The organism is Pseudoalteromonas sp. MMG033, from assembly GCF_057197785.1.
On the sequence record NZ_JBXVAL010000002.1, the window covers coordinates 1038088 to 1153430 of the forward strand.

A 115343-nucleotide genomic window follows, 5' to 3' on the forward strand; every position below is an offset into this window, starting at 1 on the left:
CACTGTCGTTAGCTGAGAAATCAATGATGACTTGTTCATTTTCAGCCACGGTAATATCAGCGATTGGCTTGAGCAATTTAATTGAAGGCGCTTGGTTAACAGGCTCTGCGCTACTGCACTCGCCTAGCTTTGTCCACTCTTGCCATTGGCCAGATTTTAGTTTTGGTGAAGAACGGTTCCACCAATTTGCTTTATATGCAACGTTATCTTGTTGCACCTGATTGCCGCCAACATAAATTTTACCTGCTTCCCAACTTGCTAGGCTGTCACAGTTTACCTCGGCAAAAGCCGATGCACTGATCAAACCCATGGTTATGGCACTGAGCTTGAGTACCTTATTCGAGGATTTAGACACGCTCATTTGATTATTTCCTAATTTGTATGATTTTTGTTTATAAAATTACATTTAGTAACAAAATTACCTAATGCAATACTGAGCAGCGGCGATTGTACCGATCCAAAAACACACCACAAGGGATTAGCCAAAATTAAAAAACACAAACCAAATAACTAGAAAAAAGGCCGTTTTAGACAAAATCATGAGTTACGTAACACATTGATATTGATTGTTTTGTTGATAAATAAACAACAAACAACAAGGAAAAAATGTTAACTAAATTAACATCAATTTTGTTTACTTTTATTTACAATATGGCGAGGACAAACCAGAATACAAACCATTTTTATTAATTTAAAATTAATTTCTAATACTTTTATTTGTACTATAAATCACCTAATCGTCATGTTGATATTTGATAAATAGAAATAAAAAAAGAAACAATTATAGATAAATGAAGAATACTTTAGTATTTTCATGCAATTACTGAGGCACTTCACTATTTCATTTGGAGCCACAGTTAAAACACCAAATGTCAATCATCTCTTATTATTACAAAACGCACTTTTTTGGAATATTTTTTCATTAACAAGCAAGTTAACACAAATAAAACATACAAGTGTTTGACTCCTAGAGTGGTCAAGCTAAGGTTAAGTTACATTCATTTACTAGAGCATATATAAGATGCGATTTTTGTTTAAAGTTTTGTTTACCGTGTTTATTTTTTGTGCCGGGTTTGCACTGGGGGTATATTCTTTACCCATCATAATGGCTCCGCCAGCCCCCACACAAACAGCGCTCTCAACTGCGGCCAATCAAGCAAAGTTCACAGCCATGTTTAATAAAAACCTAAAAGGCTCAGACTTTTTGCATTTCGGTGAAGGCAATGTGTTTATCGGGGAGCAAAATATCGCCTTTGAAGGCAGGCTGGCACCAGGCCCTGATTATCGGCTATATCTATCGCCTACATTCGTAGAAAATGAAGTTGAATTTGAACAGCATAAAAACACGATGCAGTTTGTCAGTATGGTTTCGAGCTTTAACGGCTTTATTGTTGATGTGCCAACAGGCATTGATATAGAAAAGTTTTCGACTGTGGTCGTGTGGTGTGAAACCTTTGGTGAATTCATTACTGCAGGAAAATATCAGTAACCAATTAACATAGTTCAAGGGGCCAAACAGGCCCCTATTATTAGATAATTATTGACTATCAGAATGAGAGTCACAGCCCTCATTCCAATATACACCTATTCCTTTATATTAGCCTATCACTTAACCTGTAACCTCTATTCATGACTTGGTTTTCCATCAAATTCCTGTGTTGAAGTATCTGTTCTATCGAAGAAAACCTATTTCAAATGCATGAATTGTTGTAAAAAAATATAGATTTAAAAATAAAAAAAGCCACGCAAAAGCGTGGCTGGAGAAACATTGCATGGGTATATTGCAATGAATAAAGTCAGCTGAGCTTGTCAGCTAAAAAGGGAAACTATGCAGCAGTCGCTGTACCTTCTTCACGAATTAAATACTCAAACGCACCTAAACTTGCTGTCGCACCACTGCCCAAAGCAATAACAATTTGCTTGTAAGGTGCAGTCGTCACATCGCCCGCGGCAAATACGCCCGGCATATTAGTTGACCCTTTATTATCAATTTCTATTTCACCGAACTGCGTTAAATTTACTTCACTGCCTTTTAGCCATTCCGAATTAGGCACCAACCCGATTTGTACAAACACACCTGCGATATTCAAACTATGCGTTTCATCTGTCATTCGGTCACGATAGTTCAAGCCAGTCACCTTATTTGAATCCCCGGTAATTTCGGTTGTTTGCGTATTGGTGTGAATCGTAATATTTGGCAAGCTGTTGGCTTTATCAATAAGCACTTGATCTGCTTTTAACTCATTTGCAAACTCAAGCACAGTGACATGCTCTACGATGTTAGCTAAGTCAATGGCTGCCTCAATACCCGAGTTACCGCCTCCAATTACCGCAACAGGTTTACCTTTAAACAATGGTCCATCACAATGAGGACAATAAGCAACGCCACGGCCTTTGTATTCTTGCTCGCCAGGCACATTTACGTTTCGCCATCTTGCTCCCGTCGAGATAACAACTGATTTGGCTTGTAATTTAGCGCCATTTTCTAATTCAATGTCTAAAAACTCATTACGAGCGATTTTAGCAACTCTATTACCGTCCATGACGTCAACATCATACTGCTTCACGTGCTGTTCTAACTGCGCGACTAATTTGGGGCCTTCTGTTTCTTGAACAGAAATAAAGTTTTCAATACTCATGGTATCCGCGACTTGGCCGCCAAAACGCTCTGCGACAACGCCTGTATTAAGCCCCTTTCTCGCAGAATATACCGCCGCGGATGCCCCCGCAGGACCACCACCAATAACGAGTACATCAAAAGGTGCTTTTTTATTAATTTTTTCAACCGACTTTTGTGCTGAGTTGCTATCAATCTTTTTCAATATATCTGATAAACCAACGGCCCCTTGGCTAAATAGTTCACCATTAAGATATACGCTAGGCACGGCCATAATATTGCGCTGCTCGACTTCCTTTTGGAATAAAGCACCATCGATCATCGTTGTTGTGATCAAGGGGTTGCTTGCCGCTAACACATTTAATGCTTGGACAACTTGCGGACAAGTTTGGCAGCTAAGCGAAACATATACTTCAAAGTTTAAAGGCGTGTCGATACCAGTTATGGTTTCCAATTCATCCGCGTCTAACTTGGTTTCATGTCCACCACTGTGTAATAAAGCTAACACTAGACTGGTAAACTCATGGCCCATTGGGACGCCTGCAAAGCTAATTTGGGTATTCGCATCAGTTGATGTGACAACTAAAGATGGTCGTCTCGCATTCATATCATAGTTTTCAACCACCGATATTTCGTTACTCAATGAAGCTAGGTCCTGAGCCAGCGAGTTCAACTCATTGGACTTTTTGCTGTTATCTAACGCCACTCTCAGCTCTATTGGCGATTTAATATTTTTAAAGTGCTCTTTTAATTGACCTTTAATTTGCGCGTCTAACATTTATGTAATTCCTCATTGAAACGCAATGCACATGCTTGCTTATTAACTGGCGGTAGAAAATGCTTACCTACCCACAAATGTAGGTAGGTAAATCCGAGGTAAGTTAGATTTTACCAACTAAGTCTAGTGATGGTGCTAACGTCTCTTCACCTGGCTGCCAAGATGCTGGACATACTTCGCCATCATGCGTTGCGATGTATTGTGCAGCTTGTACCTTACGTAGTAGCTCATTCGCGCTGCGACCAATTCCAAGGTCATGCGTTTCAACTACTTTTATTTCACCTTCAGGGTTAATCACAAACGTACCGCGCAGTGCTAGACCTTCTTCTTCAATCATTACGCCGAAGTTGCGAGTAATTTTACCTGTTGGGTCACCAATCATTGGGAATTCAATCTTTTTGATTGTGTCTGAAGCATCATGCCAAGCTTTGTGTGTAAAGTGTGTATCTGTTGATACTGAGTACACTTCAACACCCATTTCTTGAAGTTGTGCGTAGTGATCTGCTAAATCACCTAATTCAGTTGGACATACAAAAGTGAAATCTGCTGGGTAAAAGAAAACGATACTCCATTTACCTAATAAATCTTGCTCAGAAACTGATACAAAATCGCCCTTGTGGTATGCTGTCGCGTTGAAAGGTAAAAGCTTAGTGTTAATCAATGAAGTGCTCATGGCTATCCTCTTTGTCAGTTGTATTTAGTGTTTGCGAGTATGCTCGCCTTGCTTGACTACAAAGATATAGATCCAGAGCTGTTAAATAAAATTGATTAAAACTATCATTGCTATCGATTATTTTGATTAAATAAACTCAATAGCATTGTAAACCTTAGGTATAATCTACTCGTAACAATGAGTAATAGCAGTTAACGCACAGTGCGATTAACCTTAAAATCCAAACTAACTAAGAGTTTTTATGCATCCATATTTCAACCACATTCAATTAGGCTACTTTGGCTTCATACCATTTTTACTTTGCATCGCATCAACTTTGATGTTGGGTAGCTCAGAGACCCTAGTCAGCGTTTTTAGCTTTTACAGTATGGGGATCTTGGCATTTATGGCTGGTACATTGTGGCGTGCAGGTGATCAACCAAAAGTTCATGCAATACTGGCTGTTTTAGTTGTTATTCCATTTCCAGTATTGGCTCTAGTATCCCTAACCGCACAATTAGTTTATTTGAGTGCAAGTTACTGGTTAGTGCTGTGGTTTGAAAAAAGCATGCCAAAATGGCAAGACGCTCACAGGGATTATCAGCAGATGAGGTTTGTGCTCACGTCTGTTGTATTCGTTTCTCATCTATTTATGATTGCTCAAGCCATTGAATTAACAAGATAGAATAAACTGTTTTGGCCAAAGGCACGTCGGTATTTCAACTATTCCTTTAACGACATGTAAAATCACTACACGTTTATAGTGTTATCGATTAACATATTCGAATAATAAAAGAAGTATCGACATACTCCCTTTCACTAAATCAAGTACATAACTTATAACAGCAAGAATTTTTTATTGAATAATTTACAACTAAACAATTCAAATATATGAATCAATACGGTAAATTAGTTCTCAAACAAGCAGAACAACAATAAAACTGCTATAAGTTAAAGGGGAGCGTTAGGAGTGCATATATGATTCAAAAGCTGCTTTACGGATTCATCGGGGTGTTTGTTGTCTCATTCTACCTCTGGATGATGGAACAGCCAGGCGATCTACTGGACTCAACCGAAGAGCTCTTCTGGTTCGCTATCGCGTTTGGCATGATTGTTTACTCAGCGCCTCACCTCAAAAACAACATCTTGATATTTGCATGGTCTATATACTGTGTAGGACTTTTACTTGATTTACTGGATGATTTCATCGCTGTAGATATTTTACCCGTCATCGCACTTGATACCTCTTTAAAACAATTTGGCTTTTTACTTATCTGCTACTCCCTCTATACCATGATAGTTAGACAGCAAGAAGCTATATCTCAGCTCAATAAAGAAATCCATCAAAGAAAGCGCTTGGAAGAAAAACTCAAGTTTGACGCAACCCATGATGAGTTAACACAGATTGGCAATCGACGAGCATGCTTCACCCAATTTAAAACCCTTTGTGAGCAATATCAAACGCTATTTTATTTCGACCTCGATGACTTTAAGTGTGCTAATGATAAATTTGGGCACAGTTGTGGGGATCTTATCTTAAAAAAAGTGGCCAAATCTTTAAGTGATCTTTTCGGTGAAGATAACTGCTTCAGAATTGGTGGAGACGAATTTGTCGCGTTTGGTACATTTGACACTGAAAATGACGAACAACTTCGCAAAAAGCTCCTAGAAGAAGTGTTTGAATATGGCGTTGGTATCAGTATTGGATTTACTGCAACTGACACCGATGTTGCCCCAGACAAACTACTGCACTTGGCGGATGCTTCCATGTATAGCAACAAAAACCTTAAATCCGTGCGGTCAAAACCGAGAGTGAGTTAAGGCTTGAGTGAATATAGCGCTTTTGCAATAAAACTTTTCCAAAATAAAACCCTTTGATTTATCATTGAAAAAGCTGCAGCTATAAAATTATTTATAGTTGATGTTAGCCAGTACTTGGCTCAACGAATACGCATTAAAAGAATAAAGCCAAGCTGCAAATTTCTAAATACTCAGTGCGCTCATATTACAAAGGGGATTGAATCGTGTTCAACAACTTATTTTCTAGCTCAGATCTAAAATCAGAGCTATCACAAGTAAAAACAGAATTGGCGCAACAACGCCAGGAAAATGAACGGCTGAGTGAAGAAAATGCTCGATTACAATCCGAGCTGATTGAAGCTCAACAGCAGTTAAATGACAATACAGACAACCAACTCCTACAATGCGCCTTATCTGGTATGAATCAGATAGAGGGCATACGTGAAACGGTTTTGCAGAGTTTTCAAAATATAGAGCAAGATAGTAATGCTATTTCACAGGTCAACCAATCATTTGAAACATCAGAAAAGTCACTTTCTAACATACTGACAGGGATGGGACAATTATCCGATAATATGTCTAGCATGACGGATAATATTTCTGGGCTGTCTCATATGGCCGACAACATTCATACTTTTGTGGCTACAATATCCAAGATTTCAGATCAAACAAACCTACTTGCGCTCAATGCTGCTATCGAAGCTGCTCGTGCGGGCGAAGCAGGTAGAGGCTTTAGTGTTGTTGCTGATGAAGTGCGTGCGCTTGCAAACAACACCAGTGCATCCGCCAATGAAGTGTCTGATCTGGTTACTAAAATCATAGATACGACACAATTAACGGTAAAAGATGTTTCCGTCATTCAAGAATCGAACAAAACGCTGTCGAACAGTATAGAACACTTGAATGATGAATATGGTCATATCGTTACTAGCTGCAGCTCTATGAAAACAACCATTTCAAATGCCACCCAGCAAACTTTCATTCAAACCGTGAAGCTTGACCATGTAGTTTGGAAAAGTGAGGTGTATGCCGTCATTATGGGCAGCAGCAATAAATCAGTATCGGACTTTGCAGATCACACTTCATGCCGTTTAGGTAAATGGTTCTCTGGAGATGGTTCCAAACAATATTCAGATAACTCAGCCTACAGACGCTTGGAAAGCCCACACAAAGAAGTGCACAGATCAGGCGTTGAGGCAATTAGAAAATTCAATAACGGCGACAAACAAGGTGCTGTGCAGCAACTCAATAAAATGGAACAAGCCAGTGTAGACGTGATGCATTTACTTGATGAATTGAGAAACGCTTAAGGCGTTTACGTATTCTCCTCTAAAAGTCGCTAAGAGTTAGCGACTTCGAGATAAAAATCTTGATATAATTCGCTGCTTTGAAATAGTCAGTGTTTACTCATGCAATTAAAATCAAATTGGCGGATCTTAACTGTCGGTGATGGGGATTTAAGCTTCTCCCACTCAATCAAGAAATACTTAAACCCAAAGCTTATTGTTGCAAGCATTTACGACAGTGAAGGTGATTTGCGCGCAAAATACCAAAACCATGCACTGGATAAACTGAGAAATACCGACACTCAAGTACTGACCGAATTTGACGCAACAAGTAGCGCTTCTTGGGCACGGTTGGCGGGACAAACATTTGATATTGTTATCTTTCAATTTCCACTTATTCCAGCTTTTTCATCTCACGAAGCGTTCAAGCAAAGTGCGCTAAGTATCAATACTTTGAACAGAAGGCTGCTGAGGCACTTCTTAAATTACTCGCAATCAGTGGCATTAGATCCAACAGGACCAATGCTCAGTGTCATTACTTCAAAAGACGTAAAGCCATATTGCGAATGGAATTTAGAGGAAACGCTTCATCAAGGACTAAACATTGATTATCTCGGGCAAACTGAGTTTGATATTAACCAGTTTCCCGAGTATAAGATCCGCAATGTCGATAGAGACAAACACGTCAAAGATACTCGTGGGATCAGTTATTTTTGGTCACCAAAACGCCTTGATTGCTTAACGTTGGCGAAACCCGATTACCTCAAGCCGTCTCATTGTGCAATGTGTCGTGTTGGGCCATTCCTAACAGAGCAAGATAGGCAAGCTCACCTTAATTCAAAAAAACACAAGCAAATGTCAAAACATGAAGATGCATGGCAGGCATTTTTAAATCAGCCGCAGTGATGCGGCCCTTTCCAGACACACAAAAAACACAACAAAGACACCTAAAAAAAACAAAAAACACACTAAAGCTACATAAAAGTTCAAAGCACATTCAAGAAAAGAATAATGTATACAAAATGATTGAGAGATAGCTCGTAACCCTTTAGACTAGCGCCCTTCTCACATTGGTAGGTCAAATATGCAACTTTTAGATAAACGCTTTTTATATGCAATTGCATGCCTTTTACTCGCCATGATCACTATTCAGTCAGGCGCATCAATCGCAAAGCAACTTTTTCCTCATGTGGGACCAGAAGGGACCACTGCATATCGTCTAGGCTTTTCGGCATTGATACTGTGCTTGATTTTTAAACCTTGGCGGAAATTACCGAAAAATTGGCGACCTGTTATTCTATATGGCCTATGTCTCGGTATTATGAACTTAACCTTTTATTATGCTATCGCTCGTATTCCCCTTGGAATTGGTGTGGCACTTGAGTTTACCGGACCACTTGCTGTCGCGTTATTTTCTTCCAAACGCAAAAGAGACTACTTGTGGGTACTGCTGGCCATTGCGGGTATCTTTTTGCTTTTACCAAATATGAACGAAGTCGATGGCCTTGACCCCATTGGCGTTCTACTTGCACTTGTCGCTGGTGCATGTTGGGCTGGATATATCATTTTTGGTAAAAAAACAGGGGGCCAAAGCTCAGGTGGGATGGCTGTTGCTCTGGGAATGAGTATCGCGGCATTTGCAGTTGTTCCCTATGGCGTTATCTCTCAAGGAAGTGCACTGCTGGATTGGTCGCTGATCCCATTAGGGCTTGCCATTGGCATATTATCGAGCGCCCTGCCTTACAGTTTAGAAATGATGGCATTACGAAACATGCCAGCACAAGGTTTTAGCATCATGATGAGCTTAGAGCCAGCTATCGCCGCATTGGCAGGACTATTGATTTTGGGAGAGCTACTTTCATTCTGGCAATGGGTTGCCATCTTTTTAGTTATCGGGGCATCACTAGGCAGCTCGATAACCACCAAAGAGCATTAATATCAATTGCAGTTGGCCCTATTCTGGGCCTTTTTTGCTAACCCCAAGGTGAAGGGTATTCAAACTCAGTTTCTTGCTCGCTGGGTAATTCAAAACGCAGCGCCTCAGGCACCTGATCCATTTCTTCAACTTCTGGTAAAGGGTCAAAATGCAGCTTCAACCACTGCTGTTGCTCATATAGCATATGCAGTAAATCTTTGTCATCGCTAAAGGTATGATCACTATTGGGAAGCAACACAAGCCTTGCTGTTTTTCCGAGATCGTTCAACGCACTAAACATTCTTTCTGACTGCACCGGATAGCTGCCCACTTGACGATCTCGATAGCCATGCATCAATAAAACAGAGCTTTTCACGTTTTGAGCAAAATACAATGGAGAGTTTGCCAAATACTTATCTTGCTGAGACCATAAACTCTGCGCTTCATCACCAAATATAAATGGCGCTAGTGTTAGATTATATGTGCCACTTCTGGCAATACCCGTAACGAACATGTCAGTTTGCGTTAGTAATTTCATGACATTCGTTGCTGCTAGTCCATGGCCACCGATAGCAATTTTACTTTTATCTGCAATACCTTGTGATACCAATGTATCAATGACCACTTTAGCAGCATCACGCAGTTGTTTATCTAATTGCTGACCCTGTAGTTTTGCGCTCAAAACAGGCATGTTTTTTAAGTTTAAAACAGCATAGCCTTCATGAACAAATGGGACGCCATTCATTGCATTAAGCTCAGGAAATAAATACGGCGAGTTTATTTCTTGGTTGGCTTTATTTTGTTCTCCATTATTTAGCCAAATCACCAATGGGATGCGCCCTAAGCTTGGGTCAAAACTATTAGGAAGGTAAAAATCACCTTTAATCATTTTACCGCCACCCACTTTAAACTGCATTTCCTCTTTGCGGATCGGCTGCATGCTGGGGTATGGGTGGGCATGCTTTGTTAGCTGCTCCACAACATCAAATGTGAGATTGCGAGAAAAGTAATTCGTCGGATTGTCTTTAGACTCTTTGCGTGTCACAAACTGCATACCATCATCTGCCAACACAGCAATCACTTGCTCAAAGTAGGGTGCGCTAGATTGCCAGATAGGCGTTATTAGATTGCCGCGAGCATCAAATCTTGCTAGGTAAGGCACATCCACACCATCTTGCCTTTTTGTGCCCTTTAAAAATAAATATCGTCCACCTGCCACTTTAACAACTGGAACGCCTAATTCATTTTTTGTCATAACAAGTTCGCGCTGCTCACCTGACCCCATATCATCAAACAAGCTTAACCTGACTTTCGCGCGTTCAGGTGTCAAAGGAGAAAAAGAAAAGTAGGATTTATTATCTTGTTCAGATTCAATCACCATAAGCGCCAGTTGGTTATCACCCCAAATGATTTTAGACACGCGCCCTTCCACGTCTGTATACAGCCTAGGATCGCGTCTAAACGGTGCTGAGATACTATATAAGCTCTCATTATCATCATCTGGCTCAGACTGTGCCCAAACTAACGTAGCCCCTTTATCCGCACGCCATTGAAAGCCTCTTTTAATTGTCGAGTCTACAAATGGCTGAGCCAGTATGTCTTGCTCAGAGAGTGTGCTTTTTGGACGAAACACCTCGTACAAGGGCACGCCTCGCATACCCCAGATCTGCCAAACGCTGAAGCTTTGGTTATCAAAATCTTGTTCTGACATATCTGATAAATTTTGCACATCTATCATGGCCACGATCAAATTCGTTGAGTCTGGCGATGACTTAAACTCGCTAAAATACGCTGGCTGCCCAATTGCCACTGCTTTGCCATTTAAAGGAACTTTATACAACTGCCCAAGTGCAAACTGCATAAATTGAGACTGCTTCGCTGCACTGAATCCCTCGTTGTCTACTTCTGCTATTTTGACCGTTGAAGTCACTACCAATGGCCCCGTTTCCGTATCAGATGTTACTTTGTGATGGTCCTTGCTGTGTGACAGGTTCACTCTTATATTTGCAATCAGGCCTGAGCCATCAGCAAGCCACTCAAATGGTTTTTTAATTGCGAAGCCATTCAGCGCAAAGCTCGATAAGCTTTTTGGTTTACGGCGTTTGATATCATAAATCCAAAGGTGTGCACTCGTCATGGTTTCAAGCACAAACGCGAGATATCGGCCATTTGCACTCCAAGTGGGGTGTACGATATTCCCTTGTGGAACGCCCGTAACATTTAGCACTGCACCAGTATCTATGTGCTTAAACGATAAAGATGAATATCTTGGCAAATCAGTATGCAAATTAGTGGCTGTATTAAAGTGCACACCAAGAAGATGAGACGTTGACGTATTTGAATGGGCCTCTGTTTGCTCAGTAAGTAACGCCATCCAACTACCTTGTGAATTCACTAGGGCTTCTGGAACACTATGATGTTGTATCAACTCAGCCATCTCAGCTGAGGGTTGCTTGTAGGTAGATGCATCGGCGTACCCGATACCGCTTAACATACATGCGCTAACAAATAGAATTAATGCCCTGATAATTATCACTTCTGTAGTCCTAGTCAAATAGCCACAACGGGACATCATATCTTTATTTTTGGTCCAGTGCAGTATTTTAGAGACATTTTAAAGTCAAAAAGCTGTTTTTTAGACTATTGTTTTATACAGAAGCTCCACAATTGAATTGTAAGTTGCAGAGTCGAAGTTGATAGGTTTAAACTATGCAACCGTCATCAGCACAACGTATGCGATCAGGCACTTATGAACAACGACAAAAAACCAGAAAAAATAACAATTTTTGATGTTGCCAAAGAAGCGCAAGTTTCCAAATCTACTGTTTCTCTCGTATTAACTCACTCCGACAAAGTAAGTGACAAAAGTAAAGAAAAAGTACTTAAAGCCATTGAGAAACTTGGCTATGTTTACAACCGTGATGCAGCGGCATTACGCAGCAAACGCTCTAATTTAGTGGCTGTAGTTATCAACGACTTAACCAACCCTTACTCGGCACAACTTGCTGTTGGTTTAGAAAAGCATATTTATGCTCTTGGTATGGTCCCGATGCTCGTCAATACTGGTGAAGACTTCAAACGCCAGCAACAAGTGGTCAACACACTAAAAGAATATAATGTCTCCGCTTTTGTTATGGTGCCAGCGCCTGGCACAACTAAAGAGTGGGTAAACCAACTGGTATCAACTGGGTTTCCTGTCATCAATATCATGCGTGAAATACAATTTGCTGATGCGCCTTGTATCTTACCCGACAACCAAAAAGGCACCCATTTAGCCACAGAGCATTTACTAGAAAAAGGGCTGACTTCTCTTGCCTTTTTAGGTGGTACCGACGACATATCAGATTATCATGAACGTGTCAGTGGCTTTCGCTCAGCAATATCCGCACATGCTTCACCCGTTAAGTCATATGAAATTAAAGCGCCGACCAACCGCCAAGGTGGCCGAGATGCATTTCACGAGATTATAAATCAAGCGCCTGATATTCAAGCTGTTGTCTGCTTCAGTGACGTCATCGCTTACGGTGTAATGGAAGCGATGCGAGAGCATGACTTAGTGCCTGGAAAAGATGTAAAAGTCATTGGTTTTGATGACCTTGCTGATTCGCGACTTATGCGCCCAGCCCTTTCTTCGGTGCGCATTGACGCCAATGACATAGGTAAAAGAACTTGCCAAGCACTGAGTGAGATCCTAAACAAATCACAACCGCCAGTCAGAACACTGGTTGATATATCCTTACAAATACGAGAATCATCTTCTTAAATGAATAAAGTTTTAGTTATTGGCTATGTATGGCCAGAGCCTAACTCATCGGCTGCCGGCATGCATATGCTTTCTTTGCTTCAGTTTTTTACATCGCAAGGCTGGCAAGTTGAATTTGCAAGCCCTGCACAGCAAACAGACCATATGGTTGATTTATCAAGCTATGGCATATCCAGTAAGCAAATAGCACTCAACTGCAGTAGTTTTGATAGGTATGTCGAGACGCTAGCTCCTGATATCGTGATGTTTGACCGTTTTATGATGGAAGAACAATTTGGCTGGCGTGTTGATAAGTTTGCGCCGCAAGCGCTCAAAATTTTGGACACTGAAGACTTACAGTGCTTAAGAGGTGTAAGACACGCAGCTGTAAAAGCCGGAGTTGATTTCAATCTAGACTCTCTGTTGGATAGTGAGTTGGCGAAAAGAGAAATAGCCGCAATACTTCGCTGCGATTTATCCCTCATTGTCTCAGACTATGAATATGAGTTATTACAATCAACTTTTAACATCAACCCTGCACTTTTGGTCCACCTACCGTTTTTGGTCGACCTGGATTCACTGCCTTGTGAGCTACCATCATTTGAAGAACGCCAACATTTCATGACCATTGGTAATTTTCGCCATGCGCCTAACTGGGACTCTGTTCTTTATTTGCAAAAGCTTTGGCCTGCAATTAAAAAGCGCCTGCCTGACGCACAATTACATATTTATGGCTCTTACCCCCCTAAAAAAGCAACGGATTTAAACAACCCTAAAACTGGGTTTTTAGTCAAAGGTTGGGCAGATGATGCATTAGAGGTAATGAAAAACAGTCGCGTCTGTTTATCCCCTATTCGATTTGGCGCAGGCATTAAGGGGAAATTTTTGGAAGCCATGTTAACTCAAACTCCCTGTGTTACCACGGAAGTTGGTGCAGAAGGCATGCATGGTGACTTACCTTGGCATGGCGCAATAGCAACCTGTGATGAAGCCTTTATTGAGGCTGCTGTCTCGTTATATACAAATCAGCAAGACTTTCATCAAGCACAAAATAATGGTCTTAAAATTCTACATGATAGGTATGACAAAAAAGAATTAAGTTCCCGTTTAATAAACAAAATCACTGAACTCCAAAAATCTTGCTTCTCATCGAACGCACAATTTCTTCGGTCAAATGCTCAAACACCATACACTGCGCAGCACACAATATATGTCACAGTGGATTGAAGAAAAAAACGCAAATAAAATGCGTTGAAAATCAGGCAAAACTGGTTAGAATGCGCGGCGTAACTTATCATTAGCTTTATAGAAATGGGATAGGAGTAATGTCTTTACTGTTTCTTAGACAGAGTACGCCGCGAGAATAGACCTAACCAGGCATTTTTACCCAAGTTTTTTTTGCGCAGAGTATTCAAAATTACAACATAATTTAGCGGTATCATAAGTTACATAATTTGGGATTTAAGTGACCAACACTTAAGTTTATGGGCTTGCCCTCAACCTCTCAACTATTTATTAGGTATTGCACAGTTGAACTCAGCGACGTTTACCCAAAAGCGCAAGTTTATTGTTAAGCTTGGCAAAATGCTTCATCAATATGGTACCCCAGCCTTTCGTTTAGAAGCGCACTTGATGGAAGTTGCCACTCACCTTGGTTTAAAGTCTTCATTTGTCATGTCTCCGACCTCTGTTACTTTTGTAATTTGGACTGATGGACATGAAGAAGAGTACACCCATGTAGCCAGAGTTGAACCGGGCGATCATGATTTAGGCTCCCTTGCCAATACTGATGACGTCGTAAATAAAATGCTGGCTGGTGAGCTCACAATCGTTGAAGCTGATGAAAGCCTTGAGCAGATCCAAAACGCAGACTCCCCATATTCAAGGTGGCAAATGGCACTGGCATTTGCAGTCTCTGGCGGTGCGTTTGCGATGCTTATGGGCACAAGCTGGAGTGATGTGATCTGGTCTGGAATAATTTCAATTTTGGTATACCTATTTATCCTTTGGTCTGAGCACTCCAAGCGTGTTACGCATATGCTTGAACCTATGGTGGCCATCGCTTCTGCATTTGCAGCCTGTGCTGTCTCAGCTTATCTCGATCCACAGCTCAATATCCGGTTAGTGGTGCTATCCGCAATTATTGTGTTTATTCCTGGTTTGGCGTTAGCACTAGGCTTTGCAGAACTTTCTGCTCGTCACTTGGTATCGGGTACAGCTAGGGTTATGGATGCCTTTATGCTGTTATTTAAACTGTATTTTGGCGCCTTTTTAGGCATTAGCATTGGCTTTTACGTGTTTGGACAAGTTAATTTTGTTCAACCTGACCCCCTGCCAAAGTGGACGGCTTGGTTAGCGGTATTTCTGCTGTGCGTTAGTCTTGTTGTTATATTCAAAACCAAATTAAAGCATGTACCTTGGTGTATTACGTCTGGGTTTATTGCTTATGCTGTTTCAGTCAGCGCAGCTATTTATTTTGATTATGCCTTAGGCACGTTTGCAGGTGCATTTGCCGTTGGTATTTTCAGTAATATTTTTAATCGCGTTGAGAACGCGCCAGCGTCAATCGTCACCATGAAAGGCTTAATTGTATTAGTCCCTGGCTCTAAAACATACATCGGCCTCAATTCCTTAATTGAAGGGCAGAGCTTTGTCATGGCGGATCATATTGGTCAGCAGACCTTTTTAATCTTTATGTCGCTAGTCGCAGGCCTAATCTTTGCCAACGTGGCTCTGCCCCCTAAAAAGAGCTTATAGCACGATATAGCTCGATACAGCCCCTTCTCTCATGAAGGGGCTGTCGCTTTGTTTCAGTCATCCCAATTTACACTTTTTAATGACAAGTTGTATTGTCGAACTGCTTTTCTGCGCTCGAAACACCGACCGCTTCCCATCAAGTATCACATTGCGTCCTGCTTTTAAGTAGCACATAACCCACTTTCCACATATAACAGCAAGACACCTTAAATCGATATGACTGCCTTACTAGGTAAGCAAACTAAAATTAACCGCGCATAGTTAACTTACCAAAAATCGCTTTCACTCTTACGTAAAACGCAATTCATAAAGTCGTAGCGATAAGCGACCAAATTCTAGTTCAGGCTAGACATCTTACCCTTTCAACATAATTAGTTGTGAATGTAAATAAAATCACACATAAAAATTAAAAATTAAAATTACTTATTTAGATAAAAAACGATAAACAAACAAAATAATAAGTATTTAAATCAAGTATTAAGAATAATTTAAAAGTATAAAAAATTTATTTCACAACTAATCACACACTTTCAAGATTTAACAAGCAGACATGTTGTTAAATTTCAACTGCACAAAGTTACATTTAAGTGATTACGTTCAAAAATTCATCCAAGGGGATTGGTATCATGTTCAACAATAAAAACAAGTTGTCGCTGGCAATAAGCTCAGCTTTAATGACTTCTACTTTGTATTTTTCACCTTATGCGTTTGCACAAAATGACAGCGCTGTTTCAAATCAAAAAGAAGTGGAAGTTATCCAAGTTCGAGGTATCCGTGGCAGTGTTGTTAAATCGCTCAATACTAAGCGTTATGCAGATGCAATAGTAGACGCAGTGACAGCAGAAGACATTGGTAAATTTCCTGACCAAAACGTCGCAGAATCACTTCAACGGATCACTGGGGTTTCTCTTACTAGAAGCTTTGGTGAAGGTGAGCGAGTAAGTATTCGAGGCACAAGTGAAAGCCAAAACCGAACATTGTTAAATGGACAAGCCGTTGGTTCAACGGACTGGTGGACTAACTCAGCTGCGAGTCGTGGTTTTAACTATACAATGCTGCCATCAGAGATTGTATCTGGTCTTGAGGTATATAAGTCACCTGAGGCAGACATTGATGAAGGCTCAATCGGCGGCACAATCATTGTTAGAACAAGAAAACCGCTCGATTTAGAAGCGAACAAAATAGCTGGTTCATTGTTAGCCCAGCACAGCGAAGTCTCTGGCGAAACGGATCCGCAAGCGTCCATCATGTATAACTTTAAAAACGATGATGAAACATTTGGCGCACTTGTGTCGTTGATTAGACAGGAGCGAAATCTGCGCCGTGATGGTATTGAAGCTTGGAGCTGGACAGACAGAAACATCACCATGGCGGATGGCACCGTGCATGAAGATGTATATAGCCCAGGTGGTGGTGGCTCTGCTATGTTCTCTCAAGAACGTGTCAGAACAGGCATCACACTTGCACTGCAATATCGCCCCAGTGACGCAACAGATATTTCATTTAATGTATTAGATTCAACGCTGGACGCGGATAATGAAAACCAAAACTTTCTTTGGTTACCTGAGCGTGGCGGCGCTCAATACACAGACATCACAATCATTGACCAAAATAAGGTCGGAAAAATGGTTGTCGGTGGCACCATGGGGTTATCTCCAGACGGTACAAATATCCTAAACGAAACAAAAGTCAGAAACTCTAAGCTTAAAACCAAAGCATATGACTTGAAGGTCGAGCACGAAGGCGAACTTTGGCAATCCACTTATCAACTAGGTTATACCGAAGGCTCTGGTGGTTCACAAGCTGATCGCTCTGTAGGCTGGGTTGGTAACTACGTTCATTCTTTTGATACCTCGCAAGCAGAAGATGTCAGAACGTCTTACGGTGCAGATCCGAAAGATGGCACAAAATGGAACCTCGGCTTTTTGCGTTACGACAACAATGATGCAAAAGATGACGAAAGCTATTTCCAAGCTGACTTTAAACGCCCTATTGATGTTGCCGTATTCAGCGAAATAAAAATGGGCTTAAAATATCGTGATCATAGCCGTTTTAATACCAAAAACACCACAGATTCACGCACTGACCTGAATTGGAGCTTAGAGGATTACTCCCTTGCGATGCCGAGTGACTACCTCTCTGGTTTGGGTTCATCTGGTACATTACGTTCTTATGCCATTACTGACTCAGATAGAGTTCGCCAAGATGGTGATGCCCTTAACTGGAACTATAGAGTTTTAAAAGCCAGTACTTTTGACATCAAAGAAAACATACTAGCAGGTTATGTTAAAACAACCATAGATGCAGATGGTATGCGTGGTAACTTAGGTATAAGGCTTGTACACACCAAGCAAGAGTCATCTGCATTTGCGGGTGCAACAGGTCTTGAAACGTGGACCACACAAGACAAAGACTATTTTGATGTACTACCAAGCATTAACCTCGCCGTTGACTTAAGTGATGATCTACTTATGCGCTTTAGTGCAGCGAGAGTAATGTCTCGTCCAGACTATGCCAGTATGACAGCTTCAACCTCATATAACGTTGAAACTCAAACAGGCACAGGTGGTAACCCAGATATAGATCCATTCCGTGCAACGCAATTCGATACTGGTATTGAATGGTACTTCAACGAAGCAGGACTGTTCTCGGCGGTATTTTTCTATAAAGATATTCAATCATTCTTAGACAGTACGCCTGCATTAGAGATACATGAAAATACCCCAATTAGGATCAGTCGTCCTTCAAATGGTCGCGCAGGACGAATTCAAGGCTTAGAGTTTGGCTATCAACAAGAGTTGCTTGAAGGTGTTGGTATTTCTGCCAACTACACCTATGTAGACGGTGAAGCCAAAGATAAAGATGGTAACGACGTGACTATTCCTGGTAACTCTGAGCACACAGTCAATTTAAGTGCATATTATGAAAACGACTCGCTCAGCGGCCGTATTTCATATAACCACCGCTCAGGATATGACTCAGGTAATGATTGGCCTGGTTACATTGACGCCTATGGTCAAATTGATGCAAACCTAACTTATAACATCAATGAAAACTTAGCCGTCGTCTTAGAAGCTATCAATTTAACCGATGAACATACATTTAGCTATCAAGAGGAAGGTGTTGAGCAGGCACTTACTGGTGTCTATGCAGATGGTAGACGCTTCGTGGCTGGTGTTCGATTTAACTTTTAAATAAAAAAGCAGACTTGTAAAAACTAAGCGTTTGCACAAGTTCTGCACCTTGTTCGTTGTAAACACAGCGGCATATGGCAAGGAAAGCCTCTCCCTGCCCAGGAGATTTAAGCTGAAGCCTACGAATGTAGGCCTTCAGCTTTTCTTTTTAAACACCTTGTACTATGAGATATGGTAATTGTTTGTAAAAGCTGTAGAATCGGTCATTTAGGTACATAAATTAATATAGTAAATACGTAACATAACGCCTGATGTAGGTTGGGTAATTATCACAAGGTGCCACTTTAATCAGCATGAAGCATGTCAGGCCTATTGAACTAATCATTTTAATTTTGGCGCTGTTCTCAACTAGCAGTCGTGCGGATCTTTTTACTGCGACACATTATTACCAGCAACAAAACTACGTCAAAGCCTACGACGAATTTTATCAGCTGGCCCAACTCGGTAACGGCGACGCCATTTATAACTTAGCCGTAATGTCACTCCATGGCCAAGGCACTGAAAAAAACCTATCAATTTCCCATGCTTGGTTTGCAATCGCTGCCGAATACGGCATTGCTGAGGCACTCAAAACAGCACATCTAATTTCATCTCAATATGCAGACAAACAGGTGCTAGAGCAAGCACTGCAACAAAGAAAAAGCCTATTTGGCTATCAATACTTAAGTGAGAAGTACCAGCCTGACTTCAGCAAAACAAGCACACAGTCTCCCTCATCCGAACGAACTTTTGATAAGCAACCTGATTATCCAGAGCAAGCCGCAAGACAAGGGATAGAAGGCTGGGTTTGGCTTGAATTTGATATTGATACAACCGGTGTTGTTAAAAACATCGTTGTGATTGATGATTACCCTAAGAATATCTTCGCTTCATCTTTAATTAACGCAGTTAAAGTTTGGCGCTACAAGCCCGGCAAAGCCAAAAAAAATCACTCGCTGATTTATCACTTCACAACCTATAAGGGTAAAGAATACAAGCGGACTTTGGCGTTTCAGCAGCAAGATTATAAAGCTCAGATCAGACGTCATATTGATGCAGCCGAGCAAGGTAATGCGCTTGTACAGTATTACATCGCAAACTGGTTAAGCTCTAACGAATACAACGCCAGTCGATTACTGAAATACCACTGGCGAGACGATAATGACTACTTAACTATACTGCTTGCCGCTGCAAAAAATAACCTGCCTATTGCACAGTACAAGCTCGCCGTTGAGCTACTCACTAACTCACATGACAAAACACAGTTTGAGGTGGCGTTAAATTGGCTAAAACACAGTGCACAACACTTTTCACCAGCCCAATACAAATTAGCCACTTTGTACGGTGATAAACATAGCCAATTGTTTGCCCCCTATGAGGCAACCAAATGGTTTAAACGCTCTGCTCCTCACGATAAAAGATCCGCTAAAGCACTGAGTTTGCATTTATATAAACACCCAAGTGATGGAGAAAGCCTAACCCAGTGGCTCGAGATGGCACTTGAGCAAGATGAAAATGACCCTGAGTTACTTTTATTACAAGCAAAACTCACCCAAAGCACTGACAAAACAAAGTCGATTGAAATAGCTCAAAACGCATTTAAACAAGCACAAAAAAGGCAATGGGATACAAGTCAGATTGAACAGTTCCTTGATCAACTCTAAGTTATAAACGCTTATATCTGAACCAGCGTTTTGCGCACAGGGTTGAGCTTTATTTAACTGGTAGTAAGCTGCGAACTTGAGAAATGCACATTAACACCAGTGTGTCGAAAGCCAACTTTAAAACATCACGCGCTTGCCCAAAAGAGTTTAGGAAAAACCTGCTGTAGAGGTCTTATTTGTTTCAATCTCATGGAAAAACGAATCTTGCCTATTTATACTCTTGCACAAGATAACCTCATACTAGTGTGTTAATTTATGCATTTTAATTTTTCAGTAGACAATATTCATAGTCAAAATATACATGAAACAGCTAGACTGGTTGTCGCTACATTTAATGAAAGAGAGCCATTGGCTGGAGCAAATAATGCGCCACCAAAGGAGTTTTCTGAGTTTATCTTGGGTCTAACTCAGCATTGTGCAGACAACGGATTGGGGTTTATAGCCAAAGAGTTAACAACGAACAAAGTAATTGGCGTTATTTTGGCTTCAGATCTGGCCGAGACCCTGAATAAAGTTGATACCGATGACAAAGAGCCAAATAATCCAATTGCGACTTTGATAACAGTACTCAATAATCGCTATTTTAAAGGTGAAACTTTACCAAATAATACTTATTTAAATATAAAGTTTGTCGCAATGAACGATAGGTTTAAAGGGAAAGGGGTCGTAGACAAATTGATATCTAAGTGCATTAACGAGGCCAAGAATAAGGGGTTCAAATTTGCACAAGCTGAAGCTACTGGAAATGTTTCTCAACATATCTTTAAGAATAAATTGGGGTTTGAAGAAAAAGCATTTATAAAATACAGAGAGTTTACTTTAGGTGATGAAAAACCGTTTTCCGAAATTACAGAGCATGAAGGTATTAAGCTACTTATAAAACGGATTTAACGTTCGAATTTGCACTAACAACATACACATTGGGAATAAGTTTGTGATCCTTGCTTATCCGTAACCTAGTTTGGTGAACGACAGCTTTTTGTTAGTATTTTAGATTAGACGAACTTTAATTAACGGCGCAAACTGGCATATCGCTGAACTTCGATAAAGATTAGAAAGCGGACGTCGATAAAACGAGTAGTCATGAACGCAGCTCAATCCTATAATATCCGCCTTAGTCATCGCAAATGACAAGTAATGCAAATAGAGGGGCCTAAGCCCTCACGCGGTAGTAATTACTAGTATTGAATAGTTTGTAACAAATTAAAGCTTATATAGCTCTGTATGTTTATAAACATCTGCTAGATATAATCAATTATTACAAGCCTTTTTCTGTCAACTTAATTAATGGAATACCCAATACGGCCGTTGATTATGACGGTGTCGATTTTCTCTATATCAGTAATATTATCCCATGGGCGACCATTGATTATAAGGATATCAGCAAATTTTCCCTGTTCAATGGTCCCAAGTTGCGTTGATTTTTTAAGGGCAATTGCACCATTTCTTGTCGCTGCGATGATGGCTTGAGTATCACTAAAACCCGCATCAACTAAACGCTTTAACTCCATATGATAACTATATTGACCATGTTCTTTTACCGGCGAGTCAGTGCCAATTCCTAGCATAACATTAGATTGGGCGAGGTGAGGGATATTTAAATGACCCTTGGGCTCTCGACCGAGCGTGGGAACATAAGTCACTTGATTGTTAGCAACAACATCAAGCGTCTCTTGGCGAATGATGTTTCCATGCCGAATACCGTGTTCAACACTGGTCACTCCTGTGTGAATCGCGTCGATTGTTTCGTTTTGACCACCGGTATGCGCCGCCACCCAAAGGCCGTTTTTTTCTGCAAGCGAAGTAATAGTAGCCAGTGTTTCCTGAGACATTCGAGGCATTTCAATATCATTAACACTGTCGGTGTGACCTTGATAAACAACCTTAATACCGTCAATCCCCTGTAAAATTAACTGTTCGATTTTTGCTGTGATTTGCTGTGGAGAATCTGACTGAAAAGTCATTTGTTTTAAAACCCAAGATGGAATGTCTTTACGTTGAGTGGGATGACCACCTGCAACAGTAAAAATTGGACCCGCGATAAATAATCGAGGGCCTGCTAACTTATCTTGAGACAATGACTTTTTTAAATCAAAGATAGCTGGCGCTATGTCTCCTAAAGATCGATAACTGGTTACGCCAGCTTGAATTAGGTCTTGTCTTACACTGGGTAAAAAACGAAGTTGATCCCAAATTGTATTTAGCATGTTGTCATGTTTGGATTGCTCCTTCCCCCCAAAGAAGTGGCCATGTAAATCAATTAGGCCAGGCATAATTGACTTTCCCGTAGCGTCAACTACCAAGGTTTTTTCTGTAATATTACAGCTTTCTCCAAGACAAACGATTTTACCATCGGTTACTAATATTCCTGGGTTACTTCTTGCAAACTCTGAGGTGGCATCAAATAAAGTGCCGCCTTGGATCCATATATTTTGTTTTGGGCTTTCCCACGTGTACAAGTTGTGGTTATACGCTAGTACCAACGCTAAACCAGAACTAATTAAAAATACGAACAGATATGTAAAACACTTTTTCATAACTTTTCTCCGGTTATTGCTCTTAGTTAAGTTTTAATTGAGTGTTGTTCAAAGTGCCTCTGGAACCGTTAGATCGCAGTTGCTGATGGTTAGCTACTCCCCGAATATCAAGGTCGCCAGCGTCATTCATTTCTATGTTTGAGTTTTCTACCTGAACGACAAGATTCGCGTTGGCAGTGTCGTTAATTTGTACGCTGAGTTGCTTTGCTGCTAAGGATAAGCTTGTTATATCGCCAGATCCTGTAGTCACAATAGTGACGTGTTCTGCAATTAATTGGTTTTCGCCTGTTAAAGTGGCTGAACCTGAGGTTTTAATGTTTTTTAAATGCTTGTATGTCACATAAACTTTTACCGACTCACCACTATGGTAGCCCTGTGTAGTCACGGTTAAAGTGCCATTTTCACTTTGTGTAATGACATCTTCTATGGGTATGCCTCGGGCGAATACTCTGACTTGTTGATGCTCAGATTGAGTGATAAAGACATCAGCAAGTCCACCAACAATAATACTGTCAAAATCTTTGACTTCTCTTATTTCCTGCTGACAGGCAAAGTTGGCACAACCTTGACAAAATAGTGGTAAATAAAATTAAAACAATAGTTAGTGAATGATTCATATTAGCCTCTAGCACTTTATTGGTGTGAGCATTATCAAAAAAGCGCTAGATATAAGTAATGGACAAATGTCATGAACAAACATGACATTTGTCATTTATCTACAAAATTGAGTAGTTTATGAGTTGGAGTAGTGATTTAGAAAGGTGCCAAACATACTAGTTTAAACAGCGGTGCTTTAGTGCAGAATGTAATGCGTTTTGCGATACTGATTTCAACTAAGATAATTAACCAAACCAGATTCGTTGATTTTTATTTTTTCAATGACCGCTTCTGACAAAAAGCAAGCATTCATTGTCAGTTTATATTCCTCCCTTAAAACCCAGCATGGTATATAAAATTTATAAATATTTTATATTAATAACTTAATGGTCTAACGAAGGCTTTTTTGTATTAATATCCACTTGTCGCTATACATTAAAAACAATACGCTTGCGGTTTTTAAAAGTTGTACTGATAGATGATTAGATTAATTAAATGCATTATGTTTGCTGGCCTTTTCCTGTTCATGAGCTCTGCCTCTGCTGGTGTGGTTCATTTGCAAGACAATCCCCTTTCTAAACCCCAAACTGATTTACTCAAAGACTTGATAGCAACCTCTTCAGCACTCACTAAGCAGCCTGATACAATTTATGTAAAGCATAAGTCGCGCAGTGACTTGAAATCGATAGTGATCAATAAAACAATCTTGAACACGCCATTTTCTTTTACTGATGAATCTCATCAGCTTAACTTGGAAGGGTTTCGAGTCTCAAAAATTGATGTCAGAAAAGATAACTCACTGTATAGCATCAGTTTGGTATCGAATAAGGCTCCAAATTGGTCAATTTTTGTAGAATTTGATGACTTGGTACTATACGACTATCGATTACAAGGTTTTTTACTTTCTCTAATAGGCCAACACCAGACGCATTATATCCAGATTGCGAAAGACTACAGCGTAATTAATACAACGATTGACCTTCACTAATCAATGGGGGTCAAAGGCGTTGTTTATAGCTTTTTAAGATAACGACGGCTTTTGTTCCCCGAGTCGGATAACCAATTTAAGTAAGCCCTATAAATAAATAGCGATTAGACACCGCTAACAGACATAATTGTGCAGTGTCGTAGCTGCACAACTAGGCTATTAATCAAGCCTTCTTAACCAATCGGCAAGAGCAAGGCCAATACTCTTGGGCTGATCTTCTTGAATATAATGTAAACCACCCCCTACATACGCGGTTTCAATATTTTCAATTCGCTCAACATACCAGGGGATCAATGCGTTAGGAGTAATTGAACCAGGAGATGCATAAAGTAATAAAACTGGCATATCCGTTTTTGACATAAATCGTTCGATCCCTTTCATAACTCTGTGAGTATGGCGAGGGGAGCCTGCGATAGGTATTTGTCTGGGCCATGCAAGTAAAGGTTTTCTGTCAGCTTTATCAACATAAGGCGCGCGATACTCTAACATCGCTTCTTCACCCAAAGTTCTATTTACCAAAGACGGTAGCATTTGCTCAATTAGGATATTTTGTTCAATAACAAGTTGGTGACCAATTACAGGGTCATTAATCGCTTCAAAAAAAGGCCCATATTTGGCCCCAACGCATCAAAGCTATCAGCAGGCATGAGAGGTGGCAAAGCCCCTTCCATAAATGCTAATGCTGCGACCCGCTCTGGATTTTTACGAGCATAATGCCACGCAATAGCCGCGCCCCAGTCATGCCCAACTAAAATAATTTCATCAAGTTCTAGCTCATCAATAAAGCGGCTGAAATAACGAAATTGCTGTTTAAAGTTATACTCTATGTCTGGCTTTCCTGAATGCCCCATACCAATTAAATCTACCGCCACAGCCTGGTGAGACTTTGCAACATAAGGCATAACGTTGCGCCACAAGTAAGACGATGTCGGGTTACCATGCACGAAAACTACAGCTTTACCTTCCCCCAGCTCTAAGTAAGACATAAAAGAATGCTTTACATCTACACTTTTACGCTCAATCTGCAGTGTTTCATCAATGACAGGAGCTGGTAACTTATCACTTGCTGAATATGCTTGGAGCCCATTTGTGCAACTCAAATACATTAATAGCACTAAAAAAAACCGTTTTATCATCTTATATCTCCTTTAACCTTTGTTATTGGTTTTACTAAAAACAAGTAATGTACACATGTGTACAATATATGAGTTAGTTTTTATTTGTCCACTGGTGTACAATAAATTTCAAGTTGTACGTGGAGGGATTATGGGTAGAAATAAGGCATTTAACCGTGACCAAGCAGTTGATTCGGTCATGCATTTAATTTGGAGTCAGGGATATCAAAACTGCTCCGTAAAAGCAGTATCAGAAATGTTAGGTATTACTCGCTCTAGCTTCTACCATTCCTTTGGCTCAATGGAATCTCTCTTTATAGAAGTGCTCAAACGTTACTATGTTCACTCTCCTTTTTGTGCCTTTGACCAAATCAATGAGCAAAGTGATATCTTGAAAGAAATGTGTACTGTCTTTCAGAATATTTGCGTTGCGAGAGTGACAGACAAAGAAGCAAAAGGATGCTTGATGATCAACAGTATTATTGAGCTCGTGGGCAGCAATGATATTCTTTCCCCGCCATTATCAAGTAGCGTAGATGCAGTATTAACTCGATTCAAGCGGCTTCTAAATGCGGCAAACATGCAGGGAAAATTCAGCGATAATGACATCGAACAAAAGGCATTGGCGCTCTTAAATTTGCTTATTGGGATCAACGTATCTGGCAAGTTTATAAAAGACTATGAGCAGCTTTGGTCTTCCACTCGACTCTCGCTGCAAAGTCTTGGAGTTTACAATACCGATTATAATATGACTTAACTTACCGTATTTGAGCGGGCGTATATGTCACTGTTAGAGTACAAGATTGGCACAAAGTGCTCTGTGCTGCGACGTAATGTTCACCTTGTATTGGCAGACCCGAGTCCGCAAAAGAGGCTTGCCAATGCTCCATATCTAATGCATAACGATTACGTAAAGACGCTTCGATGTCCGTTTTTTTTGACTCTGTGATGTCCCGCGCTGAAAAGTGTATCTGACCTAAATAAGTAGACTTGCCTGATGTGCTTTTAAAGTTATGCTCAGTTTCGCCCATTTTATTAACAGATATGAACTGATCACTTACTTGCCACCCTGTGAACATATATCTTCCTACAGGGAGTTCAATAGAGAAAAGGCCCGCTTCATTCACACTCGTGCTTAAGGATATAAAATGCTTTTTCCCAGTTTTAATATTTTTAAAATGGACCTGATAATCAGCGTAATTGCCTTCATACACCATACTGCCCCATACAATACCATTTTCACTGGATACCTGATTGCTCAGCCCTATACTAGGCGAAGCACAACCACTAATTAGCACTATGCTCAGTAACGCGATAACACATTTTATTCTTTTCATAAGTACACCATTACGTTAAAAGCGTACTCTTACACTGCACTTTTAGTTAGCTAATTGCAACAAGTAATACAAAAACACATCTAATCCGTTAAAAACTCATGAAGGACAATATCCATTTCCAGATTTTCTATTCGATTGATTATAATATATTCACCATCACTAGTTGCACTCAACCCCAGCTCCACATTCACATCATATAGATAAAGCCCAACATCAGAAATAAACTCATTAGTCTGCTCTTTTATGTTGTAGTTAAACAATGATAATTGATGCCCTTGCCTCACCACATAATAAATACCACCCTTGTATATTGCAGGGCGATATAATTCTAAAGAATAAGAAAGATGATGAAGCGGCACTTCTCCCTGTAATACTTCATATAAATACACCCCGATATCATTTATATATGAGTCAAAGCTTTTATTTTTATTAATTAATGCCGTATGGGGCTGCTCTAGTTCAGGCAGAAGCGTATTACTCGCGCTAGCTATATCATGTTTCCAAAACTGAGAACGCTTCTCTTCTATTGTTTTAAAATACAATGACTTTCCATCGTTTGACCAGTATATATTCTGCAGAGTTTGATTTTCCTTAATCACCGAACGAGGGATTTTTGAAAAGGTATTGATTATAAATAGTGTATTAGACTCGCTCAGCATAGCTAAGTATTCACCATTAGGAGAAAAAAGCAGCAGCTTAGGTTTATCCTTTTTCAGTAAACTTGTTAAAAGACTAGGACTCGACTTAAAACGGTGCTTTAGCCATACTTCAACATGTGTGATTTGAGGGTCAGCATGTGGTGTCGTTGAGACATATGCCACCTGCATTCCATCACTTGAAATCGTGGCCTGTGTATCAATTCTTGAGTTTGAAGAAACGGCCGTAAACGTATCAGATGTGATAGAAAACTCATAGAGATTAACTTCGGCACTGCCCTCTGTATGCGCTATTAAGCCGGTTTCACTGTTAATGGCAATTTCAGATATTTCGCCATAAGGCTTATACAAGGTGCTGCTCTGCTGACCGGGTGAATGTAACTTTAACTCGCTACCAGCACTCAACCAACTTCCGTCAGTTAAGCCAAAATACGGCTCATCACCTACCTCAACTAGCCCAGTCTTCCTGATCTCACCGTCTTTACCAATAGTCCCTTGTAACCATTGCAAATCTTGCTTATAGATAATTTGGTCACCGCGTGACCGATAAGTCTCAGCTTGAGCAACGATCTCTTTTTTTGAAAATGATAAATTATTAATATCGTCCATATTAATATTATATTTCACTATCCCCTTTTTCCCTTGGCTCATCTCGTTTACAAAGAGCTGACCAGATTTATTTAATATTACTTTTTGAGGAACTTGTGCGCTATCACATTCTAATAATGATACATCCCGATTTAAACGCCACAATTCAATGGCATTATGAACGGACAAACCTCTTACCTCACAACTAAATGGGCTATATCGATAATATAACAGCCATTTTCCATCTTCAGACCAACTCGGTGCTTGTTCACTATAACCTGATGATTTAATTGTATGAGAAGAGTTTGTTTGGAGATCGTGCACTACCAAATCATATTGACTTTGACCTGTTACAATTTGACTATAAGCCAAAAAACGACCATTAGGAGAAAAACTTAAATAAGCTTCGGCCCCCGGAGAAGAAGTAATCCTAGAGATATATTTAATTTTTGGTGTAGATTTAAATATATTAAAATCAAACAAAGCGATAAAAGTAATAATAAAGCCAAGAAAGGCCCCCAAAACAAGCCAGTTAATTGGTATATTCTTTTGCGGAGAATTTGCCCTCTGGGCTAATGTTGGCGCATTTGCAACAATAGCAATACACTGATAACCGAGGCGAGGCACTGTTTTTATAAAGGTAGGCTCTTTGGACGTATCATTAAGCGTTTTCCTAATTTGTGCCACGAGTTGACTGACAGAGTTGTCACTAACCACAAGATTTGGCCATAGCTGATTAATTATCTCATCTCTGCTGACAGGTTCAGGAGATTTTTCAATTAACAACCTTATCAATGCAAGCTGCTTGTGCTCAAGTGGCCGCCATATTCCGTCCACTTTGACACTCATTTTTTGGGCATCTATCAAAACATCATTTAACAGAAAGCGTTCAAACTGCATTTACTGATCCAATCCAAAAAAACGAGCCTAAGTAACATGGCCCTGCACATAACGACTATTCCATTATGATCATACTATGTTATGATGGGGACAAATTTTTTTACCTAAACGCAACTTTACAGTACTTTCTGTTGCACTTAAATAGAAATATAAAAGCAAAGTTTCCCGAACGTTAATTGAGAATAGGAGTAGGAAACAATGGTCATGAAACGTATTTGTCATTTGTTTCTTCCCCTTTTGCTTTTATATATACCCTTTGCCCACAGCAAAGCTGATCAAGAAGCCCAAAGCCAACCGCACAGTCAAAAGCCCTCAGAGAGAACTGAAAACGACCTGTCTAGAATAGAAATTCGCGCCTTCCATGACAGCGTTGTCAAATCATTGAATATAAAACGCTTTAGTGATCAAGTTTCAGACAGCATCAGTGCTCAAGAAATTGGTAAATTCCCAGACAAAAATGTTGCGGAAGCCTTACAAAGGATCACAGGTATTTCACTCTCAAGAGTACAAGGGGAAGGTGAACGTATCGGCGTCAGAGGAACAACCCCAGAACAAAATCGCACCTATCTAAATGGACAATACCTAGCTTCAGCAGACTGGTGGATATCGTCACTACCTAGTAGGGGCTTCAATTTCACTCTACTTCCCGCTGATATCGTATCGAGCCTTGAGGTTTATAAAACACCAAAAGCAAATCAAGATGAAGGCTCGCTAGGTGGTGCCATCAATATTAAAACCCTAGACCCTCTTTTTTCAGATCCTGGCGTGTTATCTGTCACATCACAACTCCAATACAATGATTTGTCACAGCAGTACGACCCGCAACTATCTGCCGTATATAGCTGGATCAATGATCAGCGTGATTTTGCTTTACTCTTTACGGTAAATCATCACAGCAGAAGTTTGCGTAGGGACGGACTGGAATCTTGGGGGTGGCATGAAAGAAGTTACAACCTAGACGATGCTGGCCAGTTAGTGTCAAATACTCAAGCGAATCAACCAAGCAACTTACAAAATATATGGTCACCGGGTGGCGGAGGCTCAGCCGTTTTCCAACAGGACAGAGTACTCAGCAGTTTTACCACCAGTGCCACCTATCACATTGATGAACTTTGGACTTTGAGAGGCCACCTTTTACACTCTGAACTCAATGCTGATAACTCGAACCAAAATTTTTTATGGCAACCAGGAAAGGCATTAGATGCAGGTAGCACGATAAGCAATTACCAAATCATAGATAATACCCTTGCTCACGCGTCTCTTACACCCGCGCAAAGCCAACCATTTAATACCAGCATGGAAGCAATTTGGCGAAAAGCGCAAATACAAACCCAAAGTATCCACCTCGATTTGCTCTATACAGGCCCATGGTGGCAAGCTCAATATCAAGTGGGCTATACCCATGGCAGCGGCGGAACAAGTGAAGATAATACGGCTCAATTTGCTGCAAACACCCATTACAGCTTTGATACTAGAGAAAATAAGAATATTAAAACTCAGTATGACGTATCGCCGCTGGCCCCACAAAAATGGTTTATCAGTGAAGCGCGTAATGATAGTCAAGATGGTAACGATACTGGCTACTTTTTACAAAAAGACTTTACCAGGGATCTTTCATTTCAACATTTTCATACCTTAAAGTTTGGCGGCAAATACAAACGCCATAAGCGTGATTTTATGCGCATGCGTTCACAAAATGGTGGGCTTAATGGCTTGGCAGGCCAACTCAATACCACATTGGCTGATTATCCAAATGAGTTTATTAGTAGCTATTTAGACGGCATCGGAAGCAGCGATACTTTAAAAGCGTATAGCTTTGCTGATATCAATGCATTATCACGTGACTTCTCAACCTTAGACTTTGTTCAAACAGAAGAAAAAACCAGCCGTTTCACAATTGAAGAAGAAACCCTTGCTGGTTATGCCATGGTTGAATTTGCTGGCGAAGGCTATAAAGCCAATTTGGGCCTAAGAGTTGTCTCTACTTGGCAAAAAGCAGGGGCATATGAGCGCACAGCTTCTTCACCAACAGACACTTATGACTGGCAATCTACATCAAAACACTACACCGACCTATTACCTAGCCTTAACATTCAATTTGATTTAACTGAGCACCTGATTTCTCGATTTGCAGTTGCACGTGTTATGTCTCGAGCACAGTTTCACCACTTGATGCCCTCCACTAATTACAATGTAACTCAAGCGCAAGGCCAAGGCGGCAACCCGGAGCTTAACCCTTACAGAGCAACTCAGTATGATTTTGGTTTAGAGTGGTATTTTACTGACTCAGCGCTGGCATCGATTGCGGTATTCAATAAAGATGTAGAGTCTTTTATTGAATTCAATCGAGCGCTTGAATTACATGAAGGAATTCTCATGTCCATTGATAGACCTATTAATGGTGCGGGAGGGGTGATCAGGGGGGTTGAACTTAGTTACCAGCAAGCAATTGCATATGGCTTTGGCGTCATTGCGAATTACACCTTTGTTGATGGAGACCGTAACACCCAACTAAACGGCAATGATGACTGGGTGCCAGGGACCTCTAAACACAGCACAAATCTCACAGCATATTATGAAAATAGTTCAGTCAGCTTTCGCCTCGCATATAACTACAGAACACAATTTGCCACAGGCATTGGCGAAACAAAAATGGATGATTATGGACAGCTTGACGGCAGTGTTACATTCTCAATCAACGATGACTTAGACCTTATTTTTGAATTCTTAAACTTAAACAATGAGATCATATATACATTCGATCGCAATGAATACGCCCCAACTGCTATTTACCAAAATGGTCGCCGTTTCTATTTAGGGGCAAGATATCGCTTCTCAGCAAATTAATCCAAAAAGATCAATTAACTAACTACCTAATACGCCTTTTGATAGCTCGGCTTTTGGACTGAGTGTCGCTTTAAGGTCAATTGCATATGTGTTTTTCTCATTCACCTATTATGATTATTTATTCAAGTTAGTGATTAGTCGCATACCTTAGACGATTAATCGCAAACAGTGGTTTTCTTCAGGGCTCATCGTAAAATAGCGGGAATTTTTTTACCCGACGTTTTACGTCCCTCACAATCCTTTTTTCAAGGCTAGTAAAATGAAATTGATCAAATCCTCAATTGCACTGGCAGTTGGCTTGGTAAGCACAAGCGTACTCGCTGGCGCTCACTATGACACCATTACCATAGAAGACATTCCAAAAATCCAAAAAGTCGTTAGTGCACAAATCAGCCCTGATGGTGAATCTGTTGCATTCACACGCTCTGTACCGCGCGAATTGTACATAGATAAAAATGGTAAAAACTTTAACGAGCTGCACCTAGTTAATGATGAGGGTATTGAACGTCCTTTTATTACTGGTCAAGTCAATATCAAAAGCATCGCTTGGTCAGCCGATGGCCAGTTTATCTACTTTCTTACGAAGAAAAAAACGGATAAATTCACGACCCTTTACCGTATCGCAGTAAACGGTGGTGAAGCGCAAAAAGTATTCGCATTAAAAGATACATCAATTTCTAAATATCGATTAAGCCCAGATGGCAAGCAAGTTGCTGTGTTAGCAATGCCAGCCAAAGATAGCTCAGAAAAAGAACTTAAAAAACTTGGCTTTATGGCTGAAGTGTATGAGCTTGGTTTGAGAAATAAACAGCTTCATATTATCGATTTGCAGCCAAGTGAAAAAGCACTCACACCTGATGTCATCCCAGTTCAAGGGTATGTAAGCGATGTGAATTGGTCTGATGATGCCAGTAAATTACTTGTCAAAACTCAGCCAACCGCGCTCATTGACGACCAATATATGAAGTCACAATGGCATATTATGGATGCCAAAACAAAGCAGATCACTACGTCTTTCCAAACCGAAGGAAAGCTAGGTGAAGCTGAGTTTTCTCACGATGGCAAATACATTGCGATCTTAGGTGCAGAAGATAAGCATGACCCAGCTAAAGGCAGACTGTTCTTAGCCAATGCAAAGACTGGCGAAATCGAAGAGTGGATCCCGAACTTTATGGGCCATATTGGTGATTTTGAGTGGTCTAATCGTAAAAACACGCTTAATTTTGTGGGCCATGTCGGTGCAGAGAGCTTCGTAGGGCAAATTAAAGTTGGCTCGAAGAAGTACAAAAAAATCATCAAAGATGGCAAGCTTATCGCCGGAAAGCTATCAGTTTCAGACTCAGATAAAACCATAGCACTTACTGCAAACACGGCAAAGCACCCTAACGAAGTCTATATGTTACGCTCAAAGCGTACAACTCGCTTGTCAAACTCAAACTCTTGGCTTGATAACAAACGCTTTGCAAAGCAAGAAGCGTTGACATTTAAAGCCAGAGACGGGGTCGAAATCGGTGGTGTTCTTATTTATCCATTAGACTACCAAGAAGGTAAACGTTACCCATTGATCATGTCTGTTCACGGTGGTCCTGAGTCACACGATAAAAATGGTTGGCTGACAAGCTATTCAGATCCAGGTCAAATGGGTGCTGCACGTGGCTATGCGGTATTCTACCCTAACTACCGTGGATCAACCGGAAAAGGCGTAGATTACTCAAAACTAGGCCAAGGTGATTACGCAGGTAAAGAGTTCGATGATTTAGTCGATATGAAAAAATACCTCGTTGACCTTGGACTTGTAGATACCAAGAAAGTAGGCATTACAGGTGGATCATACGGTGGTTATGCTTCTGCATGGGGCGCGACAAAGTTAACAGAGCATTTTGCTGCAAGCGTCATGTTTGTGGGTGTGACTAACCAATTATCGAAATTTGGTACTACTGATATTTCAAATGAGATGTTTTTAGTGCACGCTCGCTCATACCCTTGGCAGAAGTGGCAATGGTATCTTGAGCGCAGTCCTATTTACTGGGCTGGTCAATCTAAAACACCATTGTTAATTATGCACGGTAAAGATGATCCACGCGTACACCCTGCACAATCCATGGAATTGTATCGATATATGAAGGTACAAGGTAAAGATGTGCGTTTAGTCTATTACCCTGGAGAAGGTCATGGCAACCGCAAAGTCGCAGCGCAGTATGATTACAGCATTCGCCTGATGCGCTGGATGGATAACTACCTAATTCATGGCAACAAAGACATGCCAGATTACAAGATAGATCATGCCGCTAAACTAAAAGCAGCAAAAGAAGCGAATAAATAAGTCACTTCCATGTCAAAAAGAGTAAAACAAAGGATTTGCGTTTTACTCTTTTATTTTACTCCTCAAAAATATGCTCGCCCTGAATTTATTGCCCAATGTCTGACCTATGACCCCTTCCATGCGCTTCAAAGCACGAGATAGTGTAGCACCCGCTCAAAGAGCAAAATAAATAGGACAAGCTTATTTTTGAGTTGTACCCATACTAAAATAAAATCCAGCAATTTAAAACCAAAATTTTTTCATTTTAAAAACAAAAAATACACATTTATATCTGAGGGTCAAAAAATACTTCTATAGGTTCGGCCCGCCCTTTAAGACTCACTTCCGCTGCTTTTTGTAAATCTTGTTGCTGAGACTGCTCCACACTGACCTTACTGATGAGTAAAGCCTTCTTTAATTCTTTCGTTTTGCTTTCTATTCTGGCGGCAACGTTAACGGTGTCTCCAATCACGGTGTAATCCATACAACTCACGCTGCCAACGTTGCCTGCAATAGCATCTCCACTGTGTACTCCTATCCCTATTTCTAAACTAGGTAGCCCCTCTTTGATAAACTCTTTATTGAGAGTTTCCAGTACATCTAACATTTCTTTGGCGGCACAAATTGCATTACTGGCACTATTTCCTTCACCTTGAGGTGTACCAAACACCGCCATAATAGCATCACCAATAAACTTATCTATCATGCCATCATACTTAAACACAATTGCACTCATCGCTGAAAAATATCGATTCAATAGACCTGTGATCACCTCAGGTTCATGTGTTTCGCACATGCTGGTAAAACGCCGAATATCAGCCATTAATACCGTCACATTGCGCCGCTCTCCACCAGGTTCTATATCAACTTTGCCAGTTTCAACTGCACTCACCAATTTTTTTGGTAAATAACGAAGTAGCCTTTCCCTGTGTCTAAGCCTAGTGTAAGTATTTGTTATATAATTAGAAATAGACCATGCCAGCAAGCCCGAAAATAGAATAATTATCTGCTCATGCATCTCAATCGCTCTGGCTGTATCACTGTGCTCTAAGATTATCGTACCCGTTGCCAAGCAACATAAGGTGGAATAGTAAATTATTAACTTACCTTGACGGAATGCACTCATCACATTGAACAAGATAAGTGCGCTTATCAGCATCAATTCAAACTCCGTATTATGCATATCATGTAAAAAGTGGCCAATCTCCGATAGAAACTCCATCTCAAGGGTGATCAGCAAAATAATAAGATAATCAAATAAGATAGAAATGTACTTTAACCACGGTTTGTAGCCTTCACTTTTTGCCCACCGAGCGACACAAAAACACCAAACCGCAGTCAGTGCCATAGTGCCCAGATCGACGACTATTAACGTCCAATCTATGCCTCTATTTAGCAAACCTATCAAAAGCTCTAATAAAAAGAGTGACATTAACCCAACAAATCGGATCTGATTAATGTGGTACTCCATTTCCATTTCTCTTTGCTGATAGCAATCAGTCAGGAGTACATCAAAAGATTCATCAATATCCTTTAGCCATTTCATAAATATCTGCCATCACCTAATTACAATATTTCAAGCACTGTCTCAGTGCCCAACTTTAACTAAGTGTAGCTTGGCTTTTTCTTGTTACATGCGTAATCAAAAACTTACTTCTAGCCTAAATCATTCACAAACCTCATCGACTAGGCTACTATTGCAGCCATAACAATGGAGTGACGACCACCAATCATGCAGTATTTTCTAGACTTCGAATTCGATCCAACGCAAAAGCGCCTATTCAAAAATAGTCATGAGATCCCCTTAACCCCCACTCAAAGTAGGTTGCTTGCGTTGTTAATCGAATCGCGTCAAGAGGTACTCAGTAAAGAAGATATATTGGATCATGTTTGGCAAGGTCGAGTCGTTTCTGAGCAGGTCGTATTTCAAAATATCAGTCAGCTTAGGGCGATGATTTCTGATGCCGCCATAAAAACGTTTCCAAAGCGTGGCTATCAATGGCAGCTAGAAATAACCTCGCAGGCTAAAGCCGGAAATGTCGAGGTTACATCGCAGTCAACTACACACAACTACTCGCAAAGGTTTATCCTCTCGTGTGTATTCGCCACTTTATTCGTTATCGGCCTTGTTAGCAGCTATTGGCTATGGCCACATCAAGATAACAACCTAGATGTTCAAACAAGTACACATCAACGCATCTTATTAGTTCCTTTTTCGCCTAGATTTGAAGGGCATTTAAGTTCCCAAACCAATCAACTCAATGACACCTTATCTGCCAGCTACGCAGCACTCATCGACCAACACAGTTCGGCACAAGCCCTATTCAACTCTCCCTATATAGAGCACCAAAAGCTGTTGGGAACAACATCAAATAAGCTTTTATTGAGCGGATTTATCTACTCAAAAGAAGTGTCTAACACACCTATGTACTTACTTGAGTATCGTTTACAAAGCCACCTCAGACACTGGCAAGGCTATATTTACGCCCCCAGCGTCAACGAACTTAAAGATCAGCTGCAATCTAAGATTGATGGGTTACTTCAATCAGATTATTTTCAAGTTCATTCTGATACTTTTACGACAACAGAGCTTGAAAAGCTTTACAGCCAATCACCTGATAATTTAGATATACTGAAACATTTAGTCGAACGCTTGCTAGATGAGTACAACCACAACGTCGCTAGCGCGCATATTGAGCAAATGATAAGTCTCAGCGAACAACAAAATCATCCGCTGTACAAAGCATATAGCCAATGGCTTAAAGGCCAATTACTGATGGCGTTAAATCAATATGCTCAATCTAAACAGCACTTGGAACGCGCCAGTGCACTAATGGATGACGCGAATTTTAACGCCTTAAATAGTGAGATCAGTAAATCATTGTCTGATGTGGTTGCACACGAGCAAGACTTTACATTGATACAAAAGCACTTGTATAAATCAGCTAGTCAAGCTCGACTAGCCAATCGCCCAGTACAAGAGATCAGGGCCTACACACTTTTATCAATCAAAGCGTTTAAACTCAAATTAGAAAAAGAACAGTACGACTATCTTTATCAAGCAAAAACCTTGTTAGCCGACCACCAGCTTGATGGTAGTCATTACATGCTCATATTCTATCACTTCGCACTATTTGCAAAAGAGCTAGAGCAAAAGCAACATTATTACTTAAAAGTATTAGAGCAGCCCATCACACCTGAAAACTACTGGGTTTACTTCTCCGTCAGTGAACAGCTAGCTAACCTCTACCTTGAACAAAACGATTCGGATTTGGCGATAAAACTAGCTGAAAATATTGATGAGCCCGCCAGAAGGGACATGTTATTCGCACAGATTTATCACCAAATGGGACAAATTGATGTTGCCAAGCAGCACGCTCAATCAAGCTTTAATATCGCAAGAATGCAACACATAGACTGGGTTGGACTAGCAATGGCGGTTAAGTTATTAGAGCTAAACGCCCAACTTAATGAGGATACAGATTCTCTGATTTATCGCCACTATATTAGAGATACCGCCTCACCAAGGTGGCAACAAGCGCGGCGAGATAAACTCATAAAATTAGGGGTTATCAATAACCCCTATGAACAAGATAAAAATAGAATTTAGCCGCCTAACGCATCGCGATATCGAACCAATTCACTGCGAAGATGGCCGTCTCTCCTTGGATAGTTAGAGTATGTCGCCCTTGTTCAAATTTTACTTTGATATCTTTGATAGTACGCCAGCCACGCTCGCCTGATAGCACAGAGGTTGTGATCGGATCCCCATTGAGCATCAAGGTATAATTTTGTGTCGGTCCAGAGTGAAACAAGCGAATTGTCATCAAATAGTCCCCTGCTGTTTGTGCCTCGAGGATGTAACTTGCCTTACTTGTGCCAATAGAGCCGATGATTTTATCGCCTTCTGGCTCAAAGCTAGAGTTCACAACCGTTGCCCCTGGCGCAAAGTTAAATGCTTCCCCTTCAATGCGCGAGGGAATAACATGAGGCTGCTTAGAAGCGCTGTCAAAAAAAGGACTTGGTAAGCTCTTCGCGTTGCCATTTAATGCGACAACAGAGTACCTACCATTGTGCGAAAGCGCTGCATCATCAATAAAGCTTGTCTGCTTATGGCTCAGTTTTACCAATGTGACAGTCTGGTTGGTTAGCGGGTCTTGCCTCAATACCTCGTACCCTGTTACACCAGATTTTTGCTCAGCTTGCCAAGCAATTTTCACTTTATCTTTGCTAAGGCGACTCAGCTTCACATCATTCACCTGTTTTGGATAATGTGGGTTTTCTTTCTTGTGTTTATTTCTGGCATTTTTTTGCGCTTTATTTAATTGCTTGACAAACCAAGGGGTACCTTCGGTTGCCTCTAACGCTTTTCCCTTCGTATCTTTTACTAATCGGAAGCCTTCCAGCGCCGCGAAAAAGTCCTCATACATCATCATACGTCGGCTCGATCCAAATGCAGGCCAGTGCCAACTGCCGCCACGAGCGACAAAAACCTCACAGTCTTTTTTAGTTACCGCACTACCATCAACAGGCGCCCCCTCATAGCTGTCTTGATAACAATCAGCTAATCGCTCGACCACATTGCCTTCCATATCATGTAAACCAAACCCATTGGGTTTATACAGGCCAACCGTTGAGATCATCACTTCATTGTCATTACACGCATTGGTCGCGTCTTGAGCATAGGGCGCGTCATACAACTTTCCAGACAAGGAGTAAGCGTGTATGTCAGCAATATTTGCATATTGGCACGCATCCGGAGATCGGGTTTCATCACCAAAAAAGTACTTTGACTTGGTGCCTGCTCTTACTGCATATTCCCACTCGGCTTCTGTCGGTAATCGATATTGCTCCCCTGACACCTTTGATAACCACTTTGCATAGTTAATTGCATCAGTACGAGACACACAGACCACAGGGTGAAATTCACTGAGTACATAAATATTATCGTCCCATGTCCCATCGCGTTCACCGCTGCCAAACCACTGACGGCCAATACGGTGGACACAGCCTTTGGTAGATTCATAACCAGTCGCCTCTATAAATTTTCGATATTCGGCTACAGTCACTTCATATTTCCCCATTTGGAATGCAGGTATTGTGACTTTGCGGATAGGTAACTCATCCTCTCTTCCCTCTGTACTACCCATGGTAAAAGTACCTGTGGGAATACTCACCATGGGCGGTTCGATATAAGTCGTTTGCTTACTTTGTACAGGCAGTATTGTGGCTAGCGACACCAGCGTAGCAGCACTAAAAACGAACGGATGTGATCTCATAATTACTCCTTAGAAAAAGTTCGAAGCCACTATGCGCCAACAGTATTTATCTCGTCTTAAAACTTATCTATTAAATACAAAAATAGAGTTTCGATAGATTTAGTCTGTTGAAAAAATTGGATATATTTTAAAAAGTAGGGAGTTGAGAATAAATTAAAAGTCGCTGGTAAAAACGATGAATGTATGGCACATCAAAACATGCCACACATCTTTTTGAGTGATTTTGCTTATTTGTTATTTATGCTGCACACCAAATCTATACAGATCAGCCGCGAGGTTATCCAAATAAGGTTGGATAATTTCTTTGCCGCGTATAAAGTCCTCACCATTTGTCAGCATGATGACGCCTGTTTTTGTCAGCGCGTTATAAATCATTAACGCATTCGTGCCCGGATCACCGCCATTGTGGCCAAAGAACGCCCCGTCCCAATACCAAAAAACGCCCTGTTGATAAGGTATGTTAAACACATCGCTTTGCGCACCGATTAACTGTTTTACACTCTCAGCATTTAAAATCTGAGTACCTTGATAACTGCCTTGATTTGCTATAGCAGCCAACAATTTACTTAAATCATGACTACTAATATTTAGTTCACCATCATATAAAGTGGCGTAGCCATACTCAGGCAGAGCGTGCGCAGTTCCAGCTTCATCTATGTTGTATTGCAATGCTTTTGGGTTATCCGCTGATAACCTAGTGTGATCCCACTGAGTGTTGTTCATGCCCAGAGGCTCAAAAATAGACTCACTCATATACTCAGCTAAATTCAACGCTGCTTTTTTCTCCACGGCATGGGCAGCAAGCGCAGTCCCCATATTAGAGTATGACATGACTTCACCAGCTTGCCCGTACTCACCATCAAGGTATACACCACTGCCTACATAGCGGCCTTGCTCTGAGAAATAGTCTTGCGCTAACAACTGCTCTAAACTCGCCGTTACCGGAATCTCCTCCTCGCAAAACGATAGTCCAAACATAGTTGCTAATGGAAGTTGGTCTTCATACTTATAGTAAGTACAGAAAATCCTATCGCTGTCTTTTATACCTGATGTATGGGTCACCAAATGACGTAGCGTCATGGTAGATGACGGACTTTGCGGGTTATTGGGATCAAACGACAGATTCATCTCTGTCAATTTATCATCTAAGCTCAATGCCCCCTCTTCGACTAATTGCATAATAGCCACCCCAGTCACCGCTTTGCTGATGGACGCAACGTTATAGGGCGTATTCACCGTTGCAGGTATGTTCTGCTCCAAATTAGCAAAACCTTCAGCATGCTCAAAAACAACTTTATCGTTTTTGATAACGGCCACCGAAATACTTGGCAAACTGGTTTTAGTGACGACATCACGAACGGCTTGCTGCAGTTTATCGGCCGATTTGGCATGTGAGCTTACGACATTGTGCTGCTGCATTACATACTCAATGGGAGTGTCTGTCATATATTTGTGGTCAACAGTTGCATAAGCATAAGTTTCAACATCCGGCGCAATGCCTACACCTTCAACTACTTCACCCGCATGATTTTTATATACCTCATGGCTTAACGTCAGCTCCCATCCATTTGGTAATTGATGCGTTAACGTGTCAGAAACACTGCCATTGGTCGCTTCACCAATTAATTGACTGTGCGGCAAGGACTGCAATGCCATCGCAAGTACTTCGCCACCACTGCCGGTATGCTCACCGATCAACACATAAATTTGCTTGGTGAAGTTCAACTCAGTATTTGAGGTCACATCCAGATCGATCGCTTCCCCTTTAAACGCTTCATTGCTGATCTGTTTAGTACCAAACGTGTAGTCTGAATCAGTGAAGTAGCCAGCTATTTTTTGCGATACCTTATCAAAACCGCCTGGGTTATATCTTAAATCGATGATAATTGAATCCGCATCACGCAATTGCTCAAGCGTGTGTGTCATGATCAAATCCGTATTGTCTAAGTCTTGCTCCACCCGAGATAAGATATTGTCAGCTACATTATCCAAAATCATCCCTGAGACTCTATCAATACGGATATAGCCAAGCTCAGGGGAAATATGGCCAAAGCGAATAGCATCCGTACCTTCAAAGCTATGTAACTGACCGTCCGACATTAAGTGCTTTAAGACGCTCAGCTCTTTGGCTTGTAACTGTGCCAAATTATCATTGATATCACCATCACCATTTAATAGCCCCTCTTTGATCCAGCTATCCATTTTACTGCCATCAGCTTGCTCTCCTTGAGGCCCTTCGAGGCTCAAGTGCCCATCACCAAACTCGGTAAAAATTTCATCCATTATTGTCATAAAATCAGCATGGGAAGTCGATGCTGTTACCTTTGGCTTATAAGTATCGTAAACCGCTTGCCAATTAATATCCCGTAATTCAAAAAAGCCGTAATACTCATCGAGCGACAGCCATACATAATCAAAAATTTCTGGCAGTGTCATATCCGTTGTCAGGTTATCCGCACTGCACTGTGAAGGCAGCGCGTCGAGTTTGACAAGCTCGACCTTGGAGGAAGCTGGGCTGTTAAAGGTCAATTGATCTTTTTCGTTATTCAGTGATAAGTACTCAGCAAGTGGCTTGGTAAATTGGGCATTTTCTTCATCTGCTTTAATACATGTATTACTATTAAAGTTGTATGTCACCAGACCATTTGATGATAAATCCCAGATCTCACCCGATCCTTTGATTTCCCATAGCCCGTTAAAGCTTTCAATCATCGCGGGCTTTTCTGGTGCAATGACAACCACATCATTATCTTTATCGCATCCTGACAGCAGGATGGCCGTGGTTATAATACTCAGCGTTAATCGTTTCACATTTTATCCTTAAGGGTAATTAATAACGCATACAGCATATGAAACATGTATCCAAAAAAGTGTTTTTATCTGGGGTGATGATGTAGAGGGAAGTTAAAAAACACGCACACATTTATACGATTTTTGATATTTTACATAGTGTAGATATCGAGTGCAGCTGTCTATTCACCGCAATTATATTGGCGCCTTAATAAATTGACGATATTTTAGCCAACCTAAGATTTAAGGAGAAATGATGAAACAGACAATAGCACTTATTGCGCTTTGCTTTGCATTTAAAAGCGCCGCAAGTACCGATATTACATTGACTTCTAACGATGGTTTCACCATCCATGGGAGCTATTTTAGTGGTAAAGAAGACAGCAATAGAGCCCTGCTTATGCTCCACCAATGTAACTTTAATCGCTCCATGTACAACGACATTGGAAACCAATTATCCCAACAAGGGATCCATGCTTTAAGTATCGATTTCAGAGGTTATGGCGACAGTAAAAATAATCAATTTGATGTAAGCAGCATAAGAAAGCTCTCTGGCCAGTCACGCACTGATGCATGGAGAGATATGGTAAAGTATTGGCCACAAGACGTACAACTAGCCTATGAATATTTAAGACGTAAAGTATCAAACACCGGGCAGATTGGCGTTATCGGCGCAAGCTGCGGCGGTACACAGGCCATCACCCTTGCAAATAACACCAACATTGATGCTATTGGCTTTTTTTCATCTGCCCAAACCTATGACAATATTCAGAAATATGTAGCAAACTTATCTGGCAAACCAACCTTGATCATCGCAGCAGACGACGATGGTAGGACTTACACCAGCGCAAACATCCTATTCAAAGAAGCAAAACACGCCAATAGCAAACTGCTCACTTATAAGGGCAAGTTGCACGGCTACCCATTATTAGAGCATGATAAGAACTTAAACAACGCTATCAGTCATTGGTTTGGACAGCAGCTCAAAAAATAAGCTAAGCATTTAATCCTTGCAATGCTGGTCTTCTATAATGAGCTAAACCTAGCTTTTTACAGGTCAAAAATGGACAAAGCAATCATTGTTTTAGGACATAAAAATGATAATCAAGGGCACCTATCAGCGCTTTCAATTGCAAGATGTGAGCTTGCCCTTGAGCTATTTAAATCACAGCAAAATTCAAGATTAATTTGTACGGGTGGTTTTGGCGCAAACTTCAACCAAACTGCAATTGCGCACGCACATATAAATCAACAATATTTAATCAATAATGGAATTAAAGCAGCGCACTTTTTGCCAAGCGCTTTAAGTCGCTTCACAATTGAAGATGCAACGCTCACCTATCCGATACTTAAACAGCTCAACGCGCCGCAAGTCGACATAATCAGTTCAGATTTTCATATTCCGAGAGTCCAGCTCATTTTTGACAAAGTCATGCCCTCAATGAAAAAAAACTACTTATCTGCATCTAGTCCAATTTCAAGTCAAGCATTACGACAACTGGAAAAGCACGAGGTATTCGCAAAGAAAAGAGACTTAGCAACACTCACCAAAGAAACAAACGAATACTGAACAGGCGTAAACAAAAACCATCATCCTGCTAAAATACACATTTAATTATAAATAAATTTATATGCACTTTTACTCGCTTATAAACAAAGCTAATTTACCAATCATTTTATTAGTAGCTACTAACCACAAAAAAGCTTAAATATATAGGAACAATATTTAAAAGAGTAACACCCGCTTAGCTTGCGCTATATCAAAAACCTTTCCATTGGTACTTTTTTTACTCAACTTTTTATCATAGAGTGCTTGCGATAATAGCTGTACAAACTTTGGACATTTCAAAATGGAGGGAAACCATGTCTAATAAGTTAAAACTTGCTGTACTTACTACATCACTACTTAGCGCTTCTGCATTTGCAAATATCAGTGTTGGAAATGTTGCATTTGACAACCATACCGTGATCCCAAACCCAGGTTCTGCAAATTTTAATATTCATTATTATTTGTTCGGCTCTCAGATATTCAACCCTGGCGGACAAGTTGAGTTCTTTTTAACAAAAGATGGCGGTGCAACCGGATATTATGTCGGTAGAGAAGCCCCTGATTTGAACTGCGGCACCAATGGCTGCCGTCCAATTAATGCGCAAAACACTTTTAAAGTGAGCCCATTTAATCTCGACGGCACAACAAAAGAGTATTTGAGTAGCTTATGTATGCCAACAGACTTTCAAGTGGTCGCAAGGTTTAATAACTCAGTGTCAGTCAGCCATAACTCGGCAACTTTTGGCACCATTGGTCAACCAGACTGGCTATTTCACTCAGGCTCTATGACACCTGCGAATGTTTCTGTCGGTTATGGTGGAAACTTAAAAGTAAACTTTGTGGTTAAAAATGATGGCTGTCCTAATTCTCCTGTATTACCAAAAGTAGGCATATTCTTAGCCGATTTAAATAACAACCCCTTAGTTTATTTTGGTGCTGTGCAGGTGATAAACGATGTAGGCTCACAACACGAAGTATTGCTTCCTTTGAAAAACATCAATTTAGCGAAAGGAACTTATCGTATTATTTTGATGGCAGATGTTGAGCAAAAGGTCCCTGAAACTAATGAAAACAATAACTTTGGCGCGTTTACGTTAAGAGTGAATGACCCTGCTACACCAGCAAGTATTCCTTATTATCAGAAGAATGCAAACCTAGATAACTCTTATGAACAACTCGGTTATCAACTTGAATCGCTCACCCATAGCATCACCTCAGAGCAAAAGCTCGAAGTGCTAAAAGAGCAGCCTTTCAAGTCAGATCATTAATTTTCCACCGGCTTATCACTAGTAACTCAGGGTCCCCCTGAGTTCACACAGCACAACCATATTCGCGTCGAGTTATTAAAAAATTCTTCTAACCTGTTATTTCTGGAAAAAAGCATCGTTTTTTAAGATGACTCACACAAAAATAGCATCAATAAGGAAGATAAAATGAAAAAAGTATTCGCACTATGCGTTGGCTTATCTGCAATATCTCTGACTACACAAGCTGCTCCGACTCAGTGGCAAGGCTTTTTTAAAGGCCAATGTGAACTACTTGCACCTGGCAAAGGCGCTCTATATGCATTTCCAATGTCACTTGAAGTTGGCAGCCCCGTTGATAACCGTGCTGATTGGATTGTCACATACGGTGAAGGCGCGCAAGCAAGACCTCGTAACTACACTTTAATCACAGTTGATGAAGCAAAAGGGCATTTCGAAATTGACGAAAACAACGGCATTATCATCGACCAATACTTATTCGATAATAAATTTGTAAGCTTGTTTGAATTTGGTGATACCAAGCTCAATGCAGAGTATGAACTGCACAGTGACGGCTCTTTAGATGTTGAAATCATTAGCTATACCGCAGATAAGATCCGCGAAAAGCAAATTGGGCCTCATCAAGTGTCTAATTATGGTGGTAAACGCATCCAAAAATGTAAGCTATTTAAGTGGTAACAACGTAGCAATACTTGAATGGACTCCCTTTACCAGTTCTACTCGCCTACTCGGGCAGAACTGGCAAAACCAAGAACTTGCCCGTCGCTTGGTTTTGAAGTGCGATCTGCTTGGTAAGAAAAAATAACAATAAACACTTACCAAGCAGCATCCACACCCAAAAGCAAAAGATAAAAACCACAGCTATCTGTCATCCTTACTTGTCTTCATTTGCATATTCAAAGTGCCAAAAAAAATAACATGTTAAATAGACTGAAATAGCGATGCCCGGACTAAATAATAAGCTCGGGTAAACTGACACCGATCCGTCCACGGTGAACGATAAAAACACAAAAAAAACAATAACAGATGGCAATGGTATACCTATTGCGCCATGCCCCGACAAAACGACAAAAGACCAACCGAAAAGTAATAGCGATACGACAACCAAGCCAAACCCCTTAAGTAGCTTCTGAGTTTTTGCATAACGTCTGGCAATGAAAAATGCACAAACCGTAGGTATGTAATTATGAATTAATAAAAATAAATCGATTCCGTTTTGCGTGATCATATTACTCATATTTCTACTTCTCTTCGCACTGTGCCTAAACCCTTTTCTTCTGCCATTTAGAAAAATATAGAGAAGCAAATAGCGATATACTTAGGGCTATAATCACAGAATAAAAAGCAACCACATCTCTACCTCCAATAAAGGACAAAGAAGTTTTTGAGAACATAGGAAAGTTAGTCGCACAAGAGCCGCCTAAAAAAGCAGCATTTATGAGTGTTATTATAATAATTAAAGTTGCTACTCCAGCTAAAAGTAGCAACTCTTTTATATAATCACACAAAGTACTTCCTATTCGTAAAGCTGCATTAGTATGCGAAACAATAGAAGCACTTTAACAAATAAACAGGCAGGATAAAAATAATTTACCTTACACAACGAGATTAACTGGAATATATTAAAGACTACTTTTTACAAATCGATATTGCCCACTCCAAATTAATGCCTGAATCTCGCCTTTATCATTTCGTTCAATATCCACCGTTGCACCGTCGCGCACATCAATTAATGATTTCTCACTCGTCGCTATCAAACGGTTGATACGATCTCTGGATGGGTCATATGCCAATATATATTGTTCATCAAAAGTCAGATCAAATAGATACTGGCTATCTTTATCATAAATATACTTGCCAACCATTTGCTTTAACTGCGCACTCGAAAAGGTATACTTTTCCACTTTTTTAGCCCTAGAAAAGTCCCAACCAAAATGCTCGCTGATGGCAAGTTGTAACTCCCTCATCACCGGACGGGCTGCATCTCCATTGGTCATAATAATAAATGCATCGCCTTTATCAGCATACGCTTTAAATACATTGGTAAAGCCTTTGTTTTTACCGCCATGTTCAAACGCGAGCCCTTGCTGATAATTTTTTAATACAGGTCCAAGCCCCCAGTCGTTGTCATGGAAAACCAGCATGTCTTTAACCAACTTGGGTGTAATGGGACCAACCGCTTTACCTGCTCGTGCACTTTGTATCGCTTTAACGTACAGCGCTATATCGCTCGGCGTCGTCCACAAACCCGCAGCAGCCTGCTCAGGGTAAACGTGCCAATCTCCTTCAACCTGATTACCGTTTACATCAAATGCCGCACTGGCTTTAGACCATAGGTGCTTAGGCAGCGGCTGTGCAAACGTGCTGTTTGTCATTCCAAGCGGTTTCAAGATCTGCTCAGATGTATAATCAGAAAACGACTGTCCTGTTACATTTTCAACAAGCAAATCTAATACAGTATACCCGCCACCGGAATACCTAAATCCTTCACCGGGTTGTTTATCGACTATCACTTTACCTGTGTTACCCTGCCCATTTAACACCCCAATATCGGAGGGCACTTTGCTGCCGCGTTGATATCCCGGAAAGCCATGCTGAGTTAAACCTGCGCTGTGTGTTAAAAGCTGACGCACTGTCACTTTAGCTGACTTGGTAAATTCATTGTTTGGCACTTGCCAGCCTTTTAAATACTGATTTACATCCGCATCTAATTTAATTTTTCCTTCATAAACCAATTTTAAAACAGCCAAAGCCGCAACCGGTTTACTGATAGAGCCAGCTTGAAACAAAGTTTCAGTTGTCACATTGCGATTGGTCTGTTTATCCGCTAAACCAAAACCTTCCGCCCAAACAACTTGACCATTTTTAACCACAGCAACACTTAACCCAGGTAAGTTGTGCTTACGCATTTGTTTTTCTATGGTGCTTGAAACGTATTGCGCACCTTTTACTTGAACCAGTGGGAGTAGTTCGAGTTTAATATTTGTGTTTCCCTGTTCGCTTGCAAATCCTATCTTTGGTGCAATAAAGATACCTGCGATTAGTGTAGCGATAACGGTTTTTTTCATTCTTATAATCCTTGTTTAATGATGTCCTATACAATAGTAAATTACTATAATTTCATATAGATACTGAATGTGACTCTGATAAATTTAACGAGGAAAATCGCTGTGCCACTCACTAAATAATACGAATAGTGCTACCAATGTGACAACTCTATTTTTTAAAGAATAAGGTAACAACATGTATCACGTTAATGCATACCAAATTCATCAATAAATATTCCCCTTTAATTCAAAAATATGGCGAAAAGCCAATCCTTTTAGCGTAAAAAAATGCCAAAACTTAATGAAAAGATATTGTTAAATTAAATGAGCATGCTATAAAAGGGTTAGAGCTTATTGAGGCAATCACAATGAAAATGCGTGTTCTGTTTTTACTTGTAACTTTAGTTTTATCCGCATGTGGCGGCGGTGGTTCCGAGTCAAGTACTCCCACAGCATCTCCACAGCTACCCAGCAGTGATGAAAGCACCAATGATGCCAATACAGCAAACAACAGCCCTCCTCCATCACCAAGTACTGAATCAAATGATGGTACAACTGACCAAAACACCGCTAATGACACAGCCGATACACAGAATATAAGCACATCACCTGTTGTGGACATTCGCTTACCAGGCGATGTTGTCAGAAAAGGCAGTGTTATCACCATAGACACTGTCATTGAAGGGTCTACAGAAGGCTTGTCGTTCGCTTGGGCTCAAATTAGCGGCCCGACCGTTACCCTTACAGGCGCAGACTCTGCAAGTCTAACCGTGACATTACCAAGTGCGAGCTCTATCAATAATGAAAGCTATACCTTTTCACTGACAGTCACTGATAGCGCGGGCATGAGTACGTATACAGAAACCAGCATTGAGTCTGTCAATGCAATGACTGAACTACAAGCATCGGTATTAATGCAGCAAGCGACACTTGGCGCAACTTATGCGGAAATCCAGTCAGCTTCGGGCATGAGTGAAAGCGAATGGCTTGACCAGCAAATTGCGTTAACGCCTACCCTGCATACGCCTTTACTAGAAAACTACCCAGACAGAGATAACCCAAGCCACATCAACAGAATAGACGCTTGGTGGAAAGCGAGTTTAAATGCACCAGATCAACTCAGGCAAAGAGTGGCATTTGCGCTCAGTGAAATTTTTGTGATTTCGGATGCCAATACAGCTTTACGAGGCGAGCCAGAAGGCATGGTCGCTTACTATGACATGCTGTTAAAACATGCATTTGGTAATTTTAGAAGCCTACTAGAATCAGTCACTTTATCTCCTGCTATGGGCGTATATTTAAGTCACCTAGGGAATGAAAAAGCAAACGCAGAGCTTAATATTCGTCCTGATGAAAACTATGCGCGAGAAGTCATGCAGCTATTCACTATTGGTTTGAATGAACTTAATTTGGATGGCTCTATAAAATTAGATGCTAATGGCAACACCATACCAACCTATTCACAAGCGGAAATAGCCGGCTTTGCTAAAGTCTTCACTGGCTGGACATTTGCTTACTCGGCAAGGTGGGACAGGCCCAGCCGAAACTATACCCTGCCCATGCACGCTTTTGCCGACTATCACTCAATGGAAGAAAAGTCATTACTCGGTGGTGAAATTATCCCAAAAAACACCGGTCCCCATGAGTCCATGCAACTTGCGCTAGATAACTTATTTGCACACAATAATGTTGCCCCCTTTATCAGTAAGCAACTAATCCAAAGACTTGTAAAATCGAATCCAACACAAGCATATATTGCTCGAGTGGCGACTATATTTAACGACAACGGCGAAGGTGTAAAAGGCGACCTAGGTGCCGTCATCAAAGCAATTTTACTGGATGAAGAAGCCAGGAAATACTCGTCTGTACAGCTACATAGTGGCAAAATTAAAGAGCCGATCCTCGTAAAACTGCACTTATGGCGGGTGTTAAATGCACGCTCGGAGCTAAATCGTTATTATACTTGGAACTTAAACACAGCATATGGTCAAGGGCCGTTACTATCGCCCTCTGTATTTAACTTTTTTAGACCAGACCATACGCCAAATGAACTCCAAGCCTTAGGGCTCGTGGCACCTGAGCTGCAAATTGCCACCGACTCCAATATGATCTCCACTATCAACGGGCACTATGGTGACTTGGTGTGGCGGATGGCTGAGCGAAAAACAACACTCAACCCCAATACAATCTACATGTACGCCCAAGCAGACATTGAGATGCTGACAAACAATGGATTACAACCTTTATTGGACTACTACGACCTAGTTTACTTTGCAGGCTCCATGTCGGATACCACACGAACAGCACTCGTAGACTTAGATAGCTATTTTGTGAACAGAGATGCGTCTCTTCGAGTCGCCCAGCTACTGTACATGATTTCATTGTCACCTGACTTTAATTACCAAAACTAGGAGCGCCTGCCATGTCGTATTTTAATCACCAGTCAAGACGCGCTTTTTTATCTATGTGCATCAAAGGCGGGGCTTCTGTTGCCGCACTCACCTGTTTGCAATTACAAGCTATTAGTAGCTCTATGAACAACACCGAGCTTACTGATTACAAAGCACTTGTTTGTATTTTTCTGCACGGTGGGAGTGACTCACTCAATATGCTAGTGCCCTTAACCGGTGATCAACGACTACATTATGAGCAAAGCAGACAAAATCTAGCTATTGCCGATCCGCTAACTTTAAATACGCTGACACAATTTGAGGGCGGTGTTGGCTTGCACCCAAGCATGGGTGCCATATCTCCCATTTTTGATGCCGGTCAGCTCGGCTTTGTTGGCGGGGTTGGCACACTTATCACCCCAACAACACTTGCTGATTATCAAAACAAAGCAGTGCCTTTACCCAATCATTTGTTTTCACATAACGACCAACAAGCCACATGGATGAATGGACGTGAGAAGGTGTCTTTAAATACGGGTTGGGGCGCGCGGATGCTGGAACGATTAAACCAGCATAACAGTTTTACTAGTAACATCTCTCTTGCTGGGGCAAACCCATGGCAAGCAGGTATCGACACCACTCCCTATGCACTCAATAAAAGTGGCATAATGAAAATCAACTCGCTGACAGGTTACCAACCACAAGTCGACCATGTTAAAAGCATCATGGATAGATTGCTAAACACCCAAACAAACTCACTTCAAGACGCATATGCCAGCAGGCTTTCCAGCTCCATTAGCAATGTGCAGTATATGAACACTTTATTAGAGCAAGCGCCCGTATTAACCACACAATTTAGCGATAACAGTTTATCGGAGCAATTAGCAGCTGTCGCCAAGTCTCTGAGTATCAGTGCTCAAACAGGTAACCAGCGGCAAATATTTTTTGTCTCATTAGGTGGCTTTGATACCCATGATGAACAAGTCACGCGGCAACCAGCCCTGCTAGGAACACTTGCAACAGCACTGGCTGAGTTTAATAGCGCACTTACTGAACTATCTCTGCAAAATAGCGTAACAACCTTTACTATGTCTGATTTTGGCCGCACATTGACTTCAAATGGAGATGGCACAGATCACGGCTGGGCCAGTAATCAACTTATTATGGGCGGTGCAGTAAATGGCCAAGACTTGCATGGCGCCATGCTTTCACAGCAGGTCGGCAGTAATATAGATGTCGGTGGCGGCAGACTTATTCCTCAATTTTCCAATGAACAGTATTTTGCACCCATAGCGAAATGGTTTGGATTAAATGACTCAGAGATTAATGATATTTTTCCAAACTTAGTTTATTTTGATCCAACCTCACTAAAAATATTTTAAAAATAACAACATAAGCAGAGGAAAGTTTAAATTAAACGGAAAAATTAATTTACAAAATAACCACATATTGATTTATGTATTCACATATAATGCTGATTTTGTTAAATTCCGCCTGATTTTAGTTTAGGAATTTCACTAGCATGCTTACAATTAAAAAAACAACACTTGCTTTACTTATAACAACAATACTCACAGGATGTGGTGGTTCGGATTCAAAACCAGCAATCTCAGGTTCGCCAGTTTCAGAGCCAACGATACAAAAAACTGAGGTTGAAACGACCAATTTATTAGAAAGTCCAGTTGGCGCAAGCAAGGATGAACTTAAAAAGGCAACTCAGGACTTAATCACAGCACGATATACAGGAAGTAATGAAAATGCTCCGTTAACTGACTCCCTAATTAAGCAAGCATACAATATTTTATTTGTCTCTACAGTAGACTCAATATCAAGTGCAAACTTTGAAAATATTAACAAGTATGTAAAAGAGAATGGTGATATTGATGGCGTCGCCAGTTGCAATATTTCAGGTCATATTGCATTTGACGGACAGTTAGATGAGCAAGGTAAAGGTAACATAGTTGTTGATTATAAAAACTGTCAAAATTATGACTATACACCAAGGCTCTCAGGCTCAGTAACAGCTCACTTGGTTGCAATTGTAGACGGTGTTGATACTTCCTTTTACTTTAATAACGTAAAAAGTGAAGATAACACGGGACAAACGCAAACTATCACAGGGTATCTAGCAACAAAAACCAATAAAGATAAAGATTATGCTGGCGCTGGAACAGATATTGAACACAATATGCTTGTAGAACAAGCTGATGGAGTGAAGTACATATCTTCTTTTACAGCACGTTCAGTCAGTAACTTTGGATATGATGATGAGCTAACCACAAACGGCTTTATCAAATTCAGCGATAAAGGAGAAGTCAAATTTAACACAAACCTTTTAGTTGGCGAAGCACCTAAGTTTTCCGAGGGCGAAATCAAATTTACGGGCGCCTCGCAAAACGTTGATCTTGTCTTCTCCAAAGAACATACTGCTTATTACTTAGACTCAAATGGCGATGGTAAACGTAATGAGGGAGCATATATAACTAACTTTCCTGACACTTTCTCTGACATTTTAAAACCCATTTCAACTGTTGCCATAGATCAAATGTCTTTGCCTCCAATTGTCGGCTCGCCTTTGGTAACTAACCAAACAACGATAAATACAACCACACCTATTACTGTTGTGGCATCGGATTATTCCGATCCAGATTCTCCATCAAATGAATTAGAAGTCAGTTTCCGCTGGTTTTTAAATGATGAAATTATTGATAACCAAACTTCTGGGACTTTACCTGCAGGTACCGCTAAATTTGGAGATCAATTGCACGTTGCTGTCGTGGTTTCAGACAAGGCTAACGAAGTAATGGGTCCACTGGTATCGATAAGCATCGCAGATGCACCAGTCACTATTGTCACTAGCAATTTACCTTCTGAAATATCTAGTGGTGATATCATCAAGTTTAACGTTCAGCTCGTAGATCCCGATAAGCCTGATGAAGAAAAAGCTGCCTCACTTATATCAGCACCTGGCGAAGTACAAGTGGATAATAACGGACAAATTACATGGACAGCACCAAATAATAGCTTGTTCTCCCCACAAGACTATTATTTCACCTTTAATACACAGAGCGAAACTGATGAAAAGAATAAACCTTTAGAAGTCAAAGTGACAATAAACTCACCTAGCTTACCAATTGCACGTTCAACTATAGCCGCTCCAACTTCTGACAACAGTATCTATGTAGATGATTTTGATGGTGATGGTGACAATGAAATTTTAACAACAGATAACCAAAGTCGTTTGATGTTGTTGTCACACCAAGATAAAGGACTCGAGCAGGTGTGGCTATATCCATATGCTCTACCAACAGCGGGCGAAGTAAATCACATATTCACTTTTAAAGCGAACGATCAAGCCCCCCCTTCAATCTATGTGCTCACGCAACATGGGTTAAGTTTCATAAAAGACTTACAAAGTGAAGCTAAACAGCTCATTTCATTTGACAAAGGTGTGGTATCGGGTGCTATATCTGACATTGATAAAAATGGAGAACCAGAGTTCGCAATAACACTTGCCACCGAGGGTGCAAGTGGTCCAACTGAGCTCTTAGTTTACTCCAATTTAGATTTTGCAGATGCCATTTTCAATACCACATTATATGACAATCTCCATGTTCTATTTGGTAATGTTGATTCAGACGAGAATATAGAGTTGGTTACCAGCAGTGGCCTTGTGTACGACACGAAAAGCTGGCAAAACCAATGGCTAAATTCAGGCGCTTTTGGCAATACTAGCTTCACCTTAGGGGATCTCGACAACGATGGTATAGAGGAGATCATAGCTGGCAACTATTCTTCACTTAAGGTGTATTCAGCTGAAGAAAATACTCAAATTGGAGAGTTAGAACTTAGCGGCATTTGCGGCACCACAGTGGTTAATATTGACAATGACAACAGTAATGAACTTATTGTGGGGGATTGTCAATTTGGTAATGTTAAGGTTTACGATGTTGAAAATAACAGCGTATTTACTGAGCTAACTTCTATATCTAGTCAAGAACGTGGTACTAAATCTATTTTGATAGATGACAGTGATAATGATGGTGATCTGGAAATACTTTGGAGCAGTACCCCTAACTTCTCTAGAATTAAGAAAGTCTTAACTGCGGATATTCAAAATAACTCAAGCCCTATCTCTGTTACAAAGCGTGAAGATAGTCTAACAACCTACCTTAGTGGTTACACTTCAGCAGGTTGGAGTACTGTGGGAGACGTTGTATTCACCTCAACAAACCACTTATCCCAAAACGTGACTGTTAACATGGATATTTTGGGTAAATACAATATCAATGAGCCATATATCGACAGTAGTAGTAACCACAGTAATAATCTTGCAAAAATCTCACAATTTAATAACCAAGGCAAAGACCAAGCTATTATTTCTGACTTAGTAAGCTATAAGATTTTGGATTTAGAAACAAATACTGTGTCATATGAGAATTTTTTAACTTACGGCTCTGTTGTTACTAAAGTCGATGCGATAGATGTTGATGGTGATAACATCCCAGACGCAATATACAGTGAAGAAAATACCTTTAAAAGTTCAGAAAACACATTAAATCTTTTCAACGTGTTTAATGAGCAAATCATTGGGAGTTTTACAGCGAGTGAAAGAATTAATGATTTCAGTGCAAACAATCACAATGGTTTTTCAGTTGCGATCGCTACTGATAAGTTACAGGTGCTCGAACTAGCACAAGACGGCTTATCAATCTCGTCTACATACCCGATTTCATGTATGCACATAGAATATTTCAACTTTGATTCCGATGACAATCTAGAAATCCTTTGCTTGGGCATTGGGCGCTTTGAGAATAATTATGAAGAAACTCTTTACGTATTTGAACATATAGATAATGATCTAGAAATCGTTCACCAATCGATCGCGCCTACGAATGTCATCGACATTGTGGCATCACCGACAAAGAGTACATACCAAGATATTATATTTTTCAGAAGAGCAATAAACTCTCAATACTGGGGCGACATTGCAAAATCTCAAGTCCTTTATTCAAGTGCCAAAGGTCATAAAATCTGGTCCAGTCCGAACCTTATCGGCTCTGGGAAAAAAGAAATGCTAGATGTTAAAGTAGGTGATGATGGTCAATTAAAAATGATAATTGCCACTTCAGAAGCAATGTATAATTTACATTAATTCAGTTAAGCCCCCTAAAGGGGGCTTAATATTACCCAACAAAAATTCGAAATTAAGCGTTTATATTTCAAAATATTAAATTAGCGCGGCCTGTTCAATAACAATAGCATGACGTTTTGCCAAACGTTCATGGTTTTTATCATATCCACCACCGATCACTGTGGCTACTGGCACGCCTTTTTGATTACATGCGTTGAGTACAATACGGTCACGTTTCTCAAGCCCTTGCCAGCTAATGTCTAATTTACCTAACGTATCCTCTTGCCAAACATCAACGCCTGCATCATATAACACCAGATCAGGGTTTAGCTGCTCCAGTAAATCATGGATTGTTGCTTCTACAACTCGCAGGTATTCGTGATCGCTGACATTAGGGTCTAACCCAATGTCTAAATCACTCTGTTGCTTTCTAAAGGGAAAGTTCTTTTCACAATGTATTGAGCAGGTAAATACAAAAGGGTTGTGTGTGAGCATGGCGGCAGTGCCATCTCCTTGATGCACGTCGCAATCAAAGATAAGTACATTATGAACCCGTTTTTCTTTGATCAACCGCTCTGCTGTATAAGCCAAATCATTCACCATGCAATACCCAGAACCGAAATCGTAATGAGCATGGTGCGTGCCACCCGCCAAATGACACGCCACGCCGTTTTCAAGTGCAAGCGATGCAGTAAGATAAGAGCCCAGCGGTGCTGTAAATGTTCTCGCCATCAGCTCTTTAGACCAAGGGATCCCAATTCGTCTCATTGCTTTTGGGCAAAGCTCATTATGGTATAAGTCTCGGACATACTGTTCACAATGCACTAGCTCTAAGTCCGAATAGTGACCAACAGGGCCCTGATGTAAGTTTTGACCAATGAGCCCTTGTTGCTCTAGATAACTTTTTAATCTTGCAAATTTACTCACCACAAAACGGTGTTTGGGATCAAAACTGAAAGAATAGTTAGGGTGGTAAACTAAAGGTAAGTTAGGGTTATACATGGGAAAATTCTTATGTTACAAATTAAAACACACCGACAGGCATGCAGTATCATACGATAAAAATGCTGAAAGCGTTATATGAAGTGCTCAGTACTAAAAATATTTTGATAGTCTCGTAAAGACCATCTTGAACCTAAAGCGGGCTATAACAAGCAAGTTGAAGCATTCGCTTTATTGCTTTTTCTGTTTAAGGATTACATAGGATGGAAATAAACTCGGTGGGGGCTTAAGTTCCAAAGCCTCATCAAACTTGTCGTATTCTCGTAGCTGCCAGCCATCATTACTCTTCGATAAATAGTGTACAGTGCCATCATCACTGTAATAAAACCATAATCTGTCTTGCTTATCCCATACCCAATATAGGGAGAATGTGCTTCTCATAGCCGTATTTTCATTTTTGTATACTGTCTGCCCCAAGGCATTTTCCACCTCAATATGCCAATAATTAAACGATGCAGATACCCGGGCGATAAACTGTTCAGAGCTAGAAGTATTCAAAGAGCGCCTATTCTCTTCCATGTGGGGAGCCGGTGAAAAAATACTATAAGCAAGTAATAATAAGGCTGGTATCATCAAAACCAATGCTTTAAAGCGCTCTATTTTAAACACTTTATAAACTAGCAAGACACTCATATGATAGACGCAATTAGACAATGACAAAATGCAAAATATCACCAGTAAGATAAAAGATAAGCCACCATTAGCACTAGAAATTTGATGCCAAAAAGTAGCAACAAATACGATGATAATGTTAATACTAAAAATCAAATATGGGGCAACTTTAACTTTTCTCACGGCTTACCTCAAAGTCCTTGGCAAATTAGTTTTAGTCAAACAAAGTTATCACAGAATAGCTACACCGCTAAAGATTTCTACCTCCCAGCTCATACAATACCATCACACACATACCCGCGATCACCAGCGCCGCTGCCTTGTTAAGCCAACGCACATACTTGTCGTTCGAGATATGGCTAGACACTTGCTTACCAAACACTGCCCACAACAATAAAGAAACAAAACACACCAAGGAGTAAATGAATACAAACACAAACAATTTGCTGGTTTGGCTAGGCTCAATAAACAAACTGTTGCCCGCAATAGCAGCCAACCACGCTTTTGGATTCAACCACATCAACATCAAGCCTGCCCACCATCCTGAGCGCATCGCTGTCGTTTGGCCTATACTCGGTTCAGATTTAAACAGTTGCAAAGCAAGATACATCATAAAACTACAGCCGATCACTGTAGAACTATATACTAACCACTTATGTTGCTGCACCACCCAACCAAGCCCCAGCCCTGTTGCTAAAAGCAACAGGCTAAACCCAATTGTTGCACCTAAAATAAACGGCAACGTGGCTTGGATACCACGATTCATGCCACCTGAAAAAATAATCAAATTCACCGGACCCGGTGTAATAGACATAGAAAGTGCATATAAGCCCATTGCTAATACCATCAACATTGCTCACTCCATCGCTGTATAAAATTTGAGTGTATACCCCTGTTTTAAATTTGATTAGATGGTATAAATTAATATCACTGTTCTAAAAACTTACTCAATATGATTGACGAACTCAAAAGCATCGCCATTTTTTCAACCGTTGTAGAGCAAGGCTCTTTTCGCGGTGCGGCGCGCGCACTTAACTTGTCGCCCTCAGTGATCAGCTATCACATCACTTTGCTCGAAACAAAGCTAGATACCGCCTTGCTGTACCGCTCGACCAGAAAGCTCTCGTTAACAGAGCAAGGGCAGCAGTTATTCAAAATGAGTACAAACATGTTAAAAACAGTCGAGCAAGGCCTATCTGATATCAGTGCCCAGCAAGATGCGTTATCTGGCAGGATCACCGTCAGTTTGCCGACTGTACTTATACGCTCCCCCTATACCCGCGTTTTAGCAGAGTTTTGCCAGCAACATCCGAGGTTAGAGGTCAACTTTCACTTTAGCGATGTGTATGAGAACTTGATAGAGAAAGGGATCGATATTGCAATTCGACTTGGCGACCTACCAAATAGTGAATTAAAAAGTAAAAAGCTAGGCAATATAAAGCGAAAGCTCACCTGCTCACCCTTATTTTTAAAAAATAACACGCACCCAAAAACACCAAAAGATCTTGAAAACATGCCATGGATAAAGCTTGCCAGCTTACCCAATAAGCGCACAATCATACACCCAGAGCTCGGTAAACAAGACATTCATTTTAACTATCAAGTCACAGCGAATTCGGTTGAGGGCATGACACAATTATGTATGGAAGGGCTAGGTATTGCGACACCTGCGGACTTTCTTGTTGAGCAAGCCCTAAGAGAAAATAAATTGATTGAGTTACTGCCCAATTGGCAAGTAACCCCTATACCGGCCTATGCTATTTGGCCTAATAACATAACAAAAAAGAGCGCAACCATGGCCATGGTTGCGCATCTTGCTAAGGCTATAACTTAGAAGAATCCAAGCGGACTTTCGCTATAGCTGACTAGAAGGTTCTTAGTTTGCTGGTAATGATCCAGCGCTTTTTTATGTGTTTCACGGCCGATGCCCGAGCGCTTGTAACCGCCAAAAGCGGCATGGGCCGGATACATGTGATAGCAATTAGTCCATACCCTACCCGCTTCTATTTTTCTACCAAAGTGATAAGCACGGTTCATATTACGGGTCCACACACCCGCTCCTAGACCAAATTCACTGCTATTAGCCATTGCGAGTACTTCCGCTTCATCTTTGAAAGTACACAAGGAGATCACTGGACCAAATATCTCTTCTTGAAATACTCGCATACTATTATGACCTTTTAACAACGTCGGCTGAATATAATAGCCTTCATGATATTCCGTACTGAGTTTTTCTGGTTCACCACCGAGTAGTACCTCTGCACCTTCTTGCTTACCAATTTCGATGTAGCTTAAAATTTTGTCAAATTGTGCTTGGGAAGCCTGTGCGCCTACCATGGTGTCTGTGTCCAAAGGATTGCCACGTTTTATCTGCTGCGTGCGCGCTATCACTTTTGCAATGAACTCATCGTAGATATCTTCTTGTACAAACAATCGAGACGGGCATGTACATACTTCACCTTGATTGAAATAAGCCAATACAGCCCCTTCGACACATTTACTCAAAAATTCATCATCTTTTTCCATTACATCACTGAAGTAAATATTGGGAGACTTGCCGCCAAGCTCTACTGTTGATGGAATGATATTATCCGCCGCACATTTCAAAATATGAGACCCCACTGGCGTTGAGCCGGTAAAGGCAATTTTGGCAATGCGGTCGCTGGTCGCCAGTGCCTCTCCGGCTTCTTTACCAAAGCCATTTACCACGTTAACGACCCCTGCTGGAAGCAGATCTTCTATCAGTTCCATCAATAATAAAATCGATACAGGTGTCTGCTCAGCAGGTTTTAACACCACACAATTACCCGCAGCAAGCGCTGGCGCAAGTTTCCAAGCTGCCATGAGCAATGGAAAGTTCCATGGAATAATTTGTCCAACAACCCCTAACGGCTCGTGGAAATGGTACGCCACAGTATGCTCGTCAATTTCCCCAATGCTGCCTTCTTGCGCACGGATACACCCTGCAAAATAACGAAAGTGGTCGGCTGCCAAAGGCACATCTGCCGCTAAAGTTTCACGCACAGCTTTACCGTTGTCCCATGTTTCGGCCACCGCGAGGTATTCAAGATTGGCTTCTATACGATCGGCGATTTTAAGCAAAATATTACTGCGCTCTGTCACTGACGTTGTGCCCCAAGACTCTTTAGCACTATGTGCCGCATCCAAAGCCAATTCAATGTCTTTTTGCCCAGATCTGGCGACCTGACAAAAAACAGCACCATTGACTGGGCTGATATTATCAAAATACAGCCCCTCTACAGGTTGGGTCCATTTTCCGCCAATATAGTTATCATAAACAGGTTTAAAATTAACGATTGCATCTGATGTATTTGGATTTGCATAAATCATAAATGCCTCTTCAACTTAGTTGTTATGTGACTGCGGCACTCTCTCATTGAGGAGGCCACTTGTTGTTATTCTGTTGACATTAATTTAAAGGCGGATTAAAAACTTAACTCTGCGTATAAAATGTTTGCGCTTGAGTCCAAACAAGGAATAAAAATGCTAGAACAACTTCATAAAAAAAGGCAAAAAGTCAATTCACTGGTTGAGAATCGCGTTCATTTTGCAGGCGATGACGTCGAGCTCAGTATTTATGATACCTATGAACATGCAGAACATATTCGATTGTTTTCTAACAATGTACTGTTTTGCGGCATGCTCACAGGAAAAAAGGTCATGCATGTCGAAAGCTGTGACTATCATCATGCATTTCTACCCAATGAAAGCTTCGTATTGGCGCCTGAACAAGCTGTGCATATTGATTTTCCCACCGCCTGCATAAATCGGCCGACAACCTGCTTGGCCATTGATATTAGTAAAGACAAAATAGCCTCTGTCGCAGAGCAATTAAACCAACTTGAGAAATGCTCAGAACCACAGTTTAATTACTTGCCAGAGCTTGTTCATAACGAGCACAACTCGCAAACACAGCAACTGCTCATGCGCTTAATGCATTTATTTTGCGAAAATACGCCACAAAGAGACTTTTATATCGACCTTGCGTTAAACGAGTTAGTTGCTCGTTTACTGCAACAGCAAAGCCGCGACCTCTTGTTTAAACAAGTCGCGAAGTATGAGTTAACAACGGGGATCCATGCGGCGGTTGAATATATGCAAAGAAATCTGGATGAACAGCTCGATGTAGATGAATTATGCAAAATCGCCTGCATGAGCCGAAGTAAATTTTTTGACCAGTTCAAAAAGCGCATTGGTACGACCCCGCAAAATTGGTTAAATGGCCAACGAATGATGTCGGCACGCAAGCGTTTAGAGCGCGGTGAAAGCGTAACCAGCATTGCTTTCACCTTAGGGTTTAATCACCCAAGTCAATTAAGTCGAGGGTTTAAAAAAACCTTTAAGCAGACACCAAAACAATACCAAACTCAATTTCTTCAAACGAAAACGGATTAACCTTCATAGGGGTATTGCTTGTGATATTGACCTCTGGATGTCATGCCTAAATATTCAAATGTTTTTTGCAGCATCTCAGTAAAAGGCTGCGGCGCAGCTTCGTGAATAGACGTGGATAATATTGAAAACTGTTTGCTTCTAAGCTCACGTAATTCAGGCTTGAGCTGTTCATCATCCATAAATTCTGTGATCCTATCAATAAATGCCTTCATTCTCGGTGTTACTGCGTACCAGTAGACGGGCGAGGCAAAAATCACATGGTCAAACTGTAAAATGCGCCTAAACAAACTGCGAAAGTCATCATCTTTATTTTTGTGATCATAACTATAATCGTGGATCACATAGTCATCCAAAAATAGTGTTTGCGCATCAAACTCCGTCGCTAACTCTCCAACCGCATTGCCGGTATTGCCCATTTTTTCAGCGCTCGAATAAACAATGATTGTGTTCAAAATGATTCTCCTTTTGTAAATTTGTTGATAGGCTAAAACCTCAACTTAACCTTAGGTAAAGCGTTATTTTAAAAAAGGGGCAAAAATGACAACACCAGCAACCCGGGACGAGCCGCGCTTAAGTGTAGGGCAAGTAGCAAAACGCGCAGATGTGGCAGTCTCAGCGCTACACTTTTATGAGACCAAAGGCTTAATACGAAGCTGGCGCAACGCAGGTAACCAAAGAAGATACAAAAAAGATGTGCTACGGCGTATCGCGGTCATTAAAGCTGCGCAAAAAATGGGGATTTCACTGTTAGAAATCCAAGAAACCTTGTCTAAACTGCCAGAAAGCCGCACACCAACCAAGGAAGATTGGGCCAGTATGTCACGATTTTGGCAAGCCAAACTTGATGAAAAAATAGCGTATATGACACGCGTTCGCGACATGGTGGACGGATGCATAGGCTGTGGCTGCTTATCTATGAAGTCTTGTCCTATATATAACCCAGATGACATTGTGGCAAAAGAGTGCAACGGTGCAGTGATCTTAGATCAGCCAGAACGAGCGCGCGCTGCGAAAAATTGATATGATAAAGAAAATTAAAATAGGAACAAGCGAATGAAAAAAACAGCGCTCACAATGGCTGTTGCAGCGGCTCTGGCTCTAGTTGGCTGCACAACAACAAGTACTTCTTCACAGTCTACAACTCCGGTTGTTGTACAAGCATCTCAAAATCAAGCATTTACTGATTTTTCAGCACAGCTTATCGAAGACATGTGGCGCCAGTACCCAGAGCATTCTTTATATGTCGGGTACGGCAAGTATGATCATATTATGACCATCCCTAATGCAGAATCACGCGCAAGCAGTGTTGCTTTCTCAAAAGCGAAATTAAGTGAACTGCGTGGTTTTGATCTAAATAGTTTGAGTGACAATCAAAAATCAGACTATTTCTTAATTGAAAATAGCCTTGAAAAAAGAATTTGGGAAGTTGAAAAGTTTAAAGATTGGCAATGGAACCCGTCTAATTACAACATCTCCTATGGTTTCGCGACCATTTTAAATAGTCGCTTTAAATCAGACGCAGAAAAATACAAAACTGTATTAGAGCGCTTGAAGTATGTTCCAGAGTTTTATCAGGCGGCAAAAAACAACATAGACACGCCTACGCTTGAGTACACTCAGCTCGCTATCGCGCAAAACCAAGGCGCATTTGCAGTATTAAAAGATGACCTATTAGATAAAGTCGATGCGTCAAACGCACTTACTGCTGATGAAAAAGCGCTGTTTAAGACCCGTTTTGTCAACGCCAAAACTGCGATTAATGGTTACATCGACTTTCTGACTCAATTAGAAAAAGATTTAACTGCCAATGGTAATGCACGCAGCTTCAGAATTGGTGAAGAGCTATACGAAGAGAAGTTTGCCTTTGATATTCAATCTGGTTACACAGCTAAAACCATGTACGAGAAAGCGCTTGCTGACAAAGCACGCGTAACACAAGAGATGGTAAAGCTAACCGACCAATTGTGGCCAAAATATTTTCCAAATAAAGCACGCCCTTCAGATGACGCGCAAGCCATTGCTGAGCTTATTAAGCATTTATCTGTAAAGCATGTGCCAAAAGAGCAGTTTGTTGATGAGATTAAGCGTCAGATCCCGCTGCTTGAAAAGTTTGTTATGGAAAAGGACTTAATCTCTCTTGATCCTGAAAAGCCGTTAGTTGTACGCGAAACACCTGAGTTCATGCGCGGTTTCGCGATGGCATCTATTTCAGCGCCTGGCCCATACGATGCAAAAGAAAACACCTATTACAATGTAGAGCCGCTTGAGCTGAGAACAGAAGAACAAGCAAGCTCTATTTTACGCGAGTATAACCACTGGATCTTGCAAATTCTCAACATCCACGAGGCAGTACCGGGCCACTATACTCAGCTTGTTTATGCCAATAAGTCACCATCACTAATTAAAACAATTTTAAGAAATGGTGCCATGATCGAAGGCTGGGCTGTGTATACAGAACGCATGATGCTTGAAGAAGGCTATGGTGATCATGAGCCTGAGATGTGGTTGATGTACTACAAATGGAACTTACGCGTTATTTGTAACACCATTTTAGACTATGCGATTCAGGTTAAAGGGATCAGTCGTGATGAAGGTCTAGACCTACTGATGAATGGTGCTTTCCAAGAACGTGCTGAAGCGGAAGGTAAGTGGCGCAGAGCGACTCTGAGTCAAGTTCAGTTAACGAGCTACTACAGTGGCTACCGTGAAATTTACGATTTACGTGAAAAGCAAAAAGAAAAGCTTGGTAAAGACTTTGACTTAAAAGCGTTCCATGAAGAGTTCTTAAGCTATGGCAGCGCACCGGTTAAGTACATTAGCCAACTTATGCAATAACCGTCACGCATAAAAAAGCCCCAATTCGGGGCTTTAGTTAAGTGAATAAGTCTTTACTTGATCTGTCAGATTAGAATAATAGAATTCAATCAAACCTTACCGTCTCATATGTCCCAAAAGCGGACAATAGTGCATTTACATTACTCTCATCAGCAAAAGCTTTCTTTATTTAAGAATTTTCATTGCTTCAATGAGTGCACTATCTTTTTCAGCCTTTAAATCGGCTGCGTTTAAATATTCAAAGCTCTTCTCTACTGGGTAACCTCGATATTCATAACTTTCGCCTTTATGGTCAAAATAACGTTCATTGGATAACGTAAATGACCAGCCATTTGGCAGCTGCTTAGGAAGTGAATCACTAAAACCGCCATTAGATGGCTCTCCAATGATACTAACTTGTTCTCTGGCAGCAAGACCCAGTAAGAATGATTCAGCAGCACTCATGGTTATGCCACTAGTAAGCACGACAATAGGCCCTAGGTAACGGTCAAATGTAGCGGGATGAACAATAATATTTTCGGGTTTGCTAAAACCATTTTCTGTTCGGTACGATTTACTGCCAACCAGCAATGATTTATCAATAAAATAGGATAACAATCGTTGTGAAACAATGTCATATCCTCCACTATTCCAGCGTAAATCAATTACTAGCCCTTTAGACTTCGTGAGCATAGGCATAATATGCTGTATCGCTTTGTCTACTTCTTTTATATCCGCTTGAATAGTCTCTTCAGCGGTATAGTCACTCATATCATCAATACTTAAGTAGTTGATTTCATGGGGAAGTGAAGCCCATAATAAGCTGCGGTTTAATTTCTGTGGCGGGTGTTTTTTGTCAAAATAGCTTGAAATGATACTGTTGCGCTTTTTACTAAGAGCTTGAAAAAAATCACGAAAGGATGAAAACTCAGTCTGTTGTGAAAACCCTTCTTCAATCATCCTACTTCTGAACTTTTCCCATTTAATGTTGTTCATAACAAAGAAGCTGTCATCATCTGATTCTACATATGCATGAGCGTCACCTAATTCATCTATAAGTTCTGTAATGACCTCAGCCAATGCCGATTCGCTCATACTATCTGACACTCTATCTCGCCAAGTTTTATAGTTGGTATGCCAGTTCCAATTAAGCTCTTCGTTAAAAGCAAAGTGTTCTGCAAAGGTAAACCACAAAATATCAAACACTTCTGGGGCTGAGAACTTTATATTTTGAGTATCTGTATTAAGCAGTAGGCTTTGCTTACATAATGTAGGTAAACGGCTCAACTTTTTTAGTTTTACAGTGTGTACTGTAAACCAATCTAATTCAGCAGCGTCACCCTCTACAGTCAAGTTACGACTAGGATATTCACCAGTTTCGACTTTATTTAGTATGCAATGGTGTTTTGTAATATCGTAAAAACGTATATCTTCGCCGATGACTTCTAATATGTATCCATAACCATGAGTTTGCCAGACTGAATGATTGGGTGCTGCACTCTTGGCTTTACTCGTTAAAATCTCAACATCTGAATAGAAAGCAGAAACATTTGCAGATAATAAAAATAAACCTATCAGCAAGAAAATTGAAGTTATTGTTTTGTCCATAAAGCTATGGTATTTCCCTAAATAGTATTTTTCTTTGGAAATCAAACAATAAATTAAAATAGCATAAATACAAAGCCCCATTTGGGAGTTATTACATGTGAGGCTTTTATTTGGAAAATTTGGATGTTTAGAACAAACAATTGAATGGTAATGCCAAGGTCTGTTTTTCTCTCATAGCTGCCTGTCAGATATACAGTTAAAGCATAAAAATAAAGCCACTTAAGTGGCTTTATTCATTCTTATTCTGCTTCTAATCCTTCAAGATTAAAACCAATCTGAGTATTAACCACACCATTTAAGCGCGCTACTTGCGCTTTAAAAGTATGCAAAGCGACGTTTGCATCCGCTTGAAAAATAGCGCGATTGCCACGAACATAAATCAGGTTTAGCTGATTTGCTTGTGCAAAATCTTGCGCATCGATTAAAGATTCAAGCTCAACAACCAGCTCACCTGTTAATACGATCGTCTCATCAGTTTTGATATCGACAAGTGCTGCACCTGTCACCAATTCTTTATCACTCTTTGCAGCAACAAGTACGTAGTCTTTGCCGTTGACGTTTACAGTCACACCAGAATCGCTGGTGACTGGCGTCGCTTCATGAACTGTTTGGGCGCTCGCTTGTACTGCGTATAAACTGCCAACCATAGCGAGTAAAGGGATTAATTTAGATTTCATTTTACGACTCCTTATTTACGTCCAAAAAAGCGAATATCCCAAGATTTAAGAACACCGTTTTCTGTATTGTTACGGTGCACCATATTCACGTTCGGCTCACCAGACGTACGCGGATCAAAAATGTATGCTTCATCTTCAGAAGCGGTATCAATAACACGTAAAGTCCATTCACCCTTCGCTTGCTCTCCATAGAAATGGTGAGTTAGCATTTGAGTATTTTGCATGCCACTGTTACCCAAAATAGTACCTGTTCTTGGTGTCATGACAACACTGCGAGTACCAGAAGGAGAAATCAGTTCAATCGCTAAGTCACGTGTACTTGTGTGGTCAATATTCACTCGAATTTGAACCGCATCCACAGTTAACTCTTGGTCGTTATTAAATGTGCTTTGTGCACCACTTAAGTGACCATCCGGAATTTCTGCATCAGCTGTTACTAACACTCGATCAGTCTTAACAAACTCACCTAAGTTTTTGTCGTAGAAACGCGCTAGATTAACAGCAGCGTCGACATCAACAGCGCCAAATCCAAAGAAGTTATGGAACTGATAACCCGCAGCATTTGTCTGCCACTTATCAATTGCTTGGTAGCTTACCTGCTTACCTTCCGAGTCTTTGAATGACAATGCAACACCTGGGTGATCCGCATCGATACGACGTGAAGTTGTCGCAAGAATATTTCTTACATCCAACCATGAAAGCGCAGGGTTTGCAGACATGATCACTGCAATTGCACCAGCTACGTTTGGCGCTGCCGCCGAAGTACCATTCGATCTTGCACTGTAATCACAGTTTGGATCAAGCGGATGACCGCCGTGTAAGTCATTGCGAAGCCAAAGCGGGTTATAACCTGCCGCACAACCAGATACATCTGTCGTGATGATCGCTGGTGAAGACGTACCATACTGGCCACCAGGTGCAGAAACAAACACACTAGAACCGACTGTCGAATATGATGAAAGCTCACCATCTGCATTGTATGCTGAAGCAACTAAGTTCCAGAAATTTGTATCTGCACGTTCAAGGTTTACGTTTTGAAGTGGTAAGCCATGGTTGGCGTTATCAAACCATAGGTAACCACGTCCAAGCTCACTGTCTGTAAACGTTTGCCTTTCGTAGCCATTACCCGCTGATTTAACAAAAATTGCACCGCGGCCACCATGTGTTGTGCGGGTGACTTCTTCTTGTGCTTCATCAAACGTTTGTAACCAAGGAGACTCTTCATAATCGTAGCTTCTTGGCGCAGACAATGTACGGCCATAACTTTGGTTAAATACACGAGGGTAATCAAAAGATTGCTTCGCAAAACCATCAGAGTACATACCATGAGACTGAAGCCAATTTGCTATTGTTTGGTTGCCCGAAACAATGTAGTTGAAACCAACTAGACCTGCTCTTGGTGCAACACCACGACCACCAATGCCATTAAAAGCACTTGATGCAACGATACCGGCTACAGCAGTACCGTGTCTATCAGTAGGGCTACCTGGCGCTAAGTCAGGGCTATTAGTTGTAAAGTTCCAAGAACCAGGACGCGCATTGTCAATTAAATCCGGGTGCTTAATTTCTACACCACCATCAATAACGGCAACGGTTACACCTGTACCCATGATACCCATCGCGTGTGACAAAGAAACATTCATATCTTCGCCAGCTTTACCGCCTCTATCAGAGAAAGCAGCTTGGCCTGTATTTTTAAGGTGCCATTGCTGATCAACTAGCGGGTCGCCAGGCATCAGCGGATATTCGATATTTGCCATTGCGTTGGCAGACAATGATGCTGCAACAACCAATGCGAGTTTTGTTATTTTTATATTCATAAATCGCTACTTACTTTTTGTTTTAATTTGTACCCAAAAAATCCGTACTCAATATAAACACAAAAAACAATTAAAAATAACACCTAAAGTACAAAAAAATTACCAAAATGACACTTTTATGAATTTCAAAAACATAGAAATACCGCATACTATTCAAATAAATGCATTTATATAGCGTATTATAACCGACCAAAAATGTTAACTTAATTTACAAGTCGGTTCTTCATTAAAATCTTCTAAATATCTGAATTTAAATCACGTCTTTACTAGCAGTATGTCAACAAGGAACGCCCATGAAACACCTATCAAACCTAATAGGCTGTCTTGCTATCTCTGCTTCAGCCATTGCTAATGCATCAATATTTCCAGATCCGCAAGCCCTGCTTGCGCATTACCTACAAGGAAAGCCGACCAATGGCAACCCTTCCTTGGAAGCGTCTATGGGATACTTTAAACACCATGACGCAGCGCTCAGAGAAATGCTTAACAGCGGTTCTGCAGACATCACAAGCATTGTCACTGGTGCAAGTTATTGCTTTGCAGCGGTTGCAAGTAAACCGCCGGTAAACCTATTACCAAAATTGTACAGTCAAGATGGTCAATGTAACGAAGTAAATACCGCCCTGGCACACAGAAGCTGGTATTACACGGACGCACAATGCACTACGGCCATAGAATATAAAAATGAGTCAGACACTGAGTTTTGCTTAAGAGAATTTGACTACAAGGCACAGCGCTATGGTAACAGTGAAGATTTAAACTTTGTCCAAGATGCGTGGATGCCTGGCTACACAGCGACCTTACCTATCACCACAAAGCCACAAGACTTTGCTGAGATCCCTCTTGTGCAACGTACCACATATAAAACCACCTTTAACGAGCGCGGTACGTGTCATTTAGAAATGCGTGTTTACAAAAATGCCAATAATCATAGTGCCACACCCATTATGATGATCCACGGTGGTGGCTGGTTAGAAAGACTTGGCACAGCGCGCACTGCAGAAGCACAATTAGCACAGTTCACAGATGCTGGATTTGTGGTCTATATGCCATATTATCGCTTAGTTGAAGACCGAGAAGCCGGCCCTGCCTGTAACCAAGTTAATATTGAGGACAGTAAACAAGATATTCGTGACGCATTTTTGTGGGTGCAAGCAAATAATGCAAACTACACCACCAGCAACAAATCAGTGCGAATTACGGGACAATCTGCAGGTGGCCATATGGCCGTTTGGTTATCTCAGCAATTCCCTCATAAAGTCGATAAAATCGCTCCCATGTTCCCTGTTGCCGATTTTGCTCATCAATTAAAAGAAGTACAAGACGGTACTTATGTACATGGTTACATTGAACGCATGATCGCCATTTTATCAGGCAAGGCCCACTGGCAAGATTTGACGGGTAATGAGCCAGTGGTGGTAAACAATAGCTTGCTACAAGCCATTGAACAGGCGCCGACTCAAGCACCAGAGATGTTTATCAGCCACGGTATGGCTGACACAATAGTATCGCCAAGTCAGTCATTGAGACTATGTAATGCACTAGCAGGCAATATAGCTTCAGGCCCAGCGCAAGTAAATACGCTGGTGTTTGACAAGCAATATGCTCAAGTTCAATGCCGCGACGGCAGCGAGCTGCACTTACTAGAAAAAGCCGAGCATCATTTTGATGGGTGTGGTTTAGGGCTATGTGACGTCGGTGGATCAGATGGTTTAGTGGCAACGCAAGCCTTGATGACCAATATGATTGAATGGTTAAAGTAACCCAAGCCATTAAAGTACTCTCGCTGAGCCACAACAGTTAATTTGTGGCAAACTATGATACCAACCAAAGCAAGGCACAGCCTTGCTTTTTTAGTTTTCAAGCTAGGTATTTACACTGTGAAAGTCATACTTGCAAACCAAGCGAGCCACCCGCCAAACAAACTAAGACTTGAAAGTGCAAATGCCATTGTTCGCCTCTTTATATTGGTTGAACGAATATGCTCATAGCAGTGCCAATAACGCGCTGCAACAAATATGAACGCAAGAAGATACCAGCCTGTGCCTGCCACAGATTCAATATGTAACAGCGCTAATAGACAGATGAACAAAACAGGCTGCTGATACTGGTTATCATAGCTATTGCCATATAGCCGAGTACGTTCAGCCATCTGATCTTTAAGCACAAAATTGACCGCTTGCAGTGATAATTCACCGCGCCGGACTGCCTTTATGCGTAAGCAGGCCGTTGCAAGCCATAACCATAAAAATAAAAGTACCAAAGCGATAATGGGGAACTGGATCCACATACAAATTTCCTTACTCAATGAATGTGCAACCACTTTACAGTAGCGCTACAGCCCTCTAAAGTGTCACTAATGACAAGATACAGGGTGAAAGCGACATGAAAGTTGCAATATTATGTCAACAAGGTGTGATGGCAAGCGCGTTAACAGGGATCATTGATGTTTTAAATGTTGCTAATCAGGTAATGCAGACCCAATTTTATCAATGGCAAATTGTCTCTTTAAATGACCAAAGCGTTGTCAGCAGCCAAGGCTTGTCGTTTAAGGTTGACTGTCAACTCAAGGACTTACAATACTTTGATGTGTTGATCATCATTGGTAGTCAATACCAAGGCGACAAACGCCTTTGGCAGGAGTGCCAAAAGCTAAATAGTTATGCCCCGCTGCTAAGTGAAAAATTAAAGCCCCTTACCTCGCCCACACTGATTGCTGGTTGCTGTGGCGTTGCCTATGCCGCAGCGCTAGGTCTATTAGACAAACAGCGGATCACCGCAAGCTGGTGGCTAGAAGCTTTTTTTAACCGTCACTTCCCACATTTAGAACTAGACACTTCGCCCATTTATCTTTGCGACCAAAAGCTATATACCGCTGGCGCCGCTCATAGTTACATGTACGTTATGCTGGCGCTTATAAAACAACAAGTCGGCGCAGATACGGCTAAAAAAGTCATGAGTTGGCTTGCTATACCTGAACCACAGCTTCGCCAAACTGCCTTTATGATGAGTAGCGCCCTAGATGCGCATCAAGACAGTGCTGTGCAATTAATACAATGTCATGTAAAAAAACAGCTCAGTGCGCAATTCACCCTCAAGGCACTCGCTGAGTTAGCATGTATGTCTGAGCGTACGCTCATTCGACGCTTTAAGTCCTCGGTCGGCATGACACCATTTGACTATATTCGCTTACTTAGGTTGGAGAAAACCAAAGAGCTACTTGTCTATTCAAATAAACACTTTGGGGATATTGCCCAGAGCGTGGGCTACCAAGACCCGCAAGCACTGGCAAAACAGTTTAAACGGCATTTTGGCAAATCCGTCGCTGCTTTTCGTGAGCAAATTGCGCATATCTAGAAAAAATATATGTTTTTTATCAAGCAACTGGCCATAGTCTTATTTTACAACTAGATTTTAATTAACATTAAATTCACAAAAGAATAAACCGTGGCTAAAACTGACCGTCTCTACTCTCTTGATATTCTGAGAGGCTTTATTATTGTGCTCATGGCGCTGGATCATACTCGGCGCTACTGGGCAGAAACCCCCTTTTCACCCACAGATCTTGATCAGACGACACTGGCATGGTTTTTAACCCGCTGGGTAACCCACTTTTGCGCCCCTTTGTTTATATTTTTAACTGGCATAGGCGCTTACTTATATGCAGACAAAGTGCGTTCAACTGCAAAAGTACGTAACTATCTGCTCAGCCGAGGGCTTTGGTTGATTTTTTTAGAGCTTACCGTGATTAACTTTAGTTGGCAGTTTGGGTATGACGTGGTGTTTTTACAAGTGATCTGGGCCATTGGCTGGTCAATGATTATTTTGGCTGCACTGATTTACGTGCCTCTAACATGGATCTGCATTGTGTCAATTGTGGTGATCGGTGCACATAATACCTTGCCAGATCAAGCCATCTTAAACTGGTTTGGCCAAGACTTTGCGTGGCTCTGGCATATTTTACATAGCCCGACGACATTGACCTTTTCGACGCAAGTTGACGTACTTGCCCTTTACCCCTTGATCCCTTGGTTTGCAGTCATGTCTTTAGGGTACTGCTGCGGATATTTGTTTCAGCTCAGTGCGCAATATAGATATAAGGTCTTTGCACTGTTTGGCACTTTCGCTGTAGTACTATTTGTGTTGCTCAAATTGGGCAATATTTATGGGGAACCGAATTTATTTACACCTGAAGCGTCTTTCGCAGAGTCTGTCATGTCTTTACTGAATAACAGCAAATATCCACCGTCGCTCGTTTATCTGTTAATGACTTTAGGCCCGGGTTTGCTGATTTTGGCCAGTTTAGAGTATTTACAAAATCGCGGCTTTAACCTGACCTTATTAGATGGGTTTAAAATTTTAGGCGGCGTTCCGCTATTTTATTACCTGCTACACATTCCTGCGATAAACCTCAGCGCGCAAGCTTATAGCTGGCTAGCATATGGGCAAACAATACACTTTTTCAGCACACCAGAGGAGTGGCCAAGTCGCTATGAACCCAGTTTAATACTTGCTTATATTGCGTGGCTTGGGATCACCTTGGCTTTATACGTGCCTTGCAAACATTACTTGGCCATTAAGCGAACCCATCACAGTCCGCTACTCAAATACTTATAACCTAGTTCAGTGCCGACTTAGTGGGTGCCTGCGCACATGTCGGCACCCACTTGATGGCAAAGCACGTTATAACCCCGCAGGTAAACCAAATCATGGTAGCGACAAAAGAATACACCGTTACCATATCAACATAAACTAGACTAAAGCCAATGCCAACTATCCCCCGTAAGGTGCATAACACGCCAATGGCCCACAGTGCTATATAAGTCAGTGGTAAGCGCTTAATGAGCCCTGCGCCTGCAAGTGCATATGCACCACATAAAGCAAACAAAAACGAGATGCCTACCGTGGCAATTGGCGCAAACAAGGTACCATTTTTAGCAGACTCCACCACCTCTTTTGGCGCTAATTGCGCTCGATAGCAGGCCTCCCCAAGCCAGATACATGACATATGCGCAACCACGGTCACAGCCGCCATCAGCGCAACAAAAACTAAACCCCATATCGCAAACTTCTGCTTTTTATCCATTCACTACTCCCTAATAAAGCACGATTAAATAAGACGTTAGGCTAAACCCAAATATGGCCTTGTAAGTACAGTACAGCTTCACCGGTGATGGTGACTCGCTCAGTGCTAAAATCAACCTCACACACTAAATGTCCACCCCTTTTTGAGGCTTGATAGGCCTTGAGTACTTGCTTATCAAAACGCTTTGACCAAAACGGCGCAAGACCGGTATGAATTGAGCCGGTAACCGGATCTTCCTCGCCCCCATTCGCGGGCCAAAAATACCGAGAAACAAAATCATGTTCAGAACCCGGCGCACTCACCACCACATCCAAAGGCGCCAATTGCTTTAATTGTGCCGCGTCATAAGCCACTTGATGCACATCGACTTCATTGTCATAAATTGCAAAATACGCTTGGCGATTTTTAAGTACTTGGCTTGGCGGGATTGATAAGCCCGTTAGCAGCGCACTTGGCACGTTTGATATAGGCTCAGGCATTTGCATCGGGAAGTTCATAACTAACTTCGACTCAGCCGTTTGCGTTACAGTTAAGCTACCTACCGTTTGCGTGGTAAATTCGACACGCTCAGAGACGCCAAGGTGATTAAACAAAACAAATGCGCTGGCAAGGGTAGCATGGCCACAAAATGCAATTTCAGTTAACGGAGAGAACCAACGGATGTGATAGCTGTTTGGCGTATTTTTAACTAAGAAGGCGGTTTCTGAGAGATTATTTTCAGCAGCAATACGTTGCATGAGTTCATCACTTATCCAAGCTTCTAATGCCACAACCGCGGCAGAATTACCTTTAAATTGCGTATGTGTGAATGCATCAACCACAAAGATGGGTAACTGGGTCATGATGGCTATCTCCTTGATAATACATAGTCCATGACTGTACCTGAATCCGCCGTATAAAAATACACCTGCGGATAAAACTTCCGCACCCAAAAACCAGAAGTTAACAAATATTATAAAATATTTACAGCCGTCCCCAACAGGTGATAGCATAATACTAAATCATTGACTAACAAGGATTGTTATGTATGCGCAAAGTCGCGTTGATACGCAGTCAGAAATCGAAGATCTGATCACAAAACTAGAAGCCTTTGACAAGCCTAAAGGCGAACAGGTGACTGAGCTCTATTCAGCCACCAAACTACCCGGAGATATTCGCCAAGCGCTTAAGCCCCATGCCAGCAGTTGGGTTGTGGTCAAAACCCCAGAAACATGGCGTGAACTTAGAAGCACGCATGATACTCAACTGGTTTTAAAAGAAAAAAAAGGTCATGTATTAATTGCCCATGCCAAGCACGCCACCACCAAAGATGAACTCATTGTACTAAAAAAAACCACCGCGATGCCCAGAGCACAAGCACTGCAAGGCAGCGCTGGGGCACTCAGTTATCATGACACGTCGGCTACACCAGATACACAGGCCCATGTGCCCGTCGATTACACTCAGTCACCCGATTTGAACGATCAACGCCTTATCGTGACGATTGAAGGAAAAATCCCCGTCAGTATTGTGATGCGCGGGGGCCCAACCGCTTTGTCTCGAAGCAATAATGGCCTTGCACAAGATCAACTGCTGTTTCCACGCTTAGAAGATGACACCCATTATAGTCTCAGCGCCAAAATACTCGGCGTCCCTGAGCAAATATTGATCCCCAATATGGCATTCAAGGACTTTAAAAGCCTAGATAAATTAAAAGCCCTCAATATAGGTAAACGCGGTGGTGTGCAGCTACTTGATCACCAAGTCACCAGCGAAGGCCATGTCAAACTTAGCCTTCTCAGCGAACCACCGAGCTTTGGGCTCTTTTTTGATGGTACCGGCAACAACCGCACCAATGACAATAAAGTGATTGGTGATGATAAAGAGCCAACCAATGTCACCAAGTTGTATGAACTGTATCCGTACGATGAAAGTTTTGTTCAACGAGCTTATGTTGAAGGAATAGGAACAAGAGATAATAAAAGCGATAACACCATGGACTTGGCCTTAGCGCTTAGCTTTGATGACAAGGTAAAGCGTGGCTTAGACGAATTACAAGACTATTGCATTTCAGATCTACCAAAGCTGATTCAACTTATACATATTGACGTATTTGGCTTTAGCCGAGGTGCGACCGCAGCGCGCTGCTTTGTCAATCAAGTTCATGAGATCACTCGCGCTAACCCAAATTATTGGGGCGGTATTACCCCCATGATACGGTTTTTGGGGCCTTTTGATACCGTGTCTTCCATTGGAGGGGATGGAGACGACCACCACAACGAGTATTATGCCAAGCAAAAGCTGGACTATCCGGTCAATTTAGATATTAACGAGCACTCTGCCGGCTTTGTCTACCATCCTGTTGCCTATGATGAGCGCCGCGACAGCTTTCCCCTACATAGCTTAAAAACGCCAGATGGCAATACCGCCAGCAATATACATGAGATTACGCTGCCCGGTGCCCATGCGGATGTCGGCGGAGGCTACAGCCACCACAGCACCACCATAAAATACCCAAGGCAATATATAGAAGGGCACCCATCACACCCACATCATGATACCCGCCTCGCAGCAAAAAAAGCGGAACTTGAGCAAAAATATCATTGGCCAGGCATAGACATTACCTTTGTAAAAATGGGCACGGGATTAAACAAAAATAAACATCTTAAAAAACGGCCTGAGAATACCGTGGTCACCACGTACAAGCCCCGTTGGTACCGTCAAGTTAATAACCAACTGCCCCACTACGCACTGCATGCTATGTATGCAGAGGCTGTTAAATACGGCGTGCCATTTTTACCCATTGATACGCTTTCGAGCATTTATCAAAGAAATGGAAAACGCACTTATCAATATGAATTACCCGATGAGTTAAAATCGACGGTCGAGGCAGCTATGCGTGGCGGAGTCAAAAGCCAAGATTGGCAGTGGCTATATCAATATTATATTCACCATAGTCATAAGTATGCCGGCTTTGTCGACACCATTGCCTACTCGGTGGAAGATGAAGCAGAATTTGTCGCCGACAATGGTATTCGGGAAATCTTTTATAACACCCCAAGCAACTGCGTATCCAGTCAAGGGCGTTGGCAGGTGTTTAACATAGGAGTCAATCCACAGTGGCGAAAAGAATAATTATCTCAATTGGTATATTGTTATTAATCATAGGTTGTAGTTCAAGTTATCAAGTCAAAGAAATGGGTGTAGGTATTGGAGCAGAAAAAGGCCCAATACTTATGGTTGGAGAAGTAACACTGGATGAATCTTGGAGTGTACCAGCCGGTGCAATAGGTTGCTGCTGGGGAGATGGCGGAGCTAGATCTTTTGTTTATGATGTGCCTTTTCCAAAGCAGTTAGTCATAGCCTGGTATGATTTGAGTACTGAACTCTTTTGGGTAGGTGAGGCAAAAATAGATAACAAAGCTGGATACGAGTTTATAAAAGAGATGAAGCCTTTTATAGACCGCAGAACTGGTCAGTATAAAGACAGAAAATTACCCTACCTCATCGTTGGCATGAAACGAAACGGCTTGATAAAAGTGTGGATATCGAATGCGCCGGGCAATTACCTCGGCCGACAAATTCTAGAAATAGGCTCAGGCATGGCACAAATTAAGGAACTTCCACCTGAAGACGAACGTTAACGATAAACACCAAGGAAGGAGCCTACATTGGCGGCAAGAATAATTATCTTGATCAGTACTCTGAGTTTACTCATGGGTTGCAGTTCAAGTTATCAAGTCAAAGAAATGAGTGTTGGAATCGCCGCAGAAGATAAATCTGACTTAATGGTCGGCACGGTATTATTTGATGACGCTTGGTCTGTACCTGCAGGCTCTGTAGGATGTTGCTGGAAAGATGCAGGTGTCCTGTCATTTGTAGATGGAGTCAACTTCCCAAGTAAAGTTGTTGTTGCATGGTATGACATGGATACCGATCTCTTTCGGGTCGGTGAAGCACAAATAGATAACAAAACGGGCTATGAGTTTATACAAAAAATGAAGCCTTTTATTAATAGACGGACTGGTCAATATAAAACAAAAAAGCATCCTTACCTCATCGTAGGCATGAAAAGAAACGGCTTGATAAAAGTGTGGATATCGAATGCGCCGGGCAATTACCTCGGCCGACAAATTCTAGAAATAGGCTCAGGCATGGCACATATTAAGGAACTTCCACCTGAAGACGAACGTTAACGATAAACGCCAAGGAAGGAGCCTACATTGGCTACAAGAATAATTATCTTGATTAGTGCTTTGAGTTTACTCATAGGCTGCAGTTCAAGTTATCAAGTCGAGGAAATGAGCGTGGGAGTTGCAGCTGAAAAGGGGCCAATTCTTATGGTAGGGGAAGTCACATTTGATGAGACATGGAGCGTACTAGCCGGTGCAATAGGGTGTTGCTGGAAGGACTCTGGTGCATTGTCTTTTGTATATGACATACCCTTTCCAAATACCGTCGTTATTGCTTGGTACGACTTGAGTACTGAACTCTTTTGGGTGGGCGAAGCACAAATAGATAACAAAAAAGGATATGAGTTTATACAAAAAATGAAGCCTGTAATTATTCGTTCTACAGGAGAATACTTTGATGACAGCACCCCCTACCTCATTGTCGGAATAAAGCGAAACGGCTTAATTAAAGTATGGATATCAAATTCTTCTGCTAACGCGATTGGCCGGCAAACTCTAGAAATAGGCTCAGGTATGGCACAAATTAAAGAACTTCCACCTGAAGACGAACGTTAACAATAAACACCAAGGAAGGAGCCTACATTGGCGACAAGAATAATTATCTTGATTAGTGCTTTTAGTTTATTCATGGGTTGCAGTTCAAGTTATCAAGTCAAAGAAATGAGTGTTGGAATTGGCGCTGAACGTAGCGCTGACTTAATGGTTGGTACCGTATTATTTGATGACGAATGGACTGTACCTGCGGGGTCTATTGGCTGCTGCTGGGGAGATGGCGGAGCCAGATCTTTTGTTTATGATGTACCATTTCCAAGCAAAGTCATTGTTGCATGGTATGACATGGATACAGACCTCTTTCGGGTAGGCGAAGCAAAAATTGATAACAAAACAGGATATGAGTTTATAAAAAAAATGAAACCTGTAATTGTTCGTTCAACAGGAGAGTATTCTGATTATGAGCTGCCATATTTAATTGTGGGTATGAAAAGAAATGGATTAATCAAAGTGTGGATATCAAATTCCCCTGCCGATGCTATAGGTAGAGAAAGTCTCGAAATAGGCTCCGGTATGGCACAAATTAAGGAACTTCCACCTGAAGAACAACGTTAGAGATAAAAGTAAACTCCAAGGAAGGGGCATAGAGTGGCGAAAAGGCTTTTTATGTTATCTATTTTAATAGTCATTAATACCGCTTGTTCAATAACAAGAGATATTGATGAATTAGCTGTCGTTGTCAGTGCGCAAAATGGCTCTGACTTTATGGTAGGAGCTGTTCAGTTTGATGATAGTTGGTCGGCACCCGCAGGAGCAGTTGGTTGCTGTTGGACAAATGGCGGAAAAACCTCATTTGCTTCTGACATCCCATTTCCTAAAAAAGTTGAGGTCGCATGGTATGACATGGATACCGACCTCTTTCGGGTAGGTGAGGCAGCAATAGATAACAAAGCTGGTTATGAATTTATACAAGATTTAAAGCCATTTATTAACAGACGAACTGGTCAGTATAAAGATAGAAAATTACCCTACCTCATCGTGGGCATGAAACGGAATGGCCTAATTAAAGTGTGGATTTCAAATGCGCCAGCAGATGTTATCGGCAGGCAGATTCTCGAAATAGGCTCAGGTATGGCACAAATTAAGGAACTTCCACCTGAAGACGAACGTTAACGATAAACACCAAGGAAGGAGCCTACATTGACTGAAAGAATAGTTATCTCAATTGGTATCTTGTTATTAATAATGGGCTGTAGTTCAAGTTATCAAGTCAAAGAAATGAGTGTTGGAGTAGCCGCAGAGGATAAATCTGACTTAATGGTCGGCACGGTATTATTTGATGACGCTTGGTCCGTACCAGCAGGGTCTATAGGGTGTTGCTGGAAAAATGCAGGAGCCCTGTCATTTGTAGATGGAGTCAACTTTCCAAGCAAAGTCGTTGTCGCATGGTATGACATGGAAACCGACCTATTCAGGGTAGGCGAGGCAACAATAGATAACAAAGCTGGCTACGAGTTTATAAAAAAGATGAAGCCTTTTATAGACCGCAGAACTGGTCAGTATAAAGACGGAAAATTCCCCTACCTCATCGTGGGCATGAAGCGAGATGGCTTGATAAAAGTATGGATATCGAATGCGCCGGGCAATTACCTCGGCCGGCAAATTCTAGAAATAGGCTCCGGTATGGCACAAATTAAGGAACTTCCACCTGAAGACGAACGTTAAAGATAAAAGTAAACTCCAAGGAAGGGGCATAGAGTGGCGAAAAGGCTTTTTGTGTTATCTATTTTAATAGTCATTAATACCGCTTGTTCAATAACAAGAGATATTGATGAATTAGCTGTCGTTGTCAGTGCGCAAAATGGCTCTGACTTTATGGTAGGAGCCGTTCAGTTTGATGATAGTTGGTCAGCACCCGCAGGGTCAGTTGGTTGCTGTTGGAAAAATGGTGGAAAAATGTCATTTACTTATGATATCCCATTTCCCAAAAAAGTCGTTGTCGCTTGGTATGACATGGATACCGACCTATTCAGGGTAGGCGAAGCAAAAATAGATAACAAAGCTGGCTACGAGTTTATAAAAGAGATGAAGCCTTTTATAGATCGCAGAACTGGTCAGTATAAAGACAGAAAATTACCCTACCTCATCGTGGGCATGAAGCGAGACGGCTTGATAAAAGTGTGGATATCGAATGCGCCGGGCAATTACCTCGGCCGGAAAATTCTAGAAATAGGCTCAGGCATGGCACAAATTAAGGAACTTCCACCTGAAAATGAGCGTAAAAGTCAATCATTATAATGGGGCAACATATGCAAATAGAATGGCTAAGAAGCTGACAGTAAAAATGATTTAAATTGAAGGGAGTAAAACTAGTAAAAAGTGTAAAGAGGAAAGCAAGAAATTAGAAGTGAATGTGAAATAGCAAGGTGCAGCTTGATGCCGCACCTAGACATAACTGATTAAAGTACAGTTACGTTTTCAGCCTGAGGACCTTTAGCGCCCTGAGTTACTGTGAAGCTTACTTTTTGACCTTCAGTCAAAGTACGGAAACCTTCAGACTGGATAGCTCTGAAGTGAACAAAAACGTCGTCGTTACCGTTTTCTTGTGCAATGAAGCCAAAACCTTTTGACTCGTTAAACCATTTTACAGTGCCTGTTACTTGAGACATAAATTACCTATTTATATAAAAATTAAAAAAAATGTGTACAGTATCGGAAGTAAAGTGAGTGGCTAAAATTAGGTTTTATGACAAAAACAGAAACTTAAGCAAACAACAACAAATAAATCAAATATCTTCATACGCTGCGTAGGATACACTGAAATTCTGTTTTGTCGAGCTTTTTTACAAAAATAGTTCAAAAAATACCCAACCTTTTATTCTTTCTTATTCATCGCTTAAGTAAGGGCTTAAAAAAACCCCATCACGCGGTCTGCCTATCTTGCCAACTCATAATATATTGCGCTTGTCCTGTAAGCGGATCTTCGTCTTGTGCAATAATTTCAAAACCTTGTTGCTGATAAAATGCCACGCTCGCAACATTGCGCTGATATACAGACAGCTCCAAGCTATTGCATCGGGACTTTGCATCTGCAATAAGCTGCTTACCTACCCCTTGGCCTTGTTTTTCTGGTAAAACAAAAATTGCCGCAAGGGTGTTTTTTACCAAAGCATAAAAACCGATGATTTGTTGATTATCCAAATACACATAATTATCTGAGCTGGGCAAATACACCTGTCGCATAGTATCGAGGTGATCACGCCAAAAACTCTCTGGCACAAAATGATGTGCTTGTTGAGACGCAGCAAGCCACACCATCAGTACAGGTTCAATATCGGATGCCAGACCTTTTCTAATCATACGACTCCTCATGGCAAGCTCATTGATATCAAAATCACAAACGATGTCTATATTCTCAAAGCTCGATATTTATTTTTTTACGTTCAGTATTAAACGCCACCGCATAATAACGCAGCCGTGGGTGCTCTACGTTCCATAAATTTAAAAACTCTTCATAAGTTTGCACAACCCGCTTCGCACCTTTGGCATCATTTAAATACACGAGTCTTTTCGCCTCATCATAACCCACGACGACTCGGTAATGGCTTTGCGATTTTGGCAACTCCCAATACTGAAATACAATAACAGGGATGCCGCTGGCAATGTAAGCCTTTATATGATTAAACAACTGCGCGCGTTTTTCATCAATGTTCTCAGCCAAATCTTGTGATTTATCGACTGTGATGCTGCGTGTTTTACCAAAGCGCTGTAAAAACCCTTGCAAATAAGTGACCTTGGTTCCCGGGTAATCTGCCCAGTTGCGAGGATAATTGTTCAATACACCAGAGCGGATAAACACTGGCATATCTCCATACTGATTCAAGATAGACTCAGCGATATCGTATTGGGTGTAATCCTTAATGCCCCAGTACTTAAAAATCATTTCTATGGTTGCAGGCCCGCATAACTTTTTCCCCTGCTCAACCAAGGGGACATTCAGTACAATTTTTTGCGAGTTCTTCGCTTCTGCCACAAAGCAAAGGCTTATCAAAACAAAGACAATAGCCGCTCTTATCACATTCTACCCTTGATTTAATCAATTTAAGTAAATGATTAAAAATTTCGAATAATAAAAATTAATAAATAATTTTTTATTAAAATATCAAACTAAATAAAAACACACTCATCAGCTGAACTTAATTAGAATAATAGTGTATAGACATGTAAGCCATTCAGCGATTAATAAGTGCATATAATAAAAAAGCGAACCATACTATGGCTCGCTTTCAAAATACTAGTCTATTAACTTAAAATTTTTAAATTAATTGGCTTTTTACACTCCACTAGTCTGCTTGCGCTTTAACTCAGAGCTTAAACTGTTCAACACTTGCTTTTAAACCATGCGCCAATTCACTTATTTCATGACACGCTTGAGAGGTTTGATTTGCGCCTTCAGTCATTTCAACTGCGGCAACATTGATATTTTCAATATTACGATTCAATTCTTCAGAGACAACCGATTGCTCATTACATGCTGCTGCTATTTGCGTACTCATCGCGGCAATACTGTCAATTTCCTGCTCGATTTGCGTGATAGTATCGCTGACTGTTTCAGTTTGCTGTACGCACACATCGATGCCTTTTTGACACGTTCTGGTCGCCTCGCCCGTTTCTTTCGATTTAGACTGCAAATCACTCACTATCTCAACAATCTGAGTTGTAGAGTCTTGTGTACGCTGTGCTAAAGAGCGAACTTCATCCGCAACCACCGCAAAACCGCGCCCTTGTGCACCCGCTCGCGCCGCTTCAATCGCGGCATTTAATGCAAGCAAGTTAGTTTGCTCAGCGATTTCACGAATAACATCCACCACAACATTGATGTTTTGTGAGTTCTTTTCTAGATTGTGGGCTAAATCTCCCGCATGAGACACAGTATCTGCAACGCTAGAGATCTGCACAATGTTACTTTTCAGTGCAGCACTGCCTTCACGAGACTTAACATTGGCTTGATTGGCAGACTCAGCGCCCATTTCTGTACTTTTTGCCACTTCAGATACCGCAGCCTGCATCTGCGTCATAGCTGATGCAACCGACTGTAACTCATTTTGTTGATTCTGCATGCCTGTGGCATTTTGAGCCGAGATCATATTCACTTCTTCTACGGCTGTTGTCAGTTGGATAGCGCTGTCATTTATCTTCACAACAAGGCTATTTAACTGTTCACGCATTTTCTCCAAAGACATTAGTAAAGCGCCAAGTTCATTATTACCCACTGAGCGTGTATCAATACGTGAACTTAGGTCACCATTGGCAATACTACCAGCAAGATCTTTCGCCTTTTCTAGAGGCTTTCTAATTGCAGCGCTTAGGACAAAACAAATGAGTGCTATCATCACCGCCGATACCAATGTACAGATGATGATAACCGTGATCACTGTTTTCACTGCACGTACAGCTGATGTTTCGGCCATGCCCACATTATCGCTATTAATTTTGTTCAGCTTGCTCAGTTCATCCATGGCTTCTGAGTAGAAGTTATAGCTGTTTAAAACAATTAAATTAGCTTTACTAACTTCACCCTCACGCACTAATCGATTAAAACCAGATGTTGCAGACGCGTATTTACGCCAAGCCTGCTCAAACGCTTGGAACTGAAGTCGTTCTTGATTTGACACATTTAACTGGCTGTATGCTTGAATCTTTTGATTAAGGCCTGATTTTGTATTATCAAGGTTAACTATCCATTCATTGATATCCGGGTGCTCTGAATTTGTGACAATCAAAAACTCATCTTTTCGAATGGTTGCCATCTCAATTTGTAGATCTTTTACTATCTCAACCGATGGAATGCTGGTTTGTACAATCAGTTCAAGGTCATCATTGATCCCCTTTAATCCATTGTACGTCATCAGGCTTACCCCGAAAAAAACCATAAAAATCGACGCAAAGCTCAACCCAATTTGCTTTGAAATAGACAAGTCTTTAAGTGCCATATGCTGTTTATACATCCCTAAGTTAATGATTACCGTAAAGCACAAAAACCAGTAGAAAGCGTTAAGGTTTTGCTCTTTACTGGTTGTGAGATATTTGAATAAATATGAGTGTTAACCTCCAGGTGTATGTACCAGAGGTAACGTATGAGACTTAGCTTATAGGCCCGCAAAGTAATACAGCTCTTTGCTGACGAATTGAAGTGCCCTTTTATTAAAATACTTTTGCATACAAGTGCTTAATTAAGGGCATATTATAATTTAAGCAAACCAAAGTTGGAATAATTTAATTATTAACATTTATAGATTTATGTTATTAAATTACTATAAAACATGAAAAACTGATCATAAAAGGATCAGAAAGATTAACTGAGAAAAGCAATTTTTAGCTTCCCATATATAACTTGTTGCATTATAAATAGTTGTAATAGGTACAGTTACAATACCATTGCACCTATTTCAGAAAATAAAAAAACACATAAAAATAATAAAAAAGAATTATAAATTAAGATAGAATAACTCTTCACTGTATAAGTTATCGTACTTTCCTCGGTGCTATTTTTTTTGCTTTCTAAACGCCTTGAGCTCCAAGAGTAACCACTCACTACTCTTAATTGGTTTATTATTACGGCAATGAATAAGGTACGACTTACCAGACAAACTACTTTTGGAAGCCGTTAAACTTATAAAATCTTCCGCCGACTCAATATCATCTTGATAGTAATGATACTTTTTACTAATGTGCTGCTTAGCATCACGTGCCGAATGTAGTGAGCCATTGCGCTCATACTGACAATGAGACGTTTCAATGAAGGTCAATAAATGCTGTATTTCAGCCGCTGTTGAGGCAGCGCTTTTTAGCGAATATGCCGCGCTCAACAATATAAACATTACCAAATAAAGTTTCATTACTTTCCTAAATATTCAATTACCTGATAAAAATAAATATTATGACACTTTGCATAAATATGAATACTTAGACGTTATAAAAAGCTAAATAGTTGCACCGAGTTTAAAATAAAAAACGCAGCCAATTGGCCGCGCTTAGTTGAGGCTATAAAACTTAATTTATTGAACGCTGACTACACCTGTTTTTGTGTTGTAGATAATGCGACCTGCTTCACCGGACGCATAGCCGTAATAGCAAATGCCTTTACTTGCTTTAACCACTTTATATTCGCCATCAGCAGTGGAGAAGTACCATTTTGTACTGCCATCAGCTTTTTTACGGCCTTTACCGCTGCGGTTTAACACATATTGATGATCTAACATATTATTCCACATCCGCGCGCAACGATTAGCATTGGGGTTTTTAGTGAACTTATTGTGCTTATTCAACTTGTCTTTTGACTCAACAGGAAAACCTTCTGCGTTAAAGTTAAAAGTGCCATCTTTGAATCCAGCCAAGTTAGCGATTTTGTCCTCGACCGACTCACCTCGCCAATACTGGTTGGCTTTATTAACTTCTTGCTGCAACGCATTTGCAATAACGGGCAAGGTGTTTCCACACCCTTGTACATAAGTTAAATCAGCAATATGCTCTGGTCCATCCATCAAAAATGTTGCTTGTGCAGTTTGCGCATCAAGCGTGTAAATTTTAGCATTTTCACCGCTGTTTCTCGCAGAGGCGTAAATCACACCGTTTTCGTCCACTGCGAGACCTGAAGCCCAATTTAAATTGTGCTCACCTATTTCAGTCAGCGACATAGATGCTTCGTCTAGTACATATAACGCTTTACCGTTCAGTACATATATCAAATTACCGTCTGCAGAATAAGCAATATCGCCATGGTCGAAGTCATCATAGCTGGCACTGTCTGACTTCATTTTTCCAAGGACTGTTTTCTCGCCTGTTGTCAGATCAAATTGATACATGTAGGTTTGGCTTGTGGCCAGAAGAAAATCACCTGATGGAGAAACTGCAGAGCGCTTTATTGGATAGCTTGTCGTGTCGGCCACTTCACGTTGCTGCATGGTTTGCATATCAAACTCATACAATTTCGAGGTATTTGTTTCGCTATCTATACGTTGCATTGTATACAGCTTTGCACCAGACCCGGCTAAGTTGCTTGAAGCGAAAGATGCTCCGGGTACTTCTCGGCTCGTTTTAGAACTCGTATCAATATGAAAAACTGCGCTCTGTCCATCTGCTGCGAACCTGTCAATTGCAAAAAGTCCCTCTAAACAGGCGTTATCGTCAGCTAATACAGAAAAACTTGCTGTAAGTGCGAGTGCTGCTGCACCCAACTTAGTTGTTATATTCTGTGTTTTTGTCATGCATACACCAATGTTTATTTCAATTAGTCGTACTCATGCAATAATCACACCGAAGAAATAATTTCTTTCTCAGCTCTTTGTTAACCTTAGTATTTTATTTTACCCTCATTTTTATTCGTTTATTTCACTGAAAAATAAGCTGAACGCCCCTGTTAGTGACAAAATTATGTCAGTACAGCAAGCGACTTAAAAACTTGTAAAAGTCCTAATTCAAAATCGGTAAAGCATTGAATAAATTACTTATATCTTTCTCGTATCTCATTTTTAGCGTATTACTCACAGATTCTCGACATGCTTAAGCAGTTTTTCATTTTGCAAATTGCAATTCGCAAAATGAAAAGATTTCTAAAATGCAAAATAACAAACCCAGAGACATTTATGCTCATTATTTTGTCAACTCAGATGATTCATTAAGCTTGAGATAATTGCATTAATTTTAATCGTACCTTTATCGTCTACAGTTCGAGTGGCGCACCTTTTTTATAACAAACGTCACCATTACCCAATATCAATAAGTAAGGATAACCATGAAAAAAATCACATTGCTTGCAAGCTTGATTGCAGGCTTATCACTGAGTAGTTATACGTTTGCTTTGGATCAATCTGATATACAGAAAATCTCCCAGCAAATTGAACATCGCTTAGCTGGAGGAGAAACCACAGGTTTATCTATCGCAGTGGTGAAAGACAATACACCTGTCATGTTGCAGGGTTTTGGTCTAGCAAATACAGAAACACAACAAGCTGTCACTCCTGATACCCAATTTCGTATTGCTTCCATCACTAAAACGTTTGTCACACTCGCTGTTCTTAAATTAGTGAACCAAGAAAAACTTTCTCTAGATGATAGTGTTTATAAACACTTACCTGACTTTAAACCAAAGACGCTTCCCAATAATAATAACGAAATAACGGTGCGTGATCTCTTAACCCATCAAAGTGGCATTCCAACAGGCTGGTTCCGTGGTGATGAGCCAACAACAAGTCCTAATAAAGACCTTAATTCACTAGCGGCTTTATTAAGTGACGACTATCTTGTGTGGAACAGGGGCACTATTTCTGCCTACAATAATAATGCGTTTGGGTTAGCCGGATTACTGGTTTCAAGAATAAGTGGTCAAAGCTGGCAAGATTACTTGCAAACTGAATTCTTCACGCCGCTGGCGATGAACAATACCTTGAGCCACTTGCCAAACGGTCCACTCCCAGTACAAATGGCGCAAAGCTACAGTGGTACTGCTCAAGAACCTAAATTCGCTTCTTTACTGACGCCCGCTGGCGGTATTATTTCAACTGGTAATGATATGGCGCGCTACATGCAAGCAATACTCGACAGCTGGAACTATGATAGCCATGCAATCGTGCCCTCCTCGCTCATTACAAGGGTTCGCAATGTGCAAAATGCGCATATCCAGTTAGACGGTGACCACGAAATGGGATTAGGTTTTTTCGTTGACCACTTTAATGGCCACATTGCAATTAGTCATGATGGCAGTTATCAAGGGTATGAAAGCATGATGTATATCGTGCCCGAACTGAACTTTGGCGTATTTGTTACAACGAATAACAGAGACGGCGACGATACGGTTTTCGATATCGCCAAAATGGTGACAAACATAGCCACTCAATCCGAAAAAGGCCCATTTTTAGACAATAAAAACACTCAAACATCTTCTTCTCAGCCACCCCTACCGAAAACGCTAGAAGCTGGTTTTTATGCTGGTAGACGCAACATATTCATTGAGAAAACGCCCAGTGGAGAATTCGTCATGCTCATTCCAGGGCAAGCTATTAAACAGCTCAAACAAGTTGATTCAGACAGCTACCAAATTATCGGTGAAAAAGGCGATGTAAGGATCAAGCTGACGCAAGCCATTGATGGGTTTCGCTTTACCTACAACGGTAGAGACTCAGCCAATGTTTTTAGCAAACTCGTTACAACAAAATTGACTCCTGAGCTAGAAAAGTTATTGGGCTATTATCAAGTGGAAACTACCAACCCAGAGATAGGCGATATTGAATTACGATATTCACCAGAATTTCAAGCGCTACTAGCCGTATCTGTCAAACATGGATTTGTACGCGCTTTGAAAGTGGTTGACGAAAACCAGCTTCAAGTTCAAGGGTATGGGCGTGGGATTGGCACCGTATTTGATTTTCAAGAACCAAACAAACTAAAAGCACTGGGTTACCAATTTAAAAAAATCTCGACTGAGATTCAGTAATTGCTAACATTTAAATAAAAGGACCTCTTGGTCCTTTTATTAATTTGCCTAAGAACAATTTTTAGCCACGCTGTTCAAGTAAGGTCACCACATTTTGCTTGAGTTGCTTGCGGCTTAAGAAAATACCACCCAGCGCAATCGCCGCAACGATAGTAATGGCCTCAACTAAAAGCATGAAGTCATTTGGCCTATACGGTAAACCAAACCCTGCCTGATAAATTTGACCGATAAACAAATATATCGATGTTAATGCACACGCAACTGGGATCATGGTTAAAATACTCCATTCAACGATGAGCATATTACGACTTTGCCGACTATCTAAGCCAAAGCTTATCAGCAAACCATTCTTTAACTTATCTCTTTGAAGATGGGTTTGGATTGAGGCAATAACAAGCAAGTTACTCATCAAAGCAATAAAAACACCATACGCCAAGGTCAGATAGATAAATGTCTGTACTGTACTGCGCACTCTTGCAATTAACTCTTCAACACGTAACATGCGAATGCTCGGGTGAGCTTGCCAAATTTCACCAAGTTGCTGTAAGCCTTGCTCTGGTAAATCGACGCTACCCATATAAAAAACCTGCTCGTCTGCCACTGGTGCACTGTCTTGATGTACAACAAACCAAAATGTGATCATATCTGAACCTGAACGGTAGTGATGTACCGAAGCAATTTTGAACTGCTGGCTTTGAGTACCGACTTGCATTGTAAGCACATCCTCAAGCTCTAAATTAAGCTCATCAAACACTTCTTGCTCCATAGAGATAGCAGGCAAATCATTTTGCTTTTTACTTTGCCACTGGTCAGAGACAATATTTATGTTTTGTGGCTGATTAGCTTGCCAATGTAGATTGATATTGCGCTCTAAACGAGATTTAGAATCGCTACTTGGCGCATCAATTTCACTTAACAATAGGTTATTAACATGCGTTACTCTGGCGCTTTGAAACGCTTTAAACTGCTTTACTTCACCGCGCTGCTGTAAAGTAAATTCTGTAAGAGCTTGCTTTTGCTCCGCCGTTGCTTGAGTCACAAATATATTTCCTTGGTCTGCGAATAATGCTCTATCAAGCACATCACTCACATCTTGACCAACTCGAAGACACAATAGTAATAATGTGGCACTTAAACCTAACGCCAGAATTTGTACAATTTTGACACGCATTCGTTGCTTCATCAGTAGCAGTACAAATGCAAAAATACCTCCTTTTCCAGACAGTAACTTATTGGCGGCACTTAACCCACCCCATGCCAAAACCAGCAATAATACTAAACAGACCGCAAGACCAGACAACAGTAACCCAGTCAACACCCAGTTATCCGTATTCAAAACCACTACAACCAATAGAGACAATAATGGACATAAGCCACTGACTATGAAAGTGATTGAGTTATTCTCTCGCTTTTCTAATAGATCTCGGACATTACTCTTGATCAGAGTTACCCAACTCGGAACCGTGAGCAGAAAATAGAGTAACATACTGATAAATAAAGATTTACCAATCCCCGTCCAATCCCACATAAGCTCAAATGTGGCCAAAAAGTGTTGCTGAATGGCATATTCCAAAGCGGCAGTGAAGCCAATGGCTATTATCAGCGCAGGAATAAAACTAATGAACAAAATGTTTGCCATTAAAATCAGTACAAGAAAGGGAATTTGCTGACGCTTAACACCATTTGCCAACATCACCGCCAACACATTTTGAAGCGGCTCTACATGACTTTTTTGGCTAAGCCATAGACATAGGCAAGTCAGTAAAACAATGACAAAACTGATTAAGCCCATAAAGTTCTGCACTCTTTTCCACGCATGTGCCATCGGATAGTTGTTCAGTAATTTACTAACCATGTTTAAATCAGCACTGTTGTCCTGTAAGCGCCGAAGGTACTCCTTTTTAAAGTCCAATGGGTGATTAATTAATACTTGGCGCTCAAGCGGGATCATCTCCAAATGCTTAATACTTTTTTGAGACACAATGGCGCGTTTATCACTGCTATATCCTTGAATGATTCTGTCAGGCTCATTGAGCAATAGCGCACTCACTTTCAATGTGTTTTGACCAAGGGAAACAGTATCACCAACCTTAACATTCAGTGCACGAGCTAGATGAGGCTCAAGCCAGATCTCTCCCAATTTTGGTCCAGTAGACTCCAAAGATGGCGTAAAACTTGGGGTGTAAGACACTGTCACATCACCATTGAGAGGATAGCTTTGATCTACCGCTTTGAGTTTTGTATGGCTAAAAGCGGCTTGCGCACTTAAAGTCACTTCATAACTATTAATAAAACTACTTTTGGCTGCATGCGCTTGCATCCATTGCCTTTCATGATCATGCCAATCTCTGGTAACGGTTAACTGCGTATCAGCGCCCAACATTGTCTGCAAGTTATGGTTTAAATACCTATCAACGCCTTGACCAAATAAGCTGGTTAGACTCAGATACAAAAATAAAAGAGCCAAACTTAGTAATGTAATTAGATGCTTGCCTTGCAAGATTTGCGATATAAATACTTTAATGAATAACTTGCTGGCAGGCATTAATTGACAGCTTGAACTGTCTAATTGATTTAAAGTATGTGGCTCATTCATAACTTTAATTCCCCATTTTCAAGCTTGTATGTTTTATCTAATTTTGAAGCGAGATTAAGGTCATGAGTCACCACCACCATAGTAGTGCCTGACACTTTTGCACCATGGAGCATAAGATCAAAAACCTGCTCTGCCGTTTTATGATCTAGATTCCCTGTCGGTTCATCCGCAAACAAAATTTGAGGTTCATTACAGAGCGCGCGGGCAATCGCCACACGTTGTTGCTCGCCGCCACTCAATTTAGTAACAGGCTGTTTGGCTTGCGCCTCTAAATTTACTAGTTTTAATTTCTCTAACGCGCGCTGTTGTGCTGTACTTTCACCCCGTAACATCAAAGGCAGTGCCACATTTTGTAGCGCATTTAGCTCAGGTAATAGATGGAAGTGCTGAAAAATAAAACCGGATACACCAGTCACACCACTCAATACTTCAAGGTTTTTTTGATAGCAGATTTTGCCTTTTTGCAATGTCTCTAACCCTGCAAGCAAAGAGAGAAGTGTTGATTTTCCTGAGCCAGAGGCGCCCACAATAGCAATATGCTCACCCGCCTCAATTGACATTGAAATATTCTTAAGTAAATGTAGAGGTTCTCCATTGACCAAATTAATCGTGTGTTCCAAATCGAGGACATCCAATTTAACACCCATGTTCATTCCTTATTGCGCTTAAACTAATTTATGACCTAAGTGTTTATTAAATTGCGTGAAATGCATGTGAAGAACGAACAGTGCGCCTATGTGTAATTTAAAATACTTATATAATTAAAAAGTAAAGTTCCATATGAAGATAAAATACTAATTTTAAAATTATTTAATCGTGATTTTTATGATTTTTCACATAAAAAATGAGTTTTTTACAATTACCTCTTGTGGCAATAGCATGATTGATTTACTTTTATGCGCAGGGAAACAACATAGCTATTTTGTATCTAAGTACAAACTGCTGATAACGGACATTACAGCACCAAAGGCAATCGGACTCCCAAACTAGGAAATTACAATTAATAAAGGAACCAAAAATGGAATGGTATATATCCGTCTTAAAAAACTATGCGGTATTTGAAGGAAGAGCGAGAAGAAAAGAATACTGGATGTTCTTTTTGTTCAACATAATTGTCTCTGTTATATTAGGCTTTATTGATGGGTTACTTGGCACATCTTTCTTAGGCATTATCTATGCATTAGCTATTTTTGTACCTACCCTCGCACTAAGCGTTAGACGTTTGCATGACACTGGAAGATCAGGCTGGTGGATGCTGATTGCCTTTATACCAATAATTGGTACCTTGGCATTATTTGTCTTTTTCATCTTAGAGGGTGAAGAAAGTGAAAACCAATATGGCCTTAACCCGAAATTGGCAAATGAAGGTGAGGCAGTAGCCTAATAAAGAGTTGAATGCGTCATTAATTAGCCAATTTTTGACGCACCCCCGGTATTTTTCCTACTATTACAGCGTTTAAGCCTGTAAAAAGACTAACTTCACTATTAGCTCATGACTTAAAATACAGCATACAACTGTTGCAATGAGCATTTTAAATTTTGATGGCTCGATCTAGTAAGCAAGCCATATCATAACAATAAGCCTTCGCTTAAAGACCATAAAACTGATACTAAGCTCCTTGTTTATATAGAATAAACACATATCAGCTTAGAACATTTAAAAGACTTCAAGCACTACATAGAAAAACACTAGATACGAAATACATAAAATCGATAGAATTCAAAGAAAGGAGTTTGTGGATACCTGTTAACTAAGTAAGAGAAGCTAAATATTTTATAAAAAATAAATTTAATAATCCGCCAATTACTTGCCATCAAGTTTAATAAAATTGGTAACTAGTTATCGCCAAAAACGCCGAATGATCTACAATCAAACGGCGCTGCATATCATTTTCAATTTTTAAAAGCGTGACGAACCGCTTTCAATTTCTCTAAATGACATACCACTCATGATACCATCTTTACCAAAGCGGATAGTTACATGTTTACTAGTGCCCTTTGAACCACCGGCATAAGCGCCAGCAACAGGAACATAGTTTAATCCACTGCTTTTGTTTTCATGGAAATAATATTGCCATGCCGTTTCACCATCAACCAAGTCGTCCATGCCACTTGGGTCACCTATGGCCTTTCTTACATCTTCTTGAGTCGTTTCACCTTTTTTAAACGACTTAACTACTTCCATGTCAAAGTCTTTTCCGCTTTGTGTGCTGCTACATGCAGCTAGAATAAATGTGGTAAAAATTATGATCAGTAAGTTTTTCATTTATCTTCCTTTTAATGTTCGTCCTATACTCGTAAGTCTGTTTTATATAGTAAGACTAAAGAGTAGCAGCATTATCTGCCCATTTAATGATCATTTCAATACCTTTTACCTATATAAAATCACTTTTAATTGAAGTTTTTTCATGACAAATTAACCTATAAAAACAAATAATTCTAAAAAATTAAATTATTAATACTGATAAACGAAATGATGCAATTCAAGTAAATTCATAATTATGTATTACTACAATATGCAAGTCATTTGAGAAATTAACGCCCTTGCTTTTATTTTATATTTTGTTTGTTTAAGAGGTACTGATAGACTCTCCTTAAAAAGAATTATAAAAATACCCTTATCGAATGTAATGATGAATTTATCGACCAACTCAAAATTGCCATTCATTTTTTTAATTGCCATGTCCTCTTTATGGTTCCTCTATTTCAATACACAAAACATGTGGAATGATTACGGTAAGCAAAGATGGGAGTGGTTATTTCTCATTGATGTATTGATTGCGATACCGGTTATTTGTTTTATATGTGTAAAAGATAAAAAAGAGGCGCTTCTCAAAGCCCTTATATTAATTTGCTTAGCAGTACTAATTGGTAGTTACATTATTCCAGATGAACATAAAGTACTGTGGCCATATTTAGAACAAGGCAGATATTTGGTGCTTGCCATTGTTCTGCTTTTTGAGCTTGTTGCGGTATTTAGTGTTTACTGGGCGATAAACATCGCACTAAAAACAGGGCAAGACCCTGATGTATCGATAGCGAAGTCCGTCTCGCGTTATCTTGGCTCTGGCAAATTCGCGCAGTTTTTCTGCTTTGAAATACGTATGTGGACATTTGCACTCGTGCCAAAACGTATTCACTCAAAAACCTATCAAGGCAATGTTCACTTTAGTTATCACCAAAAAGATGGAACTCACAGCAACCTGCTAGGGTTTATTATTTTAATTGCAATTGAAATTCCCATTGTGCACTTACTACTGCACTTTATCTGGTCTCCGATGGCTGCAAATATTGTTAGCTTACTGACTCTCTTCAGTTTAGTGTTCTTTATCGCCGAGTATCGGGCCATAGCGAAAAGGCCAATCTCTTTGACTAATGATACTTTGATAGTTAGGTATGGTTTATATAATCCCATTGTCATACCACTTAATAACATCTTGGACATTAAGCAGAACAATCAACCTATCACGCGCGCAAAAGACCTTAAGCGTTTTAACTATTCTGGCGTACCTAATATAGAAATAATACTCAATAAGCCTAAAGGAACCATTAAAAACCTGTTCATTGGAGTAGACGACCCAACCAACTTCATAGCAAGTATTAACAGCAGGCTGGCACCCTAAACTAGTTTATTGAGCAACCGAAAAGGCTTGTCAAAATAAGTCCATTCAGTCGCTTTATAAGCCAGCATATGGCATTGCAAATATGGTTCGGCGAGTAAACCAACCCAGTCAAATAAGCGTGAACAGAACAAATTAATCCTGCCAACTCCGCTAAAGATACTCACAGCCAAGTGCACGTGTTATAATTCGCTTTTATTCCACAATAGATGATTCCTGCTTTGTCTCAGTCGCTTTTTACTAGTTTGCCACTTTCAAACGCCCTATTAGATAACCTTAACTCTCTTGGCTACACTGCCATGACAGACATACAAGCCCAAACATTACCCAAAATCTTAGCAGGTAAAGACCTGATTGGTCAGGGGAAAACAGGCTCGGGTAAAACAGCTGCGTTTTCTTTAGGCTTGTTACATAACCTCAACGTTAAACGCTTTCGCGTACAAGCACTGGTCGTTTGCCCAACTAGAGAGTTGGCAGATCAGGTTGCCGTTGAAATACGCAAGCTTGCAAGGGCGATTCACAATATCAAGGTTTTAGCATTATGTGGTGGCGCACCTATGGGGCCTCAAATTGGTTCTTTAGAACACGGTGCTCATATCGTGGTCGGTACACCAGGTCGAATTGAAGAGCATTTACGTAAAGGCCGATTATCACTGGATGAAGTGAATACATTTGTATTGGATGAAGCAGATAGAATGCTAGAGATGGGTTTTGAAGATGCGATTCAATGTATTCTTGATCATTGCCCAAACAATAGACAAAACCTGCTATTTAGCGCGACCTATCCACCACGCATTGAGCAACTTGCAAAGCATATTATGAATAATGCTGAAAAGGTAACCGTTGAAGCAACGCATGACCATAGCTCAATTGAACAGTTTTTCTATGAAGTACCAGATAACGAAGCAAGGCTTGTTGCAACACAAAAACTGCTCTTAAAGTTTCAACCCACATCGGCGGTTGTTTTCTGTAACACCAAAGCTGAATGTCAATCTGTATGTGATAACCTCAAACAACTTGGCTTTGATAGCGCGGCGCTGCATGGCGATTTAGACCAAAAAGACAGAGATCGCACACTTGTTCGATTTGCCAATAAAAGCTTAACGATTTTAGTCGCAACGGATGTTGCCGCTAGAGGCATTGATGTTGATCATGTCGATATGGTTTTAAACTATCATATCGCGCATGATCCTGAAGTACATGTTCACCGTGTTGGCCGTACTGGTCGCGCAGGTAACACTGGCGTAGCATGCTCAGTTATGAGCTATAAAGAGTCTCATAAAGTCAATGCATTGGAAGACTATCTAGGGCAAACCATTGACCCTACTCCACTACCCAATGACGATGTGTTCGGTAATCAAATTGCCAGAGCCCCTATGGTCACACTACAAATTGATGGCGGTAAAAAATCCAAGTTGCGCCCTGGTGATATTTTAGGTGCGCTGACCTCAGATAAATCAATCCAAGGCTCGCAAATTGGTAAAATCAAAGTCACAGCAATCACTTCTTACGTAGCCGTAGAGCGCAAGCTAGCCAATAAGGCCTTGAAGATTATTTCAGAAGGGAAAATGAAAGGTCGTCAATTTAGAGCAAGAAAAGTAACGCAATAAATTTATTAAAGTACGTTTATATGATGTGAATTTGATTGCAATTCACATCATATATCCTTGTATATTAGCAAGTTAATAAAAACCTTTTCATTCTCCCCGTAATTTATATTATGAGAGATTAATAGTTTATAAATAATTGAACGCCTAAAATCTCAAAATCAACCCCTACTCTTATGCAAGTTTTGCAATTGAAAACTCCCCTCTCCTCCCCCTAAAATAAAAGAAAATATGTAGTAGAGAGTCTCATGGTTTTAGATTCAGCTTATTTTTGGCTTTTTATAAGTGTCGCAGGTGCATTGAATGCGCTCGTTTTGAGTATCTATTTTTTTATTAATAAATCTTCCAATCGCGCTTACAAATTGTTATCTCTTTTTATTTTTTTGATATTCATAAGGATAAGTAAATCCATATGTTTTTTCTTTTACCCCGAAGCAAGCAAAACCTATTTACAGCTGGGATTAACGTCAAATTTTCTATCTGGACCTATATTATTACTATATATAAAACAATCTTTTAAGCAAAAAACAGCTAAAAACCTTAATTGGAAAACGCATTTAATACCGCCCACAAGCCTCGCTATCATAGTCGGCATACTGTGGCCGTATGAGCATTATTCAGCTCTTTGGAATATACACATATCGACTGTTATTATTTATTGCTGGTTTGCCTATTTAATAGCCTCATTGATATCCATATACCCTACTATCGTAAATAACGACCTTGAGCTGTTTAAAACGAAGCATACACAATTTCCAATTGTAATCTTATGCACATCTATTGGCCTTTGGCTCGCTGATGTATTTACAAGTTATACCTCATATACTATAGGCATCCTGTGCTTTCTGCTGCCACTATATTTAAGTATCACCTTACTTATTTCTAAACTTCATAATTCCAAGCCCACAAAATATGCCAGTAAAAAGATTTCTCAAGTAAAGGCAAGTCCTGTATTAAAAGCTTTAGAAAAACTCATGGTTGAAGATGAGCTATACAAATGTCCTAACCTGTCATTATCTCAAGTGGCTGATAAGCTTAATATCTCCGTACCGCAGCTATCACAAATCTTGAACGATAACTTAGGTGTCTCATTTACCTCATACATCAATCATCACAGGATACAGCTGGCAAAAAGCTTACTAACCGAGCACAAAAAAATGAGCCTAAAGCAAGTATCAGCGCTATGTGGGTATAATAACCAGTCTACTTTTTATATTGCTTTTAAAAAATTCACCGACACCACGCCTGCGAAGTATAGAAAAGCGGCTGTGGCAAGCGCAGAGAATGTCTAACTTCTATAGCTTAAGGTGATCTAAACACCGACAATAAGCATTTTACCTTGTGCCATTCCTTCTCTCTCACAACTTAAGTCAATTCGGCTATCAAGTGGGTATTTATAAAGTAACTCTAGTTTCGGATGATGGGTATAAACACACTTACAGCTTCTGACAAACAAGCTCATTTTGCTTTGATTGTCTAAAAATGCGTACGCTGTTTTACCAAGCGCCTCTTTGCACGCGGTCATGATATGCGCGTTTATTTGATTCATATGAATGGCTCTTTGCGCCTCATCTTCTGGGATCACTTCTATGCTACTAGCCAACACACAAGTCGCGTAAACATCCAATACGCAGATAACTCGAACCTTTTGGCTCCCTCTCTCCGCATAAACCACCATAACACAAGGTAATTTACTTTCATCCAGTGATTGCGCGCGAATAGGCTTGAGCGTAAGTGATTCACTGATGTTCTTTTGCATTAAGCGCTCTAAGAAATCTGTTTTTGGTAATGCCAGTCCCTCTTTGATTGGTACCTCTTGCTCGACCATCAATTCTTTGGCTTCTAAATCTTTGACCAGCGGCATGATAGTTTTTCTAAGCTCGCTGTCAGCGAAGGGCTTAGATAAAAAGAAGGCACAGCCCATAGACTTAGCGTAATTGATTTGCTCTTCTTCATCGACCGTAGATACCATGCCAACAGGGATCTCAGGATGTGTTGTGCCAACAACCTGTAGCAACTCAATACCCGATTTATCAGGCATATGCCAATCTGTTATTATTATCTGAGGTTGCCATAACTCTATGCGCTCAAGTGCATCATCAACACTATTTGAACAAGAAATAAATAACTTGCGATACGTAAACTGTTGAAGTGCACGCCTGATAATTTCACATGTTGCATGGCTATCATCCACTATCAGAACTTTCACTTTTACCTCAATATTAAATTTTCATATTCAGTATAGGCAGAATTTTGCAGTAAAACTAAACTTATCCTATTGATAATCAATGATGCGATGAAAAGCTGACATGTTGCCGATAGAAGTTTACCAATATATTGCCTTAAATTTCGGCCTGCTTATTTTAGCGGCATGGTTTTATATTCTGTTATTGATATTAAGAGAGTTTAGAAAATTCGCAGGCGTGTTCACGAATAGTCAAACAAACAGTCCAGAGTCAAATGAGGTGGTGGCCTTATGCAAAGACTCAGTAGAGCGAGCAACACAATTTAACAACCAACATGAGCAAACCATCACCGAACTTCTTCACGTACAAGCAAATCTTGAAAACCAGCTGGCCCAGATCCGCGCATCCACTGCAGACCATATCACCAAAGAAGAGCAGGCCTCTATAAACGAGCTCAATAAAAAACTATCCCGTTCTCAAAAGCTGATTAAACGACTCAAAGGAGATTTAGACATTAGCGGTAAAAAGCTCAAATATGCAAAAACGAAATTAGAAGATCAGTTTCAATCAGTAGGTAGCCTAAAACAAGAGAACACCGATTTACAAAAGGAAATAGAGCAATTAAAAACACAAATAAAGTCTGTACAAATCAGTGAACAATCACCAAATGAGCAAGAAATTCAAGCTTTAGTTCAACAATATGAACGACAAATAGCAGAGCAAAACCAACTCATTGATCAACTCTCTGTTGATTTACCAGAGCCGTCAGGTGACACAGATACCAAAGCTCTCGAAACGGAATTACAACAAGCCAAGCAAAAAATTAAGCACCTAACCAAGGAAAACAAATTTATTGAAAGTCGCTATCTTGAAGCAGTAAAGCAACCTGAGGCCAAGGATGGAAACAATTAGCAAAACTAGAAAAGTGTTTTCGCATTAAAAAAGGAGCCGAAGCTCCTTTTTATCACTACCTTGTCCGCTTATTACTTAGCACACTGACCAACAGGGCTGGTAAGAAGGTTAAACTAAGCAACATCGAGAACACGATACCGCACAGTACAATGATACCTACACCGCGATATAACTCTGTGCCATCGCCAGGAATAAAGACCAGTGGCGCAAGACCAAATAATGTGGTCGCTGTCGACATCAAAATTGGCTTTAATCGCGTCGCTACGGCTTGTTTAACTGCCATGACAACCTCCATCCCTTGGTCAACAATCAACTTACGGGTTTGATCAACAATTAAGATTGGGTTGTTCACCACTGTACCCAATAAGATCAAGAAACCCAGCATGGTGATCATGTCAAAAGGTTGATGGAATGGCGTCATACCAAAGTTAGCTAATAACGCATTGACGCCGTTAACCGAGATCAAGCCTAGTAAGCCACCAGCCATGCCCAGTGGTACGGTAGCCAGAATAAACAACGGGTAGCGCCAGTGTGTGAAAATAGCCACCAGCAGCAAGTAGCTCAGTACCAGCGCAACAACAAAGTTACTCGATAGCGATGCTTGAGTGGCTTCTAACTGATCAGCTGCACCGCTGATAGATAACTTAGTTCCCTGAGCGATTTTGCCTTGCTGCCATAACGCAGGCAGTAACTCGGTTCGGACTATTTCTTCAGCGGTTTCCAATGCCACATCTCTTGGCGGAATAATATAAACAGTCACGGTTCTTTTGCCGTCTACTCGACGCAAACTATCACTGTTTTTACTCTCAACCAAATCAGCTAACGCGCTCAAAGGCAACACATCACCCGATGGGGTCACAATGGGAGACGTCGCTAATTGCTCAATGGTCTGCTGTTCTTTTTGATGGCTAAAGATAAACATATCTATTTTGTCATCATTCAAAATAAACTCATCAACATAAGCACCATCACTGAGTGATGAAATCGTGTAGCCAAATTCATTGGGGCTTATACCTAGCTCAGCCAATCTCTGCCATTTCGGTTTAATCTCAATCAAAGGCTGATCCAAGCTTAGCGCCCGTGGATCTGAATTAATTTGAGGATTATCAAACGTAGCTTGAGCCTGCTCGTAAACAGCCTCGGCTGCACGATATAAGTCGGTCAAATTACTGCCCGCGATATCGACCGCAACTGCTCGTGTGCCACCATCATTACTCGAGATAATTGAGCCTCTTGCCGAGAACGCACGCATATTGTCATAGCTTCTAAATTTAGCAGTAATGGCATCCATCATCGCTTGGATATTATCAGGATCGGTCGGTGCACTTAAAAACCAAATACGGCCAATTGACACAGACATAGAATAATATGCCAATGGCGGCATGTCCGTTTCGCCGTTATCAAATGCGTCACTCGGCGCGTTGATATGACCGTTAAAATACACTCTCAACTCATCACCTATCTCTTTCATTTCAGATAGGTTGTAACTTGGCGGTGCAATCATCATGGAAAACGCTTTTGGCTCTTCACCTTCCGGTAAATATTCAGCTGCTGGCATCAAGGCATAAGCCGCACCTAAAATGATAACAACGAAGCCTACGGTAATACCTGTTGCGCGCGCTTTGGATGCAACACAAAAAGACACCAAGGCCAGCCAACGCTTTGACAAGGTAACCGTTTTCACTTCTTCTTTGCGATTAGGTAAATTAGCAAGTGTCGTCGGAACAATGAAAATAGCCACCAACATTGAAGCGATAATCGCAGAAGACACCGCTATGGCAATGTCTGAGTAAAGCTGCCCAGCTTCTTGCTCAACAAATAAAATCGGTGCAAACACCAAGACAGTCGTCGCCGTGGACGCCAATACCGCAGGCCAAACTTCCTTCACCCCTTTGATGGCTGCGTGTAACTTACTGGTACCGCGTTTATTCGCTTGTACAATGGCTTCAAGCACAACAATGGTATTATCTACCGTCATACCAATTGCAAATGCCACACCAGCCAATGAGATCACATTGATAGTGCGATCGAACAGTGTTAAACCAAGAAATGCTGCAACGGTACAAATAGGAATACCAATCACACCGACCAAAGTTGCCCGCCCAGAACGTAGGAATAAAAACATCACTAAGGTTGCTAGCAACGCACCCAAAGCTAAGTTAGTCCACACATTTTTTAGTGAGCTTTCAACGTATTGGACATCGTCACTCATCAAGATAAGCTCTAGACCATTTTGTGCCAACAGCTCCTGATTAATTTGCTCAATCACAGGTAGCATCTGCTGTTTGATATCAATCACATTTGAGCCGCTTTCACGACGTACAGATAACCTAAGCGTCCGCTCACCGTCAGAATATGAAATACCACGAAGTTCAAAGTGGTCTAGCGAAATAACGGCTACATCCTTGAGCTTTGTGGTGATCCCGCCTTGCTCTGAGATGATCAAATCTTCCAGTTCATTGAGCTGCTCAAATCGACCCACCATACGCAACAAATATCGGCTCGGACCGCTTTCAATGTCGCCCGCCGAAGCATCGCGGTTTCGTGCACGTATTGCACTTCGTAAATCAGTCACACTCAATCCGCGCTGTGCTAATCGGCTCGGGTCAACGTTGATTTGAATTTGTCTTGCTGCTCCCCCACCAACGCCAACTTCTGAGACGCCTTGAACACTCTCCATTCGCGGCCTGACAAAGTCTTCTGCAAAGTCACGCAACATATCTACGTCAAGATCAAGTGGATTACCTGTCTGAGGTTTAAGTACAAAATGCATGAATGCATTAGAAGAGAACGAACTAGAATAAAGCCTAGGTTGATCCACGTTTTCAGGATAACCAGGTACCTGACTCAAGGCATTGTTGACTCTAATGAGCGCATCGTTAACATCAACACCAAATGGAAATTCTAGCTGTATTCTCGCCGACCCCATTTGCGAATATGACACCATACGCTTTAAGTTAGACAAACTACGTAAATATCGCTCCTGCTCCACAAGGATTTCTTTTTCAACATCCTGAGGTGTCGCACCAGGCCAGCCAGTCTGAACTGTAATGGTTCGAACTTCTAGATCAGGGATCATCTGTACGGGAATTTTCAGCGCAGTTACCAAACCCAGAATACATATGATTAAAGAGATGACGGCAACCAGTGTGCCACGCTTTACGGCGCTTTCAATCATATCGACTAACCCTTATTCACAGAGATTTCACTGCCATTTTTAAGCAGCTGCACAGCTGTTGTAATAATGGGAGAGGTTAATACACTGCTATTTCCTGATACAGCAGAGATCAGCACTTGCTCACCACGCTGCTCTAATAGTCTTACCGTATGTCTTTGCGCCCTACCTTGATTATCAACAAATACACTCAGTGCACCATCCGGATGATATTTAAGCGCCGACTTTGGCACCCAAACAGCCTGAGTGCCGGTACTTGGTAATTCGAATTCAGCTTGCGCAGACATACCAGCGACAAATCCAGCTTGCTGTGGCACCGCTATATGTACTACAAAGCTGCGAGTCCCCGCATTGATCACAGGGACAACCGCCTGAACTTGGCCTTTAACAAGCTTACTTTGATCGTGGTCAGGAATAATATTAAGCGATTGAATTTGATTGTTTGAAAAAGCGCTGATGTACTCTTGCGGCACAGCGACGTTGAGCCTTAAATCCTCTGCAGAAACCAACGTAAAAGTATGTGACTGAGTAGTTACCCACTCACCTAAATCCACATTACGCTTCATCACTACACCCTCAAATGGCGCGAATAGCGTCTGTCTTCTCAATGTCTCTTTGTTAACAGCCAAGTTTGCTTTCGTTTTTGCAAGCTCAGCTTTGGCGGCAGCCACACTAGCACGCCGCTCAGCCAATAAGGTTGGCGCAACAAACTGCTTTTTAGACAGCGATTCTACTTCTTCTAGCTGTCGTTTTGCCTCCAATAATGCAACATCTGCAGCCGATACAGACGCTTCACTTTGTTCCAACTCGAGTTTCGCTAAAGTTGGATCAAGTCGCAGTAACGCCTGACCACGCTTAACTACATCACCCACTTCCACCATTAATTCATTCACAACGCCTGCTTCTAGGCTAGCAAGGGTTGCATTTTGGGAGGCCTCAACAGTACCACTCAACGCTAATTTATTTTTATATTGAAGATCCTTGGCTTGAAAAACCGCGACTTCTACTGGTGCGCTCCAAGTTGGTGTTGACCACACCGCAAATACGGACATAGCAACAACGGATACAAACGCAGGCATACAACGCATTTTACACCTCAAATGATAATTGTTTTTAAACAAGATACACTGAATGAGTTTGTCTAACGCAGAAATTGCGACAAACTCACTAATCTAACGGACGATAATCTAATTATGGTTTTAGAGTGTAATACTCATGTTACAAAAACCCACTCCACGCATATAAATTATCGACGTGTTATATACGTTGACGGTAAAGAAAACGCTTATTTCAGTGCTGACACTAATGTTTTTCCATCCCCATCCACCTTTGACATCAATTTCAATCCTAAAATACTGGCAACGGTGGGGTAAATATCTAAATTATTGACTTCAGGGAGTTTATACCCTTGTTTAAACGCAGGTCCGATTGCAACAAAGGTCGCGGCCAAATCTTTTGAGTAAGGATATCCGTGCGCGCCAACATAATCTATTTTCTCATGGGTGCCAAATGCATACGGTGGAAAGGCTTCAATGATGATGTCTGCGGTTGTATCATCAATTTTGACACCCCTTGACGCCAAAACCGTATTATTTAGCACTTCAAAACGCCCTTTACTTTGCTCACTCAACGATAACTTTAAGCCCGCAATATCTACCTCAGAATTTGGCTTTTTGTATAGGTGTGTACGAGTGCCGCCATTTTTAACATAAAAGTGTTCTAAATCGAATCCAAGCTTATCTAAAATAATGGTTTTTTCGGGGTCAACAGACACCATACCATGATCAGATACCAGCACCAGATTCACGTCATGATCCACTTCAGATTTAAGCCTACTCCACAACTGCCCTATTAGCTTATCAACCTCTTGCACAGCTTGGTAAGTCTCTGCTGCATCAGGGCCAAAGTCATGTCCCATATCATCAACCAGTGAGAAGTATCCAGCCACAAATCTTGGTCTTTGCGACTTTTCAAGCTTGAGCCAATCAATAATTTGGTCTATACGCTTTTGATAGTTACCTTTTTTGGCGTAACGCATATAATAACTGGGTGTCCTGCCGTTAAAACGCGCCTCAGATTCTGGCCAAAAATACGTTGCAGCTTTGACTCCCTGCATCTCGGCTAAATTCCAAAGTGGTATACCACTTAGCCAAGTACTATCTTTGGTACCTTGGCCCATTTTGTAACATTCTTGACGACGCTTATCGCAGAAATAGTTATCGATAATGCCATGATGTGAGGGCAATAAACCTGTGACGATTGAAATATGATTGGGAAATGTTTTCGTCGGATAAACGGGGCGCATATGGCTGGCCCTTACACCGCTGTTAGCTATCATCGCAATGTTTTTTGCATCATGCTTTTCAATATAATCCCAACGAAAGCCATCAAGAGAAAATAGCACAACACTTTGCTCGCTTTCTTGCGCTAAAGTATTAAAAGAAATGAATAGAAATAAAACAATCGACAGTATTTTTTTTGAACAGGCCATCCAAAATCTCAGAAATATAAAATTTCGATTATTTTATCTTTTAAAAATGAGAAATTAAAAAGGCATGAGGTGAAAGGCGCACATTTGAGATATATAACTAATATGCGCATTAAAACTAAAAGCTCAGTGTTAAATTTTAAGTATTACCTTTTAAGCGTGATAATTAAATAAGCTTTTGAGTTATCTCCCCGATACCTTTAATGAACTTAACTTTGGCCATTGCACCATTAATAATAGTTAAATTAGGTGCTTGATGACTAATATCGACATCATATAAAACCGGTATTTCAAGGTCTCCTAGCGCTTGTTTTAAAGCCATGAGATCATCATAGCCTTCGCCCCGTTTACCCTCTGCTGCAATATTACGCCCAATTAAAATGCCAGCGGCATATTTGAATGCACCTTTGAGTTTTAAACTTTGCAATGCACGAAAATACTGTGTTGGGGTAAGTTCGCCATTTTCGAAGTAATAAATCGCCGGCTCAAATTCATTTATCAACCGGTTATAGGGTGCAAAATAGTCTGTGCCATATAACACCATATGTGTATCTAAACACCCGCCAACTAAACGTCCTGAAAACTCAAGAGTAGAGGCGTTAAGACAATTTGTATTGAGTACTTTCCAACAGCTCGGCTCTGTTAAATTAAATGCGGCATTAGGGTGTTTACTATAATCCGCATGCTGAGGCTCATAATGTGTTGCGGCACTCTGTTTAAACTCTGAACCAATTGAGGTTGCCAAATGGGTAAATACATTTGCAGTTAAATCATCAGTCTGATTCAAAGCTAGCTGCATCAAGTTCGTACAGTGACAAGTTGCCCAGCCAAGCTTAGAGCTGACAGCACTCAATACCGTGCTAATATCAGAAAACCCTAGTAACCATTTTGGTCGGGCTTTCTCTAACTTCTGCCAATCTAAAAGCGGTAACAGCTCCATCGCCACCTCCCCTCCCCATGGCGCCATAATCACATCAACACTGTCATCAAGTAGAAACGCCATAAGCTCTGCCACGCGCAGCTCTGTAGATGCACTCACATGTAGTTGATTGTCACGCAAACATTGCCCCTCTACTACGTGGAACCCGCGTTTAGATAAATCATTTAACACAATATCTAATCGAGCATGGCATGCTTTAGGTACACCTGAAGAAAAAGCAGTAATGGCAATTCTGTTGCCGGGTTTTATGGGCGCTGGGTACAACATTAAAATTCCTGTTTATATTTCATATTTTTATTTAATATGTTTTGCTAATTAGCAACATAACATGTTGAATTTAAAACTTATCAAGTAAGCTCTGACAGTCAATTTAAATCACACAACTATGCAGGTTGTCAATGTCGATGATACTTAAGCTGTGCCCCGATAGCATGATCCAATGTCCCTGTCCGCAAACAGCATCATTTTTAGCGCCAGTTCACGAAATAACCTGTACGAATGCCGCACGTTTACTATGCTTACTGAACCCAATAAATATTCTCAAAACCTGCACAGTTTGTATCGTGTGTTGCGGAGGAAAAAACCATGTTTTATTCAAGTAAAAGGATGCACCTCATACTAACTTGGGTGCTAGGTGTTAGTATTGCTGGCTGTGGAGGAGGAGGTTCTGATAGTGGTTCACCATCGACACCTTCTACACCATCAACTCCTAGTACACCACAAAACGCCGCGCCATCCGTTACTATCAGTGGTGAAAACTCTATTCAAGAAAAGCAAGAAATCTCCCTCACAGCGCAAGCAACTGATAGCGATGGCACTGTTGATTCATTTTCATGGCAAATCGTTTCTGGTCCCTCGACGACACTATCAAACTCAACAACCAATGTAGTGACATTTACCACACCAGATATTTCAGAAGATTCAACAATGACACTGCGAGTCACAGTAACTGATAATGACAGTGCAGCCACAAGCGCGGACTTTAATCTAAACGTCACCAGAATAGTAAAGTCAGTGACCATCACGGGTTTAGTCACTGACGAGCCAATCCCAAATGCTGCACTCACCATATTTGTCGGCGACCAGAGTTTTGAATTATCCGCTGACGAAACAGGAACCTATAATTACCAGCTCGATGTGGATGAATCCATGGTTGACGACTTGGTTAGGATCAGAGCAAAAGGCGGGAGCACTCAATCTGAAGTAGAGTTTTACTCTCAGCTCCCTAGTTTTTCATCAATCGAAACACAAGCTGGCGACGATGGTGTCCTAAACAAAGACGACAACTTTGGCGTTAACATCACCAATGTGACGACTTCTGAATATGCATTGATCACTCGAGAAGCGGGTACTCCACAAAGCGAAACATCACTTAACAATGCCCTTGTAGGTATTGATGCCGACGAAAAGCTCACGCTCGCTGCTTTAATTAAGATTGTGGTCGATGGTGAAGGCGATAATGCCTTTAGTTTGCCTGAAGGGGTTAACTCAACATTTGAGCTGGTATCAACACCTACAGCAGTGACCGAGCTCACCGATACCATTAACGACAAAAACCCAGCGCTCATCGAGAGTACTAAAAATAGCATTAAAGAAGATAGTGATTTAGTGGATAGCGGCCAATCGGATATCGTCGGTGACTACTTAATTGGTTCAACAAATGTCTTCGAACATCTCTTTTTCGAAGCGTCTTTTAATCAGGACAATACTGGGACTTTTGCGGATTACTCCAGTGGTGGCATGACTTGGTCACAGAATGAAAATGGCTTAGTCTCTTTAGTTTTTGAATCCGGAATTATGGGTAAAACCTATGAATGTAAAGATGCTAGTGGCAATAAATATAATTGCCAGTATCGATACAAAAGCGGTTCCTTTTCTATCTATGATGAAAACCCGATTGCCAAAGCAATCAGTATTACATTCATCGGTGACGAGTACACAATGGACAGTACTGGGAATGAAATGCTAGTTAATAGCGACGTGAGTCGCAATGATGAGCTGTCAATGATTGGTAAAACGCAAACTATTACCCCAACCCAAAGCCAGTTTAGCGGAGAATGGTATATTAATGCGCTTTACTATTCCGTATCGGGTAGCTTTGCAAGCAAGGTAACGTTTAATCAAGATGGTACAGGCAGTGCCCAAATGCCTGACGACACATCTCGTTCACTCACTTGGTCAATAACAGATAACGTCTTAACACTCACACTTGATAAAACAGACCTAATGGAAGCTAAGGCGTTTAAATACTGGCTAATAAAAAGCCTAGATTCTGGTTATCAATTCTGGGCAACCACAGATAAAACCGATACCGAGTTTTACAGAAGACGTTCGGGACTCATGGTCCCTGAGCAAGCTTTAACATTGACAAATAATGATGTCATAGGTCGGTTTAGATCGTATCAAGGTGTCGCCGAACCTCACGGTTACTTTGTGGACAACTATGTTAACGGCACATCCTACAGATTCTTACTCAAAACGACAGAAACATGGTCGCATTCAGGCAGAACACTCAATATCAAATCATATAGCTACAATACTTCAACAAACTTCACGCCAGTACATCAATGCCCCGAAGGTGCTACTGCTGATATGTGCACATTAAACTGGAACCGACAGCTTGAGGTAATTGCTCAAAGTGGTAATACTTGGTATGTGAGAGAAAGCTACCCTACAGATAACTCAAGTATATCCAGCAGCTCCTATGTACAACAGTTTAAAAAGACAGCCTCTACTGCTGATACATTTGAGTATACTTGGTTGAATAATCGCTATATGTACTTCATACAAGACATGCAGGTTCAAACCAACCACTTTACGACTCAAACAAATGAAGATGGCAGTATGAAAAGGACTGTAACGACCAATAACATGGATACGGCTGACTACTCTATCTCAGACGGAAAACTCATAATAGATCAAATGGGCTCCGTTGGTGTTACAGAGATTCAAGATTTTGATAGAGATTACCTTAAAGTGTGTGCATATGTGCAGGGCACTAACTGTGAGTTAGGTGAAGTCAGAAATCTTTATTTCGACAATAACGTCGCTTCTAGAAATATATATACGCCGCCAGCCCCAATGCAATATGCAATTGACGGTGCTTGGTATCAACCTAGTTCCCCTGACTTTGTCATCATTATTAGAGATGGCACTTGGGTGCATATGGAACTCAAAACCGACAATGACCCGCAAGGCTTTGCTGGTTTGGAAATTGGATATCTTAACTGGGATGAAGCAACTGGTGACTTATTTGTCAGTAAAGTAGTAGATACCAATGGCGTGTACGGATTTGATGAGAACTTGGCACACAAAGCAACCGTAAATGGCAACACCATGACGCTAGAGGTTGAAGGCGAGTCCCCAATCACCTTTGAACGCTTGCTGGATGACAATAACCCTCGAGTAGGCGGTTTTGTAGAGTATCCGCTCACAACCAGTCGAGTATGGGTGTCAGTATTTTTACCTGATAATAAGTTTTTCGAAGCAGAGTACGACCCCGCAAACTCAGATGGCCCAGGGATCAACTATGGCTCATACGTTTATAATAACGATACGGGTTTAGCAACGCTCACTTTTGAAGTTAATCAGCTTAACACCGACGATGCTTCATTCTTTATGTATCAGGCAGGACCAGACGTCATTCATTGGAAAGATATGGAAGAAGTTGGTGCGGTCGTTCGCGCCAAATCAAATAGCGAGCAACCCTACTTTGATGGTCTTAAAATCCATTACGAACGTTTTGCTCTGATCAATGGTGATACCACTCATTACGTTGACTTTAAAGGAGATAGTACAGTTGATTTTGTCAGTGACGGACAAACACGCTCGTTCACATGGAAAGTCGTACTTGGTCAAATTCATCTAACGGCAGTCACCCCTAGTACAGGTCTGCAGGTAGAAGCATACGTGATAACACCAACCAGTATGCTTGATGATGGCTGGAACGTAGATGTTATAAAGCTAGAACATCCTCTTGATTCTGCGGATAATGACAGTCCAGATAATCATGCTAGATTTAGCGGCAGCATGCGACGTTAAGTAAATTAATCCCAGTGAAAGCGCGGCCAACTGTGTCGCGCTTTTTTGTGCATCACGGGTATGCATTTTGCTTAATTGTTCGTAATTGCATTGTATGGTTACTTGCTATGAAACTAACACCTGAAGAGCTCAAACTACTTCATGAAGTAGAAACAAGCCACTTTGATGAAAACGACAGTTTAGTGCAGCAAAAACACAGCATAGAACAGTTATGGTTAGTGGAGCCACTCGCGCTTTATTTAGCGCACAATCAATACTTCGCAAAGAAGTCATATATTGACAGTATTTTATTGGGAGAAGAGGCATATCACGATGATATAAACGAGCATAAAATCACAACGCTTTTGACGCTTATCAATAAACTTCCAGACATTGTTGATACTAGTAAGTGCCCGAGATGCTGGCGTTTTTATCCATCTCCTTCAATGACATTTTCTCTAGCCTATCCAAAAATTATTTGTCCAGTTCAAAGCCTATCATTGTCAGGGGCCTGTATTGCCTCATTCCCTTTGAGTGGTGAAGAACATGTGAAATACTTCGCAAAAAAACATGCATACCTTGAGCTATCTGATAACTTACATATTCATGTCTATGTAGAGCGTGCAATAGCACGTAATCAAGACTATATCGCGCTACAGTTTAATCATCATACGAGGGAAAACCCTATGTTAAAGTTGCTCATACTCACCCATTATTTAAACTCAAAAATCCCCCAGTAAAGGCGGCATTTCCCTGCCGCCAAATACGTTTGTAAGTTAAACGGTCTGATAAAGCACTCTCAGGGCCAACAACATAAACGCGATACCCAAGACTTTAGAAATCACCCCTTGCTTTGCACCCAAGTTAAAACGCTTTGTCGCTGATGAAGCCGCAACTGACACAAATACAAACCATATCGCATCTATAATGAATACCGTAAAACACATCAAGAAGGCGATTGTAAATGTCATTGTTTCTGGATCGATGAACTGTGAAAAAAGTGCAACAAAAAATATCGCAGTTTTAGGATTTACAAACGCTACGGTGAAGCCTTCTCTCGCAGCAGACACCCAATCAGTTGTCGCTTTGTCTATTACTTCACTCTCATTTGGCTCTGTTGGCTTACTAGTCAATATTTTAAATCCGAGATAAGCCAAGTATGCAGCACCAAAATATAACAGTAGTGTATATACGGTCGGAAACTGTGCAATCAAGCTTGCGAGACCAAGTACAGAAAGCGCTGCGTAGCTACCAACACCAAAGGCGTGGGCAATACTTGCAGATATTCCGGCAGCTGGGCCACTATTCATACTGTGCTTGAGCACTACTGCCAAGCTTGGTCCTGGTGACATTGCGCCCAATGTACAAATTAGCGCTAAACTCAGCCATGCTGATAATTCCATATTTACCTCCGCAAAATTTCAGCCGCGAGTTTACCTAAAATGGTCTTGCATTGTGAACAATAATTTACGTTCAGTGGTTACTTTTGTACCATGTTATGCCTTCACCTTTTCACTAAAAGCACACAAGCGGAAGATATGAGTGTTACCTGAGGAGGTCTAGTTAATTATATACAAGTACTTCTGTATTCAATCTAAGTAAGCATAGGTTTTAAGTTAATTCATCCTAAAATTACTCATGAGCTAGTTCATACATTACAGATAGAATTTTCTAATTTGGACATTACGGTTCAAGTCCAGTGGAGCAATCATAAAGCTTAGCCTGATAGATTAGAGCTAAAAGCCAATACTAAAATACAATGATGATTGATAAGCTACTTCTTCTTTGATAAAAATTTAATGACCTAAAAACACTCAACATGACAGATACTCTGGTAAAAACACAGACGTAAAAGGTCAAAAAAATTAGCTAAAACACCTGCTCAAAAAGCAACAAAGCCACATAAAAAATTGAATAACAATAATTTTTAGAAAAATCATTAAACCGACACCAATATCTAAACTATGCGTTTTCCCTGTTTAAGAGCCCTTCAAAATGACCCACCATGTGTTGCTGGCATGAATTGTCAAAAAGCTCTAGTGGTATGCTGGCTATTTTAGGTTCATTTTTCTTTCTGTATGCAATTTCAATATGTTTATGCTCTATTTTTACCACTTCAATATCACTGTACTGAATCGTCTCCCTAGCACCAAGAGGTACCAACTTAAGCTCTGCAAAATTTGAAAAGAGCTTTACAGGCTTGTGATTAACATACACTGTGTAGTTCAAACTATATATTATTCCAAATACGATCAGGTAACCAAGTATATTAACGCCACTCAACAAACCCGCTATACCAAATATAATGGATAGTCCGCCAATAAATGGCATCACAGTGACAGCCCAAAAAACTTTCTTTTTATACACATACAGTGGTAACTGCTTAGCTTTATCGCTCATATTAAATTCCTTTTTTCCTCATCCCCTCAGTACAAATACTAGATCGCTTTGACGCCCTTTCAATGCGTCGCAGAGAACCTACTTTTCACAAGAAAAGAGCTGAGTTTTTAAATTGCAAACCAACTTCAAAGATAGTTATTCGCGCTGCTTGGCTTTTCTAGTGTTGGCAGGTAGCTTATGGGAACCAAAGCAATTTGGTCAATTTACTTTTTTTCATCGTTTTTGTTGCATATCACCACTTGCAATATCACTTGTAAGTTACCAAACAAGCTCAATTCTTCAATTGTAATTACCTTTCACTTTTCTTTTGTCTTTTGTCTTGTGGATTGTGTATTGTGTAGACAAGTCTGCCTCCCGTTTACCGCATAAATGTACAAAGAGTAATTTAAGCAATCCAAAAAAGGCGTCAAAGCATCTCATTTAGTCAAAAGAAAAAATCAAAGTTAGATTACAGCTACAATAAGCATGGCGCTCTATGATATGCCCTTTACTTCAAAAAATATCTATACAAGGGGGTTACAAATGATATGACATTCAAGTCCCTTAAGTGTTGCCACACAGCCTATAACAGATAACACTACCCCAACTAAATCTGCTAAAAAAACCACGTAAAACAAGAGGTTAAAAGTTTCTCTCTGCTGTTAAATAAAAACCTGAGTTTGCCAAAAAATGGAGAAAGACGCAGCGTAAATACCGAATAAGCCATTGACTATTTTATCTAAACTTCCATCATTCAAAGGTATATCTAACTATGAAAAAAAGAAAAGCAACAACCTTGAATTTAATAAAATAACAGCTGAAGTAATAAATCAAAGTGTAGAGCTGTATGAAATAATTAAGTTAACAGGCGAATCGGATGCGCATATCTATAAAAGCTGATGTCATTAAAGCGTCACTTCCATAGACTACCAAGTAAAATAAGGCATGCTCAAAGTTAATGAATACGCCTATTTACATCCTTATATACTTTTATTTTTAATTAAAAAATTAATATCACCTACTTCATTTATATTCCTCAACCTTAAGTAACCAAATTATTCTACAGTCTCTCCTTCAAGAAGGTATAACTCTATGTTATATCTAAAGGTAAAGTAAAATTAAAGTAATCAAATCATATAAGATTTTATAATTTTTATACTAAGACTCGTATTAACTAAATTTATAAACGTAGGCCATAATAGGCAACGGCAGCTTTATACCCGATTAATTCCAAGAAAATAAAAGCCACCATTATTACGCCATGTTTAAAGCACCTAGACAATAAAGTCATAATCAGCGAGATAGTCTTACCTCAAAGGCGTCAGAATAGCGCTCTTGAATCGCTCTTGCACGACTCCCATCAACATACTCTGCCGGTACAGGACTATATCTGATTCTTTCAATATATATACTTCCCTGACATGCTTTTTTTGTATTTAGAGAGTCTTGCTCTAGCCCCTCCAGCGTACCTAAGTCCATTTTTAAGTTTCCGTCATCTTCTATATCATGAAAGTTTTCAACGATACTTTGCTCGTTTCCTTCTTTATTTTTACACTTTATGCTCAATACAGCGTCCAGCCGAGTATCTGTTGCGACATCAGCAGTCCAATTAACATCGATGGTTTCTTGCTTATAAAATGACTGATTCTTTTGTGGCGTCATTATTGTAAAAGGAGCTGGGAGTGTAAGGTTTGTATTGATAACGTCGTTTGTTTCAGATCTTGAGAAAGTAACCGTAAAATCAGTGTCTTTGTCAGCTATGTTAAAAGTTGCTCGGTAGTCTATATCTAAAAAGCTGTCATCTATTTTTAAGTCTTTAGTGACGCCAGAAGCTCTGGCTTGAAGCCTATCTTTGTCTGATAGCTTAATGTTATTTCCATTGCGAGAGCTTACATTCAGCTCAGCAATAACACGACTGTCTTTACCTTGCGAAGTTACATATATATCAGCCCAAATAGCTTCTGTTTTAACATTACTAGATTCCGTTGTTTCAGTTGAGCACCCAGCTAGCGCAAGCATTGAAAAAGGAATTGCTGAAAGCATTTTAAAATTCATAAGTGTCCCTATATTCCATGGTCCAATCTATCATATAGATATTTAGGCTATGCGAAAATAGGAGTTAACACTTTAATACAATTTAAAACGATGTGATTGGTAAATAACTATTAGAAGTAAAGCAAAATTAAGAAAGATTAATAGAACATCCCTGTCCAGGTAAAAATCTAGTTCACTTTATTGGAACAATATGAATATAAAATGGATTTGTTCTGATAGCAATAGAAAAAAATCAAAATACCTTATAAATTCTATACAAAAATAAAAGAACAATATAAAACCAACATACACCTTGCCCAAAAATCGCGGACACCAACCAAAAAGCACTAAGTATTACATAAACAACCCATCACAAAGTTGCAACTATGAGAGTTTTAATTTTTATTATTAGTTAAAACCTCCCCATCTTTTTGACTCGTAAAGTAGTCATGGGGTAGTCCTTTATCTCTGCCTTCATAATCACATACCC

General features: G+C 40.7%; 90 protein-coding genes and 1 pseudogene (2 of these 91 only partly in view). 47 read left to right on the forward strand and 44 right to left on the reverse strand.

Going from position 1 to position 115343, the window contains the following annotated elements:
* A protein-coding gene (locus AC2CZC_RS25550) for a glycosyl hydrolase family 18 protein (RefSeq protein WP_484585161.1) crosses the window boundary here: on the reverse strand, positions 1-361 show its beginning. 2810 nt of this gene lie to the left of the window's left edge; 361 of the gene's 3171 nt are visible here — the first part of the coding sequence; it begins with the start codon at positions 359-361; its stop codon lies off the left edge, out of view.
* A 660-nt stretch (positions 362-1021) separates the two neighbouring features.
* On the opposite strand from AC2CZC_RS25550, the gene AC2CZC_RS25555 reads away from it, so the two are divergent.
* The gene (locus AC2CZC_RS25555; RefSeq protein WP_484585162.1) at positions 1022-1489 is read left to right on the forward strand and encodes a DM13 domain-containing protein; all 468 of its coding nucleotides are present in this window, start codon (positions 1022-1024) and stop codon (positions 1487-1489) included.
* Between the two features lie 337 nt (positions 1490-1826).
* Here AC2CZC_RS25555 and ahpF read toward each other — a convergent pair whose 3' ends face one another.
* The gene (gene ahpF / locus AC2CZC_RS25560) at positions 1827-3395 is read right to left on the reverse strand and encodes an alkyl hydroperoxide reductase subunit F (RefSeq protein ID WP_484585163.1); all 1569 of its coding nucleotides are present in this window, start codon (positions 3393-3395) and stop codon (positions 1827-1829) included.
* A 103-nt stretch (positions 3396-3498) separates the two neighbouring features.
* Positions 3499-4068, reverse strand: a complete 570-nt coding sequence (gene ahpC, locus AC2CZC_RS25565; RefSeq protein WP_063363575.1) for an alkyl hydroperoxide reductase subunit C — start codon at positions 4066-4068, stop codon at positions 3499-3501.
* Positions 4069-4309: 241 nt separating this feature from the next.
* Here ahpC and AC2CZC_RS25570 point away from each other — a divergent pair, with 241 nt between their 5' ends.
* The 5 genes from AC2CZC_RS25570 to AC2CZC_RS25590 all read left to right on the forward strand — a co-directional run bounded on the left by AC2CZC_RS25570 (position 4310) and on the right by AC2CZC_RS25590 (position 9069).
* Positions 4310-4732, forward strand: coding sequence for a DUF3429 domain-containing protein (locus tag AC2CZC_RS25570; protein WP_484585164.1), 423 nt, complete (start codon positions 4310-4312; stop codon positions 4730-4732).
* Between the two features lie 293 nt (positions 4733-5025).
* Positions 5026-5868 (forward strand): GGDEF domain-containing protein, encoded by an 843-nt coding sequence (locus AC2CZC_RS25575; RefSeq protein ID WP_484585165.1) that lies wholly within the window; start codon positions 5026-5028, stop codon positions 5866-5868.
* A 203-nt stretch (positions 5869-6071) separates the two neighbouring features.
* Complete coding sequence (locus AC2CZC_RS25580; protein WP_484585166.1) at positions 6072-7157, forward strand: methyl-accepting chemotaxis protein; 1086 nt, start codon at positions 6072-6074, stop codon at positions 7155-7157.
* 99 nt (positions 7158-7256) lie between these two features.
* Positions 7257-8039, forward strand: a complete 783-nt coding sequence (locus AC2CZC_RS25585) for a class I SAM-dependent methyltransferase (protein WP_484585167.1) — start codon at positions 7257-7259, stop codon at positions 8037-8039.
* 178 nt (positions 8040-8217) lie between these two features.
* Positions 8218-9069 (forward strand): EamA family transporter, encoded by an 852-nt coding sequence (locus AC2CZC_RS25590; RefSeq protein ID WP_484585168.1) that lies wholly within the window; start codon positions 8218-8220, stop codon positions 9067-9069.
* Positions 9070-9106: 37 nt separating this feature from the next.
* On the opposite strand, the gene AC2CZC_RS25595 is transcribed toward AC2CZC_RS25590, so the two are convergent.
* The gene (locus tag AC2CZC_RS25595) at positions 9107-11584 is read right to left on the reverse strand and encodes a S9 family peptidase (RefSeq protein WP_484585169.1); all 2478 of its coding nucleotides are present in this window, start codon (positions 11582-11584) and stop codon (positions 9107-9109) included.
* Between the two features lie 213 nt (positions 11585-11797).
* On the opposite strand from AC2CZC_RS25595, the gene AC2CZC_RS25600 reads away from it, so the two are divergent.
* From AC2CZC_RS25600 to AC2CZC_RS25625, 6 genes and pseudogenes are all read left to right on the forward strand, one after another.
* Positions 11798-12811 (forward strand): LacI family DNA-binding transcriptional regulator, encoded by a 1014-nt coding sequence (locus AC2CZC_RS25600; RefSeq protein WP_484585170.1) that lies wholly within the window; start codon positions 11798-11800, stop codon positions 12809-12811.
* A pseudogene (locus AC2CZC_RS25605) lies at positions 12812-14045 on the forward strand (glycosyltransferase).
* A gap of 275 nt (positions 14046-14320) precedes the next feature.
* A complete protein-coding gene (locus tag AC2CZC_RS25610) occupies positions 14321-15547 on the forward strand; it encodes a threonine/serine exporter family protein (RefSeq protein WP_484585171.1) in 1227 nt (408 codons plus the stop codon).
* 626 nt (positions 15548-16173) lie between these two features.
* On the forward strand, positions 16174-18741 hold the full coding sequence (locus AC2CZC_RS25615) for a TonB-dependent receptor (RefSeq protein ID WP_484585172.1): 2568 nt from the start codon (positions 16174-16176) through the stop codon (positions 18739-18741).
* Between the two features lie 293 nt (positions 18742-19034).
* Complete coding sequence (locus AC2CZC_RS25620; RefSeq protein ID WP_484585173.1) at positions 19035-20384, forward strand: TonB family protein; 1350 nt, start codon at positions 19035-19037, stop codon at positions 20382-20384.
* Positions 20385-20639: 255 nt separating this feature from the next.
* Positions 20640-21275, forward strand: a complete 636-nt coding sequence (locus tag AC2CZC_RS25625) for a GNAT family N-acetyltransferase (RefSeq protein WP_484585174.1) — start codon at positions 20640-20642, stop codon at positions 21273-21275.
* Between the two features lie 389 nt (positions 21276-21664).
* Here the strand turns inward: AC2CZC_RS25625 and AC2CZC_RS25630 are convergent, their stop codons facing one another.
* Positions 21665-22921: an amidohydrolase family protein gene (locus tag AC2CZC_RS25630; RefSeq protein ID WP_484585175.1), complete on the reverse strand. Its 1257-nt coding sequence runs from the start codon at positions 22919-22921 to the stop codon at positions 21665-21667.
* Positions 22922-22943: 22 nt separating this feature from the next.
* A complete protein-coding gene (locus AC2CZC_RS25635) occupies positions 22944-23456 on the reverse strand; it encodes a GIN domain-containing protein (RefSeq protein ID WP_484585779.1) in 513 nt (170 codons plus the stop codon).
* A 540-nt stretch (positions 23457-23996) separates the two neighbouring features.
* On the opposite strand from AC2CZC_RS25635, the gene AC2CZC_RS25640 reads away from it, so the two are divergent.
* Entirely contained in the window at positions 23997-24506 is a 510-nt protein-coding gene (locus AC2CZC_RS25640; protein ID WP_484585176.1) for a hypothetical protein, read from the forward strand.
* Positions 24507-24665: 159 nt separating this feature from the next.
* On the opposite strand, the gene AC2CZC_RS25645 is transcribed toward AC2CZC_RS25640, so the two are convergent.
* Together AC2CZC_RS25645 and AC2CZC_RS25650 are read right to left on the reverse strand one after the other, a co-directional pair.
* Positions 24666-24995: a hypothetical protein gene (locus AC2CZC_RS25645; RefSeq protein ID WP_484585177.1), complete on the reverse strand. Its 330-nt coding sequence runs from the start codon at positions 24993-24995 to the stop codon at positions 24666-24668.
* An 86-nt stretch (positions 24996-25081) separates the two neighbouring features.
* Positions 25082-25642 carry an alpha/beta fold hydrolase gene (locus AC2CZC_RS25650; protein ID WP_484585178.1) on the reverse strand — a complete coding sequence of 187 codons (561 nt, stop codon included), beginning with the start codon at positions 25640-25642 and terminating at the stop codon, positions 25082-25084.
* 130 nt (positions 25643-25772) lie between these two features.
* Between AC2CZC_RS25650 and AC2CZC_RS25655 the strand changes: the two genes are divergently transcribed.
* Positions 25773-26378 carry a TetR/AcrR family transcriptional regulator gene (locus AC2CZC_RS25655; RefSeq protein WP_484585179.1) on the forward strand — a complete coding sequence of 202 codons (606 nt, stop codon included), beginning with the start codon at positions 25773-25775 and terminating at the stop codon, positions 26376-26378.
* A 1-nt stretch (position 26379) separates the two neighbouring features.
* Here AC2CZC_RS25655 and AC2CZC_RS25660 read toward each other — a convergent pair whose 3' ends face one another.
* Entirely contained in the window at positions 26380-26958 is a 579-nt protein-coding gene (locus tag AC2CZC_RS25660; RefSeq protein WP_484585180.1) for a hypothetical protein, read from the reverse strand.
* Positions 26959-27038: 80 nt separating this feature from the next.
* A complete protein-coding gene (locus AC2CZC_RS25665; protein ID WP_484585181.1) occupies positions 27039-29102 on the reverse strand; it encodes a winged helix-turn-helix domain-containing protein in 2064 nt (687 codons plus the stop codon).
* Positions 29103-29306: 204 nt separating this feature from the next.
* Between AC2CZC_RS25665 and AC2CZC_RS25670 the strand changes: the two genes are divergently transcribed.
* Together AC2CZC_RS25670 and AC2CZC_RS25675 are read left to right on the forward strand one after the other, a co-directional pair.
* Positions 29307-31949: a TonB-dependent receptor gene (locus AC2CZC_RS25670; RefSeq protein ID WP_484585182.1), complete on the forward strand. Its 2643-nt coding sequence runs from the start codon at positions 29307-29309 to the stop codon at positions 31947-31949.
* A 259-nt stretch (positions 31950-32208) separates the two neighbouring features.
* Positions 32209-34272: a S9 family peptidase gene (locus tag AC2CZC_RS25675; protein ID WP_484585183.1), complete on the forward strand. Its 2064-nt coding sequence runs from the start codon at positions 32209-32211 to the stop codon at positions 34270-34272.
* A gap of 265 nt (positions 34273-34537) precedes the next feature.
* Here AC2CZC_RS25675 and AC2CZC_RS25680 read toward each other — a convergent pair whose 3' ends face one another.
* Positions 34538-35797 carry an adenylate/guanylate cyclase domain-containing protein gene (locus tag AC2CZC_RS25680; RefSeq protein WP_484585184.1) on the reverse strand — a complete coding sequence of 420 codons (1260 nt, stop codon included), beginning with the start codon at positions 35795-35797 and terminating at the stop codon, positions 34538-34540.
* A 186-nt stretch (positions 35798-35983) separates the two neighbouring features.
* Here AC2CZC_RS25680 and AC2CZC_RS25685 point away from each other — a divergent pair, with 186 nt between their 5' ends.
* Positions 35984-37861 carry a winged helix-turn-helix domain-containing protein gene (locus tag AC2CZC_RS25685; protein WP_484585185.1) on the forward strand — a complete coding sequence of 626 codons (1878 nt, stop codon included), beginning with the start codon at positions 35984-35986 and terminating at the stop codon, positions 37859-37861.
* A 4-nt stretch (positions 37862-37865) separates the two neighbouring features.
* On the opposite strand, the gene AC2CZC_RS25690 is transcribed toward AC2CZC_RS25685, so the two are convergent.
* Positions 37866-39530, reverse strand: a complete 1665-nt coding sequence (locus AC2CZC_RS25690; protein WP_484585186.1) for an SUMF1/EgtB/PvdO family nonheme iron enzyme — start codon at positions 39528-39530, stop codon at positions 37866-37868.
* A 234-nt stretch (positions 39531-39764) separates the two neighbouring features.
* Positions 39765-42341 (reverse strand): serine hydrolase, encoded by a 2577-nt coding sequence (locus AC2CZC_RS25695; RefSeq protein ID WP_484585187.1) that lies wholly within the window; start codon positions 42339-42341, stop codon positions 39765-39767.
* A gap of 232 nt (positions 42342-42573) precedes the next feature.
* On the opposite strand from AC2CZC_RS25695, the gene AC2CZC_RS25700 reads away from it, so the two are divergent.
* The 4 genes from AC2CZC_RS25700 (at position 42574) to AC2CZC_RS25715 (ending at position 45812) form a co-directional block, all read left to right on the forward strand.
* Complete coding sequence (locus tag AC2CZC_RS25700; protein WP_484585188.1) at positions 42574-43314, forward strand: alpha/beta hydrolase; 741 nt, start codon at positions 42574-42576, stop codon at positions 43312-43314.
* A 69-nt stretch (positions 43315-43383) separates the two neighbouring features.
* Positions 43384-43890 carry a YdcF family protein gene (locus tag AC2CZC_RS25705; RefSeq protein ID WP_484585189.1) on the forward strand — a complete coding sequence of 169 codons (507 nt, stop codon included), beginning with the start codon at positions 43384-43386 and terminating at the stop codon, positions 43888-43890.
* Positions 43891-44183: 293 nt separating this feature from the next.
* Positions 44184-45137, forward strand: coding sequence for a hypothetical protein (locus AC2CZC_RS25710; RefSeq protein WP_484585190.1), 954 nt, complete (start codon positions 44184-44186; stop codon positions 45135-45137).
* Between the two features lie 165 nt (positions 45138-45302).
* On the forward strand, positions 45303-45812 hold the full coding sequence (locus tag AC2CZC_RS25715; RefSeq protein ID WP_484585191.1) for a hypothetical protein: 510 nt from the start codon (positions 45303-45305) through the stop codon (positions 45810-45812).
* A gap of 196 nt (positions 45813-46008) precedes the next feature.
* Here the strand turns inward: AC2CZC_RS25715 and AC2CZC_RS25720 are convergent, their stop codons facing one another.
* The gene (locus tag AC2CZC_RS25720; RefSeq protein ID WP_484585192.1) at positions 46009-46371 is read right to left on the reverse strand and encodes a hypothetical protein; all 363 of its coding nucleotides are present in this window, start codon (positions 46369-46371) and stop codon (positions 46009-46011) included.
* A gap of 385 nt (positions 46372-46756) precedes the next feature.
* Positions 46757-48202 (reverse strand): serine hydrolase domain-containing protein, encoded by a 1446-nt coding sequence (locus AC2CZC_RS25725; RefSeq protein ID WP_484585193.1) that lies wholly within the window; start codon positions 48200-48202, stop codon positions 46757-46759.
* A gap of 347 nt (positions 48203-48549) precedes the next feature.
* On the opposite strand from AC2CZC_RS25725, the gene AC2CZC_RS25730 reads away from it, so the two are divergent.
* The 3 genes from AC2CZC_RS25730 to AC2CZC_RS25740 all read left to right on the forward strand — a co-directional run bounded on the left by AC2CZC_RS25730 (position 48550) and on the right by AC2CZC_RS25740 (position 55726).
* Positions 48550-50592, forward strand: a complete 2043-nt coding sequence (locus AC2CZC_RS25730; RefSeq protein WP_484585194.1) for a DUF1800 domain-containing protein — start codon at positions 48550-48552, stop codon at positions 50590-50592.
* Positions 50593-50603: 11 nt separating this feature from the next.
* Positions 50604-51953, forward strand: a complete 1350-nt coding sequence (locus tag AC2CZC_RS25735) for a DUF1501 domain-containing protein (RefSeq protein ID WP_484585195.1) — start codon at positions 50604-50606, stop codon at positions 51951-51953.
* 140 nt (positions 51954-52093) lie between these two features.
* Entirely contained in the window at positions 52094-55726 is a 3633-nt protein-coding gene (locus AC2CZC_RS25740; protein ID WP_484585196.1) for a hypothetical protein, read from the forward strand.
* A gap of 75 nt (positions 55727-55801) precedes the next feature.
* On the opposite strand, the gene AC2CZC_RS25745 is transcribed toward AC2CZC_RS25740, so the two are convergent.
* The 3 genes from AC2CZC_RS25745 to AC2CZC_RS25755 all read right to left on the reverse strand — a co-directional run bounded on the left by AC2CZC_RS25745 (position 55802) and on the right by AC2CZC_RS25755 (position 58172).
* A complete protein-coding gene (locus tag AC2CZC_RS25745) occupies positions 55802-56707 on the reverse strand; it encodes a histone deacetylase family protein (RefSeq protein WP_484585197.1) in 906 nt (301 codons plus the stop codon).
* Between the two features lie 171 nt (positions 56708-56878).
* A complete protein-coding gene (locus AC2CZC_RS25750; RefSeq protein WP_484585198.1) occupies positions 56879-57502 on the reverse strand; it encodes a hypothetical protein in 624 nt (207 codons plus the stop codon).
* A gap of 67 nt (positions 57503-57569) precedes the next feature.
* Positions 57570-58172 carry a LysE family translocator gene (locus tag AC2CZC_RS25755; protein WP_484585199.1) on the reverse strand — a complete coding sequence of 201 codons (603 nt, stop codon included), beginning with the start codon at positions 58170-58172 and terminating at the stop codon, positions 57570-57572.
* 99 nt (positions 58173-58271) lie between these two features.
* Between AC2CZC_RS25755 and AC2CZC_RS25760 the strand changes: the two genes are divergently transcribed.
* Positions 58272-59153 carry a LysR family transcriptional regulator gene (locus tag AC2CZC_RS25760; RefSeq protein ID WP_484585200.1) on the forward strand — a complete coding sequence of 294 codons (882 nt, stop codon included), beginning with the start codon at positions 58272-58274 and terminating at the stop codon, positions 59151-59153.
* On the opposite strand, the gene exaC is transcribed toward AC2CZC_RS25760, so the two are convergent.
* Entirely contained in the window at positions 59150-60670 is a 1521-nt protein-coding gene (exaC, locus tag AC2CZC_RS25765; protein ID WP_484585201.1) for an acetaldehyde dehydrogenase ExaC, read from the reverse strand. The genes AC2CZC_RS25760 and exaC overlap by 4 nt on opposite strands.
* Positions 60671-60823: 153 nt before the next feature.
* Here exaC and AC2CZC_RS25770 point away from each other — a divergent pair, with 153 nt between their 5' ends.
* Positions 60824-61735 carry a helix-turn-helix domain-containing protein gene (locus AC2CZC_RS25770; protein WP_484585202.1) on the forward strand — a complete coding sequence of 304 codons (912 nt, stop codon included), beginning with the start codon at positions 60824-60826 and terminating at the stop codon, positions 61733-61735.
* Here the strand turns inward: AC2CZC_RS25770 and AC2CZC_RS25775 are convergent.
* Positions 61732-62187 (reverse strand): flavodoxin family protein, encoded by a 456-nt coding sequence (locus AC2CZC_RS25775; RefSeq protein ID WP_484585203.1) that lies wholly within the window; start codon positions 62185-62187, stop codon positions 61732-61734. The genes AC2CZC_RS25770 and AC2CZC_RS25775 overlap by 4 nt on opposite strands.
* A gap of 85 nt (positions 62188-62272) precedes the next feature.
* Between AC2CZC_RS25775 and soxR the strand changes: the two genes are divergently transcribed.
* Complete coding sequence (gene soxR / locus AC2CZC_RS25780) at positions 62273-62755, forward strand: redox-sensitive transcriptional activator SoxR (protein ID WP_484585204.1); 483 nt, start codon at positions 62273-62275, stop codon at positions 62753-62755.
* A gap of 33 nt (positions 62756-62788) precedes the next feature.
* Positions 62789-64570, forward strand: coding sequence for a DUF885 domain-containing protein (locus tag AC2CZC_RS25785; RefSeq protein WP_484585205.1), 1782 nt, complete (start codon positions 62789-62791; stop codon positions 64568-64570).
* A gap of 165 nt (positions 64571-64735) precedes the next feature.
* Here the strand turns inward: AC2CZC_RS25785 and AC2CZC_RS25790 are convergent, their stop codons facing one another.
* From AC2CZC_RS25790 to AC2CZC_RS25800, 3 genes are all read right to left on the reverse strand, one after another.
* On the reverse strand, positions 64736-66157 hold the full coding sequence (locus AC2CZC_RS25790) for a S41 family peptidase (RefSeq protein WP_484585206.1): 1422 nt from the start codon (positions 66155-66157) through the stop codon (positions 64736-64738).
* Between the two features lie 239 nt (positions 66158-66396).
* A complete protein-coding gene (locus AC2CZC_RS25795) occupies positions 66397-66834 on the reverse strand; it encodes a hypothetical protein (RefSeq protein WP_484585207.1) in 438 nt (145 codons plus the stop codon).
* Positions 66835-66845: 11 nt separating this feature from the next.
* Complete coding sequence (locus AC2CZC_RS25800; RefSeq protein WP_484585208.1) at positions 66846-68654, reverse strand: S8 family peptidase; 1809 nt, start codon at positions 68652-68654, stop codon at positions 66846-66848.
* Positions 68655-68947: 293 nt separating this feature from the next.
* Here AC2CZC_RS25800 and AC2CZC_RS25805 point away from each other — a divergent pair, with 293 nt between their 5' ends.
* Positions 68948-70417, forward strand: a complete 1470-nt coding sequence (locus AC2CZC_RS25805; protein ID WP_484585209.1) for an alpha/beta hydrolase — start codon at positions 68948-68950, stop codon at positions 70415-70417.
* Positions 70418-70527: 110 nt separating this feature from the next.
* Here AC2CZC_RS25805 and AC2CZC_RS25810 read toward each other — a convergent pair whose 3' ends face one another.
* Positions 70528-70944, reverse strand: coding sequence for an MAPEG family protein (locus AC2CZC_RS25810; protein ID WP_484585210.1), 417 nt, complete (start codon positions 70942-70944; stop codon positions 70528-70530).
* Positions 70945-71039: 95 nt separating this feature from the next.
* On the opposite strand from AC2CZC_RS25810, the gene AC2CZC_RS25815 reads away from it, so the two are divergent.
* Together AC2CZC_RS25815 and AC2CZC_RS25820 are read left to right on the forward strand one after the other, a co-directional pair.
* Positions 71040-72011 (forward strand): GlxA family transcriptional regulator, encoded by a 972-nt coding sequence (locus AC2CZC_RS25815; protein ID WP_484585211.1) that lies wholly within the window; start codon positions 71040-71042, stop codon positions 72009-72011.
* A gap of 90 nt (positions 72012-72101) precedes the next feature.
* Positions 72102-73271 (forward strand): acetyltransferase domain-containing protein, encoded by a 1170-nt coding sequence (locus tag AC2CZC_RS25820; protein WP_484585212.1) that lies wholly within the window; start codon positions 72102-72104, stop codon positions 73269-73271.
* Between the two features lies 1 nt (position 73272).
* Here the strand turns inward: AC2CZC_RS25820 and AC2CZC_RS25825 are convergent, their stop codons facing one another.
* Together AC2CZC_RS25825 and AC2CZC_RS25830 are read right to left on the reverse strand one after the other, a co-directional pair.
* Complete coding sequence (locus AC2CZC_RS25825; protein ID WP_484585213.1) at positions 73273-73740, reverse strand: hypothetical protein; 468 nt, start codon at positions 73738-73740, stop codon at positions 73273-73275.
* 41 nt (positions 73741-73781) lie between these two features.
* Positions 73782-74582, reverse strand: coding sequence for a PhzF family phenazine biosynthesis protein (locus tag AC2CZC_RS25830; protein WP_484585214.1), 801 nt, complete (start codon positions 74580-74582; stop codon positions 73782-73784).
* A 181-nt stretch (positions 74583-74763) separates the two neighbouring features.
* Between AC2CZC_RS25830 and AC2CZC_RS25835 the strand changes: the two genes are divergently transcribed.
* From AC2CZC_RS25835 to AC2CZC_RS25870, 8 genes are read left to right on the forward strand one after another with little or no spacing between them, the layout of a single operon-like run.
* Positions 74764-76854, forward strand: a complete 2091-nt coding sequence (locus tag AC2CZC_RS25835) for a T6SS phospholipase effector Tle1-like catalytic domain-containing protein (RefSeq protein WP_484585215.1) — start codon at positions 74764-74766, stop codon at positions 76852-76854.
* Complete coding sequence (locus AC2CZC_RS25840) at positions 76839-77363, forward strand: hypothetical protein (protein ID WP_484585216.1); 525 nt, start codon at positions 76839-76841, stop codon at positions 77361-77363. The genes AC2CZC_RS25835 and AC2CZC_RS25840 overlap by 16 nt, the downstream gene beginning before the upstream one ends.
* Before the next feature lie 27 nt (positions 77364-77390).
* Positions 77391-77915: a hypothetical protein gene (locus AC2CZC_RS25845; protein WP_484585217.1), complete on the forward strand. Its 525-nt coding sequence runs from the start codon at positions 77391-77393 to the stop codon at positions 77913-77915.
* Between the two features lie 27 nt (positions 77916-77942).
* Positions 77943-78467, forward strand: coding sequence for a DUF2931 family protein (locus AC2CZC_RS25850; RefSeq protein WP_484585218.1), 525 nt, complete (start codon positions 77943-77945; stop codon positions 78465-78467).
* A gap of 27 nt (positions 78468-78494) precedes the next feature.
* Positions 78495-79019, forward strand: a complete 525-nt coding sequence (locus tag AC2CZC_RS25855) for a DUF2931 family protein (RefSeq protein ID WP_484585219.1) — start codon at positions 78495-78497, stop codon at positions 79017-79019.
* Between the two features lie 33 nt (positions 79020-79052).
* The gene (locus AC2CZC_RS25860; protein ID WP_484585220.1) at positions 79053-79577 is read left to right on the forward strand and encodes a DUF2931 family protein; all 525 of its coding nucleotides are present in this window, start codon (positions 79053-79055) and stop codon (positions 79575-79577) included.
* A gap of 27 nt (positions 79578-79604) precedes the next feature.
* Entirely contained in the window at positions 79605-80129 is a 525-nt protein-coding gene (locus AC2CZC_RS25865; RefSeq protein WP_484585221.1) for a DUF2931 family protein, read from the forward strand.
* A 33-nt stretch (positions 80130-80162) separates the two neighbouring features.
* A complete protein-coding gene (locus AC2CZC_RS25870) occupies positions 80163-80702 on the forward strand; it encodes a DUF2931 family protein (protein WP_484585222.1) in 540 nt (179 codons plus the stop codon).
* A 161-nt stretch (positions 80703-80863) separates the two neighbouring features.
* Here AC2CZC_RS25870 and cspE read toward each other — a convergent pair whose 3' ends face one another.
* From cspE to AC2CZC_RS25900, 6 genes are all read right to left on the reverse strand, one after another.
* A complete protein-coding gene (cspE, locus tag AC2CZC_RS25875) occupies positions 80864-81073 on the reverse strand; it encodes a transcription antiterminator/RNA stability regulator CspE (protein WP_023398163.1) in 210 nt (69 codons plus the stop codon).
* A 253-nt stretch (positions 81074-81326) separates the two neighbouring features.
* Complete coding sequence (locus AC2CZC_RS25880; RefSeq protein WP_211035266.1) at positions 81327-81764, reverse strand: N-acetyltransferase; 438 nt, start codon at positions 81762-81764, stop codon at positions 81327-81329.
* 55 nt (positions 81765-81819) lie between these two features.
* Entirely contained in the window at positions 81820-82482 is a 663-nt protein-coding gene (locus AC2CZC_RS25885) for a C39 family peptidase (protein WP_063362705.1), read from the reverse strand.
* A gap of 286 nt (positions 82483-82768) precedes the next feature.
* Complete coding sequence (locus AC2CZC_RS25890; protein ID WP_484585223.1) at positions 82769-84397, reverse strand: methyl-accepting chemotaxis protein; 1629 nt, start codon at positions 84395-84397, stop codon at positions 82769-82771.
* A gap of 552 nt (positions 84398-84949) precedes the next feature.
* Positions 84950-85303: a DUF5329 family protein gene (locus tag AC2CZC_RS25895; RefSeq protein WP_484585224.1), complete on the reverse strand. Its 354-nt coding sequence runs from the start codon at positions 85301-85303 to the stop codon at positions 84950-84952.
* A gap of 159 nt (positions 85304-85462) precedes the next feature.
* A complete protein-coding gene (locus AC2CZC_RS25900; RefSeq protein ID WP_484585225.1) occupies positions 85463-86671 on the reverse strand; it encodes an NHL repeat-containing protein in 1209 nt (402 codons plus the stop codon).
* A gap of 527 nt (positions 86672-87198) precedes the next feature.
* Here AC2CZC_RS25900 and AC2CZC_RS25905 point away from each other — a divergent pair.
* Complete coding sequence (locus AC2CZC_RS25905) at positions 87199-88896, forward strand: serine hydrolase domain-containing protein (protein WP_484585226.1); 1698 nt, start codon at positions 87199-87201, stop codon at positions 88894-88896.
* Positions 88897-88957: 61 nt separating this feature from the next.
* Here AC2CZC_RS25905 and AC2CZC_RS25910 read toward each other — a convergent pair whose 3' ends face one another.
* Together AC2CZC_RS25910 and AC2CZC_RS25915 are read right to left on the reverse strand one after the other, a co-directional pair.
* Positions 88958-91492 (reverse strand): ABC transporter permease, encoded by a 2535-nt coding sequence (locus AC2CZC_RS25910; RefSeq protein ID WP_484585227.1) that lies wholly within the window; start codon positions 91490-91492, stop codon positions 88958-88960.
* Entirely contained in the window at positions 91489-92139 is a 651-nt protein-coding gene (locus AC2CZC_RS25915; RefSeq protein ID WP_484585228.1) for an ABC transporter ATP-binding protein, read from the reverse strand. Before AC2CZC_RS25915 ends, AC2CZC_RS25910 begins: the two co-directional genes overlap by 4 nt.
* 371 nt (positions 92140-92510) lie before the next feature.
* Between AC2CZC_RS25915 and AC2CZC_RS25920 the strand changes: the two genes are divergently transcribed.
* Entirely contained in the window at positions 92511-92876 is a 366-nt protein-coding gene (locus AC2CZC_RS25920; protein ID WP_484585229.1) for a DUF805 domain-containing protein, read from the forward strand.
* A 516-nt stretch (positions 92877-93392) separates the two neighbouring features.
* Here AC2CZC_RS25920 and bamE read toward each other — a convergent pair.
* A complete protein-coding gene (gene bamE, locus AC2CZC_RS25925) occupies positions 93393-93758 on the reverse strand; it encodes an outer membrane protein assembly factor BamE domain-containing protein (protein WP_063362697.1) in 366 nt (121 codons plus the stop codon).
* A 364-nt stretch (positions 93759-94122) separates the two neighbouring features.
* On the opposite strand from bamE, the gene AC2CZC_RS25930 reads away from it, so the two are divergent.
* The 3 genes from AC2CZC_RS25930 (at position 94123) to AC2CZC_RS25940 (ending at position 98011) form a co-directional block, all read left to right on the forward strand.
* Entirely contained in the window at positions 94123-95115 is a 993-nt protein-coding gene (locus AC2CZC_RS25930; protein WP_484585230.1) for a hypothetical protein, read from the forward strand.
* Between the two features lie 218 nt (positions 95116-95333).
* Positions 95334-96722, forward strand: coding sequence for an ATP-dependent RNA helicase DbpA (dbpA, locus tag AC2CZC_RS25935; RefSeq protein ID WP_484585231.1), 1389 nt, complete (start codon positions 95334-95336; stop codon positions 96720-96722).
* Positions 96723-96967: 245 nt separating this feature from the next.
* On the forward strand, positions 96968-98011 hold the full coding sequence (locus AC2CZC_RS25940; protein ID WP_484585232.1) for an AraC family transcriptional regulator: 1044 nt from the start codon (positions 96968-96970) through the stop codon (positions 98009-98011).
* A gap of 20 nt (positions 98012-98031) precedes the next feature.
* On the opposite strand, the gene AC2CZC_RS25945 is transcribed toward AC2CZC_RS25940, so the two are convergent.
* The gene (locus AC2CZC_RS25945) at positions 98032-98928 is read right to left on the reverse strand and encodes a response regulator (protein ID WP_484585233.1); all 897 of its coding nucleotides are present in this window, start codon (positions 98926-98928) and stop codon (positions 98032-98034) included.
* Positions 98929-99028: 100 nt separating this feature from the next.
* On the opposite strand from AC2CZC_RS25945, the gene AC2CZC_RS25950 reads away from it, so the two are divergent.
* The gene (locus AC2CZC_RS25950) at positions 99029-99817 is read left to right on the forward strand and encodes a zinc ribbon domain-containing protein (protein WP_484585234.1); all 789 of its coding nucleotides are present in this window, start codon (positions 99029-99031) and stop codon (positions 99815-99817) included.
* A gap of 55 nt (positions 99818-99872) precedes the next feature.
* Here the strand turns inward: AC2CZC_RS25950 and AC2CZC_RS25955 are convergent, their stop codons facing one another.
* The 4 genes from AC2CZC_RS25955 to AC2CZC_RS25970 all read right to left on the reverse strand — a co-directional run bounded on the left by AC2CZC_RS25955 (position 99873) and on the right by AC2CZC_RS25970 (position 106687).
* On the reverse strand, positions 99873-102995 hold the full coding sequence (locus tag AC2CZC_RS25955) for an efflux RND transporter permease subunit (RefSeq protein ID WP_484585235.1): 3123 nt from the start codon (positions 102993-102995) through the stop codon (positions 99873-99875).
* Positions 102996-103000: 5 nt separating this feature from the next.
* A complete protein-coding gene (locus AC2CZC_RS25960) occupies positions 103001-104080 on the reverse strand; it encodes an efflux RND transporter periplasmic adaptor subunit (protein WP_484585236.1) in 1080 nt (359 codons plus the stop codon).
* A 197-nt stretch (positions 104081-104277) separates the two neighbouring features.
* Entirely contained in the window at positions 104278-105483 is a 1206-nt protein-coding gene (locus tag AC2CZC_RS25965; protein WP_484585237.1) for an alkaline phosphatase family protein, read from the reverse strand.
* Between the two features lie 163 nt (positions 105484-105646).
* On the reverse strand, positions 105647-106687 hold the full coding sequence (locus tag AC2CZC_RS25970) for a S66 family peptidase (protein ID WP_484585238.1): 1041 nt from the start codon (positions 106685-106687) through the stop codon (positions 105647-105649).
* Positions 106688-107005: 318 nt separating this feature from the next.
* On the opposite strand from AC2CZC_RS25970, the gene AC2CZC_RS25975 reads away from it, so the two are divergent.
* Both AC2CZC_RS25975 and AC2CZC_RS25980 read left to right on the forward strand, forming a co-directional pair.
* Entirely contained in the window at positions 107006-110461 is a 3456-nt protein-coding gene (locus AC2CZC_RS25975) for a PKD domain-containing protein (protein WP_484585239.1), read from the forward strand.
* A 107-nt stretch (positions 110462-110568) separates the two neighbouring features.
* Positions 110569-111180 carry a hypothetical protein gene (locus AC2CZC_RS25980; protein ID WP_484585240.1) on the forward strand — a complete coding sequence of 204 codons (612 nt, stop codon included), beginning with the start codon at positions 110569-110571 and terminating at the stop codon, positions 111178-111180.
* 36 nt (positions 111181-111216) lie between these two features.
* Here AC2CZC_RS25980 and AC2CZC_RS25985 read toward each other — a convergent pair whose 3' ends face one another.
* From AC2CZC_RS25985 to AC2CZC_RS26000, 4 genes are all read right to left on the reverse strand, one after another.
* Positions 111217-111843: a LysE family translocator gene (locus AC2CZC_RS25985; protein WP_484585241.1), complete on the reverse strand. Its 627-nt coding sequence runs from the start codon at positions 111841-111843 to the stop codon at positions 111217-111219.
* 559 nt (positions 111844-112402) lie between these two features.
* Entirely contained in the window at positions 112403-112840 is a 438-nt protein-coding gene (locus AC2CZC_RS25990) for a hypothetical protein (protein ID WP_484585242.1), read from the reverse strand.
* A gap of 1272 nt (positions 112841-114112) precedes the next feature.
* Positions 114113-114874: a hypothetical protein gene (locus AC2CZC_RS25995; protein WP_484585243.1), complete on the reverse strand. Its 762-nt coding sequence runs from the start codon at positions 114872-114874 to the stop codon at positions 114113-114115.
* A 374-nt stretch (positions 114875-115248) separates the two neighbouring features.
* Positions 115249-115343 carry the 3' portion of a DUF6351 family protein gene (locus tag AC2CZC_RS26000; protein ID WP_484585244.1) on the reverse strand. 2095 nt of this gene lie beyond the right edge of the window, so only the last 95 of its 2190 coding nucleotides appear in the window; its start codon lies off the right edge, out of view — the gene reads right to left on this strand; its stop codon occupies positions 115249-115251.

Bases quoted from the DNA above. Each gene is read 5' to 3' on its own strand.
- AC2CZC_RS25655 (WP_484585179.1), top strand. From the start codon at position 25,773: ATGGGTAGAAATAAGGCATTTAACCGTGACCAAGCAGTTGATTCGGTC.
- AC2CZC_RS25900 (WP_484585225.1), bottom strand. From the start codon at position 86,671: ATGACAAAAACACAGAATATAACAACTAAGTTGGGTGCAGCAGCACTC.
- AC2CZC_RS25670 (WP_484585182.1), top strand. From the start codon at position 29,307: ATGAAACGTATTTGTCATTTGTTTCTTCCCCTTTTGCTTTTATATATA.
- AC2CZC_RS25985 (WP_484585241.1), bottom strand. From the start codon at position 111,843: ATGGAATTATCAGCATGGCTGAGTTTAGCGCTAATTTGTACATTGGGC.
- AC2CZC_RS25825 (WP_484585213.1), bottom strand. From the start codon at position 73,740: ATGGATAAAAAGCAGAAGTTTGCGATATGGGGTTTAGTTTTTGTTGCG.
- AC2CZC_RS25755 (WP_484585199.1), bottom strand. From the start codon at position 58,172: ATGTTGATGGTATTAGCAATGGGCTTATATGCACTTTCTATGTCTATT.
- bamE (WP_063362697.1), bottom strand. From the start codon at position 93,758: ATGAAAAACTTACTGATCATAATTTTTACCACATTTATTCTAGCTGCA.
- AC2CZC_RS25980 (WP_484585240.1), top strand. From the start codon at position 110,569: ATGAAACTAACACCTGAAGAGCTCAAACTACTTCATGAAGTAGAAACA.
- AC2CZC_RS25585 (WP_484585167.1), top strand. From the start codon at position 7,257: ATGCAATTAAAATCAAATTGGCGGATCTTAACTGTCGGTGATGGGGAT.
- AC2CZC_RS25810 (WP_484585210.1), bottom strand. From the start codon at position 70,944: ATGTGGATCCAGTTCCCCATTATCGCTTTGGTACTTTTATTTTTATGG.
- ahpC (WP_063363575.1), bottom strand. From the start codon at position 4,068: ATGAGCACTTCATTGATTAACACTAAGCTTTTACCTTTCAACGCGACA.
- AC2CZC_RS25735 (WP_484585195.1), top strand. From the start codon at position 50,604: ATGTCGTATTTTAATCACCAGTCAAGACGCGCTTTTTTATCTATGTGC.
- AC2CZC_RS25960 (WP_484585236.1), bottom strand. From the start codon at position 104,080: ATGCGTTGTATGCCTGCGTTTGTATCCGTTGTTGCTATGTCCGTATTT.
- AC2CZC_RS25770 (WP_484585202.1), top strand. From the start codon at position 60,824: ATGCTAGAACAACTTCATAAAAAAAGGCAAAAAGTCAATTCACTGGTT.
- ahpF (WP_484585163.1), bottom strand. From the start codon at position 3,395: ATGTTAGACGCGCAAATTAAAGGTCAATTAAAAGAGCACTTTAAAAAT.
- AC2CZC_RS25995 (WP_484585243.1), bottom strand. From the start codon at position 114,874: ATGAATTTTAAAATGCTTTCAGCAATTCCTTTTTCAATGCTTGCGCTA.
- AC2CZC_RS25915 (WP_484585228.1), bottom strand. From the start codon at position 92,139: ATGGGTGTTAAATTGGATGTCCTCGATTTGGAACACACGATTAATTTG.
- exaC (WP_484585201.1), bottom strand. From the start codon at position 60,670: ATGATTTATGCAAATCCAAATACATCAGATGCAATCGTTAATTTTAAA.
- AC2CZC_RS25625 (WP_484585174.1), top strand. From the start codon at position 20,640: ATGCATTTTAATTTTTCAGTAGACAATATTCATAGTCAAAATATACAT.
- AC2CZC_RS25800 (WP_484585208.1), bottom strand. From the start codon at position 68,654: ATGAATATAAAAATAACAAAACTCGCATTGGTTGTTGCAGCATCATTG.
- AC2CZC_RS25990 (WP_484585242.1), bottom strand. From the start codon at position 112,840: ATGAGCGATAAAGCTAAGCAGTTACCACTGTATGTGTATAAAAAGAAA.
- AC2CZC_RS25645 (WP_484585177.1), bottom strand. From the start codon at position 24,995: ATGTTAGAGTATCGCGCGCCTTATGTTGATAAAGCTGACAGAAAACCT.
- AC2CZC_RS25675 (WP_484585183.1), top strand. From the start codon at position 32,209: ATGAAATTGATCAAATCCTCAATTGCACTGGCAGTTGGCTTGGTAAGC.
- AC2CZC_RS25790 (WP_484585206.1), bottom strand. From the start codon at position 66,157: ATGGACAAAACAATAACTTCAATTTTCTTGCTGATAGGTTTATTTTTA.
- AC2CZC_RS25650 (WP_484585178.1), bottom strand. From the start codon at position 25,642: ATGATAAAACGGTTTTTTTTAGTGCTATTAATGTATTTGAGTTGCACA.
- AC2CZC_RS25730 (WP_484585194.1), top strand. From the start codon at position 48,550: ATGAAAATGCGTGTTCTGTTTTTACTTGTAACTTTAGTTTTATCCGCA.
- AC2CZC_RS25665 (WP_484585181.1), bottom strand. From the start codon at position 29,102: ATGCAGTTTGAACGCTTTCTGTTAAATGATGTTTTGATAGATGCCCAA.
- AC2CZC_RS25640 (WP_484585176.1), top strand. From the start codon at position 23,997: ATGATTAGATTAATTAAATGCATTATGTTTGCTGGCCTTTTCCTGTTC.
- AC2CZC_RS25680 (WP_484585184.1), bottom strand. From the start codon at position 35,797: ATGAAATGGCTAAAGGATATTGATGAATCTTTTGATGTACTCCTGACT.
- cspE (WP_023398163.1), bottom strand. From the start codon at position 81,073: ATGTCTCAAGTAACAGGCACTGTAAAATGGTTTAACGAGTCAAAAGGT.
- AC2CZC_RS25740 (WP_484585196.1), top strand. From the start codon at position 52,094: ATGCTTACAATTAAAAAAACAACACTTGCTTTACTTATAACAACAATA.
- AC2CZC_RS25795 (WP_484585207.1), bottom strand. From the start codon at position 66,834: ATGAAATCTAAATTAATCCCTTTACTCGCTATGGTTGGCAGTTTATAC.
- AC2CZC_RS25930 (WP_484585230.1), top strand. From the start codon at position 94,123: ATGATGAATTTATCGACCAACTCAAAATTGCCATTCATTTTTTTAATT.
- AC2CZC_RS25630 (WP_484585175.1), bottom strand. From the start codon at position 22,921: ATGAAAAAGTGTTTTACATATCTGTTCGTATTTTTAATTAGTTCTGGT.
- AC2CZC_RS25895 (WP_484585224.1), bottom strand. From the start codon at position 85,303: ATGAAACTTTATTTGGTAATGTTTATATTGTTGAGCGCGGCATATTCG.
- AC2CZC_RS25600 (WP_484585170.1), top strand. From the start codon at position 11,798: ATGAACAACGACAAAAAACCAGAAAAAATAACAATTTTTGATGTTGCC.
- AC2CZC_RS25555 (WP_484585162.1), top strand. From the start codon at position 1,022: ATGCGATTTTTGTTTAAAGTTTTGTTTACCGTGTTTATTTTTTGTGCC.
- AC2CZC_RS25570 (WP_484585164.1), top strand. From the start codon at position 4,310: ATGCATCCATATTTCAACCACATTCAATTAGGCTACTTTGGCTTCATA.
- AC2CZC_RS25725 (WP_484585193.1), bottom strand. From the start codon at position 48,202: ATGAAAAAAACCGTTATCGCTACACTAATCGCAGGTATCTTTATTGCA.
- AC2CZC_RS25620 (WP_484585173.1), top strand. From the start codon at position 19,035: ATGAAGCATGTCAGGCCTATTGAACTAATCATTTTAATTTTGGCGCTG.
- AC2CZC_RS25815 (WP_484585211.1), top strand. From the start codon at position 71,040: ATGAAAGTTGCAATATTATGTCAACAAGGTGTGATGGCAAGCGCGTTA.
- AC2CZC_RS25940 (WP_484585232.1), top strand. From the start codon at position 96,968: ATGGTTTTAGATTCAGCTTATTTTTGGCTTTTTATAAGTGTCGCAGGT.
- soxR (WP_484585204.1), top strand. From the start codon at position 62,273: ATGACAACACCAGCAACCCGGGACGAGCCGCGCTTAAGTGTAGGGCAA.
- AC2CZC_RS25970 (WP_484585238.1), bottom strand. From the start codon at position 106,687: ATGTTGTACCCAGCGCCCATAAAACCCGGCAACAGAATTGCCATTACT.
- AC2CZC_RS25700 (WP_484585188.1), top strand. From the start codon at position 42,574: ATGATGAAACAGACAATAGCACTTATTGCGCTTTGCTTTGCATTTAAA.
- AC2CZC_RS25720 (WP_484585192.1), bottom strand. From the start codon at position 46,371: ATGAGTAATATGATCACGCAAAACGGAATCGATTTATTTTTATTAATT.
- AC2CZC_RS25890 (WP_484585223.1), bottom strand. From the start codon at position 84,397: ATGGCACTTAAAGACTTGTCTATTTCAAAGCAAATTGGGTTGAGCTTT.
- AC2CZC_RS25660 (WP_484585180.1), bottom strand. From the start codon at position 26,958: ATGAAAAGAATAAAATGTGTTATCGCGTTACTGAGCATAGTGCTAATT.
- AC2CZC_RS25920 (WP_484585229.1), top strand. From the start codon at position 92,511: ATGGAATGGTATATATCCGTCTTAAAAAACTATGCGGTATTTGAAGGA.
- AC2CZC_RS25880 (WP_211035266.1), bottom strand. From the start codon at position 81,764: ATGATTAGAAAAGGTCTGGCATCCGATATTGAACCTGTACTGATGGTG.
- AC2CZC_RS25950 (WP_484585234.1), top strand. From the start codon at position 99,029: ATGTTGCCGATAGAAGTTTACCAATATATTGCCTTAAATTTCGGCCTG.
- AC2CZC_RS25965 (WP_484585237.1), bottom strand. From the start codon at position 105,483: ATGGCCTGTTCAAAAAAAATACTGTCGATTGTTTTATTTCTATTCATT.
- AC2CZC_RS25785 (WP_484585205.1), top strand. From the start codon at position 62,789: ATGAAAAAAACAGCGCTCACAATGGCTGTTGCAGCGGCTCTGGCTCTA.
- AC2CZC_RS25955 (WP_484585235.1), bottom strand. From the start codon at position 102,995: ATGATTGAAAGCGCCGTAAAGCGTGGCACACTGGTTGCCGTCATCTCT.
- AC2CZC_RS25590 (WP_484585168.1), top strand. From the start codon at position 8,218: ATGCAACTTTTAGATAAACGCTTTTTATATGCAATTGCATGCCTTTTA.
- AC2CZC_RS25835 (WP_484585215.1), top strand. From the start codon at position 74,764: ATGTATGCGCAAAGTCGCGTTGATACGCAGTCAGAAATCGAAGATCTG.
- AC2CZC_RS25830 (WP_484585214.1), bottom strand. From the start codon at position 74,582: ATGACCCAGTTACCCATCTTTGTGGTTGATGCATTCACACATACGCAA.
- AC2CZC_RS25715 (WP_484585191.1), top strand. From the start codon at position 45,303: ATGAAAAAAGTATTCGCACTATGCGTTGGCTTATCTGCAATATCTCTG.
- AC2CZC_RS25760 (WP_484585200.1), top strand. From the start codon at position 58,272: ATGATTGACGAACTCAAAAGCATCGCCATTTTTTCAACCGTTGTAGAG.
- AC2CZC_RS25685 (WP_484585185.1), top strand. From the start codon at position 35,984: ATGCAGTATTTTCTAGACTTCGAATTCGATCCAACGCAAAAGCGCCTA.
- AC2CZC_RS25975 (WP_484585239.1), top strand. From the start codon at position 107,006: ATGTTTTATTCAAGTAAAAGGATGCACCTCATACTAACTTGGGTGCTA.
- AC2CZC_RS25690 (WP_484585186.1), bottom strand. From the start codon at position 39,530: ATGAGATCACATCCGTTCGTTTTTAGTGCTGCTACGCTGGTGTCGCTA.
- AC2CZC_RS25705 (WP_484585189.1), top strand. From the start codon at position 43,384: ATGGACAAAGCAATCATTGTTTTAGGACATAAAAATGATAATCAAGGG.
- AC2CZC_RS25745 (WP_484585197.1), bottom strand. From the start codon at position 56,707: ATGTATAACCCTAACTTACCTTTAGTTTACCACCCTAACTATTCTTTC.
- AC2CZC_RS25910 (WP_484585227.1), bottom strand. From the start codon at position 91,492: ATGAATGAGCCACATACTTTAAATCAATTAGACAGTTCAAGCTGTCAA.
- AC2CZC_RS25710 (WP_484585190.1), top strand. From the start codon at position 44,184: ATGTCTAATAAGTTAAAACTTGCTGTACTTACTACATCACTACTTAGC.
- AC2CZC_RS25905 (WP_484585226.1), top strand. From the start codon at position 87,199: ATGAAAAAAATCACATTGCTTGCAAGCTTGATTGCAGGCTTATCACTG.
- AC2CZC_RS25575 (WP_484585165.1), top strand. From the start codon at position 5,026: ATGATTCAAAAGCTGCTTTACGGATTCATCGGGGTGTTTGTTGTCTCA.
- AC2CZC_RS25615 (WP_484585172.1), top strand. From the start codon at position 16,174: ATGTTCAACAATAAAAACAAGTTGTCGCTGGCAATAAGCTCAGCTTTA.
- AC2CZC_RS25805 (WP_484585209.1), top strand. From the start codon at position 68,948: ATGAAACACCTATCAAACCTAATAGGCTGTCTTGCTATCTCTGCTTCA.